The organism is Absiella sp. AM29-15 (assembly GCF_003434225.1).
GTDB lineage: Bacteria > Bacillota_I > Bacilli_A > Erysipelotrichales > Erysipelotrichaceae > Hoskinsella > Hoskinsella hominis.
Map to the genome: position 1 here is coordinate 115,344 of NZ_QVFL01000003.1, position 115,343 is coordinate 230,686.

At 36.0% G+C, this 115,343-nt stretch carries 109 protein-coding genes, 6 tRNA genes and 1 other annotated feature (2 of these 116 cut by a window edge); of the genes, 96 read left to right on the plus strand and 19 right to left on the minus strand.

Annotated elements, in window-relative coordinates; translation table 11 throughout:
• The 5 genes from DW761_RS04340 to DW761_RS04360 all read left to right on the plus strand — a co-directional run.
• Window positions 1-1,127, plus strand: partial view of a DNA topoisomerase gene (locus tag DW761_RS04340; RefSeq protein ID WP_117516527.1) — the 3' portion only. Its footprint begins 1,024 nt before the window's first position; the window shows 1,127 of its 2,151 coding nt (coding positions 1,025-2,151); the start codon falls outside the window, past its left edge; its stop codon occupies window positions 1,125-1,127.
• A 292-nt stretch (window positions 1,128-1,419) separates the two neighbouring features.
• Window positions 1,420-2,850, plus strand: coding sequence for a DUF3502 domain-containing protein (locus tag DW761_RS04345; protein ID WP_117516528.1), 1,431 nt, complete (start codon window positions 1,420-1,422; stop codon window positions 2,848-2,850).
• Window positions 2,843-3,724 (plus strand): ABC transporter ATP-binding protein, encoded by an 882-nt coding sequence (locus DW761_RS04350; RefSeq protein ID WP_117516529.1) that lies wholly within the window; start codon window positions 2,843-2,845, stop codon window positions 3,722-3,724. The genes DW761_RS04345 and DW761_RS04350 overlap by 8 nt, the downstream gene beginning before the upstream one ends.
• A 1-nt stretch (window position 3,725) precedes the next feature.
• Window positions 3,726-5,939, plus strand: a complete 2,214-nt coding sequence (locus DW761_RS04355) for a hypothetical protein (RefSeq protein WP_233513021.1) — start codon at window positions 3,726-3,728, stop codon at window positions 5,937-5,939.
• Window positions 5,936-6,976, plus strand: coding sequence for a hypothetical protein (locus tag DW761_RS04360; protein WP_117516531.1), 1,041 nt, complete (start codon window positions 5,936-5,938; stop codon window positions 6,974-6,976). The genes DW761_RS04355 and DW761_RS04360 overlap by 4 nt, the downstream gene beginning before the upstream one ends.
• An 83-nt stretch (window positions 6,977-7,059) precedes the next feature.
• Here DW761_RS04360 and DW761_RS21135 read toward each other — a convergent pair whose 3' ends face one another.
• Window positions 7,060-7,221, minus strand: coding sequence for a hypothetical protein (locus tag DW761_RS21135; protein WP_178695082.1), 162 nt, complete (start codon window positions 7,219-7,221; stop codon window positions 7,060-7,062).
• 106 nt (window positions 7,222-7,327) lie between these two features.
• Between DW761_RS21135 and DW761_RS04365 the strand changes: the two genes are divergently transcribed.
• The 10 genes from DW761_RS04365 to DW761_RS04410 all read left to right on the plus strand — a co-directional run bounded on the left by DW761_RS04365 (window position 7,328) and on the right by DW761_RS04410 (window position 19,374).
• Window positions 7,328-8,089, plus strand: a complete 762-nt coding sequence (locus DW761_RS04365; protein WP_117453370.1) for an HAD-IIB family hydrolase — start codon at window positions 7,328-7,330, stop codon at window positions 8,087-8,089.
• 92 nt (window positions 8,090-8,181) lie between these two features.
• The gene (gene cdaA / locus DW761_RS04370; protein ID WP_117453369.1) at window positions 8,182-9,525 is read left to right on the plus strand and encodes a diadenylate cyclase CdaA; all 1,344 of its coding nucleotides are present in this window, start codon (window positions 8,182-8,184) and stop codon (window positions 9,523-9,525) included.
• A gap of 2 nt (window positions 9,526-9,527) precedes the next feature.
• Window positions 9,528-10,898, plus strand: a complete 1,371-nt coding sequence (locus tag DW761_RS04375) for a YbbR-like domain-containing protein (protein ID WP_117453368.1) — start codon at window positions 9,528-9,530, stop codon at window positions 10,896-10,898.
• Window positions 10,899-10,917: 19 nt separating this feature from the next.
• The gene (gene glmM, locus DW761_RS04380) at window positions 10,918-12,258 is read left to right on the plus strand and encodes a phosphoglucosamine mutase (protein WP_117453367.1); all 1,341 of its coding nucleotides are present in this window, start codon (window positions 10,918-10,920) and stop codon (window positions 12,256-12,258) included.
• Window positions 12,259-12,403: 145 nt separating this feature from the next.
• Window positions 12,404-13,063 (plus strand): response regulator transcription factor, encoded by a 660-nt coding sequence (locus DW761_RS04385; protein ID WP_117453366.1) that lies wholly within the window; start codon window positions 12,404-12,406, stop codon window positions 13,061-13,063.
• A gap of 1 nt (window position 13,064) precedes the next feature.
• The gene (locus tag DW761_RS04390; RefSeq protein WP_117453365.1) at window positions 13,065-14,426 is read left to right on the plus strand and encodes a HAMP domain-containing sensor histidine kinase; all 1,362 of its coding nucleotides are present in this window, start codon (window positions 13,065-13,067) and stop codon (window positions 14,424-14,426) included.
• Between the two features lie 71 nt (window positions 14,427-14,497).
• The gene (locus tag DW761_RS04395; RefSeq protein ID WP_199483549.1) at window positions 14,498-15,814 is read left to right on the plus strand and encodes a glycoside hydrolase family 3 protein; all 1,317 of its coding nucleotides are present in this window, start codon (window positions 14,498-14,500) and stop codon (window positions 15,812-15,814) included.
• A 94-nt stretch (window positions 15,815-15,908) separates the two neighbouring features.
• Window positions 15,909-16,613 (plus strand): alpha/beta fold hydrolase, encoded by a 705-nt coding sequence (locus DW761_RS04400; RefSeq protein ID WP_117453364.1) that lies wholly within the window; start codon window positions 15,909-15,911, stop codon window positions 16,611-16,613.
• Entirely contained in the window at window positions 16,606-18,171 is a 1,566-nt protein-coding gene (locus tag DW761_RS04405; protein WP_117453363.1) for a UDP-N-acetylmuramoyl-tripeptide--D-alanyl-D-alanine ligase, read from the plus strand. Before DW761_RS04400 ends, DW761_RS04405 begins: the two co-directional genes overlap by 8 nt.
• A gap of 51 nt (window positions 18,172-18,222) precedes the next feature.
• Entirely contained in the window at window positions 18,223-19,374 is a 1,152-nt protein-coding gene (locus DW761_RS04410) for a D-alanine--D-alanine ligase family protein (RefSeq protein ID WP_117453362.1), read from the plus strand.
• A gap of 17 nt (window positions 19,375-19,391) precedes the next feature.
• Here DW761_RS04410 and DW761_RS04415 read toward each other — a convergent pair whose 3' ends face one another.
• The gene (locus tag DW761_RS04415; protein ID WP_117453361.1) at window positions 19,392-20,228 is read right to left on the minus strand and encodes an AraC family transcriptional regulator; all 837 of its coding nucleotides are present in this window, start codon (window positions 20,226-20,228) and stop codon (window positions 19,392-19,394) included.
• Window positions 20,229-20,474: 246 nt separating this feature from the next.
• Here DW761_RS04415 and gnpA (DW761_RS04420) point away from each other — a divergent pair, with 246 nt between their 5' ends.
• Window positions 20,475-22,631, plus strand: coding sequence for a 1,3-beta-galactosyl-N-acetylhexosamine phosphorylase (gene gnpA / locus DW761_RS04420; RefSeq protein ID WP_117516532.1), 2,157 nt, complete (start codon window positions 20,475-20,477; stop codon window positions 22,629-22,631).
• A gap of 25 nt (window positions 22,632-22,656) precedes the next feature.
• On the opposite strand, the gene DW761_RS04425 is transcribed toward gnpA (DW761_RS04420), so the two are convergent.
• Window positions 22,657-24,111 (minus strand): arylsulfatase, encoded by a 1,455-nt coding sequence (locus DW761_RS04425; RefSeq protein ID WP_117516533.1) that lies wholly within the window; start codon window positions 24,109-24,111, stop codon window positions 22,657-22,659.
• 298 nt (window positions 24,112-24,409) lie between these two features.
• Here DW761_RS04425 and DW761_RS04430 point away from each other — a divergent pair, with 298 nt between their 5' ends.
• The 6 genes from DW761_RS04430 to DW761_RS04450 all read left to right on the plus strand — a co-directional run bounded on the left by DW761_RS04430 (window position 24,410) and on the right by DW761_RS04450 (window position 31,043).
• Window positions 24,410-25,747, plus strand: coding sequence for a carbohydrate ABC transporter substrate-binding protein (locus DW761_RS04430; RefSeq protein ID WP_117453358.1), 1,338 nt, complete (start codon window positions 24,410-24,412; stop codon window positions 25,745-25,747).
• Window positions 25,748-25,827: 80 nt separating this feature from the next.
• A complete protein-coding gene (locus DW761_RS04435; protein WP_117453357.1) occupies window positions 25,828-26,709 on the plus strand; it encodes a carbohydrate ABC transporter permease in 882 nt (293 codons plus the stop codon).
• A 12-nt stretch (window positions 26,710-26,721) separates the two neighbouring features.
• Window positions 26,722-27,594: a carbohydrate ABC transporter permease gene (locus DW761_RS04440; protein WP_117453356.1), complete on the plus strand. Its 873-nt coding sequence runs from the start codon at window positions 26,722-26,724 to the stop codon at window positions 27,592-27,594.
• 11 nt (window positions 27,595-27,605) lie between these two features.
• Window positions 27,606-29,780 carry a 1,3-beta-galactosyl-N-acetylhexosamine phosphorylase gene (gene gnpA / locus DW761_RS04445; RefSeq protein WP_117453355.1) on the plus strand — a complete coding sequence of 725 codons (2,175 nt, stop codon included), beginning with the start codon at window positions 27,606-27,608 and terminating at the stop codon, window positions 29,778-29,780.
• Window positions 29,767-29,940: a DUF6903 family protein gene (locus tag DW761_RS20960; RefSeq protein WP_158552214.1), complete on the plus strand. Its 174-nt coding sequence runs from the start codon at window positions 29,767-29,769 to the stop codon at window positions 29,938-29,940. Before gnpA (DW761_RS04445) ends, DW761_RS20960 begins: the two co-directional genes overlap by 14 nt.
• 11 nt (window positions 29,941-29,951) lie before the next feature.
• Window positions 29,952-31,043, plus strand: a complete 1,092-nt coding sequence (locus DW761_RS04450) for an ABC transporter ATP-binding protein (protein WP_117453354.1) — start codon at window positions 29,952-29,954, stop codon at window positions 31,041-31,043.
• Window positions 31,044-31,239: 196 nt separating this feature from the next.
• Here DW761_RS04450 and DW761_RS04455 read toward each other — a convergent pair whose 3' ends face one another.
• Both DW761_RS04455 and DW761_RS04460 read right to left on the minus strand, forming a co-directional pair.
• The gene (locus DW761_RS04455) at window positions 31,240-32,028 is read right to left on the minus strand and encodes a MerR family transcriptional regulator (RefSeq protein ID WP_117516534.1); all 789 of its coding nucleotides are present in this window, start codon (window positions 32,026-32,028) and stop codon (window positions 31,240-31,242) included.
• Window positions 32,029-32,045: 17 nt separating this feature from the next.
• Window positions 32,046-33,149 carry a KamA family radical SAM protein gene (locus tag DW761_RS04460; RefSeq protein ID WP_117516535.1) on the minus strand — a complete coding sequence of 368 codons (1,104 nt, stop codon included), beginning with the start codon at window positions 33,147-33,149 and terminating at the stop codon, window positions 32,046-32,048.
• A gap of 156 nt (window positions 33,150-33,305) precedes the next feature.
• Between DW761_RS04460 and DW761_RS04465 the strand changes: the two genes are divergently transcribed.
• A complete protein-coding gene (locus DW761_RS04465; protein ID WP_117516536.1) occupies window positions 33,306-34,628 on the plus strand; it encodes an MATE family efflux transporter in 1,323 nt (440 codons plus the stop codon).
• Here DW761_RS04465 and DW761_RS04470 read toward each other — a convergent pair.
• Together DW761_RS04470 and DW761_RS04475 are read right to left on the minus strand one after the other, a co-directional pair.
• Window positions 34,625-35,116 carry an HD domain-containing protein gene (locus DW761_RS04470; RefSeq protein WP_117516537.1) on the minus strand — a complete coding sequence of 164 codons (492 nt, stop codon included), beginning with the start codon at window positions 35,114-35,116 and terminating at the stop codon, window positions 34,625-34,627. The two genes, DW761_RS04465 and DW761_RS04470, sit on opposite strands and share 4 nt — an antisense overlap.
• A gap of 123 nt (window positions 35,117-35,239) precedes the next feature.
• Window positions 35,240-35,443 (minus strand): cold-shock protein, encoded by a 204-nt coding sequence (locus DW761_RS04475; RefSeq protein ID WP_117453349.1) that lies wholly within the window; start codon window positions 35,441-35,443, stop codon window positions 35,240-35,242.
• A 292-nt stretch (window positions 35,444-35,735) separates the two neighbouring features.
• Between DW761_RS04475 and DW761_RS04480 the strand changes: the two genes are divergently transcribed.
• The gene (locus DW761_RS04480) at window positions 35,736-37,181 is read left to right on the plus strand and encodes a leucine-rich repeat domain-containing protein (protein WP_117453348.1); all 1,446 of its coding nucleotides are present in this window, start codon (window positions 35,736-35,738) and stop codon (window positions 37,179-37,181) included.
• Between the two features lie 44 nt (window positions 37,182-37,225).
• On the opposite strand, the gene pepF is transcribed toward DW761_RS04480, so the two are convergent.
• Together pepF and DW761_RS04490 are read right to left on the minus strand one after the other, a co-directional pair.
• Window positions 37,226-38,986 (minus strand): oligoendopeptidase F, encoded by a 1,761-nt coding sequence (gene pepF, locus DW761_RS04485; RefSeq protein WP_117516538.1) that lies wholly within the window; start codon window positions 38,984-38,986, stop codon window positions 37,226-37,228.
• A complete protein-coding gene (locus DW761_RS04490) occupies window positions 38,973-41,780 on the minus strand; it encodes a glucosaminidase domain-containing protein (RefSeq protein ID WP_233513022.1) in 2,808 nt (935 codons plus the stop codon). Before DW761_RS04490 ends, pepF begins: the two co-directional genes overlap by 14 nt.
• A gap of 177 nt (window positions 41,781-41,957) precedes the next feature.
• Between DW761_RS04490 and DW761_RS04495 the strand changes: the two genes are divergently transcribed.
• Window positions 41,958-42,404 (plus strand): DUF2383 domain-containing protein, encoded by a 447-nt coding sequence (locus DW761_RS04495; RefSeq protein WP_117453346.1) that lies wholly within the window; start codon window positions 41,958-41,960, stop codon window positions 42,402-42,404.
• 362 nt (window positions 42,405-42,766) lie between these two features.
• Window positions 42,767-43,981 (plus strand): peptidase T, encoded by a 1,215-nt coding sequence (pepT, locus tag DW761_RS04500; RefSeq protein WP_117516539.1) that lies wholly within the window; start codon window positions 42,767-42,769, stop codon window positions 43,979-43,981.
• A gap of 18 nt (window positions 43,982-43,999) precedes the next feature.
• On the opposite strand, the gene DW761_RS04505 is transcribed toward pepT, so the two are convergent.
• Together DW761_RS04505 and DW761_RS04510 are read right to left on the minus strand one after the other, a co-directional pair.
• Entirely contained in the window at window positions 44,000-44,662 is a 663-nt protein-coding gene (locus tag DW761_RS04505) for a pentapeptide repeat-containing protein (protein ID WP_117516540.1), read from the minus strand.
• A gap of 80 nt (window positions 44,663-44,742) precedes the next feature.
• Window positions 44,743-45,669, minus strand: a complete 927-nt coding sequence (locus DW761_RS04510; protein WP_117516541.1) for an alpha/beta hydrolase — start codon at window positions 45,667-45,669, stop codon at window positions 44,743-44,745.
• A gap of 352 nt (window positions 45,670-46,021) precedes the next feature.
• Here DW761_RS04510 and DW761_RS04515 point away from each other — a divergent pair, with 352 nt between their 5' ends.
• The 20 genes from DW761_RS04515 to hisE all read left to right on the plus strand — a co-directional run bounded on the left by DW761_RS04515 (window position 46,022) and on the right by hisE (window position 64,308).
• A complete protein-coding gene (locus DW761_RS04515; RefSeq protein ID WP_117516542.1) occupies window positions 46,022-46,576 on the plus strand; it encodes a hypothetical protein in 555 nt (184 codons plus the stop codon).
• A gap of 228 nt (window positions 46,577-46,804) precedes the next feature.
• Window positions 46,805-48,949, plus strand: a complete 2,145-nt coding sequence (locus tag DW761_RS04520; RefSeq protein ID WP_117516543.1) for a Tex family protein — start codon at window positions 46,805-46,807, stop codon at window positions 48,947-48,949.
• Between the two features lie 132 nt (window positions 48,950-49,081).
• Window positions 49,082-50,938, plus strand: coding sequence for a BglG family transcription antiterminator (locus DW761_RS04525; RefSeq protein WP_158553746.1), 1,857 nt, complete (start codon window positions 49,082-49,084; stop codon window positions 50,936-50,938).
• 119 nt (window positions 50,939-51,057) lie between these two features.
• Window positions 51,058-52,359 (plus strand): PTS sugar transporter subunit IIC, encoded by a 1,302-nt coding sequence (locus DW761_RS04530; protein WP_158552216.1) that lies wholly within the window; start codon window positions 51,058-51,060, stop codon window positions 52,357-52,359.
• A complete protein-coding gene (locus DW761_RS04535) occupies window positions 52,352-53,386 on the plus strand; it encodes an ADP-ribosylglycohydrolase family protein (protein ID WP_117516613.1) in 1,035 nt (344 codons plus the stop codon). The genes DW761_RS04530 and DW761_RS04535 overlap by 8 nt, the downstream gene beginning before the upstream one ends.
• Window positions 53,387-53,548: 162 nt before the next feature.
• Entirely contained in the window at window positions 53,549-54,376 is an 828-nt protein-coding gene (locus DW761_RS04540) for a transketolase (RefSeq protein WP_117453337.1), read from the plus strand.
• Entirely contained in the window at window positions 54,376-55,302 is a 927-nt protein-coding gene (locus DW761_RS04545; protein ID WP_117453336.1) for a transketolase family protein, read from the plus strand. The genes DW761_RS04540 and DW761_RS04545 overlap by 1 nt, the downstream gene beginning before the upstream one ends.
• Window positions 55,303-55,485: 183 nt before the next feature.
• Entirely contained in the window at window positions 55,486-55,836 is a 351-nt protein-coding gene (locus DW761_RS04550; protein WP_117453335.1) for a helix-turn-helix domain-containing protein, read from the plus strand.
• 113 nt (window positions 55,837-55,949) lie between these two features.
• Window positions 55,950-56,087 carry a hypothetical protein gene (locus tag DW761_RS20965; RefSeq protein ID WP_158552217.1) on the plus strand — a complete coding sequence of 46 codons (138 nt, stop codon included), beginning with the start codon at window positions 55,950-55,952 and terminating at the stop codon, window positions 56,085-56,087.
• A 67-nt stretch (window positions 56,088-56,154) separates the two neighbouring features.
• Entirely contained in the window at window positions 56,155-56,565 is a 411-nt protein-coding gene (locus DW761_RS04555; protein WP_117516545.1) for a DUF3795 domain-containing protein, read from the plus strand.
• Between the two features lie 86 nt (window positions 56,566-56,651).
• Window positions 56,652-56,893 (plus strand) — a binding site (T-box leader).
• 35 nt (window positions 56,894-56,928) lie between these two features.
• Window positions 56,929-58,053 carry an ATP phosphoribosyltransferase regulatory subunit gene (gene hisZ / locus DW761_RS04560; protein WP_117453333.1) on the plus strand — a complete coding sequence of 375 codons (1,125 nt, stop codon included), beginning with the start codon at window positions 56,929-56,931 and terminating at the stop codon, window positions 58,051-58,053.
• On the plus strand, window positions 58,050-58,679 hold the full coding sequence (gene hisG, locus DW761_RS04565; RefSeq protein WP_117453332.1) for an ATP phosphoribosyltransferase: 630 nt from the start codon (window positions 58,050-58,052) through the stop codon (window positions 58,677-58,679). The genes hisZ and hisG overlap by 4 nt, the downstream gene beginning before the upstream one ends.
• A gap of 3 nt (window positions 58,680-58,682) precedes the next feature.
• Window positions 58,683-59,963 carry a histidinol dehydrogenase gene (hisD, locus tag DW761_RS04570; protein ID WP_117453331.1) on the plus strand — a complete coding sequence of 427 codons (1,281 nt, stop codon included), beginning with the start codon at window positions 58,683-58,685 and terminating at the stop codon, window positions 59,961-59,963.
• Window positions 59,964-61,004: a histidinol-phosphate transaminase gene (gene hisC, locus DW761_RS04575; RefSeq protein ID WP_117453330.1), complete on the plus strand. Its 1,041-nt coding sequence runs from the start codon at window positions 59,964-59,966 to the stop codon at window positions 61,002-61,004.
• Window positions 60,992-61,573: an imidazoleglycerol-phosphate dehydratase HisB gene (gene hisB / locus DW761_RS04580; RefSeq protein WP_117453329.1), complete on the plus strand. Its 582-nt coding sequence runs from the start codon at window positions 60,992-60,994 to the stop codon at window positions 61,571-61,573. Before hisC ends, hisB begins: the two co-directional genes overlap by 13 nt.
• Entirely contained in the window at window positions 61,570-62,184 is a 615-nt protein-coding gene (hisH, locus tag DW761_RS04585) for an imidazole glycerol phosphate synthase subunit HisH (RefSeq protein ID WP_117453328.1), read from the plus strand. Before hisB ends, hisH begins: the two co-directional genes overlap by 4 nt.
• Window positions 62,181-62,900 carry a 1-(5-phosphoribosyl)-5-[(5-phosphoribosylamino)methylideneamino]imidazole-4-carboxamide isomerase gene (gene hisA, locus DW761_RS04590; RefSeq protein ID WP_117453327.1) on the plus strand — a complete coding sequence of 240 codons (720 nt, stop codon included), beginning with the start codon at window positions 62,181-62,183 and terminating at the stop codon, window positions 62,898-62,900. The genes hisH and hisA overlap by 4 nt, the downstream gene beginning before the upstream one ends.
• A 3-nt stretch (window positions 62,901-62,903) precedes the next feature.
• On the plus strand, window positions 62,904-63,665 hold the full coding sequence (gene hisF / locus DW761_RS04595) for an imidazole glycerol phosphate synthase subunit HisF (protein ID WP_117453326.1): 762 nt from the start codon (window positions 62,904-62,906) through the stop codon (window positions 63,663-63,665).
• A complete protein-coding gene (gene hisI, locus DW761_RS04600; RefSeq protein WP_117453325.1) occupies window positions 63,662-63,988 on the plus strand; it encodes a phosphoribosyl-AMP cyclohydrolase in 327 nt (108 codons plus the stop codon). The genes hisF and hisI overlap by 4 nt, the downstream gene beginning before the upstream one ends.
• Window positions 63,985-64,308: a phosphoribosyl-ATP diphosphatase gene (gene hisE, locus DW761_RS04605; RefSeq protein WP_117453324.1), complete on the plus strand. Its 324-nt coding sequence runs from the start codon at window positions 63,985-63,987 to the stop codon at window positions 64,306-64,308. Before hisI ends, hisE begins: the two co-directional genes overlap by 4 nt.
• Window positions 64,309-64,332: 24 nt before the next feature.
• On the opposite strand, the gene DW761_RS04610 is transcribed toward hisE, so the two are convergent.
• Window positions 64,333-64,833: a nitroreductase family protein gene (locus DW761_RS04610; RefSeq protein ID WP_117453323.1), complete on the minus strand. Its 501-nt coding sequence runs from the start codon at window positions 64,831-64,833 to the stop codon at window positions 64,333-64,335.
• Window positions 64,834-64,979: 146 nt separating this feature from the next.
• On the opposite strand from DW761_RS04610, the gene DW761_RS04615 reads away from it, so the two are divergent.
• Window positions 64,980-65,609 carry a DUF308 domain-containing protein gene (locus DW761_RS04615; RefSeq protein ID WP_117453322.1) on the plus strand — a complete coding sequence of 210 codons (630 nt, stop codon included), beginning with the start codon at window positions 64,980-64,982 and terminating at the stop codon, window positions 65,607-65,609.
• 37 nt (window positions 65,610-65,646) lie between these two features.
• Here DW761_RS04615 and DW761_RS04620 read toward each other — a convergent pair whose 3' ends face one another.
• The 3 genes from DW761_RS04620 to DW761_RS04630 form a co-directional block, all read right to left on the minus strand.
• On the minus strand, window positions 65,647-66,591 hold the full coding sequence (locus DW761_RS04620; protein WP_117453321.1) for a magnesium transporter CorA family protein: 945 nt from the start codon (window positions 66,589-66,591) through the stop codon (window positions 65,647-65,649).
• 174 nt (window positions 66,592-66,765) lie between these two features.
• Window positions 66,766-68,238, minus strand: a complete 1,473-nt coding sequence (locus DW761_RS04625; protein ID WP_158552218.1) for a GGDEF domain-containing protein — start codon at window positions 68,236-68,238, stop codon at window positions 66,766-66,768.
• Window positions 68,239-68,319: 81 nt separating this feature from the next.
• The gene (locus tag DW761_RS04630) at window positions 68,320-68,853 is read right to left on the minus strand and encodes a DJ-1/PfpI family protein (RefSeq protein ID WP_117453319.1); all 534 of its coding nucleotides are present in this window, start codon (window positions 68,851-68,853) and stop codon (window positions 68,320-68,322) included.
• 110 nt (window positions 68,854-68,963) lie between these two features.
• On the opposite strand from DW761_RS04630, the gene DW761_RS04635 reads away from it, so the two are divergent.
• From DW761_RS04635 to DW761_RS04705, 16 genes are all read left to right on the plus strand, one after another.
• The gene (locus tag DW761_RS04635) at window positions 68,964-70,307 is read left to right on the plus strand and encodes an alanine/glycine:cation symporter family protein (RefSeq protein WP_117516546.1); all 1,344 of its coding nucleotides are present in this window, start codon (window positions 68,964-68,966) and stop codon (window positions 70,305-70,307) included.
• Window position 70,308: 1 nt separating this feature from the next.
• On the plus strand, window positions 70,309-71,457 hold the full coding sequence (locus DW761_RS04640; RefSeq protein ID WP_117453317.1) for a glycerate kinase: 1,149 nt from the start codon (window positions 70,309-70,311) through the stop codon (window positions 71,455-71,457).
• 96 nt (window positions 71,458-71,553) lie between these two features.
• Window positions 71,554-71,910: an ArsR/SmtB family transcription factor gene (locus tag DW761_RS04645; RefSeq protein ID WP_117453316.1), complete on the plus strand. Its 357-nt coding sequence runs from the start codon at window positions 71,554-71,556 to the stop codon at window positions 71,908-71,910.
• A 2-nt stretch (window positions 71,911-71,912) separates the two neighbouring features.
• Window positions 71,913-72,527, plus strand: a complete 615-nt coding sequence (locus DW761_RS04650) for a class I SAM-dependent methyltransferase (protein WP_117516547.1) — start codon at window positions 71,913-71,915, stop codon at window positions 72,525-72,527.
• A gap of 32 nt (window positions 72,528-72,559) precedes the next feature.
• Window positions 72,560-75,088 (plus strand): heavy metal translocating P-type ATPase, encoded by a 2,529-nt coding sequence (locus DW761_RS04655; RefSeq protein ID WP_117516548.1) that lies wholly within the window; start codon window positions 72,560-72,562, stop codon window positions 75,086-75,088.
• Between the two features lie 77 nt (window positions 75,089-75,165).
• On the plus strand, window positions 75,166-75,582 hold the full coding sequence (locus DW761_RS04660) for a bacteriocin (protein ID WP_117516549.1): 417 nt from the start codon (window positions 75,166-75,168) through the stop codon (window positions 75,580-75,582).
• 174 nt (window positions 75,583-75,756) lie between these two features.
• A complete protein-coding gene (locus tag DW761_RS04665; protein WP_117516550.1) occupies window positions 75,757-76,779 on the plus strand; it encodes an alpha-hydroxy-acid oxidizing protein in 1,023 nt (340 codons plus the stop codon).
• 12 nt (window positions 76,780-76,791) lie between these two features.
• Window positions 76,792-77,181 carry an Inorganic pyrophosphatase gene (locus DW761_RS04670; RefSeq protein ID WP_117453311.1) on the plus strand — a complete coding sequence of 130 codons (390 nt, stop codon included), beginning with the start codon at window positions 76,792-76,794 and terminating at the stop codon, window positions 77,179-77,181.
• 71 nt (window positions 77,182-77,252) lie between these two features.
• Complete coding sequence (locus DW761_RS04675) at window positions 77,253-77,744, plus strand: DUF4358 domain-containing protein (protein ID WP_117516551.1); 492 nt, start codon at window positions 77,253-77,255, stop codon at window positions 77,742-77,744.
• A 14-nt stretch (window positions 77,745-77,758) separates the two neighbouring features.
• Entirely contained in the window at window positions 77,759-78,595 is an 837-nt protein-coding gene (locus tag DW761_RS04680; protein ID WP_117453309.1) for a YihY/virulence factor BrkB family protein, read from the plus strand.
• Between the two features lie 56 nt (window positions 78,596-78,651).
• A complete protein-coding gene (rlmD, locus tag DW761_RS04685; protein WP_117516552.1) occupies window positions 78,652-80,238 on the plus strand; it encodes a 23S rRNA (uracil(1939)-C(5))-methyltransferase RlmD in 1,587 nt (528 codons plus the stop codon).
• A 271-nt stretch (window positions 80,239-80,509) separates the two neighbouring features.
• Window positions 80,510-80,965 (plus strand): XRE family transcriptional regulator, encoded by a 456-nt coding sequence (locus DW761_RS04690; protein ID WP_117453307.1) that lies wholly within the window; start codon window positions 80,510-80,512, stop codon window positions 80,963-80,965.
• Between the two features lie 75 nt (window positions 80,966-81,040).
• Window positions 81,041-81,397: a nuclear transport factor 2 family protein gene (locus tag DW761_RS04695; RefSeq protein ID WP_117516553.1), complete on the plus strand. Its 357-nt coding sequence runs from the start codon at window positions 81,041-81,043 to the stop codon at window positions 81,395-81,397.
• Between the two features lie 23 nt (window positions 81,398-81,420).
• Window positions 81,421-82,278, plus strand: coding sequence for a GNAT family N-acetyltransferase (locus DW761_RS04700; protein WP_117453305.1), 858 nt, complete (start codon window positions 81,421-81,423; stop codon window positions 82,276-82,278).
• A 29-nt stretch (window positions 82,279-82,307) separates the two neighbouring features.
• Window positions 82,308-82,442, plus strand: a complete 135-nt coding sequence (locus tag DW761_RS21630) for a hypothetical protein (protein ID WP_255412356.1) — start codon at window positions 82,308-82,310, stop codon at window positions 82,440-82,442.
• Window positions 82,429-82,953: a GNAT family N-acetyltransferase gene (locus DW761_RS04705; protein ID WP_233513023.1), complete on the plus strand. Its 525-nt coding sequence runs from the start codon at window positions 82,429-82,431 to the stop codon at window positions 82,951-82,953. The genes DW761_RS21630 and DW761_RS04705 overlap by 14 nt, the downstream gene beginning before the upstream one ends.
• A 222-nt stretch (window positions 82,954-83,175) precedes the next feature.
• On the opposite strand, the gene DW761_RS04710 is transcribed toward DW761_RS04705, so the two are convergent.
• Genes DW761_RS04710 through DW761_RS04720 form a run of 3 tightly spaced genes read right to left on the minus strand, consistent with a single transcriptional unit; the run spans window position 83,176 to window position 84,849 of the window.
• Window positions 83,176-83,814 carry a sigma-70 family RNA polymerase sigma factor gene (locus DW761_RS04710; protein ID WP_117516554.1) on the minus strand — a complete coding sequence of 213 codons (639 nt, stop codon included), beginning with the start codon at window positions 83,812-83,814 and terminating at the stop codon, window positions 83,176-83,178.
• The gene (locus DW761_RS04715) at window positions 83,798-84,640 is read right to left on the minus strand and encodes a helix-turn-helix domain-containing protein (protein WP_117516555.1); all 843 of its coding nucleotides are present in this window, start codon (window positions 84,638-84,640) and stop codon (window positions 83,798-83,800) included. The genes DW761_RS04710 and DW761_RS04715 overlap by 17 nt, the downstream gene beginning before the upstream one ends.
• Window positions 84,640-84,849: a helix-turn-helix domain-containing protein gene (locus DW761_RS04720; RefSeq protein WP_117453301.1), complete on the minus strand. Its 210-nt coding sequence runs from the start codon at window positions 84,847-84,849 to the stop codon at window positions 84,640-84,642. Before DW761_RS04720 ends, DW761_RS04715 begins: the two co-directional genes overlap by 1 nt.
• A gap of 230 nt (window positions 84,850-85,079) precedes the next feature.
• Here DW761_RS04720 and DW761_RS04725 point away from each other — a divergent pair, with 230 nt between their 5' ends.
• The 13 genes from DW761_RS04725 (at window position 85,080) to DW761_RS04775 (ending at window position 98,238) form a co-directional block, all read left to right on the plus strand.
• Window positions 85,080-85,700: a CHC2 zinc finger domain-containing protein gene (locus DW761_RS04725; protein ID WP_117516556.1), complete on the plus strand. Its 621-nt coding sequence runs from the start codon at window positions 85,080-85,082 to the stop codon at window positions 85,698-85,700.
• Entirely contained in the window at window positions 85,675-86,724 is a 1,050-nt protein-coding gene (locus DW761_RS04730; RefSeq protein ID WP_199485590.1) for a DNA primase family protein, read from the plus strand. Before DW761_RS04725 ends, DW761_RS04730 begins: the two co-directional genes overlap by 26 nt.
• Window positions 86,725-86,738: 14 nt before the next feature.
• Window positions 86,739-87,023, plus strand: a complete 285-nt coding sequence (locus DW761_RS21820; RefSeq protein WP_394336548.1) for a primase-like DNA-binding domain-containing protein — start codon at window positions 86,739-86,741, stop codon at window positions 87,021-87,023.
• A gap of 349 nt (window positions 87,024-87,372) precedes the next feature.
• Window positions 87,373-88,641 (plus strand): plasmid recombination protein, encoded by a 1,269-nt coding sequence (locus tag DW761_RS04735; protein ID WP_117516557.1) that lies wholly within the window; start codon window positions 87,373-87,375, stop codon window positions 88,639-88,641.
• Window positions 88,631-88,795: a hypothetical protein gene (locus DW761_RS21145; RefSeq protein WP_187426190.1), complete on the plus strand. Its 165-nt coding sequence runs from the start codon at window positions 88,631-88,633 to the stop codon at window positions 88,793-88,795. The genes DW761_RS04735 and DW761_RS21145 overlap by 11 nt, the downstream gene beginning before the upstream one ends.
• A 118-nt stretch (window positions 88,796-88,913) precedes the next feature.
• Window positions 88,914-89,921, plus strand: a complete 1,008-nt coding sequence (gene rhuM / locus DW761_RS04740; protein WP_117516558.1) for a virulence RhuM family protein — start codon at window positions 88,914-88,916, stop codon at window positions 89,919-89,921.
• Window positions 89,922-89,976: 55 nt separating this feature from the next.
• Window positions 89,977-91,653 carry a recombinase family protein gene (locus DW761_RS04745; RefSeq protein ID WP_117516559.1) on the plus strand — a complete coding sequence of 559 codons (1,677 nt, stop codon included), beginning with the start codon at window positions 89,977-89,979 and terminating at the stop codon, window positions 91,651-91,653.
• Window positions 91,654-91,774: 121 nt separating this feature from the next.
• A complete protein-coding gene (locus tag DW761_RS21355) occupies window positions 91,775-92,905 on the plus strand; it encodes a GNAT family N-acetyltransferase (RefSeq protein ID WP_233513024.1) in 1,131 nt (376 codons plus the stop codon).
• 9 nt (window positions 92,906-92,914) lie between these two features.
• Window positions 92,915-93,529: a sugar O-acetyltransferase gene (locus DW761_RS04755; protein WP_117516560.1), complete on the plus strand. Its 615-nt coding sequence runs from the start codon at window positions 92,915-92,917 to the stop codon at window positions 93,527-93,529.
• A 63-nt stretch (window positions 93,530-93,592) separates the two neighbouring features.
• Window positions 93,593-96,343, plus strand: a complete 2,751-nt coding sequence (locus DW761_RS04760; protein WP_117516561.1) for a TOTE conflict system archaeo-eukaryotic primase domain-containing protein — start codon at window positions 93,593-93,595, stop codon at window positions 96,341-96,343.
• A gap of 47 nt (window positions 96,344-96,390) precedes the next feature.
• Window positions 96,391-97,404: a hypothetical protein gene (locus DW761_RS04765; RefSeq protein ID WP_117516562.1), complete on the plus strand. Its 1,014-nt coding sequence runs from the start codon at window positions 96,391-96,393 to the stop codon at window positions 97,402-97,404.
• A 3-nt stretch (window positions 97,405-97,407) separates the two neighbouring features.
• Window positions 97,408-97,722, plus strand: a complete 315-nt coding sequence (locus tag DW761_RS04770; RefSeq protein ID WP_117516563.1) for a hypothetical protein — start codon at window positions 97,408-97,410, stop codon at window positions 97,720-97,722.
• 69 nt (window positions 97,723-97,791) lie between these two features.
• Window positions 97,792-98,238, plus strand: a complete 447-nt coding sequence (locus DW761_RS04775) for a hypothetical protein (RefSeq protein WP_117453292.1) — start codon at window positions 97,792-97,794, stop codon at window positions 98,236-98,238.
• Window positions 98,239-98,315: 77 nt separating this feature from the next.
• Here DW761_RS04775 and DW761_RS21745 read toward each other — a convergent pair whose 3' ends face one another.
• Window positions 98,316-98,501 carry a rubredoxin gene (locus DW761_RS21745; protein WP_117516564.1) on the minus strand — a complete coding sequence of 62 codons (186 nt, stop codon included), beginning with the start codon at window positions 98,499-98,501 and terminating at the stop codon, window positions 98,316-98,318.
• A gap of 234 nt (window positions 98,502-98,735) precedes the next feature.
• On the opposite strand from DW761_RS21745, the gene DW761_RS04785 reads away from it, so the two are divergent.
• From DW761_RS04785 to DW761_RS04880, 20 genes are all read left to right on the plus strand, one after another.
• The gene (locus DW761_RS04785; RefSeq protein WP_117516565.1) at window positions 98,736-100,154 is read left to right on the plus strand and encodes an amidophosphoribosyltransferase; all 1,419 of its coding nucleotides are present in this window, start codon (window positions 98,736-98,738) and stop codon (window positions 100,152-100,154) included.
• 116 nt (window positions 100,155-100,270) lie between these two features.
• Window positions 100,271-101,578 carry a glutamine-hydrolyzing GMP synthase gene (gene guaA, locus DW761_RS04790; RefSeq protein WP_117453289.1) on the plus strand — a complete coding sequence of 436 codons (1,308 nt, stop codon included), beginning with the start codon at window positions 100,271-100,273 and terminating at the stop codon, window positions 101,576-101,578.
• 230 nt (window positions 101,579-101,808) lie between these two features.
• Window positions 101,809-102,357: a helix-turn-helix domain-containing protein gene (locus DW761_RS04795; RefSeq protein ID WP_117516566.1), complete on the plus strand. Its 549-nt coding sequence runs from the start codon at window positions 101,809-101,811 to the stop codon at window positions 102,355-102,357.
• Between the two features lie 20 nt (window positions 102,358-102,377).
• The gene (locus DW761_RS04800; protein WP_117516567.1) at window positions 102,378-102,716 is read left to right on the plus strand and encodes a hypothetical protein; all 339 of its coding nucleotides are present in this window, start codon (window positions 102,378-102,380) and stop codon (window positions 102,714-102,716) included.
• A 75-nt stretch (window positions 102,717-102,791) separates the two neighbouring features.
• Window positions 102,792-103,292, plus strand: a complete 501-nt coding sequence (locus DW761_RS04805; protein ID WP_117516568.1) for a hypothetical protein — start codon at window positions 102,792-102,794, stop codon at window positions 103,290-103,292.
• Window positions 103,293-103,395: 103 nt separating this feature from the next.
• Window positions 103,396-104,376 carry a diaminopimelate dehydrogenase gene (locus tag DW761_RS04810; RefSeq protein ID WP_117516569.1) on the plus strand — a complete coding sequence of 327 codons (981 nt, stop codon included), beginning with the start codon at window positions 103,396-103,398 and terminating at the stop codon, window positions 104,374-104,376.
• 102 nt (window positions 104,377-104,478) lie between these two features.
• A complete protein-coding gene (locus DW761_RS04815) occupies window positions 104,479-107,067 on the plus strand; it encodes a translation factor GTPase family protein (RefSeq protein ID WP_117453276.1) in 2,589 nt (862 codons plus the stop codon).
• A 64-nt stretch (window positions 107,068-107,131) separates the two neighbouring features.
• The gene (locus DW761_RS04820; RefSeq protein WP_233513025.1) at window positions 107,132-108,583 is read left to right on the plus strand and encodes a deoxyguanosinetriphosphate triphosphohydrolase; all 1,452 of its coding nucleotides are present in this window, start codon (window positions 107,132-107,134) and stop codon (window positions 108,581-108,583) included.
• Between the two features lie 146 nt (window positions 108,584-108,729).
• Window positions 108,730-109,026 carry a cyclic-di-AMP receptor gene (locus DW761_RS04825; protein WP_158552220.1) on the plus strand — a complete coding sequence of 99 codons (297 nt, stop codon included), beginning with the start codon at window positions 108,730-108,732 and terminating at the stop codon, window positions 109,024-109,026.
• Window positions 109,027-109,188: 162 nt separating this feature from the next.
• A tRNA-Val gene (locus DW761_RS04830) sits at window positions 109,189-109,264 on the plus strand.
• A gap of 7 nt (window positions 109,265-109,271) precedes the next feature.
• Window positions 109,272-109,347, plus strand: a tRNA-Thr gene (locus DW761_RS04835).
• A gap of 17 nt (window positions 109,348-109,364) precedes the next feature.
• Window positions 109,365-109,448 (plus strand) — tRNA-Tyr (locus DW761_RS04840).
• 7 nt (window positions 109,449-109,455) lie between these two features.
• Window positions 109,456-109,531, plus strand: a tRNA-Gln gene (locus DW761_RS04845).
• A gap of 17 nt (window positions 109,532-109,548) precedes the next feature.
• A tRNA-Lys gene (locus DW761_RS04850) sits at window positions 109,549-109,624 on the plus strand.
• A gap of 6 nt (window positions 109,625-109,630) precedes the next feature.
• Window positions 109,631-109,704: transfer RNA gene (locus tag DW761_RS04855), tRNA-Gly, on the plus strand.
• A 308-nt stretch (window positions 109,705-110,012) separates the two neighbouring features.
• Complete coding sequence (locus DW761_RS04860) at window positions 110,013-111,026, plus strand: RNA-guided endonuclease InsQ/TnpB family protein (RefSeq protein WP_117516570.1); 1,014 nt, start codon at window positions 110,013-110,015, stop codon at window positions 111,024-111,026.
• Between the two features lie 259 nt (window positions 111,027-111,285).
• Window positions 111,286-112,002, plus strand: a complete 717-nt coding sequence (gene deoD, locus DW761_RS04865) for a purine-nucleoside phosphorylase (RefSeq protein ID WP_117516571.1) — start codon at window positions 111,286-111,288, stop codon at window positions 112,000-112,002.
• Between the two features lie 145 nt (window positions 112,003-112,147).
• Entirely contained in the window at window positions 112,148-112,411 is a 264-nt protein-coding gene (locus DW761_RS04870; protein WP_117453272.1) for a metal-sensing transcriptional repressor, read from the plus strand.
• A gap of 10 nt (window positions 112,412-112,421) precedes the next feature.
• Complete coding sequence (locus DW761_RS04875) at window positions 112,422-115,043, plus strand: heavy metal translocating P-type ATPase (RefSeq protein ID WP_117516572.1); 2,622 nt, start codon at window positions 112,422-112,424, stop codon at window positions 115,041-115,043.
• Window positions 115,044-115,113: 70 nt separating this feature from the next.
• On the plus strand, window positions 115,114-115,343 hold the 5' portion of the coding sequence (locus DW761_RS04880) for a hypothetical protein (protein ID WP_117453270.1). It continues 415 nt past the right edge of the window; 230 of the gene's 645 nt are visible here — the first part of the coding sequence; its start codon is at window positions 115,114-115,116; its stop codon lies off the right edge, out of view.

Below are 115,343 nucleotides of genomic sequence, written 5' to 3' on the forward strand. Positions count from 1 at the left end.
TTATGAAAAAACTGAATGAAACTTATCCTGTGGATTATAAAATTCATTCAGAATGTTTCAATGATAAATATGTCACAGCTCACCACGCTATCATTCCTACTATGTCAGATTTTAATATTGCGGCATTACTTCCAGATGAGCGAAAAGTGTATGAAGAAATCTGTCGTCAGTATATCATGCAGTTTTTACCACCTGTGAAAAAACGTCAGGTAAGTGCAGTCATCCCTACAGAATATGGGGATTTAAAAGCAACCAGTACCTTTATACTGGATGAAGGATATAAACAGTATTTTAAAAATAATAAAGAAGAAAAAGAGGATAATGAAGAAGTAGATACAGGTAAATTTGATCTTCCAAAAGGAAACTATGACGTTTCTTTACATGATGGTATCGTCAATGAAAAAGAAACCAATCCACCTAAACGCTATACCCAGGCATCTTTAATCAAAGATATGACAAGTATTGCCAAGTATGTTGAGGATAAAGAAATCAAAGAAATTCTGAAGAAAAAAGATAAGGATAAAAAAGGCGAAAATGGTTCTATTGGAACCAGTGCAACACGTAGTCAGATTGTGGAAACTTTAATCAAACGAGGGTATGTTCAAATGAAAGGAAAGAATATCATTTCTACTCAATTGGGAAAAGATTTTTATCATCTTTTGCCTGAAGAAATAAAGAAAGCTGATCTAACAGCAAAATGGTGGGTCATACAGGAAGATATCAAAGAGGGAAATGCGGATGTATCTACTCTTGTACAAAGTGTGCTAGATGCATTTACACCACACTTAAAAGAGAATCTTTCTAATCTAAAAGCTGGTGGGGAAGTACCGATTGATGATGATCGAGAAGCGATTGGGGTATGCCCAGTCTGTGGCAACAAGATTGTGGAAAACTCCAAAGGCTATGGTTGTGTGAATTATCGAAATGGCTGTAAGTTTGCGATATGGAAAGATGATCAGTTCTTCAAAAACATCCATAAAGATGTCAGTAAACCAATGGCAGAGAAACTGTTGAAAGATAAATACTGTCTAGTGAAACTTATGGAACAGGAAGAAGAAGTTGTGAAAATCTTACAGTTAGGCGTACGCAATGGCAGAGCAGTTTATCGTTTATTGGATAAGAAATAGATGAATATCAAACAGTAGCTTTATATCAAATAGAAAAAGCCTTCCAAGCCAAATCAGCAATGGAAGGCTTTTTTAGGTATCTTGTGATAAAAAAAACAATAAAAAGATAAAAAATGTAAGCGCTTATTTAAAATGCGGTCGGCATATCCCTAAACTATCATTTGAACCCTAAAAAATTGTGCAGTATATATATGAAAGTTATAATTTGAATATGAATAGAATCAAAATTTAGAAATAATAAATTAATAAAAAGATTTTATTTCATAGAAAAAATACTGTTTGAGGTGAGCTTATGAAAAGAAATATTGTGATAGGAATGATCAGCTGTTTATTGCTTTGTGGTTGTAGCAGTAAGGTTCAAGATGAAGTATTAACGATTTATATACCAGAGCATAGCGAAAAATGGATAGATTCGGGGACTATCACAGATAATCGTATAGATGTGTTAAACAAGAAATTGAAAGATAAAGGTAAACACTATACGGTGGAAGTAAAATCTGTTGAAAATAACCAGGCAAATCAAGATGTATTAACTGCGCAAAAAACGATGTTGGAAGAATTATCAAAGAATAAAGCAGATATTGTTTATTTTGATAGTAATCAACCATTATATGAATACTTTAAAGTATTAAATGAGGATTTTGAAAAAGAAAATGGTAAAAAACTTTTACAAGAGATACCAGAGCATCTATTTGAAGCAAATAAGATTAAACATAATATCTACTACATTCCTAAAGTGACCATACCTTATCAGCAGCTTTACGCAGTGTTTAATGATGCGTTTTATAAAAAGTACGAAAATGAGATAAGCGAAAACATAAACAATCCTGTCGATTTATTAAGTACTTTAATTCATTCTTATCAGAATGAAAAAAATGAAATATTAATGGATGGAAACCCATTAGCTTGTTTTACAATTTTGGCATCAGATTATATGCAAATCAAAGGAACTCCTTTATTCATAGATGAAAAAGGAAAAGTTATTAATCCTTTAGATGAAAAACGTTTTATGGATGTATATCAATTATTAGTTGAAGCTGATTTAAAAGGATATACGGGTAGAGATTTTACAGAAAAAGAGTGGGATACTTTTTATCAAAATGGTAAAACAGGTTTAGCATATTCATATTCATATTTAAGTAAAGACAGCTATGGGATAAGTGAAACAAATGGTAAGGAAATAGCTTTAAGTAATCATAAATATCCAGTCAGAACATCTGGCTATGGTATATTAAAGACAAGTGAACATGCGGATAATGCGTTTGATTTTTTGTGTGAAATCAATACGGATCAAGAACTATCAGATTTATTAATTTATGGAGAAAATCTAGAGAAGAATACAGATGGAAAAGTAGTGACAGATAAAAATTATTTTTATGGCTTGTTTATGGGTTCATTAGGAAATGATATGATCACTACACCACAAGCAGATCAAAATGCGGATAAGAAAAACTTTGTTTTTGAGCTTGATCATCAAATAAATGTAGAGTCATTAAAACCTAATATTTTAGATTTATCAAACGTGATTGAAAAAATTGATAAAATAAATAATATTTGGAATGATTTTGATTCTATTACAGCGGATTTTAAAGTATATGATCATAAAAAGATCTCAATGGATGAAGTATTACAAATGTTTTCTGAAGAGAATAAGAAACTAAAAGAAGCTGGTATGGATGAAGTAATTGCGGAGTTACAAAAGCAGGTGGACGCATATGAGTGAGTATAATCTTGAAGTATGTGAATTGGTAAAAGATTATGGAGATAATCGTGCTTTGGATCACGTTAGTTTTACATTAAAACATGGGATATATGCATTACTTGGACCAAATGGTGCAGGAAAATCAACATTGATCAATATTCTTTGTATGCTGTTAGATGCTAATGAAGGCTGTGTAAAATTCAATGGAACAGATATAAAAAAGTGTAAAAAAGAGTATTTGTCCAAGGTAGGATACATGCCACAGCAGCATTGTTTATATGAAGATTTTACATTACAAGATTATCTTTACTATATTGGCAATTTAAAAGGAATGAAAAAAGAAGCCATACGACAACAAAGTGAAGATTTGGTAAGAAAAGTGAAATTGGAAGATGTATTTCATAAGAAGCTAAAAGGATTTTCCGGTGGAATGAAACAAAGAGCGATGCTATGTGTTGCGTTATTAAATGATCCATCTATCCTGATTCTTGATGAGCCAAGTGCTGGTCTTGATCCTTTAAAGCGAATGGAAATGCAGAAGCTGATTGCGGAGTTAAGTAAAGATAAGATTATTATCTTTGCGACACACGTGGTAAGCGATGTAGAATCTATCGCAGATGAATATTTGATATTGAAAAAAGGAAAATTGTTGAGAAAAGAAACAAGAAAACAACTTGTATCACTATTGGAACATAAAGTAATGGAACAAGAAGTTGATCCATTGGAATATCAAAAGCTGAAAACAAATAATAAAATTAGCAATGTTCGCTATGATGGAGATAAAATGATGATTAGAATCATTGAACCAAAGGATGAAGGAAAAGGAATATATGTAAGTCCAAATATCAATGATGTTTACCTTTACATATTTGATGAAGAACATGTTGTACTATGAGGTGAAAAAAATATTTTCTAGACGGTATCATATCGTATTTTTATTGGGAATCATCATAGTGGCTAATGTTTTATTCTTTTACCAAAATAAAAATGATTCATTTAATGCAAGTGACTATAAACAAATACAAATCAAGCTAAAAGGTAAAACTGAAAAAGAGCGTTATGCTTATTTAAATGAATTACAGGATATAAATTCCTTATTTATGATGAAAGAAGCAGTAATAAATCATCAAGTAGATTTTAACGAATATGTTGAAAAGTATGGAAAAGAGTGGGTAAATCAAGTACTAAAAATGGAATATGAGGATATCGTGAATGATGCTTTAATCCATCGTCTGATAGAGGAAGAAGATAATTTACATTCTTATGATCTTTTTTTGAAACAGGTAAAACAACAATATGAAACAAATCAATCAATTTCAATTTTTCAAAACAAAGATCCATTTATACAATCAAGAGCTGACCAGACAAAAAGACTATATGAAAAGATGCATGTGAATATGCCTTCTTCCAGTGATGGTAGTTATGGTAGTGAAAAAGTATTGAAAAGCATGATTCCAGATGCATTGATTTTATTAACAGTCGCATACTTTTTCTATATATTAGTGGCATTTGAAGATGAAAAAGGTATGTTAAGATATGGTAGTATGATGAAAAAAGGAAGTAATCAACAGCTATTATCCAAGTGGCTTGCTTTATTGGTATTAGTCATGGGATTGGAAGCAATTTTTTTGTTAACATTGTTTTTGAACTCTGGTATGCAATATGGCATGCAAGATATCTTTCAGCCAATACAAAGTATTTTATATTATGTGAGCGTGCCTTATCATATGAATATTTTAAGCTTTATAGCGGTTGTATTTTGTTTTAAAATAATCATTTATGCATTTTTACTTGCGCTGTTGTTTATGGTCTATGCACTTGTGAAAAATTACTTATTAGCGATCTCTATTTCAGCTTTGTTTATTGGCAGTTTTACATTTTTGGCATCTACTTCAGGTGACAGTCATTTATTATCTTATTTAGGCCTTACACAGATTCTGCATCCTGAATATGCCTTAAAGAATGTATCCTATATCCGTTTCTTCTCTAAGGCGATTCCATATAATGTCTTATATGGATTATTCATCATTCTTATGATATTAGCTTTTGCGTTATGTTTTAAGCTGTTCCATAAACAGAGAAAACATATCCTGCATATAACTCATCAAGCAAAATCACATAAGGTACATGGTCTATTGTTTTATGAAATGAAGAAATTATGGATCAATGATTTTGGGATTGTGCTTATGGTCGTATGTTTGATTGCACAAATTTTACTATTAGCACCAATCATCAGTATGAGTAATATAGAAGATAATCAATACAATTATTATATCGATCAAATTGGCGATCATGTATCAAAGGAAGCAGATGAAAAAATAGCGCTGGAAAGACAGAAAATTGATGATGCGAAGCAGCAAATCATGATCGAAAAAGATTCTATAAAATTAAATGAATATATGAAAATACAATCCATGGAACAAGGTTTTTCTTTATATGAAAATCGTTATCGTGCAATCAAACAAGATTCTTTTTCACGTAAGTTAATCAAAGAGGATCAGATTAGGTTTTTGATTGATAACGATTATACACAAAGTCAAATGTTATTTGTATTATTGTTGTTTATGATTTTAATCACTATGCAAAGCTATGATCGAGAAAATTTAACAAAGGTTAAACGATTACAAAGTATGAGTGAACATATGGATACAAGGCTTAAAAAAGCGAAACTTATAACAATGGGAATAGGTGCTTTTGTTGGTGTTTTAGGCATGAACTGTATGATGTTGTTACATAATTATCAAATGTATCCAGGTGCAGATTATACGAATCGCTTATGTGATAGTGTTGTTTTCCATAACACCCATATAACATTATCCATCGGATTGTATCTTGTATTGTTGTTTATATGGCAATTATTCATCACTTGTATCCTGATGCTTGTTTTACAAAAGGTGTATCATAAGATACCACATGCCAAAATGATCACAATCATATTATTAACTATGATATTTCCATTATTGATGAAGGATACATCATTAGGTGTTTTCGCAATTTTTTATGATTTATATTATCCTATTACCAATTTCATAATGGCAGGTATTGTTTTAATTGGATGTGTGGGTATTTATATTGGATTTCACGTAGTGGAAAGGAGAAAGCGTTTATGAAGAAAGTCATTGCAGTATGTTGTTTATTGCTTGCATTATGTGGATGTCAAAGTGCAAAAAATGAAGGGAAAAGTGAGGATTACGCAAATATGGGGTTTCCAGGGATTAGTGAAGATGGCATTTATCATCTTGTGAAAACCGATTTTGCGAATGAAGTATATTTTTATGATTTTAAAACAGATAAAGATGTACCTTTATGTAGTAAGGTAAACTGTAATCACCAAAACGAAGATTGTGATGCTTATCGTTTGACTTTCTACAAAGATGAAGATCAAACTTTACATTTACCTCCGATTTATTATCAAAATAAAATCTATTATTTATATGAAAATCTACAGAAAGGGAAAACAACTTTATGTAGTTCTAATGTGGATGGTACGGATTTGAAAAAAATCGCAGATATAGCTGAAATGGCAGTTGTGGATAATGCTACCTTCTTTGATCAAAAAGTATGGTATACAGAAAATGCATTTGATGTAGATGATAAAGGCAATATTATATCCACAAGCAATCACTTTAAATTGATGTGCTTGGATTTGAATAATCATAAAACGGAAATCATCAAAGAAAGTGATGATGAGATGCTATTGGGTAGAGGCGTATATGATCATCAATATTATTTCATGGATGTTAATTCTGTAGATGGAAAGTCAGTAAATGAATTAGTAAAGTATCACGAAGATAATCAAACATTTGAGAGTATCTATCAATGTGAGAGTGGCAATTCTTTTCTCATTAACAAGTATTATTATGATTATGACAAAGAAGCAGGAAAGATTTTCCGCATGGATGTAAGTGATCAGTCAAAAAGTAATGTTATGGATTATCAACCGGAAAAAGGATATGAAGTATTTAGTGTACAAACAGATGATCAGGGCATTATGACTGTGGTATTAAAAAAGGATAATCAAGTAGTTGGAGAAAGTTATATTGACTTATTATCAGAAAAAGTTATTTCTGGTACAGGCAGGGTGATATATTTGAAAGATGGGGCGTATTATTGTTTAAATGATAAAGGTTTAATCTATAAAGAATAATTAAAATATAAAGAAAGTGATTATAAGGAAAATAAAAATCCTTCCATCGCCGATTTGGCAAGGAAGGATTTTTTTAGAACATATTACTGTTCTTCGTAGTAACAGCCTTCTTCTTGAGAAGGAGGAAAACGTCTGTCTTTTTCTACATCGATGTCACCGTACATTTCGTTACCGTTTTTATCGTAACATGTGTACTTTCCAGTTTTTTCGCAGTTCATGCCTGGACGGTATTTTTTAGTAGCCATTTCTAACACCTCCTGATTCTAGTATGGGACAACAAATAAAATGTTATACATATTCTTGTAATTTGTTTAAAACTTGGTACAATGAATATAGTTGGAGGAAAAGGATATGAAGGTATTGGCAAGTGATTATGACGGTACATTACGTACTGGTGAAATGGTAGATACAAAGGATGTAGAGGCAATTCATGCTTTTCGTGAACAGGGAAATGTGTTTGGACTTGTAACTGGAAGAAGTATGGAGTCTATAAAAAAAGAAATTGAAAGAAATGGTTTTGAGTTTGATTTTATTATCGCAAACAATGGTGGTGTGGTTTATGATGCTAACTTCAATAAACTGCAATGCTTATATATGGATTTTAATAAAGCACTGGATATCATTTCTTATATTAAAACACTGGATTGTGTTTCTTTTGTGATTAATGATGGCTATAATCGTTATAAAGTCAGGGTAGATGAAAACCAGATCGATCATAAATATGGCGATATGGCAGAAGTCACCAATGAAGAAGAAGTTTTGGATAAGGGAAAAATTGCACAGCTGGTAATTTCATTAAATGATCAGCAAATGGCACATGAAATCAGTGAATATATCAACGCTGAATTTAAAGGATATGTGGTTGCTTATCCTAACACCCATTGTGTAGATATTGTACCTGATGGAGTTTCCAAGGCAGAAGGACTTTATGTCATAGAAAGCTTTATGGATTTAGAGCATGATGATATTTATACCATTGGAGATTCTTATAATGATATTCCTATGTTGAAGGAATTTCATGGCTGTGCTGTCGCACATGCACAAGCGGATATTTTAAACGCGGCTGAACATGTTTATGATAGTGTAGCGGACGCAATTGTTGATTTACAATGACATGTAGTTACTGCATGTCTTTTTCATGTCAAAAAATATAGGTATATGGATAGTCTTTATGGTATAATAAACTAGCGAGAGGAGTGTTTTTCATGTTTAAGTACCTTACTCTTAACAACTTATTAACAATTATAAAGCAGCTGGCGGATATTGGGGTTGTCTGGTTGTTGTTTTACTACCTTTTGAAGATTGTAAAAAACAATTCCAGAACGATTCAGATTTTTAAGGGAATCTTAGTCATTGTCATTGCCCAGTGGATTGCAGGACTATTGGGACTACACACAGTCGAAACACTGGCTGCGACAATTATGAATTGGGGACCGTTGGCGATTATTATTATCTTCCAGCCGGAAATTCGTAATATTTTAGAGAAAATTGGAAAGACGAATGTTTTTTCACCAATCTCTACTTTAACGCTGAATGAGCGTGAAAATCTAGTAGAAGAGCTGGTAAAGGCCTGTACAGAAATGTCAAAGACAAAGACAGGAGCTTTGATTTCTTTGGAACAAGGGCATTCATTAAGTGATTATATCAAGACGGGAACACCAATGAATTCTGTAGTATCCAGTGAACTATTATGTTCTATTTTCCAATATGGAACACCGCTTCATGATGGTGCTGTTATTATTCAGGGTGTAAAAATCGCATGTGCTGCCGCTTATTTCCCACCTACTACAAGAGAATTGCCAACCAGTTATGGCGCAAGACATCGTGCTGCGGTTGGTATTAGTGAAATTACTGATTCAGTGACAATTATTGTCAGTGAAGAAACAGGTAATATTTCTATTGCTCAGGGTGGAAAGCTTTCTGTTATTTCACCTGCTCATCTGCATGATTTCTTGATGATGATTGTATGTCAGAAACAGGGCGATGAAGTAAAAGGTGAAAAAGATGTACAGAAGGAAGCATTAAAAGAAAGTATTGAAGCAAATGATGGCAAGAAACCAGGGGTATTTGCACATTACTTTAAAGGCAAGAATAAACGCTCTACAAAGAGTAAAGATACACCAGAAAACAAGTTTACCAAGAGTAAGAAAGAAGATTCTGTGGATGTACTACAAAGTGAAAATGTGGTTGTGGACAGCGAAATCGAAAAACTTGGTATTGCGGATCTGGTAGAAACACAAACAGATGCGCCACTTGATCAGCTGTTTGAAACAATCGTTGTGGATGCGGCTAAGGATGATGAAAAGACACAGCCTAAAAAAGAAGATGGCAAGGAAGAAGCACCTAAGCCGAAAAAACGTGGAAGACCAAAGAAGAAAAAAGATGATACTGAGGAAAAAGATGTAAAAGAAACAAAGCCAAAGGCGAAAAGCAAAGGGCGCAAGAAAAAAGATGAATTCATGGATGACATACTAGAAGCACAGGAAATCATATTTGATGATGGAAGTGCGGATTCTTCCTCGAAGAAAGATAAAGAAGGGAGGAAGTAAGCATGGCAAAAAATAAAAAAAGAACGCAGTTAAGTTCTGAAGGAAAAACAGAGCTTGCGAAAGCAATAGCGGAGAAAAGCCAGAATTTTGCGAAAACCTATGCGAATGTGGAAAACCAGATTGGAAAGTTTTTTAGATGGTTAAGCGGATGGTTAGATAAACTGTTATTCAACCAGAAGCATGGAAAACTGGTGGCACTTGTTTTAGCATTATTCTTCTATATCGCCATGAGTGGTGGAGAAGATTTGTTTAAAACAGATGAAATCAGTAAAAGTCTTGGCAAATTAAAAGTTGAACAGCGTATCAGTACAGAAATATATGAGGTAAATAATTTACCAGATGAAGTAGAAGTTACCGCAATTGGGGATATCAGTGATATCAAGAATATGAAATCACAGAATATTAAGATTGTGGCGAATATGACAGATTTAACAGAAGGTACACATGATGTCACACTGGAGGTTGAAAATGCGCCAAATCGTGTAAAAATCATTGTGGAGCCAAGCAATGCAACGGTTACCATTAAGAAAAAAGTAATCAAACGATTCTCTGTCGGCTTTGATTATGTCAATCGAAGTTCTATGAATAATCGTTATGATTTAAGTGAACCAGAATTAGAACAAGGTGAAGTATTTGTACGTGCCAGCAAAGATACACTGGATAAAATCGCTTATGTAAAGGCACTCATCAAGGTAGATGCGGATACGACAAAAGATTTTGAACAGCAGGCAACGATAGTAGCATATGATCAGGATGGTAATAAAATGGATAATGTGGACATTATTCCAGGCGATATGAAAGCGAAAGTGAAAGTTACCAGTCCTAGTAAAGATGTTAAACTGACACTGGTGCCAACAGGCAATGTGCCGGATAATAAAGCAATTGAATCCTATACGATGGATCATGAAACGATTACACTGTATGGAAAACAGGAAGCACTTGATAAGATTGATGAGCTGCCTATTACGATACCTGCCAGTACATTGACACAGGATCGTGAGATCAGTATGCCAGTGCCATTAATGAATGGGGTATCTGCGACAAATGTGGATGTTGTGAATATCTCCATTAAATTGGCAGATTTAAAAGATACTGTGGTAAAAGATGTACCGATTGAAATTATCAATGGCACCAAAGGATTGAATTACAGTATTTCAGGCAGCAAGACGAGTGATGTTACTGTAAAAGGTGCAAAGAAAGTAATTGATAAGATTGAAAAAGGTGATATAAAAATCACGGTTGATGTTAGTAAGATTGATAAAGCTGGCACATATAACGATATGGCGTTAAGTGTAGAAGGCAAAAACAAGCTTGCGACATATGAATTAAAGAATGCATCAATTTCTGTTAATGTAACAGGAAGTGCAGAATAGATAGGAAAGGAATGTATATATGGGAAGATATTTTGGTACAGATGGCGCCAGAGGACGCGCTAACGATACACTGACACTTGATATGGCAGTGAAGATCGGTCAGTATTTAGGCTGGTATTATGGAAAAGAAAACAAGCGCCATGCGAAGATTCTGATTGGAAAGGATACACGTTTAAGCAGCGATATGTTTGAAATGGGGCTTGCTGCTGGTGCAACCAGTACAGGTGCAGTTGTGTATCTGTTGGGTGTATGTCCTACGCCTAGTGTTTCCTTCTTGATTCAAAAGGAGCAGTTTGATTGTGGTATTATGGTAAGTGCTAGCCACAATCCATTCCACGATAACGGCATTAAATTATTCAATGGGGAAGGCTGTAAAATGGATCCTGCCATTGAAGCACTGATCGAGGATTATATCGATGACAAGAGTGAAATTGAAATTGCAGTTAATGAGAAAATTGGTCATACGATTTCATGGGATGAAGGATTAGAATTATATGAATCCTGGTTAAAATCCGTTGTAGATATTGATTTAAATGGTATGAACATTGCCTTAGATCTGGCAAATGGTTCTGCGACAAGCTGTGCAGCAGAAACATTATCTGCATTAGGCGCAACAGTAGAAGTCATTCATTCTGCGCCAAATGGTATTAATATCAATACCAAATGTGGTTCTACACATCCTCAAGAGCTACAGAGAATGATGAAGGAAGGCAATTACCATGTTGGTTTTGCTTTTGATGGGGATGCCGATCGTTTGATTGCAGTAGATGAAGATGGTAATCTGATTGATGGTGACCACACGATGTATATTTGTGGATGCTATATGCATGAAAAAGGTATCTTGCATGATGATGTGGTTGTCACAACCGTGATGAGTAACCTTGGCTTATATCACGCCTTAACGGCGAAAGGCATCAAATATGAACAAACAGCTGTTGGCGATAAATATGTATTTGAATGCATGAGAGAACATGGCTATTCTGTTGGTGGAGAACAGAGTGGTCATATCATCTTCAATGAACATGAAAATACTGGGGATGGCTTGATGACAGCATTAAAACTGTTGGAAATCATGGTCAACACAAAGAAATCTTTAAAAGAATTAAGTGAAGATTTATTTATCTATCCACAGTTACTAATCAACACACCTGTAAAAGATAAACATAAAGCAATGGAAGATCCTGAACTGTTAAAGGTTGTGGATGAAGTTGCGCGTGAATTAGGTGATGAAGGTAGAATTCTGGTCCGCCCAAGTGGTACAGAACCTTTGGTTCGTGTCATGGTAGAGGCGAAAACAGATGAACTTTGCGAACAATATGTAAATCAAGTGATTGATTTCATTAACGCAAAAGGATTATAAAAAGTACACAAAAGGCTCATTTGAGCCTTTTGTGTTTGTGAATTATGTGATAGACGTCTTAAATTTTAGAAAAAGTCTGTGACTTTACGAAATCTCTTTTTTTTTCACATAATTTAGTCTAAAATAAAGGTAAGAGGTGATTTGCGTGAAAAAAGTGATTTGTGTTGTAGAAGACGAAAAAGCAATCAATGACCTTGTTGCTCAGTATCTGAAAAAAGAAGGTTACGAAGTAAGAAGCTATTATACATACGAAGAAGCAAGTGCACATGTTAGTGATGATGATGTACATTTGTGGATCTTAGATATCATGTTGGATGATAAAAGCGGTTTTGATTTAATTGAAGAAATTCGTTTACAGGGAAAAGATATTCCTGTCATCTTCATGTCTGCCCGTGATAAAGAATTTGACCGTATCATTGGACTGGAGAAAGGTAGTGATGATTATATCACGAAACCATTCTCACCAAAGGAAATGGTATTACGTGTTAACAACGTTATGAAGCGTGTATACAAAGAAGAAAACAACCGTATTATGGTTGATGGATATGAGTTGGATGAGGAACAGCGTAAAGTCTTTGATCATGGAAGTGAAATAGATTTGACCACAAAAGAATTTGATTTGTTAATGCTGTTTATCAAAAATAAAGGAATGGCATTCAACCGTGATAAGATTCTGACAAGTGTCTGGGAAGAAAATTATTTTGGAAGCGACCGTGTTGTGGATGATACCCTTCGTCGTTTGCGTAAAAAACTGCCAAACTTGAATATTCATACCATTTATGGATATGGGTACAGGTTAGGTTAATATGAAACGTTTTAATGAATTTATCAAACAGTTATCACTAACACAACAGCTGTTCGCATTAATTTTCTGTTTTGTGACATTCTTTGCGCTGTTTTTCTTTGTATATCTGAATGGAAATGTCGATCAGGTATTGCGTGGCAGAGAATATGATATGATCAAAGAAAACCAGGAAACCAGTGTAGCGTTAAAAGAGAATACGATTCTTTCTGGACAGGATAAATATCCTGTCATCGCAAATGTACAGACAATCTCTTTTGTGATTCAGGATGGCAGAGGCTATCAATCATCAAATTTAGGTGCATCAGAAGCAGAATGGGAATGCATTTTAAATGATATTGCCACCATGAATAAAAAAGGTGCCAGTGAATGGAGTGGCTTTTATCCAGGCGGTAAAAAAGATTCTTATTATTATATCACAAAAGTAGATGATAACCAGTATCTGATTTCCCGCAGTGTTTCCAGCAGCTTTGATAAATATAAAGATGAACTGGTCAGCCGTGTCATTTATATTACAGTGATCGTTGTAGGATTCTTTTTCATTATCCTGATGATGTGGGTCATTACTCTGATTCATCCATTAAACCAGATACGTAATTATATTGAGCGTGTCAAACAGGGAAAAGATGCAGAACTGCATGTTAATCGTAAAGATGAGATTGGTGAACTTGCGGAAGCACTCATCAGTATGCGTGAAGAACTGCGTAAACAGGAAAAGACCAAAGAAGATATGATTCATAATATTTCTCATGATTTGAAAACACCAATTGCGACAATCAAGTCTTATGGGGAAAGTATCAAAGATGGCATTTATCCATATGAAACTTTGGAAAAGAGCGTGGATGTCATTATCGAAAATGCAGATCGATTAGAAAATAAAGTGCATTCTTTATTATTTATGAATCGTGTAGAATATTTGATTTCTCAGGATGCTGAAGGTATTTCTTCTGATATGAAGGAAATCGTGGAAAAAGTTGTACAGGCAAATAAAGTAATCAAACCGGAAATTGAATTTATCACAGATTTAGAAGAAGTGTGGTTTGATGGTTTAGCCGAACCTTGGCGTGTTGCTGTGGAAAACATTGTGGAAAACGCATTGCGCTATGCGAAAACAAAGATAGAAATCCATTTGAATGAAGAAGAAGGATTAACGATTGCCAATGATGGTCCTTGTATGGAAGAGGATCGTATCAAAGTGCTGTTTAAGCCTTATGAAAAAGGACAAGGTGGAAAATTTGGCCTTGGCTTATCCATCGTATCCAAAGTCGTTGCCGCAAACCATTATGAAGTATGTGGTGAAAATACAGAAGATGGTGTAATCTTTAGAATCACAAAACCAAAACCAGAAGGAAAGAAGGGACGTTAGTTTCTTCTTTTTTCTGTATAATTTTCCAATCTTTGTGTTTCTCATGATATACTGAAACTAGGTGATGAAAAATGAAACATAAGTTAATCGTAGCGCTAAGCATTCTTTTATGCTTGAGTGGCTGTTCCACAAAACCGGATGAAAAACCTGTGGATAAAACAGAAGAGCATCAGGAAGAAAGCATAAAAACTATGGAAATTGATGGTATGATAGAAGATATTACAAGTACACGTATTATAATTAAAGCCCCGAAAGAAACAATATCTATGAATAGAGAAAAAGCAGATATTAGCGGCGATTTGATTGTAGGTAATAAAGCACATGTGACATATAAGGAACAAGATGATGACAGGATTGCCATACAGATACAAATAAGCAGTGAAACAAAAAGTGATATTGATGAGATGATTTTTAATATGACATTGGAAGAAAAGGTGGGGCAAATGTTTATGGTGCGTTGTCCAACATCTGAGGCGTTAGAAGCAATCGATACATATCATATGGGTGGCTATATGCTATTTGATGAAACGATTTCGCCTTATACAAAAGATCAATTTATCACAAATAATGAAGCTTTTCAAAGAGAAAGCAAGATTTCGATGCTGATTGGAGTAGATGAGGAAGGCGGCAGTGTCAATCGCTTAAGCTGGTATACAAATTATCGATCACAGCCATTTGCATCTCCGCAAACATTGTATCAGGAAGGTGGATTTAATCGCATTATAGAGGATACAAAAGAAAAAGATGCGTTATTGAAATCACTTCAAATCAATGTGAATTTTGCGCCTGTCAGCGATGTATCCACAAACCCATCAGATTTTATATATCCTCGTGCATTTGGAAAAGATGCTGCACAGACTTCAGAGTACGTAAAAACCGTTATAAATACAATGAAAACAGATCAAATGGGAAGTGTACTCAAACATTTTCCAGGGTATGGCAACAATCAGGATACCCATACAGGAAGTTCTCTAGACAAGCGTTCTTATGATAATTTTGTGAAGCAGGATTTTTTACCATTTGAAGCAGGTATAGAAGCTGGGGCAGGATCAATACTTGTATCTCATAATATAATCATGGCAGTGGATGAAAATAATCCAGCGTCTTTATCTCCAAAACTGCATGAAATTCTTCGTCAGGATTTAAATTTTGATGGTGTGATTTTTACAGATGATCTTTTTATGGATGCGATACGTAAAACCAGAGGGCTTGAGGAGGGGGCGATTGAGGCCGTGGAAGCAGGCAATGATATGCTGATTATCCGAAATTATAAAGTCCAGATACCAGCGGTTTTGCGCGCAGTAAAAGAAGGTACGATAAAAGAAGAACGTATCAATGAAAGTGTTAAACGTATTTTGCTTTGGAAAAAACAATTAGGATTAATTTAAAATGAACATACATGCATGTGTGTTCGTTTTTTTCTATTGGTCTAATTCTGTAGGATACTGTCATATACTTATCATAGATAGGAGGTATCATACGATGGAGGAACAAGATAATCATATCAATCTTACAATCAAAGGTACTGGTCAGGGCGTTATTCTGTTACATGGCTGGGGACAAAATGCATATATGATGAAGTTTATTCAGGATCATCTTTCTAAGCGCTTCTGTGTGATGAATCTGGATCTTCCAGGATTTGGCGATAGTGAGGAGCCTGAAAGGGTGTGGAATATACAAGATTATGCAAATTGTATACATGCATTGGCTGATCAATATCATATGGAATGCCCGATTCTCATTGCACATTCATTTGGCGCAAGAATTGCATTTCGTTATGCTTTATCATATCCAGTAAAGAAAATGATTTTAACTGGTGCAGCAGGGATAAAAAAACATTATACATGGGATTATTATTTGCGGGTTTATACTTATAAGATATTGAAGAAAATGAAGATCAAAGCAAACCTTGGCAGCAGCGATTATCAAAATGCCAGTGGGATCATGCGGGGGATATTGGTAAAAGCGGTAAATGAGGATATCAGTACGGAATTATCTAAAATTGATGTAGAAACATTGCTGGTATGGGGAGAAAAGGATAATCAGACGCCTCTTTGGATGGGTAAACAGATGGAACATGATATGCAGAACGCCACACTTGTTGTGCTGGAAAAGGAGGACCACTTTGCTTATTTTCATCAAAGCTTTCGTTTTTTACGCATTGTGGATGCTTTCTTAGATGCGTAATATGATCATTTACTGGTTCATTTCCATCTGTTATCTTTATGTGAATATCAAATACAGTACCATGATTCTTCAACAACATCATTATCATAAAGATCGTTACCTGCATTGGCTGAAAAGCAACTGGCTTCAAAAACGTACCCTGCTCATTACGTTATTGTTGTGTTGTATGTATTTGTGTTTTTTACTACATGGGGAATATCGCAAAGAAGTCATCTTATTAATGATGGCACTAACTGCTTATTTCGCATATAAAATCGACCATGAAATAAAATATCGTCTGCCTTTAAAACTAACGCACCGTATCAAACGATTATTGTGTGTGCGTATCTTATTGTACGTGTTATTTTCATGGCTGTTTACACATGCAAATGATACCATATGGATCATTTGTACTCCATGGCTATATTGGCTGCCTTTCTTTGAAATTCTTATATCGCTTGTGATTGTAGAACCATTAGAGCGTATGATTCAACAGTATTATGTCAATGATGCGAAAACAAAACTGTCTAAACGTGATGATTTAACCATCATTGGCATTACGGGCAGTTATGGAAAAACGTCTGTGAAGAACATTTTATATACCTTATTAAGTGATTATTATGATACCCTGATGACTCCTAAGAGTTTTAATAATAAAATGGGAATTACACTTACCATACGAAACTCATTAAAACGCATGCATCAGGTATTCATATGTGAAATGGGCGCAGATCATGTGGGAGAAATATTAGAATTGATGCATTTTGTGAAACCGCAAATAGGTATTGTGACAGCAATTGGTCCCCAGCATCTTGCGACTTTTCATTCTATGGAGCATATTGTACGGGAAAAAATGTATATGATTGAGGAACTGCCAGCAAATGGCTTAGGCTTCTTAAATGCGGATAATGCCTATATCCGCGCACATCCACTTGCCAGTGCATGTAAGATTATCTGGTTTGGTAAAGATATGATTGCGGATTATCGTATCATGGAGATCCAGCCACATGCATCAGGTACGTCATTTTCTATTCAACATGAAAAAGAAGTATATGGTTTCGATATCAAATTATTGGGAGAACACAATGTGTATAATACATGTGCAGCAATCGCTGTAGCACATGAAATGGGGTTGCCATTTACAAGACTTCAGGAGCTGACTAAAGAAATACCTTATGTAAAGCATCGTCTTGAAATCGTTTCTACTACCCCCTACACCTTGATTGATGATGCATATAATGCCAATCCAACAGGTGCTCACAATGCTTTACAGGTATTAAAAGCGATGAAAGAGCGCGCCATCATCGTCACACCGGGGATGATTGAATTAGGCGATAGAGAAGATATCGCTAATGAAAAATTCGGAAAAGAAATGGCACATTGTGTAGATGAAGTGATTCTGGTTGGTATCAAAGTAACAAACAGAATTCAAAAAGGATTAATGGAAGAAGGGTTTGATGAAAATCATCTGCATATCTGTAAAGATTTTGCACAGGCAATGAAAGTGTTAAAAGAAATCGTACAGGAGCATGATGTGGTATTGCTGGAAAATGACCTGCCAGATGCGTTTTCACATTAACCAAATTTCCATAGGCGCATATACTAGCGTAAAAGCGGAAAGGAAGATCATATGAAAACGAACATTGTGGTAGCGTTTGGAGGAGAATCGGTTGAGCACGAAATCAGTATCTTATCAGCAATGCAGGTTATGGCAGCACTAGATAAAGAAAAATATGAAATCATCCCATTATATATCGCAAAGGATGGCAGAATGTATAGTGATGAGATGTTGATGGATTTAAATTTATATCAGGATTTGGATGAAATACAGGCAACGTTTTCGGAAGTTAGTTTGATTAGAAGAGAAGACCGCAATTATGTCATCCCTTCTCATCATCATTTTTTTAGAAAAGAAATAGAATTTGATATGGTATTTCCCGTCTTACATGGCACCTATGGGGAAGATGGCAGTTTTCAGGGATATTGTAAAACATTAAGAATTCCATTTATCGGCAGTGATGTTTGTGGTGCAGCAATTGGACAGGACAAAGTCATTATGAAACAATTGCTTCAGGAGGAAGGCATTCCTATTACTCCTTGGTTTCATGTATCCCTGTATCAAAAACTAGACGAGGCATTTTTTGCGAAGGCAAAACGATTGGGATATCCGTTGATCATAAAGCCAGCCAATTTAGGCAGCAGTGTCGGTATTCAAATCGCAAGAGATGATACACAGCTTCATAAAGCTTTAATTGAAGCATTTCAATATGATATCCAGGTTGTTGTGGAAAAACTTTTGACGCATGTAAAAGAAATCAATTGTTCTGTATTGGGGGATGAGGAACATGTACGCTGTTCAGAGTTAGAAGAAGTGAGAAAGATGGATGATATCTTATCTTATCAGGATAAATATATTCAGGATGGCGGTAGTAAAGGCATGGCAAGTGCTTCCCGAATCCTTCCAGCACTAATGGATGATGAAACAAGAGATGAAATACAACGATATGCCGCACTAACCTTTGAAATTCTCAAAGCAAGAGGTGTAGCTCGCATCGATTTTCTGATTGATGAAGATACACAGGATATTTATGTGAATGAAATTAATACCATTCCTGGTTCTTTATCTTATTATCTGTGGGAGGCAAGTGATCTTCCTTTTTCAAGTCTTTGTGATGAGTTGATTGAATTATCAAGAAAAAATGCCAGAAGAAACCGGAAACAGATTCATAGTTATCAAAGTAATATTTTAAAAGAAGCAAATGGCTTAAAATTAAACAAATAAAAAGGGGAGATACCTCCCTAATCATAACGTTTACGATACTCATTAGGCGACATATTTGTTGCCTTTTTAAATACCTGAGAAAAGTAAGACTGTGATGAAAAACCAGAAGATTCCGCAATTTGCGCAATCGGATAATTGGTCGTTTCTAACAGCTCCTTCGCACATTCCACACGTTTGCTAATCAGATAATTGATAGGTGAAACACCTTTATACTGTTTAAAAACATGTACTAGATAATACTTATTCATATAGCTTTTTTCACTTAGTAATTCCAATGTAATATCTTCACGGAAATGGTTATTGATATACTGCTCCACAAAGCGACATTCCTTTGTGATCTTCTGACTTGGTGCTACAATCATGTTAGCCTTGGTTCTTCGCACCATATTAATAATTAATACTTCTAATAAATCCTGACATACGATTTCATATTCTTCATCTTCATGCTCGATTTCCTGTAGTAAGGTCTTTAGATAAAAAAGAATTTCATGTTTATAATTATAATAATTATGTACGCTGTAATCATCCTGTTCGCCTTGTTTAGTGAGTGTGGTAAACTGTAGACCTTCAATACCTAATACAATATATTCTAACGGTTCTGTGTTTTTACTCATTTCAGTATGCATCACATTTGGATTCACGATGATTAAATCATCTTCTTTTATATCAAAGATTTCTTCATTTGCCTGAAAACTTCCACGTCCTCTTAATACATAAAACAACTCTGTACAATGATGGGCATGCGGTGTAGAATGCCAGTCTTTTTCATATAAAGATGTGGAAATATATAACAAATGGAAATTCATTTTTTCAATTTGTTGATGTCCTTTAAATTGATAGCGCTTTATACTCATAATATCACCTGATGACATTATATCAAATTCTTTGCCAAATTTGAAAAAATATTGTCAAAAAAACAAATTAAGCAATTTATCTAAAAAATCGGAAAAGGATATTAAAAAAATCCGATAACCACGCTGTCTACGTGAAATAAATTTTATATATATTGTAAAAAAGGCGAAAATGCCGATTTGACAATCATGCAATTCTTTTTTACAATGAGGGCAGGAAAAGATGAAAAATAGGAGGATAGTTCATTTATGAAAACGAAAGGACGCGTAACCGTTCCAACGGATGTGGATGTCATTGACGAAACATTACGTATCATTGATTTATGGGGTGCTGATGCAATCCGTGACTGTGATGGAACCAATATGCCAGAAGAACTAAGCAAATTAGACATCAAGCAGTATGCAACTTACTACACAACAAGAAAAGACAACGCATGGGCAACAGCTCATCCAGAAGAAATCCAGCAGATGTATCTGATGAGTGATCCTACAACTGCAACGAAAACATCACTTCGCATTCCATTGATGAAGCATTATTATGAAAAACAATTAAAGGTCAATACGATAGATGATATCAAACGCTGGTGGGAAGTCATTGATCGTACAACGGGAGAAGTTTTCCCTGTGGAAAACTGGAGTTATGATGAAAATACACAGGAAGTAATTTTAAATGACTGTGTACCATTTCATGCATATACCGTATCATTCTTAGCCTTTGTTATTTGGGATCCTGTACATATGTACAATGCCTTAACAAATGAATGGAAAGGTGAAGAACATCAGATGACATATGATGTACGTCAGCCCAAAACACAGGCATATGTGATTGAAAAATTAAAACGTTGGATCAAGGAACATCCAGAAGTAGATGTTATCCGTTTTACTACATTCTTCCATCAGTTTACCCTGATGTTTAATGATCAGGCAAAAGAGAAATTCGTGGACTGGTTTGGCTATAGTGCCAGTGTATCACCATATATCTTGAAACAGTTTGAAGAAGAAGTTGGATATCCATTCCGCCCGGAATATATCATTAATCAGGGATACCACAATTCAACATTCTGTGTACCAACCAAAGAATATAAAGACTTTATGCAGTTTCAGATGAGAGAAGTCGCAAAACTTGTGAAAAAGCTTGTGGATATCACCCATGAAGCTGGCAAAGAAGCCATGATGTTTTTAGGCGATCACTGGATCGGTACTGAACCATTTGGACCATATTTCAAGGATTTGGGAATTGATGCAGTCGTAGGTTCTGTAGGAAGTGGAACTACCCTTCGTTTAATCAGTGATATTCCAGGTGTTCGCTATACAGAAGGTAGATTTTTGCCATACTTCTTCCCAGATGTATTCTGTGAAGGCGGCGATCCTATCAAAGAAGCAAAAGAAAACTGGGTAACCGCAAGACGTGCCATTTTACGTTCACCACTTGATCGTATCGGATATGGCGGATATTTAAAACTTGCGTTAAAGTTCCCAGATTTCGTAGATTATATCACATCTGTATGTGATGAATTCAGAGAACTGTATGAACATGTACATGGCGCAACACCTTATGTTATGCCATTTAAGGTAACCATTTTAAACAGCTGGGGAAAAGTGCGCAGCTGGGGCACCCACATGGTAGCACATGCGTTATGGTATAAAGAAATCTATAGTTATTCTGGTATTTTGGAAGCATTGAGTGGTATGCCATTTGATGTGCAGTTTATCAGCTTTGATGATATCCTAAATGATGAACATGTTTTAGATGGTGTAGGAGTTATCATTAACGCTGGGGATGCATACACCGCATATAGTGGTGGAGAATATTGGGATAATCCTAAAATCGTAGCTGCTCTTCGTAAATTTGTTTATGAAGGTGGAGGCTTTATCGGTGTAGGGGATCCAAGTGCTTACCAGAAAGAAGGACACTTCTATCAACTATACGATGTTCTTGGTGTAGACAAAGAATTAGGTTTCTCTTTATCCACTGATAAATATAACTGGAATGAACAGGCTCATTTCTTAAATGAAGGTTTACACGATCCTTTCTTTGGTGAAGAAATCAAGAATGTATTCGCATTAGATGAAACAATCGTATTAAAAGATAATCGTCATAATATTCAATTTGCGACAAATACCTATGGCAAAGGAAGAAGCGTATATTTAAGTGGTCTGCCTTTCAGCTTTGAAAATGCAAGATTACTATATCGCTGCTTATTCTATGCTGCACATGAGGAAGAAAACATGAAGAAATGGTACAGTGAAAACTGTAACGTTGAAGTCAATGTTTATCCAAATACCAACAGTTATTGTGTTGTGAATAACACATATGAACCACAAAGCTCTACGATTTATACTGATAAAGACAGTTACCAGATTGATCTTGAAGCTAATGAGATCCGCTGGTTCACAATCGACTAAAACAAAAGCCACGATTTGTGGCTTTTTATTTGTGATGTGGAATCATATTAACGGCTTTTTTACCTTTGATTAATTTTGTTCCATCACTATAACCTTCTTCACGATCCTTTAGCTCTTGAATCAATATGTTTCTTAATTCATCAATACGTTTTTGATATGTTTCATCATGAATGGCATCATGACTTTCCCTTGGATCATTTATTAAATCAAAGTATTGTTCCTGTCCTGTTTCACTATACCAGATAAATTTATCCTGTGGTGTCACGATATAGTGATTAGAGAAAGCGGAATGAAAACTATGCTCCCCATGCAGGTATTCACGTATCTCTTGTGTATCACTTAATACATTCTTGACAAGGGAAATACCATCCACGCTATCAGGTACGTCGATATCACAAAGCTCTAACAGTGTTGGCATGATATCACGTAGTTCTGCGATCCCCTCTACTTTATGTGGAATGATGGGTGCGATATTTTTTCCAATATGCATAAGAAATGGGATATGGGTGCTTCCTTCATAAGGGAACACTTTGCGCCATAAGCTGTGATCAAATAACATTTCTCCATGATCTGATACAAAGACGATAATCGTATCATCATATACACCTTCTTCATGAAGGGCAGTTATGATTCTGCCTATCTGATGATCAACATGGGAAATAGAACCATAATATCCAGCCATGGCATTCTTGCGACTTTCTTCATCGTTACAGCCATAAATGGAATCGCAGATGTAACCAAAGGCATTGGTTTTTTCAATATCATCCCAATCACCATGTGCTGGTTTTCTTAAGTCTTTATCTTTGTACATATCGAAGTAGCTTTGCGGAGGATCTAATGGCTGGTGTGGTCGTACAAAGCTTGACATTAAAAAGAAAGGCTTTGTATGATCTCTTGTCTGTAAGTAGCGGATACTTTGATCTGCGACCCAGTTGGTTGGATGAAGGCGTTCTTCATAGATCCATGGGTGAGTTACCCATGAGTTGCATTCAGCACCACTTGCATTGAAATCAGCACTTCTTCCATAGATATTTTGAAGATCATATAAATAATCATCACTTACTTCTTGATGCATCCAATGAGGGATATGATTGTTTCGATAACATCCCAAGTATCCATCATGCAGCTTCAATCCTTGAAAGCCACAGGATAAACGTGGGGGATGTACATGCATTTTTCCAATACATTGTGTTTGATAGTCTGCATTGGAAAACTCCTCTGCCATATAATGATCATATTCCCATGCGACATTATCTTCATAGCCTACTCTGCCATGGCCTTTCTGACTTCTTCCAGTAAGCAATGCTGCTCTTGCGGGAATACAGCTAGGGGTAGCACTATAAGCGTTTGTAAAGCAGATGCCATCTGCGACTAAGGAATCTAAATAAGGCGTTTTAACATCAGGATGTCCTGCAAAAGATAAGCAGTCACCACGAAACTGATCACACATTAGTAATAATATATTCGGTTTATTTTTCATTGTTTTTCTCGCTCCTGTTCTTTTTTATTATAAAGCATTGTAAATGAAAACGGAATCATTTAAAATAAGAAAGCTAATTTCTTTATGAAATATAGCAACATCCCTTATAATGGTATTAACGACAGGGAAATGTATTTTTATGTCTATCATATGTAATATATTTTTAGATTTATCGCTTTTTTGCTTATTATCGCAATATATATAAAATTAGTAACAACATTATGTATGGTAAAAGCGGTTACAATTGGCTATAATGTAGACATGGAAAACATAATCCACAAGGAGGAAACGGGAGATTATGAAAAAATTATTGAAAGTCGGTTGCTCAGCATTAGTATTAGCGACCCTTGTTGCCGGCTGTGGTAGTAAAGATGACGGCAAGAAAAGTGATGCTCCAACAGAAGGAGGAAAACGTGTCTTAAAAATTGACGCATTTGATGGCGGTAACGGCCAGAAATTCTTAACTGATTTGAAAGAAGCTTTTGAAAAAGAACACAAAGATGTAACAATCGAATTACGTGTTGAAAAAGAACTTCCTACATTATTGGATAAAGAAAACGCTACTGGAAAATATTCAGATGTTGTTTACTTTAACTTAGGTCAGCCTTCTTCATACACAGAAACTCAGTTAAATACTGGTGAAGTTGCGGACATTAGTGATGTATTCAAAGATTTAGGTGATAAAGTTGACAAGTCATTTGTTAATAGTTCTGTTTCTCAGTATATGGGAGATGGAAAGAACTATCTGGCTCCAATCAGCTATACACCAGCTGGATTCTACTATAACACAAACCTTGTTGGTGAAGGTAAGAAATATGCATTACCTGAAACTTGGGATGATATGTGGGCATTAGGCGAACAAGCTAAGAAAGATGGAATCGCATTATTTACATATCCACAGGCTGGATACTTCGATACTACATTAATGGGTATGTTAGACCAGGTTGGCGGATTAGAATATTTCACAAAAGCATTGAAATATGAAGACGGTACTTGGGATTCTGACAATGGTAAGAAAGTAACTGAAACTATTTCTAAATTAGTAAGTAATTACTTATGGTCAGATACAGTAGCTAATGCGAATACAAAAGATGGTTTCACTAACAACCAGCAGGCTGTTCTTGATGGAAAAGCATTGTTTATGCCTAACGGTTCTTGGGTAGTTGGTGAAATGGAAAAAACTACACCTAAGGATTTCCACTGGGGTGTAATGGCACTTCCTGCATTTGAAAAAGGCGGAGAAAGAGTTGCTACAGCGTTCACAGAACAAATGTGGATTCCAAAGCAAGCTGCTAACATTGCTGATGCAAAAGAATTCTTGAAATTTATCTATTCTGACGCAGGTGCTGATATTATGATGAAATATGGTTTGGTAGTTCCTATTCAGGGTGCTAAAGATAAGATTTCTGATCCATTAACAAAAGAATTCTATGGTATTTATGATAACGAAAACGTACGTGCATCTGTAGGTGCTTACGCTCCTTATGACACTACAAAAGTTAAAGAACAATTTAAAGACGTAGTATATGGACCAATTAACGATATCGCTAATGGTAAATCAGATGCAGCTGCATGGCAGAAACAGTTGACTGATTTCTGGAAGAAATTAAAAGCAAACCCAGTTGCAACTAAATAAACTACTACAGTAATTAATAAACTTTAAAGCGGTGAGCTAATTACTCATCGCTTTTTAAAAGAATAAAAGGAGGAACATCCATGACAAAAAAGAAAGCACAAAAAAGATTTGTATTTGCATGTCTGGCTCCGGCAATCATATTGGTATGCTTATTTATGGTTTATCCAACACTTCAGGTATTTAGGATTTCCATGTTTGAAAAGCCAAAATTTGTAAGTCCGGAAACGTTCGTTGGATTAGGCAACTTCAAGGAATTGATGAGTGATATGACATTTGTTGAATCCTTACAGAATACAATTTTGATTATTGTCATCGTAACATTATTTACAGTCATATTAGCAATCTTGTTTGCGACTCTATTGACAAGAGAAAATTTCAAAGGAAAAAATATTTTCCGAGTAATCTTCTATATTCCTAATATTTTGAACATTGTTGTTATTGCAGGTATCTTCTCAGCAATCTATGCACCAAGCAATGGTTTGTTAAACAGCCTGTTGGTAACACTTCATCTGGATGGATTGACACAGCAGTGGATGGGTAATCCGGATATCGTATTGTATTCCATTATCGCAGCCCTTGTATGGCAGGCAATTGGATACTATATGGTAATGTATATGGCAAGTATGACTTCTATTCCAGAAAACTTATATGAAGCAGCTTCATTAGAGGGCGCTTCAAAGTTAAAACAGTTCTTTATGATTACACTTCCATTGATTTGGGACAATATCCGTACAACATTGACATTCTTCGTAATTTCAACAATCAACTTAAGTTTCATGTATGTACAGATCAATACCGATGGTGCATTAGGCACAGAAGTTGCATTAAACTATATGTATAAACAAGCATTTGGTGGTAACTTCGGTTATGGTATGGCAATCGGTGTTTGTGTATTTATTTTCTCATTTGGTCTTGCAGGTATCTTGAACAAGATCACAAATCGAGAAGTGTTAGAATACTAGGAGGGGTGAATTATGAAAAAGAAAGAAAAAATGTCATCACATGCCTGGTATAAAATATTTGTATACTTTGCAATGATCGTATTTGCGATTACAATCGTTGTACCTATTGCCTGGGTATTCTTAGCAAGTTTAAAAAGTCAATTAGAGCTTGTTGGTGATCCTTGGACATTACCAGAAGTATTATTATGGAGTAATTATGCAACGGCATTTACCAAAGCACATATGGGTGATTATCTAATCAACTCAGTTATGGTAACTGCAATGGCTTTGGTTATTTTATTAATCGTTGCATTGCCAGCTTCTTATGTATTAGCAAGATTTAACTTTAAAGGGAAAAAAGCAGCGAATATGTTGTTTATGGCGGGGTTATTTGTTAACGTAAACTACATTGTATTGCCAATTTATCTGATGTTATTTAATGTGGATAAAGCATTGGGATTAACGAACTTCTTATTAAATAATAAGCTGGTTCTTGCCATTGTTTATGCATCTACATCTCTTCCATTTACGATTTATCTGTTAAGTGGATTCTTCAAGACTCTTCCAAAGGCATATGAAGAAGCAGCCTTGATTGATGGATGTGGATACTTTAAAACTATGACTAAGATTATGATTCCAATGGCTCGTCCAAGTATCATTACCGTTATTTTATTCCAGTTCTTATCCTTCTGGAATGAATATATCGTAGCATTTACATTGATGGAAAAAGAAAACTCCACATTGGCTGTAGGATTGAAGTTCCTGATGGCTTCTCAAAGGTCACAGGCAGATTTTGGTGTCATGTATGCCGGCTTAGTTATCGTCATGGTACCAACGCTGATTCTATACATTTTAGTACAAAAGAAACTGACACAAGGTATGAGCCTTGGTGGTCTGAAAGATTAGGAGTTTAGATTATGGGAAAAACAAAGGGTAGAGTAACATTGCCAAGTCAATCAAATTTTCTTGAGCAAACGAAAGATTTATTAAACCGCTGGGGTGCGGATGCCATTCGTGACAGTGATGGAACAAAGCTGGATGATGACATCAAACATCTGGATGCTAAAATTTATACAACATATTTTGTAGCAAGAGGTCATAATGAATTTGCTCAGCAGCATATGGAAGAATGCCAGCAGATTTATCTGATGAGCGCTTATACATTAGCTACTGAGAATCAGGTAAGCATTGCATTTGCGAAAGAATATTTTGATCAACAGGTAACACCTGATTATGATCATGATCCAAAAGTATGGTGGGAAGTGATGGATCGTACAACGGATGAAGTTGTGGATCCAGCAAATTGGGACTATGATAAAGAACATCACATCGTAACAGTCAACAATGTCATACCTTTCCATGAATACACAGTATCTTTCTTAGCATATATCTTATGGGATCCAACACAGATGTATAACCATATCACAAATGACTGGGGAGATAAACCTCATGAAATCCCATTTGATGTAAGAAAACCAGCATCTGCACAATATGTTGTAGATTATCTGAAACAATGGTTGAAAGATAATCCAGATACAGATGTTGTCCGTTTCACAACATTCTTCTATCACTTCACATTGATCTTTAATGCCCGTGCGAAAGAAAAATTCGTTGACTGGTGTGGATATGGTGCAAGTATTTCTACAGAAGCAATGTTGGCATTTGAAAAAGAATATGGATATAAACTACGTCCAGAAGACTTTGTACAGAATGGATATTACAACTCTACATTCTGTGTACCAACAAAAGCGTATCTGGATTATATCGATATGCAGCAGCGCTTTGTAAAAGATAAAGCCAAAGAGCTTGTGGAATTGACGCATGCTGCCGGCAAAGAAGCTATGATGTTTTTAGGAGATAACTGGATTGGTACAGAGCCTTATGGCAAATACTTCCCGGAAATCGGATTAGATGCAGTGGTTGGTTCTGTGGGTAATGGGGCAACACTTCGTTTGATTTCAGATATTCCTGGTGTAAAATATCATGAAGGAAGATTCTTGCCTTACTTCTTCCCGGATACCTTCTATGAAGGAAATGATCCAATTCCAGAAGCAGTAGACAACTGGTTATGCGCAAGACGTGCAATCATGCGTAAACCAATTGATCGTATTGGTTATGGCGGATATCCAAGCTTAGCATATAAATTCCCGAAATTTGTGGATTATATTGAAAAAGTTTGTGATGAATTCCGTTATATTTATGATCATGTACATGAAAATGAACCTTATTGTGGCTTAAGGGTTGCGATATTAAACAGCTGGGGATCTTTACGCAGCTGGCATCCTTATATGGTCGCACATGGATTATATTGTAAACAGATTTATTCCTACAATGGTATGCTGGAAAGCTTATCAGGCGCAAGTGTGGATGTAACATTTATCAGTTTTGATGAAGTGTTGGCACATGGTATCCCAGAAGATATCGATGTAATCATCAACGCAGGTGATGCTGGTACAGCATTCTCTGGTGGAAGCGTATGGAATAATGAAAAACTGGTATCTATGCTTCGTGCATGGGTATACAATGGTGGTGGACTTGTAGGTATCGGTGAACCAACAGCAATTGAAAAAGGTGGACATTTCTTCCAGCTTGCGGATGCATTTGGTGTAGATAAAGAACTTGGCTTTACACTACATACAGATAAATATTTCCATACACCAGTAGAGCAGCACTTCATTACGGAAGATGTTGTGGAAGATTTAAACTTTGGCGAAGGTATGAAAAATATCTATGCACTAAGTGAAGATACACAAATCATCTCTTATAGTAATGGAGAAGTACATTTAAGTACACACACATATGGAAAAGGTCGCTGTGTTTATATCGCAGGACTTCCATATAGTGAACAGAATACAAGAATTCTGATGCGTTCATTATATTATGCAGCTGATAAAGAAGCAGAGTTTAGAAAATGGTATGCGGATAATTTATATTGTGAAGTACATGCTTATCCAAAGAGTGGTACGTATGCAATCTTAAATAATACCAATCGTGAACAAGTTACAAATGTATATGATGGTGAAGGCAACAAGACCAGTGTGACACTGGCACCTGGAGAAATTCGATGGATGGTGATGAATGATGGAAAGTAACATTGTTAAAAATATCGTAATGGCAATCTTGTTCTTCGTATTCCTGGGAATGATCATTGTCGGACAAAAAACCGTATCATTAGGCAATTTAGGTATGGAACTACTTGGATTAGCCGGACTGCTTGTGGAATTATATATCTACAACAAAAAGTATAAATAGGAGGTAACGATATGGCAGAATTATCATTAAAACATATAGATAAGGTATATGACAATAACGTTCAGGCTGTATTTGATTTCAATTTAGAGATCAAAGACAAGGAATTTATTGTATTCGTAGGACCTTCCGGATGTGGAAAATCTACAACACTTCGTATGATTGCCGGTTTGGAGGATATCACTGCAGGAGAATTTTACATTGACGGGAAACTGATGAATGATATAGAACCTAAAGATCGTGATATCGCCATGGTATTCCAGTCTTATGCATTATATCCACACATGAGTGTCTATGACAATATGGCATTTGGTTTACAGCTTCGTAAAACACCAAAAGAAGAAATTGACAAACGTGTTCGTGAAGCAGCTAAAATTTTGGAAATTGAACCATATTTGGATCGTAAGCCAAAAGCATTATCTGGTGGACAGCGTCAGCGTGTTGCGCTGGGGCGTGCAATCGTTCGTAATGCGAAAGTATTCTTAATGGATGAACCACTTTCCAACCTGGACGCAAAATTGCGTGTACAGATGCGTAGTGAAATTATCAAACTGCATGAAAGAATCGGAGCTACTTCTATTTATGTAACACACGATCAGACAGAAGCCATGACAATGGCCGATCGTATCGTTGTTATGAAAGGTGGATATATCCAGCAAATTGGGGCACCAAAAGAAATTTATAACAATCCTGCTAACATGTTTGTCGCAGGATTCCTGGGAGCACCAGCAACAAACTTTGTGAAAGGTACATATACTCATAAAAAATTCGTTACAGATGGACAGGAAATCATCGTTCCGGATATGTTTATTGAAAGCTTACAGCCATATGAAGGCAAAGAGCTAGTCATGGGTATTCGTCCAGAAGATTTACATGGAGAAGGTATTGTTGCGGAAACTTATCCAAGTGCAGCATTTGATTTCCATGTGGAAGTCAGTGAATTGTTAGGACATGAATATATCCTTCATGGAAGCTTCCACAATCAGCCAATGAATGCGAAGGTTGCGGCTAGAATTGAAGCGAAACCTCATGAAACAATCGCATTGACAATGGATTTAAGTAAAGTACATTTCTTTGATCCAGAAACTGAAAATAGAATTATGTAGTTGATTACTGAATGGTCAGTTGCAATTCATATTAACTCTTTCCTTCTCTTGATTCGATATGATCATTCAGTTTCATAGGGATTGCGTAAGGGGATGCTGCCTCTTACGCATATCCTGCCAGAGCCAAAAAAAGAATAAGGTACAAAAAAGTGGAGAACGAGCGCTTAGCGTTCGTTTTCCACTTTTTATAATCTAATCATTTGATTTTGATTTGTAGTTGTGTGATAAATTCTTCTTCAATCTTGGTTTCATGATCATCAATGATAAAGAATTCCATTGCATAATCATCTATTTCATAACCATGTGTATGGGCATAGGTTAATAACGCTTTGATATAGGTGTTGCTTTCATCACGTTTTCCTTTATAATAATACGTCAGATAATCTCCTTCTGGTAATAAAAACTCATAAGATTCTAGATTATCTCCCACAATAAATACACTGTGTGGATGAATATCATTCTCATCACTCATATCAAGGAAATAACCGGTATTGAAATTACCGATGATAAACAGATTCTTTTCATATTCTTTTGATAAACGAACCAGCTGTAAATCCGCATCACTTCGATTGGTAGAACTCTTTAACGCAACGCATTTACGTTTATGAAAGTGCTCCTTCTGTATTTGGTTGGGGATGATCTTCTGACTTTGACGAAGTGATTTCTTTCTGATTTTTACACTTTCTTCAATGCGTTTTAATTCTTTAATTTTTTCCTTGATGATTTTTTCTTCTTTTTCCATAAAGGCAAGGGAAGAAGAAATACTTTGATTTTCCAGATATGCTTTAATGCTTTGCATAGAAAAGCCAAGACTTCTTAAATCACGAATGACATTTAGCCGGTGGATATCATTGGTTGTATATTGGCGATATCCATTACTAGCACGTTTTGGATGCAGAATGCCAAGCTCTTCATAATAACGGATAGAATCTACACCGATATTATAAAGCTTACTGATTTCATTAATCTTATAGTAGTTCTTCATAAGCCTCTCCTTATTCTTTATAAATGATCTTCTTTCAGCCATGTTTCATCCACTGGCAGCTCCTTGATATAGGTAATACCATATTGGCTTGGATCTTTGGATTGATGATATTTCATCATGAGATGGGTATCATCGATCTTGCCTGTGATTTCAATTTTACCACTTTGATGTGACATGATGTACTTTAAGCATTTTCCCTGACCATTCTGTTGTGCCTTGGCTTTTTCTACGATATCATAGCCAAGTGCCAGCGGTATTTGAAATTGAGTTTTTACACCACAGACAGGGCGACATTGGAAAATGTAATATGGTACTACACCGATTCGGGTTAGACCCTGTAAAAGTTGTGCTAAAGTATTCGCATCATCATTGACACCTTTCAACAATACTGTTTGATTTTTCACAATGATGCTAGCATCTCTTAATAATTTAACCGCAAGTGTGGATTCCTTTGTGATTTCACGAGGATGGTTAAAATGGGTTACGATATAAATCGGTTTGATATTGTTGTATTCACGAAACATAGTCACAAGTTCTGGATCATTGATGATACGTTGTGGAAATACAACGGGAATCCTGGTCCCAAAACGGATAAAATCCAAATGCTCCATTTTAGAAAAGGTATCTAAGTAGCGTTTAATCATATGATTATCCTGACATAAAGAATCTCCACCGCTGATCAATATATTATTGATTTCCTTATGCTCAGCCACATAGTTCTCAATGGCATCAAAGCGTTTCATGATCTCATCACCAGATAAACCTACCAGCCTTCTTCGGAAACAATGCCGGCAATAAGAAGCACATTGATTGGTGGAAAGAATTAATGCAGTTTGCGCATATTTATGTTGTAGACCAACAACTTTGGTGTTTTCTTTTTCACCACTGGTGTCAAAAGAACCTTCCAAATGAAATTCTTGTAGACTAGGAACAGCAATACGGGCAATAGGATCATGAGGATCATCTTTATTGATCAAAGATAAATAATAGCGTGTGATGGACATAGGGAATTGTTCCAACAGACGATTTAATTTTTTCTTTTCATCTTCTGTAAAATGATAGTACTTGGATAATTCCTCTATGGTTGTGATATTATGATGCAGTTCGTTTTGCCATAGCATAAACATCACCTCTTTTCTTCATCTTAACACCACATCAAGTATACTGCAATGTTGTGAATGATAGCGCAATCACATGAGATGTATACGGGATGATGAAAATTGAGGTTGACTCTAGTATTATACCAGGGTTTATAATGAACAGGCAAGAGGTGAATTATGAATAAAAAAAGACAGTTTTTAAAATTTGTAATACCAAGTGTTGTCAGTATGCTGGTATTTAATCTTTATACGATGGTGGATGGCATCTATGTTGCACGCTTTGTTGGAGAGCATGCATTATCCGCAGTAAATATTTCTATGCCATACATCAACTTTATTTTTGCTTTTTCTATACTATTCTCTGTAGGAACCTCCACGGTTGTGGCAATTTATCGTGGAGAAAATCGATTAGATAAAGCAAACCAAGTATTTACGATCAATACATTTGTATTGGCAATATCTGCAGTTTTGATTACCTTTCTGGCATATTTAAATCTGGATACACTGGCTTTCTTTCTGGGTGCCAGTGAGGTCACGATGCCTTATGTAAAAAACTATCTGGGAATCATCATCTGGTTTTCATTCTTCTTTATTGTATCCTATTCCTTAGAAGTACTAGTCAAAACCGATGGTTTTCCAAAGCTTACTACAGCAGCCATTGCCATTGGTGCCATTACCAATATCGTCATGGACTATGTGTTGGTGGTATTATGTAAGATGGGAATTCAGGGAGCGGCAATTGCGACTGGATTATCCCAGGTATTAACATTTGGTGTGTTTTTCCACCATTTCATCAAACGTAAAGGCAGTATCCACTGGATAAAATGCAGATTGGATTTATCTATCTATCAACGTATCCTTCCCATTGGAACAGCAGACTTTATGAATGAATTATCTGCGGGATTTATTGTATTTGTATTTAATCATGCGATATTGAAATATATTGGAGATGATGGTATCGTAACCTATACGATCATTACGTATATTTATAATATTGTTATGATGACATTTACTGGTATTTCCCAGGGAATGCAGCCACTTGTAAGCTTTTATCGAGGTAAAAAAGAACCCAAAACATGTGCGTTGTTTTTACGATATGGCTTTATATCTACACTGTTGACTTCCATTGTATCCCTTGCCATTTGTTTGATATTGACACCATTACTTGTATCGATCTTTCTTGATTCATCAAGTGGGGAATTGTTTAATGAAAGTGTCAAAGCTTTTCGGGAATACTCCTTATGTTATCTGGTTATCGGATATAACATTGTTGCCAGTGGTTATTTTGCGGCGAGTGAACAAAGTCGTTACTCCTTTACGATATCCGTATTAAGAGGCTTTATCATGATTGCGTTAAGCGTATTATTGATGGGATATCTGTTTCAGGGAGATGGTATTTGGTATGCGACACTTGTATGTGAATCAGTTACATTGCTTGTGAGCGTTACATTTCTTTGGAAACAAAAGAAAAAAGGTGAGGCTGCCCTAAGTATTGCTTAGGATGCTTCACCTTTTTGATGCATCTTTTTTAAGTCCTCTAATAGATAATATAAACGATAGCGATCTTTTTCCTGTAACTCAATATTTGGGTTATACAGATAATGCTGTAATACATCACTGTCTTTCAACATTTCCGCAAAACGGGAATCTGTACGGGACATTTTATCTGAGTGCGTGGCAATTGCACTTGTGATGGCGATTATTTCATCTTCTTTAAACAGTTTTGATTCTTCTAAGATAGATTTTGCTAAAACAGCACTTCGTTGTGCATGATCTTTATGAGGACAATTTTCTGCATAAATTGCAATGTCATGTAACATACCAGCGACACCGGCAAGTTCAACATCAAGTTTCCTTACAGTTGCCAGACAAATGGCACATTGAGAAACACCATAACTATGCAAATAGGCAAACTTTCGATTTTCCTCATTAGCCAGCTTTTGAATAATCTTGTCAGTTTCGATACGAATAAGTTCTAAGCGATCCATTGGTATCACCTTCTTCTACTTTTATTTTATCATTTCTTCGTTTTATTGTATAGTGAAAGTCCATGTTCAATATAAAAAAAACGTTGATCTTAAGACCAACGTTTTCGGTATTGTTTTGGTTAATTAAGCTTCTACAGAAACATTAGCAGCCTGCTGACCGCGATCACCTTCAACAACGTCGAAAGTTACTTTCTGTCCTTCTTCCAAAGAACGGTAACCATCAGCATTGATGCTTGTGTAGTGAACGAAGATATCTTTTCCTTCATCAGAAGTGATAAATCCGTATCCTTTTTCTGCGTTAAACCATTTTACTTTACCTGTACTCATTTTTCGTACCTCCTATAAGTGTTGAATAAGAAGCCCTCAAATGTATAAAAAAATCACGATTAGATCATTGTACATTAGAGAATAAATACAATTCCAGAATCGTGAAATCATAGTTATTGCTTTTTATTACTTATATACCTTATCACTTTTTTTGTGTGTTGTCAACGTAAAACGCTTACGTTTTTATTTTTGTATCAAAAATCCCTTTATAAAAAACAGGAAAGCAGTTTCAGAAATCTTAAAATTGGGGTATAATATAAACAGACATACGAATAGATTGGAGGAATCTGTTATGATCATAAAAGATGAAATGCTGGCGGCGGCAATTGCCCGTACGTTACAGATACCACAGGAAGCCATAGATGAGAAGCAGATGGAAAAATTAACGACGTTATCTGCCCGTTCAGCCGGCATTGTTTCACTTGATGGTTTACAATATGCCATTAATCTGGATTATTTAGATCTATGCGGAAACAGCATTGAAGATCTAGAACCAATCAAGGATTTGAGGGAGATAGAATATTTAAATCTGTCTAAAAATATGCTGCGTGATATTCAGGCTCTTCGTGAATATCGTCAGCTGTTACGTTTGGATATCTCAAGAAATAATTTGTATACCATGGATATCTCTGCCCTTGCAGGTATGATTAATCTGGAAGAATTGAATCTGGAACGCAGTAAGGTAGATAATCTGTCTTATCTGGAAAATGTAAAGAAATTAAAGAAGTTATATGTTGGTATTGAAAACGGACCATTCCCATTATCCATACTGGGCATGCTGGATGAATTAAAAGAATTACATATGAATAAGATGTGGCTGTATGATATCAGTGATTTAACTTATTTGAAACACATTGAAGTATTAGACTTATCCACAAACCTGTTTTCTGATTTAAGTCCTTTACAGTATTGTAAAGATACACTTCGTTCATTAAACTTAACAAACAATGAATATTTGGTGGATTGCAGTATGCTTGCGGAATTCCCAAATCTGGAAACATTAGATTTATCATTTAATCATGTCAAAGATTTTTCTTTCTTGAAGAAGCTGAAGAAATTAAAAGATTTTCGTATTATCCAGGGTGGATTGACAGACCTTCGTAATTTAAAGGGATTGACAAAACTTGAAAAACTGGATATTTCAGAAAACCGTGTCACACATACAGAAGTATTAGAAGAAATGAAAAATCTGACATACTTTAAAGCAAGCTTTTGTTTCTTGAAAAGTATTGATTTCTTAAAGAATGCAAAACAGCTGGAAGAATTGAATGTATATAATAATCAGATTAAAAATATTGATGTTTTAAAAGGCTGTGATAAAATGACAACCTTGGATGTTGGCAATAATGATATCCGTCATATTGACTCTTTAGAAGGTATGATCAATCTGGAATGTTTAGGATTAAGCAATAATGACATCCGTGATTTAAAACCATTGAAAGATCTGACCAATCTAAGTTCTATTGATTTATATGGCAATGTAATCGAAGATTTAAATCCATTAAAGAAATTGTGCAATCTGACACGTTTGCGTTTAGATCACAACAGTGTTATGGATTTAAGTCCATTGGTGAGCTGCCAATATCTAAGCTCTTTAACATTGAAGGCAAATTATGTAACCGATGTTACACCGCTTTCCAAGCTGAAAAATTTGTATGAATTACGCTTAGATGAAAATCCAATCGAAGATATCAGTGTATTAGAAGATATGGAATACTATGATAAATTCTCATATTAATAGTAAAGGAGTATGTTCCCTGTATTAGGAACATACTCCTTGTTTTATTTCACCAGCTCTTTAAATTGATCTAAGGTTTCTTTGAAGAATGTGAAGGCATCATCATATACCTGATCATCTCTTGGATCAACACCAGCATGAATCAATTCATCTAAAGGTGATTCACTTCCACCTTTTGTAAGGAATTCACGATAAGCCTGTACATCTCCTTGTTGGATGCGTTTCACAAAGGATAATGCCACTGACATTCCCAGAGTATATTTATAAACATAGAAGTTGTAGTAGAAGTGTGGAATATAGTAACAGCCATAGCGTTGTAAATCATCGACTTCTACACTATCTCCAAAATATTGTTTATTTAAATCAAGGAAATGCTGTGTAATCTTTTGTGAAGAAATGACTTCTTTATTTTCTACCCATGTATGCAGATCATATTCAAATTTCGCATACATCGGTTGACGATACAGTGTACCGATTAACTGTGTTAAAAGATTGCTGAGGATATAAGCTTTGTAGTTGTTATCTTTGCTTGTTTTCAACAAATAGTCATTCAATAAGACTTCATTTACTGTACTTGCGACTTCTGCCACAAAGATACGATAACCACTATTCATGGCACGATTGTTTTCCCATGAAAAATAGGAATGCATGGAGTGTCCCAATTCATGTGCCAGTGTACTTAAAGATTCATAATCTCCATTGAAATTGGTCATGATGTATGGCTTAGAATCGTAAGTACCCCAGGAATATGCACCACTGCGTTTTCCTTTACATGGCATAAAATCAATCCAGCGTTCAGCTTTTGCCTTGTGCAGTAGTTGAATATAATCATCCCCTAAAACCTTTAATGCTTCATCCATAATATCAAAACAATCATCAATGGTATACTTCACATCCACTTCATTTACCAATTCTAATTGAATATCATAAACATGTTGTACATCTAGTTGTAGTATTTCTTTACGTAATGAGAAATATTCTTGTACATAGTCATGGTATTTTTCATTTCCCATATATAATACTTTATGGAATAAATCTTCTTCTACACCATCTTCAAACAGGCTGGCAGATAATGCATTCTTGAAGTTTCTTGCTTTTGCGAGCAGAACTTGTCCTTTTGCGTGAGCACTTAGTGTATTCATAAAGACATTTTGGTATGTTTGATATTCTTTAAAGTAATGTTCAAAGGCCTGTTTTCTAACATTTACATCTTTATTTTGAAGGAAGGATATATAAGTAGCGCCATTTAAGAATTCTTCTTTCCCATCTACAATGACTGGCTCAAAGTTTAAAGGAAAACTTCTAAAGGTATCTTCTGGGCATTTTGCCAATGTGACAACATCTCCCAATAAGGCTTCTGTTTTTTCATCTAAGCGATGAGGAATGGTACGAAAGATTTCAGACATCGCATAACGGAAATCTTTACAATCATCATCCTTCAGATAAGTTTCAATAGCATCTTTTGATGCGATAATTTCATTGTCAATGAAGGTTAAAGAGCTTGTCTGTAAATCAATCAGACTATTTGCCTTTGACAAATTTTCCTGTACAGCTTCATTTTCTGAATCCACATCCACACACATACTGGCATATACTTCGATGTTTTCCATATAACGCATAAGTTCCTCACGTGTATTCATGAAGGCGATAAAGCTGTTTTTACTATCCGCGATATGTCCTTTAAACTGGCATAGCTTGTGGATATATGCCTTTGCTTTTTCGAATTGATCATCAAAGGCTTTCTGATCCTTAAATAATCCACTTAAATCCCATGTAAGTTCTGTTTCAATTTCATTTCTTTTCATGTCGTTCACCTCTTGTTAATTTCTTTCTTTTTTTATTTTTCTTCCACCGAAACTGTAGCCGGTGTTTTTTCATATAGATCCGCAATGCAATATATAAGGATAATAATATCAGAAGAATCACACAAGGCACTATTAGATAACGCATAATATAGTTTGTGCCATTTGTCTTGATACTGTTATTTTCAATAATATTATCACTTTCCTGCAAACGGGTATTGGTAGTTGAAACAATCGCGAAACTTCCGATATGTTCACTCTGGAAGATAATACGATCTTTTGTCTGGCTTGTGGGCAGCTGATATACATCTTCACCATCAATGTAATAGATACGATATTGACGATAGTTATGTTCTTTAGGTTTTTGAATAGAGAAAAGCATTTCACTTTTTCCCTGTAGACTGCCAAAATCATTTTTTCCTGATATCGTAAAACATTCATCCAGGCGAACATAATTGGCATCCGCAACCTTTTCCACAAGAGCTTTTTGTTCTTTTCCAATTGTATCTTTTACCTGTAAGATAATCGTTTTAGGGAACAAGTGATTTAAAAAGCTTTCATCCTGTATGGCTAAAGATAACCCGGATACCGCAAGGTCATGGCTTTTATCTTTGATCACAACACTGTAAGAAGGATGCAGGTTTTCCTGAAAGATCTGATCCAGCATACGAATCTGGGCAGCAGTGAAGATATTTACATCAGCGCCCCGCATATCTTTTTGAAATTGTTCCAGCTGTTCCATGGATTCTTCACTTAAATCACGTTTTCCAGCATAATTTTTAATGATTTCATCTGCTGTGGAAGATAATGTTTCATTTTTCTTTTGACTATCTTTATCTACTTCTATTTCATAATGTATGGTGTATCCGGCATAAGTGATATCTAACACCTGTTTTCCTGTCTTTTTACTATCATAGCCTGATACCATTTCACTTTCTATTGCGACTTCTTTTTTATCGCCATTTTCAAACGTAATACTAAGCATGCCATCTTTTACATCTAACAATTCCTGATAAGTATACTTTGTTTTCGGTTTTTTAGATATCGTAACATCTTTCACCTGATCATAAACTGCCCGATAAGTCGTAGTTTCTGTGGCAGCTTGTACCTCTTTATCCCATCCCTTGAATAATGCGTGTACTTTGATAGGAGTCGTAACACTAGGTATGATACCATTTTTTACCTGTAATGTAACACTTTTTTGATCAGGATAAAATGTACCGCCGTTTGCGTCAAAGGTAATATCGATATAATTCACATCAGATAGTTGTTTTGGATGAATTATGGTCTGTATGTTTTCAGCTTTGATATAACCATAACTGTCTTTGAAGGAATATGTTCCATCGTTTACACGTTTTCTATCTTTATTCAATGCGATATCTGATTGTACACGATACCATTGACCATCTTTGTTTTTTATTTCTTCCAATAAAACAAAGCTAAAGGTTGCGCCTTTTTCAATAGTATAAAGCTTTTTACTTTTCGTATCTGCACTTGTATACACACTGATTTCTTTCTGATTACTGATTCCTAAAGCATATTGTGATTGATCTTTGCCACCAAGTGCTTCATCAATTTCCATTGCATATTGGGCTGCTTTTTCTCCCCAATATGGATCAGAAGCATATTTTACATTCATGCCTGCACTTTTATCCCCAAAGAATCCACCAGCATAGGGAAATTCATCAGGATTGGTATATGACTTTGAGATATATTGAACATCATGCGCATAGACACTTGCGTTGATACTTTGATAACGACTGGCATTTTTTTCTACATCACTGTCATATGCTGCATGTCCAAACAGGTTATTGCGCTGATAAGCCAGTACACTTTTACCGGTTGCACTTTCATTCATGGATAATCCCAGATTCAACAAGGCATTTGCGCCATATTGATTTTGATATTGCAGAAAGGCACTAATCGCCTGTGGCAAATTGGATTGTGTCAGAATATCATGAATCTGATTATCCTTATCATAAAAAGATGTGATGGAATGATTGATTGCCAATTGATCTTTAAAGTATGCGTCCAGATCTTCTTTTTGATAATTACTGGTGGTTCTTTGAGAAATATACTGGAAATAGTTATAGAAAGGAGAGTCTTTATTTTTAGATTGTTTATGTGTATCATCACGATAATCATTGATCATCTTTCTAAAATCTTCATAAAAATAATGTCCATCATAGCTGTAATATGTTTTTCCTTCACTAAGTCCGCTCACATCTTTTTCAAGCTTTACACTGGTATCATAATCTAACGCATGGATATCAGAAGATATATGGTGATATAAATAGCCGTCTTTGACAGAATACGTACTGCTTTTGGATACTTGTTCGATGGGATAAATCGTAACATCCTTACCTTCTGCCCATCCAATAACACCACTCAACATGAATTTTACCTGATTATCTCCATAATTGTATTCAAGAAAAGCCGCATCTGCGCCATAGCAGCCATTGGTATACCCATCTTTTCCATTGGCATCATTGCGATATTCAACATTGAAGCTGCAATCATCCGCCTTTTCAAAACCGACAACACCATATTCAATAGTCAAAAATGATGTACCATAGGTAATTCCCAGATTGTTGTATTGGTTTTTTAATAACGTATGAGAAACTTTTGCTTCCCCATAGGAATCATATGTTTTAATAATTTCTGTTGTGCCATCTTTTGTGACATTTACAACATGATATTTCGCATCATCACTTAATGTATCTTCTTTTGCGGATAATGGCTGTATACATAATAACAGCATCATGAAACAGATGCCGATCGTTAATATTTTTTTCATGATGGACTTCCTTTCATAAATTCTTACTATCATTATATCCTGTTTCGTATCCGCTTTCCTACCATAAAATGAAAATTCATGGAAATTAAGAAAAAGATAAGAAAAACTGTACAAAAATGAAAAATTAAAGTGTGTTTTTCCAATTTATCGAAGCATACTAAAGATGAGGTGATGATAATGGATAAGGAAAAGTTAATGGAAGAATTAAATCAATTATTGAAAGGATGTCATATGGGCGCAGGCGTATTTGAAAATCTGGCAGGTAAATTGAAAAGTGAAGAATTGAAATTAGAATTTGATCGTATTCTGCGTATTTTAAAAGTTCATGAAAGAAAATTGACAAGACAAATCAATACCAATGGCGGGGATGCTGCGGATGATGCTGGTATGATGGGTTCTATGGCAGAAATGATGAGTAAAATAAAAAATCTGTCATTGATGAATGATACAGAAGTGATCGCAGAAGCAGTAAAAAGTATTGAAATGGGAGAAAAAGCCATTCGTGATTTTGATGACTCTCATTTTACTTTAGATGAAGAAATGCAGAAAACCATTCGTATTATGGAGGATGATTATAAAAGTATCTATTATAATCTGCATAAATATCTGATTGAATTAAAGTAAAACCAAGGTAGTAAGCGGCAGGTAATCTGCCGCTTTTTAAGTTGACAGTTTCTTTTGCCTAATCAATTTAAAAGTATCGATAGTTTTTACAATGGATATCGATGAAATCAAATATCGTATGCATTATCTAAAACTAAGTCATCAAAATGGAAAACAGAAATGCATAAAAGATATGATTTAAAATATATCAGCCAATGTTGTGGCATATGGAAGTCCCTGTAAAGTCATAAGAGAAATCATAAATGATGTTTATAAATATGATTGGGAATATCAATTGAGCGATATCAAATGATTCTGATTGAAAAAGAGGGATGGTTAGGATACAATAACATAAGGAAATAAATGAAAAAAGGATGGTAAATATGAACGTTACAGAAAGATTTTTAAAATATGTTGGATACGATACAGAATCTGATCCAGCATCTACTACAACACCAAGCAGTTTAAAACAGTTAACACTTGCGAAAGCACTTGTGGAAGAAATGAAAGAAATGGGAATACAAGATGCGTATGTTGATGCATATGGCATTGTATATGGAACAATTCCAGCAACCAAACAAGGTGTAAAAACAGTTGGATTTATTGCGCATATGGATACATCACCGGATATGAGTGGCAAGGATATCAAACCAAGAATCATTGACGAGTATGATGGTGGTGTCATCGTTTTAAATGAAGAAAAAGATATCAAGATGGGACCAGATGAATTTGATTCTTTAAAAGATAAAAAAGGCAAACGATTAATTGTCACTGATGGAACCACATTATTAGGTGCGGATGATAAAGCAGGAATTGCGGAAATATTAAGTATGGCAGAAATTATTATGCAAAGTGATTGTCCACATGGAACAATCAAACTGGCATTTACACCGGATGAAGAAGTAGGACGTGGCGCTGATCACTTTAATATAGAAGCATTTGGCGCAGATTTTGCTTATACTGTTGATGGTGGAGAAGTAGATAGTGTGGATTATGAAAACTTCAATGCGGCTAGTGCTGAAGTAGAAATTCAAGGAAGAAGCATTCATCCAGGAGATGCAAAAGGTAAAATGATCAATGCATTGCTTGTGGGAATGGAATTTCATTCCTTATTGCCTGTCTTTGACAATCCTGCCTATACAGAAGGCTATGAAGGATTTCATCATTTGACAGATATGCATGGAGAATGTGAGCATGCACAGCTTTCTTATATCATTCGTAACCATGATGAAGTTCTGTTTGAAAAACAGAAACAGCAGTTTAAAGATGCCGCAGATTATATAAATAAAAAATATCCAGAGGGTACAATTACATTAACCATCAAGGACAGTTATGCAAATATGCGTCAGATTATTGAAAAAGATATGTCTATCATTACCTTAGTGAAGGAAGCAATGAAACAAGTTGGTATTGAACCAACCTCTCATGCGATTCGTGGTGGTACAGATGGTGCACGTTTAACATATGATGGACTGCCTTGTCCAAATCTTGGTACTGGTGGATATAATTATCATGGAAAATATGAATTTGCATGTATTGATGAAATGGAAAAAAGCGTTGAGCTGCTTGTGAAAATCGTAGAAAATATCGCAAAATAACAAAGAGGGGATGAGCATTCATCCCCTTTCATCATCTTCAGCAAGTTCTGATTTAATTGTAATACCCAATAACTTCACAAGTTCTAAGGCCTGTTGTTCACTCACAATGACACCATTTAATTTATCCTGTGTAACGCCAATACCTTCAATATCACTGCTGGCAAGATCCATTCCAGATAACGCTGTATTGTAAAATTCACTTTCATTGAGTCGGCAACGGTCAAAAATCGTTTTATAAAATTCACACTGAACGAAAGAACTGCTTGTGAAATCACTGTTTTCAAAAACTGTCTGTTTAAACTTGTTGCCAGACAAGTTGGCATAATTTCCTTTACACTCTTTAAAATATACATTTTTTAACGTAGAATCTAAGATCTCAATGCCGGTAATGCGGCAATGTAGAAACTGTGTACGATGTATCGCACCTTCTTCAAAATGCAGGTTGCTGATTTCACAATTCTCAAAAACAACATCTACCATATCTACTAATGGAAAATGACAATCCTCAAAGAATACATTCTTAAATACACAGCCATCCAAATGTAAACATTCCACATCTAAAGAGGAAACCATAATATCTTCAAAAAGTTTTCCCTGTACATAAGGATCTTCATGAATACAGCTTTCTAAATCTATTGCTTTATCTAAAAGCGACCCAATCTTTGGTTGTTCGATTTTCATAACCTATCTTCCTCATTTCTTTTATGCATATTGTATCCTATCCAAAGAGATTATAAAAGAGAATTTTATAAAGCTGTTTATTATCGTTTATAAAAACAATCATTTAAAAACGATATACGCTGTTTTACATGTGTATGGACAATTTTTTTGTGAATAGCAGCATCATATGCATGATAGGTTCCCTTTGTATCATTGATTATTACCTTTGCACCAGCAGCTTGTAAACGTAGACCATAGAAGATACCTTCATCATGTAAACAATCAAATTCTGTAGTTTCCATATAGGTGTTTGGTATTTTGGAAGGAAGTACATTTTGCATAGGGGAAGCATTTCTTTTCATTTCTTCATTTGAATTTCGTAAATACATTTTCCACATACGCTGATTATTTTTCGCATTCCATATTGGCGTATCTGTATATTTTTTCATGGATTCACTTTGCATATCCGCATCCACTGCTGGATAAATCAGCATTTGGGCACAGGGTGTTATTAAGTTTTCTTTTTCAATATGATTACATAATAATGCTGAAAGACAAGCACCTGCACTATCTCCACCAATGCCTATACGATTTATATCAATATTGAGCTCATCCCCATGATGCATAAGATATTGATATAAGGCGAGAACTTCTTCATAAGCGGTTGGATAAGGATATTTGGGTAATAAATGATAATCAGGGAAAAATACTTTACAGTTAGTTTCTAAAGCATAAAGACATGCATAGTGTTTGTGAATCATACTTGCTTTATAACTAAAAGCACCTCCATGAATATATAGTAAGCATGGTAGTTTTATTGAACTATCTTTTGGTTCAAATACATGGGTTTTTAATGACAAATGATTCACTTGTATCGTAAATTTACTGTGCTTAATTCCTTTTGGAACTTTCTTCATATGAAAAGCGATACTTTGAAAAATATTGGCTATGTAAATCACTGCTTTATTATATGGAACACGATGAGCATTGTTACGTAACTGCGGGTGAATGAAATTTTTATAATTCATGGCTTTTACCTCTTTATATGGATTGCGCAATCAGCACATCTATTTCAAAATACTTTTTTTATTATACCACATAGCATAATCAAGGAAAAAGTCCAGCCTTGTTTTTTATAAGCATATCATTCATAAAGTCATACAATCCCGTTTTTTTCATTAGAACCCTTTTTTGTAAAAGAGAATATATTTTTTTGCTTAAAAATGCTATCGTTTAATTGAAAAATATGATATTTGAATTTCTTTTATGATATCATCTTATTTACTATTCTAAGGAGGTTAGATAGGAGGAAAAGATATTTGTCTTACTATCTAAATCTTTATATGAAAAGTTTGCCATTTTATAGAAAGGATAAAGGCGATGAAAAAAAAGTTTTATATCGTAATTGCTGCGATTATAGGAATGCTTGCTATGTACATTTTTTACTCAACACATTTTTATGGGAAAGATTCAAGAGTTAACCTATATCAATCATTAGAGGAATATAAAACTGCAGAACATATAGATTTCTATGATTTTTATGATCCATTAGAATACATTGTTAATGACAAAAAAATTCATATATCTGAATATCAAGATTTATTGATTAGTACGCCAATTAGATTTAGGGATTTTTACTGTACTTTTCATATCGTTCATGAAGAAAATGAAAACAATCCTACTGCACAGTTCACAAGAAAAGGAACATCATTATCAGAAGTATCAAAAAATAAGGAAAAGAAAATAATAGAAAACATCACCGTATATTATAGTGATAATCAACGTGAAGATGAAATACCAGCTTATTATTTTATATTCCAATTAGATGGCATCGTATATAGTATCATTGTTAGAGATGGAAATCATATGTTTAGCAGGGAAGAAATGTTTCATAAAATGTTTGATTATTTTGAGATGCAGTTCAAAGAAGTATAAAATAAGCACCTATGAATGGAATCGTATCTAAACAATACTTACACCAATGATAGGTGTTTTTTTATATAGTATATCATGAACACTTTTCATGAGGTAAAATCATATTTCATATATAACTGCTTGTTCATAAAGCATAATCAAGGAAAAAGTCCAGCCTTGTTTTTTGATGAAAATTAGATATAATGTGTCTTATGGGATTCATCAAAAGATGAAGGAAAGGATATACATATGGATCATATTATTGAAGCGATTGCCAGCGCACTGAATATTAGTGTGAAGCAAATCAAAAATACATTAGGCTTACTGGAAGAAGGAAATACTGTACCATTTATTGCCCGTTATCGTAAAGAAGTAACAGGTGGATTAGATGAAGAACAGATTCGTGTGATTCAGGAAAATTATGCTTATCAGGTAAATCTGGAAAAACGTAAAGAGGATGTATTGCGTTTGATTGAACAACAGGGTAAATTAACGGATGAAATCAAGGCAGATGTGATGAAAGCCGATAAGCTGTCACAGGTAGAAGATATCTATCGTCCATATCAACAGAAACGTAAAACCAGAGCAACAGATGCGATTGCGAAAGGCTTAAAACCATTAGCAGAGTGGATCTTAACACTTCCTAGAACGGCAGATATTGAAGCTGAGGCAAAGAAGTATATCAATGATAAGGTAGAAACAATGGAAGATGCTTTGCAGGGCGCAAAAGATATCATTGCGGAAATGGCGAGCGATGATGCACAGGTACGCTCACGCATAAGAAACAGCATGGAAAAATATGGACATCTTGTCACAAAAGCCAAGAAAAAACATACAGATGAGAAAAAAGTATACAAAATGTATTATGAATACAGCGAACGAGTATCAAGTCTTGCCAACCATCGTATCATGGCGATTGATCGTGGGGAAAAAGAAAAAGTATTAAATGTTTCCATTGATTTTGATGAAGAATATATCATCAACTGGACAATCAATAAATTTACTAAGAAGCGCACAAGCCCAGTAAATTATTTGATTGAAGAAGCTGTAAAAGATGGGTTGAAGCGATTAGCTTTTCCAAGCGTGGAACGTGAAATTCGTAATGAATTAAGTGAAAAAGCACATGAAGCATCTATCGAAGTATTCTCCATGAACTTAGAACGTCTATTATTACAGCCACCAATGAAGAATAAAATGGTATTAGGATTTGACCCAGCTTTTCGTACCGGATGTAAGCTTGCGGTAATTGATCATACAGGAAAGATGATTGATGTCAGTGTGATTTATCCTCATCAGCCAAATGCGAAAGTAAAAGAATCACAGCGTATCATGCTGGATTTACTAAAGAAATATCCAATTGATATCATTGCGATTGGTAATGGTACAGCGAGTCGTGAAAGTGAAGCTTTTGTGGCAAAATTAATCAAAGATTATAACTTAAATGTTTCCTATACAATCGTCAGTGAAGCAGGTGCATCCGTTTATTCCGCAAGTAAGCTTGCACGTGAAGAGTTCCCAGATCTGCATGTAGAACAGCGTAGTGCGATATCTATTGCAAGACGTATTCAGGATCCATTAAGTGAATTGATTAAAATTGATCCACAATCTATTGGCGTTGGACAGTATCAGCATGATTTGCCACAGGCACGTTTAAAGGAACGATTAGATTTCGTTGTCAGTAAAGCCGTTAACCGTGTTGGTGTCAATGTCAATATGGCCAGTGCGGAATTATTAAAGAATATTTCTGGATTGAATGCATCCTGTGCGAAAAATATCGTAGCATATCGTGAAGAGCATGGTGAAATTCATAATCGTAAAGAATTAAAGAAAGTGCCAAAGATTGGCGCAAAAGCCTTTGAACAGGCAGCTGGTTTCTTACGTATTGAAGATGGAGATGAAATGTTAGATCGTACCAGCATTCACCCGGAAAGCTATGATCTTGCGAAAAAGATTTTAAAAGAATTAGATATCAAAGAAGAAGAAATGGGCAGTGCAAGTGCTGCGGATAAAGTAAAAGAAGCATCTGTAGAAAAACTGTGTGAAACATTAGAAGCAGATAGCTATACTGTAAAAGATATATTAGACAGTATTGCGGCACCATTACGTGATTATCGAGATCAGTATGCCCAGCCAATGTTAAGAAGTGATGTATTAGAGTTATCTGATCTTCACATTGGACAACAGCTGGAGGGTGTTGTAAGAAATGTTGTGGACTTTGGGGCCTTTGTGGATATCGGATTACATGAAGATGGTTTGGTACATATTTCAAAAATGAGTAAACAAAGAGTATCTCATCCTTCTGAATTAGTTGCTGTCGGTGATATCGTAAAAGTCTGGGTATATAATATTGACGAAGAGAAACAGAAAGTACAATTGAGTTTTTTACAGCCATAATCATGAGAAAGTCATTTTTGAAAATAACAAAAATGGCTTTTCTTTATGCCAGAATAGGAATTGTTTGATATAAATAAACAAATATAATATACTTGATAATGGTAAAAGATTTAAATGTGATGGGAGATGTGTATGGATAATAAACAAAAACTGGTTCACATCCTTTGTGAAAGAAAAGAAGCAGTATCTTCAAAAGAATTAGTAAAAGTTTTAAATGTCAGTGATCGAATGATCAGAAAATATGTTAAACAGATTAATTGTGAATCAAAACCTTTTATCATCTCTGGTAAAGAAGGATATCAATTGATTAAATATCCTGCTCATATTTTTGATTCACATATAGATCAGCAGTCTACAAGGCTTGCTTATATTCTTACAGCAATTACTGATGAAACAAATGAAATAGATATCAGCAGTTTAGCGGATGAATTAAATGTCAGTATTGCCACGATAGAACAAGATATAAAGCAAATCAAAAATTTGTGTAAAAACACAGATCTTCAACTAACAAGGTATCAAAATGTGTTTAAACTCAAAGGAAAAGAAAGTGAAAAGAGAAAACTCTATAAAAAAATATTGATTCAGGATCAAACACAATATATCTTTGATTCTCAATATTATCAACAATTCTTTTCTTTAACAGATTTAGATAATATTCGTAAGATCATTGAAAAAAATTTAAATATGTCAAATTTGAAAATGAATGAATTTTCTATGCTTAATTTATCCATGCATATTGGCATTAGTGTAGAGCGTATTTCCATGAATAATCTATTATCTGAAAATGTTATATTGCATTCAGAAAAAAAGTTTGACGATCATATGCGGGTTTTTGCGCATCATTTAATAAAAGATATAAGCCAGCAATATCATATCGAACTAAATGAAGATGAATATGCAGAACTAGAATTTGCTATCTTATCAAGAGTTGTGCCCAATGAATTTCTACAGGATCAGGTTGTGCGTGTAGATAAATATGTTCAACCACAAAGTGTAGAATTTGTCAGACAGCTTGTTGATAAAATATCACGGTTGTATCATATTGATTTTTATAATGAACTTTTTATTGCGCAATTTGCGCTTCATATAGAAAAATTAACCATACGATTAAAAACGAATACTTTACAGGAAAATCCATTATGTCAAACCATAAAAGAGGAATATCCAACTTTGTTTGATATTGCGGTATTTATCGCAAACGAAATACATAAGGAATATCATGTGGAATTAAATCAGGGAGAACTTGCGTTTTTAGTGCTGCATTTAGGAAATGCAGCAAATGATATTATCAATACAGCACCCATGATTGATTATCATGCAGTTTTATTATTCCCTATGTATTATGATGCAGAAAAGAAGCTGATTTCTTATATATTAAAACATTCCAGAGAGCATTTAAACATAGAATGTTATCATGATATTAAAGATGTTAAACTAGATCAATTTGATTTTATTTTAAGTGTTTATCCTTTGCATTTAGATATAAAAATCCCAGTTTTACAGATCCATCCATTGCCTCATGAAGGTGATATAGATAAGATTGATGATGTTTGTAGAACTTTAAGAGATCATAAAGCTTATGAAGTAATTGAGAAAGCTTTTCAAGGTTTTGATGAAATTTTTTATAAACAGGAAATATACATGGATAATGAATATGATTTTATACATGCGATTTGTGAACCTTTAAAAGAATCACAGATCATTCATGAACAATTTATAGAAGAAGTATTAGAAAGAGAGCGATTGTCTTCTACTTATATTCGTAATGGTATTGCGATCCCTCATTCTAGTGGTATTCGGGCATTAAAGAATTTTGTGGTTGTTATTAAAAATCAGAAGCCAATATTGTGGGGGTCACATAAAGTGTCTTACATTATTCTATTTGGAATGACAAGTAAATCAAAGTTCCTTAACACTTTTGATATATTCATACAATATCAAAAACAACTGATTACATATATTAATCTTCAATATAATAAAAGTCTTTAAAGGGTGTTCCGCATTAAGCGGAATACTCTTTATTTTACAGAATAAGGATTTATTTGCATAATATAGGTGTCGCTAGCGAAAGAGATATCATGAATATAATAAAGAGGAGAGGATTACATATGATCACAATCATAGCAGATAAACTGCAAAAATATTTATTGCCAGTTGCTAATAAAATTGGTTCAAATCGTTATCTATTAGCAATAAAAGATGCTTTTCTGATTTCTTTACCATTTACAATGTTTGGCTCCATTATCCTTGCACTTGTAAATATACCTTTTTTAAACAAATTAATCGCAGAAGATACAATCGCAGCTATTCAGGCGGCAGCAGCGCCAATACAGAATGTTACGTTTAATGTAATTGCGGTTATTGTGGTACTGGGTATTGGATATAGTCTAGGAAAATATTATAAATCAAATCCAATTTATACAGCCATTTCATCTTTAATAGGATTTTTGATGGTAACACCTACAACAACTTTATTTGAAGAAAATGTTGTGACAGGAGTCTATGAATTAAATAATTTAGGAACAATGGCTATTTTTTCAGGCATCATCATGGCAATCTTATGTACAGAAACTTATCGATGGGTCGTGGAGAAAAATCTGGTAATTAAGATGCCAGATAGTGTTCCGCAGCTGGTAGCGGATTCTTTCTCATCATTTATCCCTGTAGGGGCTGTATTATCTATTAGTTTTATCATTCAATTAGGCTTTTCATTCACTGGATTTCAAACAATGAACGCATTTATTTATGAAATGATTCAAATACCAATTTCTAGAATTGGAAGCAGTTTTACGGCAACCATGATTGCGGGAGCATTATGTAATTTGTTCTGGTTCTTTGGTCTGCATGGAAACAGTATTGTTTATAATTCCGTATTAAGTCCTATTTTTAAGGCACTTTCCATAGAGAATCTAGCTGCATTTCAGGCACATAAAATGATTCCAAATGTTATTACTGAAGAATTTGCGTTTTATTTCGGCGGTTTTAATGGTAGTTTTATAGCATATCCTATTTTGATCTGTATCATTATTTTCTTCAAAAAGAAGAAAGAATGGAAAAAACTTGCAGAGGTATCTATGGTTCCTGGAATCTTTAGTATCTACGAACCAATCGTATTTGGATTACCATTGATGTTAAATCCAATTATGTTAATACCAATGTTGTTAACACCGATGTTGTCATGTGCCATCAGCTATTTTGCGATGACAGTTGGTCTTGTGCCATTATGTACTGGTGTTTCTATTCCATGGACAACGCCTATGATTTTAAGTGGTATCATCACAACGAACTCTTTACAGGGTGGAATATTACAAATTGTGATCATTGCTGTATTAACAGTACTATGGTATGTATTCTTGAAAATTGCATATAACGGAGATAAAGATAAGGAGAAGAAAATTGAAAATGAATAATATTATATATGATAAAGTATTGGGATGTTTATTAGGATGTGCATTAGGCGATGCAATGGGAGCAGTAACAGAAAATCTAACATTTGATCAAATAAGAGAGAAATATAATGGTAAAGTTACAGAAATGCTGGTGCCTGATAAAAGTGCATTTGCCTATGGTAATTGTGCAGGACAAGTAACGGATGATTTCTCACAAACATATTTATTAACACAGCAAATTTTAAAACATGGGAAAGTTGAGAAAGAGGCAGTGGAAGATATGTTGATTGATTGGTCACATATGCCGGTATATTTTAATCGATTTGCCGGACCAACCACTAGAGCAGCGATTGCTGCCTTACAAGAAAAAATTGGCGAGAAGAAGCCTGATACAGAGAAAAAAGTGGTGGATTATGCATCACAGGCAACCAATGGAAGTGCAATGAAAATCGCGCCAGCTGGTTTATTTGCTTACGATTGTATTGATGAGGCTGTGCAAAATGCATTTTTGATATCCAGTGTTACCCACAACAATCAGCTTGCCATCAGCGGAGCATGTGCAGTTGCAGCATTTATCAGTGCTTCACTTAAACCAAATGCCACTTTATATACAGCCATAGAAGCAGCCTTTTATGGCGCTGAAAAAGGAGAACAATTAGGAATGCAGTATGGTCATACAGTTGGCGGAGCGAGTGTTAAAGAGCGAATGAATCTTGCCATATCCATCGCCTTATCCGGTTTAGATAAAGAGGTAAAAATGCGTAAGCTTTATGAAATAGTAGGTAGTGGCTTACATATTTCAGAAGCTGTTCCAGCAGCAATTGGTATTATCGTTGCGTGCAAAGGAGATCCTTGGGATACAATAGTTGAGGCAGTTAATATTGGTTATGATACAGATACAGTAGCTGCGATTGCTGGTTCAATGGCAGGCGCATTAAATGGAACAAGGAATATTCCTGATGGCTATTTGGAAATAGTAGAAAAAGCAAACGATATGGAAATACAAAAACTTGCGGAAAAAGTCTGTGATTTTATAAAAGAAAAATAAAATATATTTTTGCAACCATAATGTAAACAATGAAAGAAAGCATAGATTTCCATGAAAATTGTGAAAAATATGCTTTTTTTCACTTTATACAGAAATTTCTTTGATATATGTGATGATTTTTAGTATAATGTAGGCGGTCAAATAAAGGAGGACTATGCAATAATGTCAGATTTAGAAAATTTGAAGGAACATGCGACGAATATACGTAAAAACATTGTGAAAATGGTGACAGCTGCAGGATCTGGACACCCTGGTGGATCTTTATCTTCAGTTGAAATCCTTACATCTATTTACTTCACACAGATGGATATCAATGCAGATAATTTAGAAAGCAACAAGCGTGATCGTTTTGTATTAAGCAAGGGACATGCATCACCGTTATTGTATGCTGTCTTATGTGAAAAAGGTTTTTTGAGTGAAGAAGAATTGATGACATTTAGAAAGATTGATTCTCGTTTACAGGGACATCCAAGTATGCGCAAGCTGCCTGGCATTGATATGTCTACTGGTTCATTAGGACAGGGAATCAGTGCTGCAGTCGGTATGGCTCTTTCAAATAAATATCACGATCTTCCATATCGTGTATACACACTACTTGGAGATGGAGAATGTGAAGAAGGAGAAGTATGGGAAGCAGCTATGGCTGCCGCTCATTATCATTTAGATAATTTAATCGCAATTGTTGATTTTAATGGTCTACAGATTGATGGGGATATTCATGATGTTATGAATCCTACACCATTAGATGAAAAGTTTAAAGCATTTGGATGGAATGTCATTACATTAGATGATGGAAATGATATGGAACAGGTGTTGGATGCACTTGAAACTGCGAAAACATTAGAAGGCAATCCAACGGCAATCATTGCGAAAACAGTAAAAGGTAAAGGTATTTCTTTCATGGAAAATAAAGCAAGCTGGCATGGTGTTGCGCCAAGTGAGGAGCAATGTGCAGATGCTTTAAAAGAATTGGAAGGAGGAAACGCATAATGGCAAAGATGGCGACAAGAGAGGCTTATGGGCAGACACTTGCTGCATTAGCTGCTGAAAATGAAAATATCCTGGTATTGGATGCGGACTTATCTGGTTCTACTAAAAGTGGAATGGTAAAGAAAAATAATCCAAATCAACATTTCAACATGGGAATTGCAGAAGGCAATATGATGGGCGTTGCGGCAGGTCTTGCGGCAAGTGGAAATATTGTATTTGCCAGCAGTTTCGCAATGTTTGCGACTGGACGTGCTTATGAACAGATTCGTAACTCCATTGGCTATCCAAGATTAAATGTAAAAATCTGTGCAAGCCATGCAGGAATTACAGTAGGAGAAGATGGCGCAAGTCATCAGACATTTGAAGATATCTCTTTAATGAGAGGTATTCCTAATATGATTGTTGTATGTCCTGCTGATGGTGTAGAAGCTAGTAAAGCAATCAGAGCTGTTGCGGCATATGATGGACCTTGTTATGTAAGACTTGGAAGAAGTGCTGTAGAAACAGTATATGATGAAGATATGGATTTCCAGATTGGAAAAGGCAATGTATTACGTGCTGGAAAAAAAGTAGCAATCATTGCTTGTGGAATCATGGTAGAGCAGGCACTTGCTGCCTATGATATGTTGAAAGAAAAAGGCTATGAACCAACAGTTGTGGATATGCACACAATTAAACCAATTGATGAAGAGCTGCTTGTATCTTTAGCTGAAAATCACGATTTATTTGTGACTTGTGAAGAACACAGTGTAATTGGTGGTTTAGGTAGTGCTGTGGCAGAAGTTCTTGGTAAGAAAGCACCAAGAAAGATTGCTATGGTAGGTATGCAGGATACATTTGGAGAAAGTGGAAAGCCTGCACAGCTGCTTGAAAAATATGGCATGACAGCAAAGGATATTGTAAAAGCAGTAGAAGAAAATATCTAAAAAAAGAATTGGTTACCGATACTTCTATATGGAGTAAGGTAACCTTTTTTTTGTTTGTCAATATACCTGATAGGTATATTTTAATAGAAACATGAACTTTTTTAGCATTATTTATGCTGAAACTTCGTAATTTTACCAACCTTCTTTTATAATAGTAACAGTGTAAGGAAGGGATTACAAAAAATGGAACGATCAACAATCAACCAAAGAGTAGGCGTAGCCATTCATCAGGCATTGAAGAGGCGTGGGATGACACAAGAACAACTTGCATTGTTAATTGGAACTACACAGCGTTCCATTTCGGCATATGTTCGTGGGGAACAGCAGCCTTCTTTAGAAACATTGGTTATGATTTGCCAAGTGCTGGATTTGAATTTAAATCAGGTATTGCGTATGAATGAAACTTATTATCCATATCGCATTTTAGAAAAAGATGAAGAAAAAGATTTTATGAGTATTCTAGATGAAGTACCTGAAGAAAAAAAAGAAGACTTCACGGCTGTTGTGAAAAGGTTTAAAGACTTAATGAAATAATACACGAGCAAGTGTATTTTTTTTGCTAAGCGACACATAGTATCTATTATAGTGTGATAGACAAATTTCATAAATGCGTTATACTATATTTAGGTTGAAAGGTCGTGAATGTTATGGAACAAAAAATCGTTTTAGAAGTCAATGAGGAAGAGAAAAAAATCATAGAATTATATCGATCATTACCATTGGAAAAACAACAAAAATTTTATCAATTGATGATTTCTTTGGAAAAGTTGATTTTAGGAGAATAAAATTACTTTTATAATTTGTAAAATACTGTTACAATAGAGAAAAGGAGAAAAAGTTGAGGTACACATTATGAATGAAAAAGACGTAATTGAGAATGTCGGCAGATGTGGGAAAATCTGTACGTTCTGCAAGGATGCTGCTTTCTGCCGTGGATGTGGTTCCACAAGCGCAGAATGTGCAAAGCATTTAACACGTGAGGGGTGTTATCAGTATCATTGCAGCAAACAAAAGGGGTTAGCAGGCTGTTGGGAATGCGATGATGCACCATGTGACATGGATGTATTTTCAATGGATAATAATATCCGATATCGTGCATTTGTAAGATTCGCAAAGTATGAAGGTGTAGAAGAATTAGGAAAGTGCGTTTTTCAGAACATGATCCATGGTATCCGCTATGGGGAAGGTAAGGATTATGATCAGTTTGATTCGGAAGAAAAGGTGGTTCAGCTTCTCACAAAACATTATTTATCTGATGACTGAAAATAGTTTCATAAAAACTGAAAATTTTCAAATTAATGATTGACATTTTTCAGTTTTACGTTTACTATATTAGGTATACAGATAAAATAAATGCTTTGATGGGAAATAGTAAAACAAAAGAACTTGATAGAGAGTCTTTGGCTGGTGGAAAAAGATATGCTTCTTTGTTTGAACACATCCTTGAGCAGTAAAGATGAACCTTAGTAGTCTTTATCGGGGTCCCTGCATCCGTTATCATGCTAGAGTATGTTGGTACTCGAAGAGGTTGGTATCGTGAGATATCAATAAAATAAGGTGGAATCACGTAAGTTAAACTTTCGTCCTTTGGATGAAAGTTTTTTTGTTAAGAAAGAGGTGCGCAAGATGAAAAAATTCAGTATTCCTTCAGGTACAAGAGATTTGATATTAGATGAATGTATGAAAAAAAGAGCTTTACAAAAAGGCATTGAAGAAGTGTTTGACGCATATGGATATGATGAAATTATTACACCATCCATCGAATATTATCAAACATATCAGACAGGTTTTGAACAGTTAAAGGATGAACAGATGTATAAATTCTTTGATCAAGATGGAAAGATATTAACGCTGCGTATGGATATGACAGTGCCAATCGCCCGTGTGTGTGCTTCTAAGTTTAAAGATCAGACACCGCCATTTCGTTTCCGTTATCATGCAAACGTATATAAGGTGAAACAGTCTTTTGCGGGAAAACGCAATGAAGTTACGGATTGTGGGATTGAATTATTAGGTTTACAGGATAAAGAAAGTGATCTTGAAATTTTAATGTGTGCTTTAGAAGTTATGGAAACGATGAAACAAAGCTCTTATACGCTGGAAATTGGAAATGTGAATTTCTTCCATAGTGCATGTGATGAATTGCAGTTAGATAAAGAGGAAGTTGAAATTTTGGCAGATTTAATCGATCGTAAGAGTATGATAGAATTAAAAGATTATTTATCAAAATTGAAATTAGATGAAGATAAACAACAGTTTTTCTTACAGCTGCCATGGCTTTGCGGTGATATAAAGGTATTAGACGATGCTTTGACTTATTGTTTCAATGATCAGTTAAAGGATATCGTATACCAGTTGAAACAGCTGATGAGTGATTTAACCGCATTGGGATATGGAAAACATATTACATTTGATTTAGGGAAAGTACCACATTTAAACTATTATAGTGGATTATTATTTGAAGGCTTTGTGGAAGGTATTGGAACCAGCGTATTAAGCGGTGGCCGCTATGATCATCTATTAGAAAAATTTGGCAAGCCAATGCCAGCCATTGGGTTCTCAGTAAAACTGGATTATCTTTTAGAGGTATATGAACTGACATGTGAAACAAAAAAGACAATACAGATACTTTATCCATTGTCTAAGCAGTTGGAAGCTTTACAGAAAGCAAAAACATTACGTAAAGATTATCGTGTGGAATTATTGCCACAAGAGCGAGAAGATATAGAAGTGAAGGAGGTTATGGCATGAGTATATCATTTGCACTTACCAAAGGCCGTTTAGAAAAAGAAACAGTGAAGATGCTGGAAAAAAGTGGTTATGGCATAGAAAACCTAAAAGATAAAGGAAGAGCACTTGTATTTCCTGATACCAAAAAAGACATTCGTTATTTCTTAGTAAAGGCGAATGATTGTATTACCTATGTACAACATGGGGTTGCGGATATTGGTGTTGTAGGTAAAGATACTTTATTAGAAGGCGATAAAGATTATTATGAAATGCTAGACTTAGGGATAGGCAAATGTAAATTTATTGTCGCAGGACTTCCTGAAAATAATTTATTCGATAAAGTAGGACATGTGAAAATTGGTACGAAATATCCTAATATCGCAAAGGCTTATTTTTTAGAAAAAGGTATGGATGTAGAATTGATCAAAATTGATGGGTCTGTGGAATTGGCGCCTATTTTAGGCTTATGTGATGGCATTGTGGATATCATGGAAACAGGCACAACCTTGAAGGAAAATGGTCTGGTTGTATTTGATACTGTATGTGATATTTCTGCCAGAGTCATTGTGAATAAAGCAAGCTTTAAACTAAAGAAAGACGAAATTACACAGATCTTGAATGATTTGAAATCAGTGATGGAGGATTAACATATGTTAAGTGAAATCAAAAAGGAAAACAGTGAAGAATTAAAAGCATATCTGGAAAGCCGTAATGAGGAAATAAGCAGTGATATCATTGTGACTGTATCAAAAATATTAGAAGATGTTAGAAAGCGAAAAGATGAAGCGGTTATTGCATATACAGAAAAATTTGATGGAATCCGATTAGAAAACTATTGTGTAAGTGAAGCAGAAATAGATGAGGCAGCATCACATTGTGATCCGTTTTTTATGGAAAGCATGCAGAAGGCAAAGAAAAATATTGAATTTTTCCACAATGCGCAGAAACAGAATGGATATTTGCTACAGAAGGAAAAAGGTATTTATTTAGGACAGCGTGTACTTCCATTAGACAGTGTTGGTATTTATGTACCAGGTGGTCGTGCGCAATATCCAAGCAGTGTTTTAATGAATGCGATTCCAGCAAAAGTAGCCGGAGTAAAACGTATTGTAATGATTACACCGCCAAGTAAAGAAGGCTCTTTACACCCTAATATTGCATATGCCGCAAAACTTGCGGGTATTGATGAGATTTATAAAGTAGGTGGTGCACAGGGAATTGGGGCATTGGCTTATGGTACCCAAACTCTGCCACCGGTGGATAAAATTGTGGGACCAGGAAACATTTTTGTGGCAGCTGCCAAAAAATTGGTGTTTGGAAAAGTAGATATTGATATGATTGCCGGACCAAGTGAAATTCTAGTTGTCGCAGATGAAAATGCTAATCCTGCTTATGTCGCAAGTGATTTATTATCTCAGGCAGAACATGATCCAATGGCCAGCGCAATCTTATTGACAACTTCTGTTTCCTTATTGGATGCGGTTAATGAAGAGTTAAGAAAACAAACAGATGTATTGCCAAAGAAAGCCATTGTGGAAGAAAGTATGAAGCATTATGGGAAAGCAATTGTATGTGACAGTATTGAAGAATGTGTTAACATCGCTAATCAAATCGCACCAGAGCATTTAGAATTGATGGTAGAAGATCCTATGGCATATTTAGGTCTGGTAAGACATGCAGGCAGTGTGTTTATGGGATATTATACATGTGAAAGTATTGGAGATTATTTTGGCGGTACCAATCATGTATTGCCAACAAGTGGCACAGCACGTTTCTCTAGTGCGTTATCAGTAGATAGTTTTATTAAAAAATCAAGTTTCCTGCATTATACAAAAGAAGCAGTGGACGCATATGGTTCTTACATTGTGGAAATGGGAGAACAGGAAGATTTACAGGCACATGCCAATGCGGTAAAAGTGAGGTTGAAGTAAATGAAAGAAATACAGTCCTATGAAGCACAAAAACAAGAAGGAATTCTGTTAAATGCAAATGAATTATATAAAAACGCAAGTGATGAAATCATTGAAGAAGTCAAAGAAGCACTTTCTGATATCGCCTTCAATCGTTATCCGGATATGGAAAACAAAGAACTGATTCAGGCATATGGCAATGTAATGAATATACAAAGCAATAAAATTCTGGCAGGGAATGGCAGTGATGAAATGCTTGGTCTTTTGATTGGGTATTTCCTTGGGAAAGGAAAACGTTTATATACCCTTGATCCAGATTTCTCCATGTATGATTATTATGCGAGTATGCATGAAGCAGATGTTGTGAAATATACCTGTTTTGAAGATGGCGCATTTGATGTGGATAAGTTTATTCAGGATGGAAAAGAAAAAAGTGTAAATATGATTCTGTTTTCTAATCCCAATAATCCTACAGGGCATGCGATTAATCGTAAAGTCATTGATAAAATCCTGTATGCATTCCCTGATATTCCTGTCATTATTGATGAAGCATATGGAGAATTTGCGAGTGAAAGCATGTTACAGTGTGTGGATCAGTATGAAAACTTATATGTCACAAGAACCTTGTCAAAAGCTTATGGACTTGCGGGTGCCAGATTAGGCTTTTTAATCAGTAATGTAAAGAATATTCAGGAATTAAAGCCTTATGTTGTGCCTTATAATATTTCTTCATTTACACAAAAAATCGGCGTCATTGTTTTACGTCATGCGAAAGAATATCAGCCCATCGTGCGTGATACAATTGAACAGCGTGAAAAGATGTTTCAGAAATTAAAGGATTTAAAGACAGTGCGTTTTTATCCATCTCAGGCAAATTATCTATATGGCAGATGTGCGTGTAAAGATAAATTGCTTCAGGCATTTGAAGAAAAACAGATCGTAATAAGAAATTATAAAGGCAGTGATAGTTTTAGAATCACGATAGGCAGTAAAGAACAAAATAAATTAGTCATGGATGTTTTACTGCAGTTTGATAAGGAGGAACATGTATGCGAAGTGTAAATAAACAACGGGATACCAAAGAAACACAGATTTCCTGTTATGTAAATTTGGATGGGGATGGCACAAATGATATCCATACAGGTGTTGGCTTTTTTGATCATATGCTGACATTGTTTTCCTTTCATTCAGGTATTGATGTAAAATTAAAGGCAAATGGTGATTTGAATGTATGTGATCATCATACAGTAGAAGATTGTGGTATTTTGCTTGGCACATGTGTGAAGGAAGCTTTGCAGGATAAACGTGGCATAGCCCGTTATGGAAACATGATGCTGCCAATGGATGAAACATTATGCAATGTTACTTTAGATATCAGTGGTCGTCCTTATCTGGTATATCATTGTGAATTAAAACGTGATCAAATTGGCAATTTCTCATGTGAAATGGTAGAAGAATTCTTGCGTGCATTTGCATTTGCGGCAGGAATTACATTGCATGTCAATGTGTATTATGGAGTGAATGATCATCACAAAATAGAAGCCATTTTTAAAGCTTTAGGCAGAGCCTTAAAGGCAGCTGTTAAAGTGGAAGGTGACGCACTTCCAAGTACAAAGGGGAAGTTAGAATGATCGCTATTATTGATTATGATATGGGAAATTTGCACAGTGTAGAAAATGCGTTGAAAAAAATAGACTGTGCATGTAAAATTACGAAAGATCCCAAAGATTTAAAACAGGCAGATAAATTGATTCTGCCAGGTGTTGGCGCATTTCCGGATTGTATGAAAAATCTGGAAGAAAGTGGTTTATTGGAAGTTCTTCGTGAAGAGGTACTGGTAAACAAGAAGCCATTGCTGGGTATTTGCCTAGGCATGCAGGCGTTGTTTGAAGAAAGTGAAGAAGGAACACCTACAAAAGGATTAGGATTTCTGAAAGGTAAAATCGTGAAAATGGTGGAGCCTAATGTGAAAATCCCTCATATTGGATGGAACTTATTAGAAAAAAACCAGGATTTCGCCTTATTTGATCAACTGTCATCACAGCCATTTGTTTACTATGTACATTCTTATTATGCACAAGGTTATGAAGAAAGTGATTTAGTGGGATATTCCTGTTATGGAGATTTGAAAATTCCAGGACTGTTACGACATGATAATATTTTAGGAGCACAATTTCATCCTGAGAAAAGTGGCGAGGATGGTTTGGCAATTCTAAGGTATTTTAAGGAGGAATTTGTATGATCATATTACCGGCAATTGATATATTGAATAATGCACCTGTACGTTTATATCAGGGAGATTATGGACAAAGTGAAACCGTTGGAGAAAGTATTTTAGAAATTGCGAAAGTGTTTGAAAAAGAAGGTGCCAGTTATCTTCATATGGTAGATTTAAATGGTGCCAAGGATGGCAAAAAATGTAATGCGCAAGCGATTATTGAAGTTGCCTCTACCATTCATATTCCTGTGGAAGTCGGTGGTGGCATCCGTTCTATGGAAGATGTGGATTTTTATCTTAGTAAAGGCGTATCCCGTGTGATTCTAGGGACAGCTGCATTAGAAGATGAAACATTTATAAAAGCTGCGCTCGACAAGTATAAAGAAAAAATCGCAGTAGGTATTGATTGTAAAGATGGCTTTGTATGTGGTCATGGATGGCTTTCAGAAAGTAAATGGCAATATATCGATTTTGCGAAGAAAATGGAAGCTATGGGAGTGAAAACAATTATCGTGACAGATATTAGTAAAGATGGAACGATGATGGGACCTAATGTTGAGATGCTGGCAGAATTAAAGAAAAATGTTTCCATGCAGATAGTTGCCAGTGGTGGTATCAAGGATATCACCCATATTAAGGCTTTAAAAGATCTGGATATTTATGGAGCAATCACCGGTAAAGCAATGTATGCGAAAACCTTATCTCTTCCAGAAGCAATTGCTTTATGTAAGGAGGACTAAGATATGCACACAAAAAGAATCATTCCATGTCTGGATGTAAAAGATGGACGTGTGGTCAAAGGCATTAACTTTGTTGGTTTAAAAGAAGTTGGCGATCCTGTAGAATTAGCCAGAACCTATTATGAACAAGGGGCTGATGAGCTTGTGTTTCTGGATATCACCGCAACAAATGAACAGCGGGATACCATGGAACAAGTGGTTGAAAGAGTCGCCAGAGAGATTTTTATTCCTTTTACCGTAGGTGGAGGCATTCGCAGTGTTGATGATATCCGTAAAATGCTTCGTGCTGGCGCAGATAAAGTCAGCTTAAACAGTGCAGCTGTAAAAAATCCTGATTTAATCAAAGAAGGTGCTGCCATGTTTGGCAATCAGTGTATTGTCTTAGCGGTTGATGGAAGAATGCGACAAGATCAAAGTGGCTGGAATGTCGTGATCAATGGTGGTCGTATAGATACAGGCATGGATTTGTTGGAATGGGTAAAACAGGCCGTATCACTTGGTGCTGGTGAAATCCTATTAACAAGCATGGACGCTGATGGTACGAAACAAGGCTTTGATATACCTTTATGCAAGGCAGTGCGTGAAATCGTTGATGTACCAGTCATTGCCAGTGGCGGTTGTGGTGCACTGGAACACTTTGCGAAAGCCTTTGAAGAAGAAGCATGTGATGCGGCACTCGCTGCTAGTATGTTTCATTATGGAGAAGTTACAATTCCACAAGTTAAGGAATATTTGAAAAAGAAAGGAATTCCTGTACGTATATGATAAAGCTTGATTTTGAAAAAGGGAATGGCTTGTTGCCAGTAGTAGTGCAGGATGTTCATACAAAAGAAGTATTGATGCTTGCCTATATGAATGAAGAAAGTCTGAATAAAACCATAGAAACAAAAGTAGCGACCTATTACAGCAGAAGCCGCCAGGCACTTTGGGTCAAGGGAGAAACAAGTGGACACTATCAGTATGTAAAAGATATTCGTATCGATTGTGATGAAGATACCATTTTATTACTGGTGGAACAAGTTGGTGCAGCCTGCCATACAGGACACTACAGTTGTTTTTATCGCAATATAGAAGGAGAAGAAAAATGAAAGAATTAGATGTATTATATGAAACGGTAATTGATCGTAAAGCCAATGGAGAAGAAGGAAGCTATACTTCTTATCTTTTCAATAAAGGTTTAGATAAAATATTAAAAAAAGTGGGAGAAGAGTGTACAGAGGTTGTCATTGCCTCCTTATCACAAAGTAAAGAAGAGCTTGTAGGTGAAATCGGAGATTTGATGTATCATTTAATCGTGTTGATGGTAGAAAAAGGCATCACATTAGATGATGTAAATGCAGAACTGGAAAAACGTTCTCAAAAAACACATAATCTGAAAGCAGAAAGAAAACCAATCGAACATTTATAGAAAAGGAAACGCATGTGCGTTTCCTTATTTATAATACGATATCTTTTCAGGATCAAAACGATCAACTTTTGGCTTTACTTCATCACCATAACCAACAGCCACAACACCAATAGGAATCAAATGATCCTCTATATGGAAATAGTTTCTAAAGTTTTCTATACGCTCAGTTCTTGGACCAATAGCACACCAGCATGTGCCAAGTCCCTGATGTACAGCTTCAATCAACATGTTTTCAATGGCTGCCGCAGCATTAACATATAGATACTCTTCTGGTTCAATATCTCGTTTATCACCTAATACCATGATGGCACATGGTGCAGTTTTCATCATTCCAGTATAGGGGGATAATGTTTGCATATGATCTAAAGCCTCCCGGTTTTCAATCACCATGAATCGCCAGCTTTGGGTGTTTCTGGCTGTTGGTGCATTCATGGCAGCACGTAACAACTCCATGATTTTTTCTTCCTCGACCGGTTTGTCTAAATACTTACGAATACTTTGACGTTCATATAATTCTTTCAACATTTTGCTCACCTCTTTTCTAAGTATAACACGAACAGGAAAAAAGCGTATTGGATATGAATAGGAAAAATAAAACTTCTTTTCTATAAACACAGAAAAATGGCACAAAATATGATATGATAAAAAAAGATAAACAGGAGGACTTACATATGAATATAAAAATAGAAAACTGGAAACTGCTGGTTTTGTCAGTATTCTACATCATCTTTGGCATACTATCTTATACAATTGAGAAGGTTGAATTTCTAAATTTCTTTAAAATTGCTGGAATCGTCATTATATTAATTGGCCTGTTTCAGATTCTAGTATATTTCTTTAAGAAAGAATACTTAAAACCAAATGAATTCAGCTTTGCGACAGGTATTTTATACTGTATGGCAGGATTGATTGTCACCTTTAAGCCAGAAGTCATTGTGGACAATTATCCACTTGTATTAAGTGGACTTGTTGTATTAGATTCCACTCTTCGTTTACAATACTCCATGAATTTATTTCGTCTGCAGGAAAGTCAGTGGAAAATCAATATTGGTGCCGCCATTGTGCCTTTAATCATTGGCATGGTGATTATCCTTGTGCCTTTTGATGAAAATACCCTGCACAATCTGTTTAGTTTCTTATTGATTCTGGATGCTATCGCCAACTTCTATACGATCTTGTATTATAAACGCATCGTTCGTAAATATGGTACAAGAGGAGAAAGCATGCTGGATTTTGGGGAAGAAAAAAAGCATGATAAGATCGAAGAAATGGATGTTATCGTTCCAACAGAAGAAGAGTAAAAGAAAATGTATGCGTGATAGTCGCGCATACATTTTTTTAATGGAACATATCTTTTCGTTTGAATATAATAGTTGCGATGATACAGGCAATGACAGCCACTAGTGTAGGAAACCACCATTCAGGGATAGGAAGTCCACTAACATTCATACCATAGAAACTGAAGATAATATTTGGAATAGACATTACAATGGTGATAACTGTCAATACCTTCATAACAATATTTAAATTGTTACTAATAACAGATGCATAAGCATCCATTGTTCCAGATAGGATATTACTATAAATGTTACACATTTCAATTGCCTGATGAATTTCAATCATAACATCTTCTAAAATATCCTGATCATCTTCATATAACTTGATTTGTTTGCCACGCATGATCTTGTTTAAAGTAACTTCATCTGTCTTTAAGGATGTGGAGAAATATACCAATGACTTCTCTAATCCTAACATCTGAATCAACTCTTTATTTTTCATAGATTGATGTAAACGCATTTCTGTTCGTGAGGATACACGATCAATCTGTTTCAGATACATCAGGAAACGCTGTGAGATACGTAACAGCAATAAGAATAAAAAGCGTGTTTTCATATCTGTATGCATACCTTTAATTCTTCCACTTGCCATATCTTCAATATTGAAGTTTTCGTGAAGGCAAATTGTAACAATATATCCCTTCATGATGACAACACCAAGTGGCAGGGTCGTATAAAGTAATGTATTCTCATCCATATTTTCATCATCTTCTGCACTAGGGTAGTCGACAATGACAAGTGTTTGTCCTTCATCTTCATCATGGTCAATATGAGAGCTTTCTTCCTCATCCAGACTCGCTTTGATAAACTCTGGCAATACACCAATCTGATTTGTTAAAAATTCGATTTCTTCCTGTGTAGGAGAAATTGCGCTGATCCAGCATCCTGTTTCCGGCTGGTCGATTTTTCTTGTGCCATTCTCAAATGTTTTGTAGTATTCTAACATGGTGCCCTCCTTATAACAGGAGTACATTTATGCCTCCTGTATTTTCTCTATTACATTGATGATATGGACTTTCCGGCTCTGGAGACATAAACTTCACCATCCTTTTTTCGCTCATTTATTATATCATGAGAAAGATTTAAAAATAAAGATAAATTTACAAGAAAGGAAGCAAATTCATGCTTCCTGTTCCACATATTCCATAAATTGATTTTTTCCACAGTTTTTTGCCTGATATAAAGCGGTATCCGCATGATGAATCATTTCTTTTAAGGATTGTATACATTCTATACTTAAACACGTATAACCAGCAGAAATATGAAGCTTTTGCGGCAGCTTTTCTAATGCGATAAATATTTCTGTAAGATAACAGCTGATATCATCTTTGCTTTTATTGACGAACATACATAAAAATTCATCTCCACCAAAGCGATAGATTGTAATATTATCATCTGCGAAGGATTGTAAAATATCCGCCATTTTCCGTATGATTTGATCGCCAAACAAATGTCCATAGGTATCATTATATTCTTTGAAATTATCAATATCGCACATGGCAATACCAATGGATTGTATACTTTCAAGCTGCATCATTTCTTCGATATCAATCTGAAACCGCTGACGGTTGCGCAGTTTAGTGACTTCATCATAGCTTGCCTGTTGTTTCAATATCTGATTTTGTGCCAGTAGTTCATAGTATTGAAGTTTTTCTTCATATCGATGGGAAATCTGTGCATCTTTTTTTATCATGAGCTTTCTTGAAAGGTGTACGTAATCCTGATACAACATGCTTTGATCATAGGCACAGGGAAATGTTTCAGAATAAGATATGACATAATCCTGAATCTTTAACAGCTGCTGGATTTGATCATGTTCGCCATTTTCACATAACAGCATCAAAATCTGTTTGGCATGTTTTTGATCTTTGATTTGCAAAGCAACCTGATATAGTTCTTCTAACATCCAATATGTGGAAGCATCACACATCGGCTTCTTCAGAAATGATTCTAACTGCATAAAGGGAAGCTTATTTCTACAAGCATATAAATAAAGGATATCCAAATACGCATGAATAAAAGATGAGAATTGTGGAAAACTGCAATGTTCATCATAAAACTGTATCGCAAAAAGGGGATCACTTTTGGTATAAAGTGTAAAAAGATGTGCCATTAACAAGGGATAAATTCGTTCGTTTTTATCCATCAACTGCATAGAGCGTTCATAAAAATCTTTGGCTTTACAATCTTTTCGCTTATCAAATATGGTTGCTATATCATATAAAATACGTGCTTCACTTTCCACATCCTGCAGCTTTTTCGCTATCATGAGCGCTTTACAATCATACTCCAGTGCTTCTTCTTCATCCAAATAGAAAAGCCCGCACAATTGATGATTGATCAGCAATAGGGCAGGCTCGTCAAGATGAATGGCGTATTGCGTGGCATATGCTTTGTAGTATCTTGCATCTACAGTATCTTTTTTGATAATACTACAGGCGAATAAACGTTGATACGCATATGCCTGTTGTATAACATCCTCATGCTCCAGTGCTGTTTTTAAATCAGAAGATGCTTTTTGCTTTTCTTTTTCGATATCCAAAGATACATCTATAATACGTTTGATACAGACGTGAAGTTCTTTGATTTCCATATGCATAACACTCCCTGTATGTACAAAGTATAGCCAGTGAATACAAAATAATTTGTCGAATTTTGTCAACCAGAAGAAATTTTAATAATAAATAGATTCTTTTACCTTTTGCGCAGCCTGCGGACCATTAATTTTTTCAATGATCGCAAATGCGAAATCAATGACTGCCGCAGCACTTCTTCCTGTGATGATATTGTGATCAGTAACTGTATATTCATCCACATACGTACCGCCAAAGTCTTCATTCATACTGGTAAAGCAGGTATAGCGTTTTCCTTTTAATAGACCATGACGACCTAAAATGGTAGGTGCAGCGCAAATTGCCGCAATGAATTTATTTTGACTTGCGAAATGATCAATTATAGCCATCACTCGTGCATCAGCTTCTAACTTCTGATAATGAGGCCCTCCTGGTAAAAACAACATGCCATAATCTTCAACATTCGCTTCTACAATATCTTTGATTTCACCCATGTTGATCTGGAAACGGCCGGTTGCCTGTTTTGCATCTAACGCATAAACATCAATAGTAATACCTGCACGTCTTAATAAAGCAATCGTACCAACTGCCTCTAATTCTTCAAAACCATCTGTTAATACACATAATACCTTCATAATATGCTCCTCCTTGTTTCATACAACGATATTATATCACTTTTCTTTTTATCACTCATTATTTTATATATATGATGAATAGAATAGTAGCATGCAGGGAGTGTGGAGAAATGGATAAACTTATGCGATTAAATACCGCATTGAATCATCTTGTTTGGGGAAAATATATGATTTTCTTATTATTGTTTTGTGGTTTCTGGCTTTTTATACGGACAGGTTTTTTACCTCTTCGTCATGGAATTTTGATTATGAAAAAGACGATAGGTTCTTTATTTCATAAGGATGAAAAGAAAGGAATCACACCTTTTCAGGCGGTATCGACAGCACTTGCCGGTACACTTGGTGTTGGCAGTGTCATTGGCGTAACGACCGCAATCACACTGGGTGGTCCAGGGGCAATTCTTTGGATGTGTGTAAGTGCTTTTTTTGGTATGATGAGTAAATATGGGGAAGTCGTATTGGCGATACATTATCGTAATCATAGCGATGAAGGTTATCTTGGCGGCCCTATGACAACATTGGAAAATGGGATGCATTGTAAAGTGTTGGGAGTAATCTTTGCGTTATTATGTATCTTCGCATCCTTTGGTATCGGTAATGTAACACCTGCCAATACCATTGCCGCAACGATTCAGACCTATATTCATGTACCACCTTTGATAATTGGCATAATACTGGCTTTGGGCATTGGCATGATTTTAATAGGAAAATCCAAAGGCATTATGAAATTTAATGAAATCATTGTGCCTTTTGTCAGTGTCTTATATCTAGGCGCATGTATCTATCTCATTATTTTACATGCGGACCAATTGGGACATGTATTTGAAATCGTTTTAAAAGATGCATTTGATCTATCAAGTGTGAGTGGCGGCATTGGAGGTTTTCTAACAAGTCGTGCCATTCATTATGGAATATCACGAGGTGTATTCAGTAATGAGGCAGGTATGGGAAGTTCACCAATTTCACATGCCAGTGTTGATGATGCTAATGCCGTGGAACAGGGTTTTTGGGGAATTTTTGAAGTATTTTTTGATACTATGGTCGTTTGTGTATTAACAGCCCTTGTCGTGTTAAGTAGTGGGTTGTTGAGTGATGGAATGGATGGGGCAGCTTTAACAATTGCCTGTTTTGAACAAGGCTTTGGAAAAGCCGGTGGCATCATCTTTGCGTTTTCTATCATCGCATTTGCGATACCCTCCATTCTAGGATGGTATTATTATGCCAGTGAATGTATTCGCTATTTATTTACCTCTAAGTGGGTTATACACGTATATAATGGGATATTTTTAATTCTTTTGGTACAGGGATGCTGTATGCAGTTATCGAATGTATGGGAGATTGCGGATACCCTGAATGGGTGTATGGCAATACCAAATCTGATTTCTCTTTTATTTTTAACAGAAACTGTGGTAAAATTAACGAAAGAGTATCTAAAAGAAATTAGGAGTGATTAGAATGAAGGTAGTAATAGCCTGTGACTCATATAAAGGCTGTATGAGTTCACGAGAAGTCGCAGATCATATCGAAGAAGGAATTCATATGGTAAAAGGAGATGTTGAAACGATATCCTATGTCATCGCAGATGGCGGAGAAGGAACCGTAGAAGCATTTCATCAGACATGCCAGGGTGTAAAACAAAAGGTTGGCGCAAGCGATGCATATGGTAGAAAAATTCAGACGGAATATACAGTTATTGAAAATGGAAATACCGCAGTCATAGAGGTCGCAAATATTATAGGATTAAATATGCATGAAAGAGAAAAACGTATGCCATTTTTTGGCAGCAGCTTTGGCGTAGGAACAGTCATATTAGATGCTGTGGAAAAAGGCTGTAAAAAAATTATTATAGGATTAGGCGGCAGTGCTACAAATGATGGAGGCATGGGACTTCTACAAAGTCTGGGATGTCGTTTTTATGATAGTGAACATAAATATCTGTCCCCACAGGCAATCAACCTGGATAAGGTACGTTATATTGATTTTCACCGTATGAATTATTTACAAGGGATAGAATTAATTGCCGCATGCGATGTGAAAAACCATTTGTTGGGAGAAGAAGGTGCTACCTTTGTGTTTGGTAAACAAAAAGGCTTTTTCCCAAATCAGTTAAAAAAAGTAGATGCTGGTATGGAAAACTTCCGTAATCAAATCAAACGATATACACAAATTGATATCAATGAATTTGAAGGCGGTGGAGCTGCAGGTGGTATCGGCGCTGTTTTAATTGGTATTTTAGGCGCAAAGATGATACCGGGTATTGAATTATTGACATCTTATAGTGATATGGAGGAAATGGTAAAAGATTGTGATCTTGTGATTACAGGAGAAGGACAAAGTGATAAACAAACAATGTTTGGAAAAGTACCAGTAGGAATATTAAATATCGCAAACCGTTATCAAAAACCTACTATTTGTATAAGTGGTGCATTGGGGATTGGATATATGGAGTTATTTGATTTAGGTTTTGTGGGAATTTACAGTATCAGTGATCGTGCCATGACATTTCAACAGGCACTAGAAAATGCGCCGGAAAAACTAACAGCCGCAACATATTCGATTATGAAAACCATCTTATATTTTTCTAATCATCAGGTATCTGTGTAAAAGCAGATACTTTTTTTGTTTTCTATTTACAAATTTGGTTTCTTGAATTATAATACATATGAACAGATGTTCATATGTTAAAGTGAGGACAACGATATGGATAAAAAAATACCAGTATGTAGTGAACCACATGTACATGAAGATGTGGTCAATCGCGTCAAAGATGAAATGCTAACACAGGAGGAATTCAATGATTTATCAGTGTTGTTTAAAATGTACGCAGATCCAACCCGTTTAAAAATATTAAGTCTATTATTCAAAGAAGAAATGTGTGTATGTGATATTTCCACATTATTAGACATGACACAATCAGCGGTATCACACCAATTAAGTGTGCTGCGTCAGAATCGAATCATAAAATATCGAAGAAGTGGAAAGAATATTTATTATTCACTGGATGATGAACATATCCAATTGATATTTGATGCTGGTCTTGCACATATCATGGAATAAATATGTGGAAAACAATTGCTCAACAGTTCGCAAAACCTGAAGGATTTGGTGGAAGCTGTGCTGCGAAAATGATGAATCTTGTGAACTATCAAATGTATAAGGATGTCATAAAGCTGATCAAAGAGGATAAACAAAAGATACTTGATGTTGGCTTTGGCAATGGATATGTCATGAAGCATGTGATGGATAAGGGACATATCGTATATGGCTTGGAAATAAGTGAGCGTATGATCAAGCAGGTAATAAGCAAAAATCAAAAAGCGCTCAATCATACAATGTTTATAAAAAAAGGCATAATGGAACATTTGCCATATGAGGAGCAATTCTTTGATGTAATATATTCCATTAACACGATTAACTTTTGGGAAAGTTTGGATGCGGGATTAAAAGAGCTTCATCGCTGTTTAAAGAAAGAAGGAAAGGCAATCTTGTCCTTCTATGATCAATCCTTTCTAAGCGTTATGCCATTTTCATCGCATGGCTTTAGGTTATATAAAAAAGAAACTGTAATACAGGCAATACATGCCAATGGTTTTAAAGTGATAAAAAAGATAGAACACCGCCACAAAACAATGGTGAGTATCTATATGGAAAGAAATGATCTTGGTGGGATCTAAAATATACTTGAATGGATATGGAGGAAAAGTATATGGAAAAGGTTTATTTATTGGAAAATCTTGATTGCGCAAATTGTGCGATGAAGATTGAGAAAAAAGTTGGTAAATTAAAGGGAGTACATGAGGTAAGCGTAGATTTCGTGTCTAAGAAAATGTTCATAGAACATGAAGGAGGTATGATGGAGGAAATCATTCATTGTATCCATGATTTAGAACCAGATGTTGTTGTGAAAGATATTACCAAAGGTAAAAAGGAACATCATGTACATCTCCATGAAGAAGAATGTAGCTGTGGACACGAGCATACTCACGAGCATCACCATGAAGAAGGCTGTGGCTGTGGACACGAGCATACCCATGAGCATCATCATGAAGAAGGCTGTGACTGTGGACATGAACATACTCACGAGCATCATCATGAGGAAGGCTGTAGCTGTGGACATGAACATGCTGCACATGAGGAACGTGTGATTGCAGGTGCAGACAAGCTGTATATCAATGGATTAGATTGCGCAAGTTGTGCTGCAAAGGTGGAAGCATATGTACAGAAAATGGATAATGTTCATGATGCCAGTCTGAATTTTTCCACTGGGGTATTATTTGTGGAAGTTGAAGATCCATCAAAAAAAATGGATACATTTGAAAAAATTCAAAAAGTGGTGCCTACATTAGAAGATGGTGTAGTAGTCAGTTTTGATAAACAGGAAGAAAAGAAAGCATCTATGTTTTCTTTCAAAGACAATTATCGACTATATTTGGGTATCATCTTGTTTATCATCGCAATTATCTTTGAGAAACAAGACTGGTCTTTCTGGTTGTTTTTCGCAAGTTATATCATTGCGGGTGGAAAAGTTGTATACACAGCATTACGCAACATTATGCGTGGAGAAGTCTTTGATGAAAACTTTTTAATGAGTGTTGCGACAATAGGGGCATTTTGTGTAGGCGCAAATGAAGAAGCTGTTGCGGTTATGATTTTCTATGAAATCGGTGAAATGTTTCAATCTTACGCTGTTAATCGTTCAAGAAAATCTATTTCTTCTTTGATGAATATTCGTGCAGATTATGCCAATCTGTTGGTAAATGGTGTGGAAAAAAGAGTAGATCCACAAGATATAAAAGTTGATGATATCATATTGGTAAAACCAGGAGAAAGACTGCCATTAGATGGTGTGATCATAAATGGCTCTAGTTCATTAGATACCTCCGCATTAACTGGAGAATCCATGCCAAGAGAAGTGGTGTCTGAAGATGAAGTTTTGGCTGGTGTTGTGAATTTAAATGGTGTGATCACTATACGTGTCACAAAAGAATATGGAGAATCCACAGTATCAAGAATATTAGAACTGGTAGAAAATGCAAGCAGTAAAAAAGCACCTATGGAAAAATTTATCACAAAATTTGCGAAAGTATATACACCAACGGTTGTTGGACTTGCGATACTTGTTGTGCTTCTACCTGTAATATTTGTGGAGGGCGCAGATTTTAATCAATGGCTATATCGTGCATTGACGTTCTTAGTTGTTTCATGTCCTTGTGCCCTTGTAATTTCTGTACCATTGGGAATGTTTGCGGGTATTGGTGCTGCGAGTAAAAAAGGTGTTTTGATCAAAGGTGGAAACTATTTAGAAGCATTAAAAGATGTGGATACCGTTGTATTTGATAAAACTGGAACCCTTACAAAAGGGGTATTTGGAGTAAGTGAATGTGTTCCATGTGGCATGGAAACGAAGCAATTAATGGAATATGCAGCATATGCAGAATATTATTCTAATCATCCAATCGCTTCTTCTATTCGTAAAGCGTATGCCAAAGATATTGATTCAGATAAATTAAGTGATTATGAAGAAGTTGCCGGTAATGGTGTACGTGTATTATATGAAGGAAAAGAACTACTTGCGGGAAATCATAAACTAATGGATGCGAATCATATTGCATATGAACAGGTAAAAGCAATTGGTACAATTATCTATATAGCATATGATCATCAATATGCAGGTTATGTACTCATCAGCGATGAAATTAAAGAAACAAGCAAAGCCGCTATCCAGGCATTAAAAGCGAGTGGTGTAAAAAAATGTGTCATGTTAAGTGGAGATCGTCAGGAGGTAGGCGAAGCTGTCGCAAAAACGCTTGCTTTAGATGAAGTACACATGCAGTTATTGCCAGCTGATAAAGTAGAAAAAGTTGAAATGCTGTTGGAAAAAGAAGCCGATGGTAAAAAATTAGCATTTGTTGGAGATGGCATTAATGATGCTCCTGTATTGGCCCGTGCAGATATTGGTGTTGCCATGGGAGGCATTGGAAGTGATGCCGCTATTGAAGCTGCGGATGTTGTATTGATGAAGGATGATCCTGCTGCATTAAGTGTTGCTATGCGTATCGCAAGAAAAACAATGGGTATCCTGTGGCAGAATATTGTTTTCTCTTTGGTAATTAAAATTGGTATCCTGATTCTAACGATTTTTGGATTAAGCAATATGTGGATGGGTGTATTTGCAGATGTTGGTGTGACGCTGTTGGCGGTTTTAAATTCCATGCGTGCATTAAAGGTTGAATAATATGAAGAAACCCGTTATAATATCACGGAAAGGATTGATGTAACAGAATGTAACTGTTTCATTATCATGGTGATTGTGTGAAAAAAATATTTCTTGAATTGCTGTGTATCCTGATGATGTGCGGGTGTACAGGCAAAGGAAAAATAGAATATGCCAGTATAGATCATGTGTTTGAAAAAATGGATCATAAAGATACATTCCTATTGCTGATTTCAAAAGAATCCTGTATACATTGTAAAGCGTTAAAAGAAATGCTGGAGGATACTTTAAAAAAACAAGATGTAGTATTATATACGGTGCAATTAGATGAAAGCAGTGAAGAAGCTACACAAAAAGATAAAGATCGTTTAAGGGAACGATTTGAAGATGCTGATTTGACACCGCATGTTTTCTATATTGAAAAAGGCGAGGTAAAGGATGATTTATTAGGCTATCAAGAAAATCATCCGGAATATTTCTGGGATTGGGTAAACAATTTGCCAAAATCTTCATAAGATAACAATAAGTAGGGAAACATTTTTACAATGTTCCCCTGCTTTTAACGTTGTTTTGGTAGTTGTTTCAATGAAAAAATATGAAAATAAATTAAAAGTGTTGATAATTTTTTTCATAAACAGTATAATATAAAAGCGTATATATAAAAAAGTTGTTTAGAAAGTGGTGCATATATGAAAACCTGGGATGAAGTTTACGCCCATGCGCGCGAAAAGTGTAATATCTGTCGTTGTTGTCCAACATGTAATGGACTGGCCTGTCGGGGTGAAACACCTGGACCTGGTGGAAAAGGCAGTGGCAGCGCATTTGTCCGTAATGTAGAAATGTTATCAAAAGTGTTTATCACAATGGATACGATCACAAGTAATGAAGAAGTAGATACCCATGCAGATTTCTTTGGGCATCAGGTATCTATGCCGGTGTATGCAGCACCTATCTCTGGCATCAGACAAAATTATGGTGCGGATATGGATGATCTGGTATATACAGAAGAACTGGTAAAAGGATGTATTGATGCTGGTACAATTGCTTTTACAGGTGATGGTATGTATGATGATATGTTCAAGGGACCTTTGGAAATATTAAAGAAACAGCAGGGATATGGTGTTCCTACAATTAAACCTTGGGCAAAAGAACACATGAAATGGCGTATGGATCTTGCGGCTGAGGTGAATGCACTGGCTATTGCCAGTGATATTGATGCCAGCGGACTAACCAACCTTAGAAAAAGTGTAACTCCGGTAGGATTTAAAACCGTTGAAGATTTAAAAGAATTAAAACAGATGAGTCATGTTCCGTTCATTTTAAAGGGTATTATGAGTGTGAAAGGTGCAATGAAAGCACTGGAAGCCGGTGTTGACGGTATCATTGTCAGCAATCATGGCGGACGTGTTCTGGATAACTGTTTAAGTGGTATTGAAGTATTAGAGGATATTGTAAAAGCTGTTGATGGACGTATGAAAGTGTTTGTGGATGGCGGTATCCGAAGTGGAAATGATGTTTTTAAAGCATTGGCGCTTGGAGCGGATGGTGTGCTGATTGGGCGAAGCATTTCTCACGCAGTCATTGGCGATGGTGCGCAGGGCGTCAAAATCTATTTAGATAAGATACAGCTTGAACTAAAAGAAGCCATGGCGATGGCTGGATGTAAACGCATAGAAGAAATTAATAAAGAACATATTACAGTAAAATGGTAAAGGAGGATATTTATGAAGGCATTTGAAAATAACGCATTTTTCTGGCAGAAGCTGGACACATTGTATTTAGCAGGGAAACTGGTGGTTGATCAGCCAAAGAACAGTTCTCATTATAAATACTCTAATTTGAAGTACCCTGTGGACTATGGATATCTAAGTGATACCGCATCCAATGGACAATCTCCAATTGATGTATTCAAAGGTTCAGAAAAAAATAATCTGGTACAGGCTGTGGCAGTCAGTGCGGATATCTTGAAAAAAGATTGTGAAATCAAATTATTAGTTGGATGTAACGAAGAAGAAACATATGAAATATTAGAATTCCTAAATCAGACAGAATTCCAGAAAGCAATTCTTGTTAGACGTGGGGATGAAGTACCTGAATGGGCATCAAACGATTAGGCGTAAGAAATTACGCTTTTTATATGTAATAGATACACTGTGAAATTCATATAGTAAAGCATGGAGGCAAGATGATGAAGATAAAGAAATATATCCTGCTGTTTCTATGCTTTTTTTGTTTATGCGGCTGTAGTCATGGTGTGGGAAAATTTGAAGATGGAACCATGCAGCTGTCTAAATTATCAGATAAGATCAATCAGAAAAGTATCAATGGAGATTGGCAGTTTCCTGTATTAAATAAAGAAGCGATAAGCTTAAATGAAGTATCCAAACTTTATGAGATGGATATGATCAATATCAAAGAATGTGAAGTACACAGCTCCTTAATTCCTGCGCAAATGGGAGAAATTGCTTTTTTTCATGTGGAAGAAAAAGAAGATTCTATGATGAAACAGGCTGTGGAAAAACATGTCGCACAACTAAAATCAAAGTGGATAAATTTAATTTTGGAAGCAGATGCTATATTATCTGAGGTAAAAGAAGGGAGAATTGGTGAATATTATTATGTAATTGTTGGTAGTGATGCACAAAAAGTGGTAAACTATATTCAGAACATGAAATAGAAAAGGGTGTTATTATGCAACGGTTTATGGATTTATATAAAGAATTTACTTCCTTTGAAGGAAGCTTATTTAAATATTCTTTATCCTTTTCTTTTTTATTGGCACTGGCACCCTCTCTGATTATCATTGTCATGTTATTTAAATATAACTTATTGCCCATCGATATCATTATTAATTTTATAATGAGCTTTCAGCCTTATGCATCCAGTGAAGAAACTATCACAACGATTATACAGTTCTTTTTGGAACGGCAATATAATCTGGTCAGTTTTATCATCACATTATGTGTATCTTTTTACCTTGCCAGCAGAATTGTATTTTCATTCTTGTTAATCAGTGCATCCCATGAAGAAGTAGATGTACCCAAATGGGCAATACGTATTAAATCAATTATTTTATTTATATTATTTCTGGCTATGCTGGTAGGATGTGTAACTGTAGGTACATTTTTAAAGGAATATCTTCCACTGGTATCATCTGGATTGATGCTGCTACTATTTACAATGATGTATCGGGCATTGAGCTTTCGTAAAAGAAACTGGTCTTTTGGCATACTAGGGGCAATATTTACAACATTGATGATCTTATGTCTGGCTTCCTTGTTTATCACAATCATTAATCATTTTACAAGTTATCAGGACGTATATGGGCCACTCGCAAGTCTTGTGACATTATTGCTTGCGATTTATCTAATTTCCTGTATCATATACTTTGGCTATTGTCTGAACATTGTATTTGAAGAGGATTATGGCAAAGAGTATCGCCTGCCTTTGAAATATGATAAATTCTTTGCTTTATGTACAAGAATCACAGAAATGGTTGAAAAAAGAGTCATTAAGAAAAAGAAATAGTATCTTATTGAACAGGTATTATGGTATGATAAATAGGAAAGTTAGAGGTTGAAGCTATGAAAGTAACAATAAAGAAAATTGGAATCAATGGGGAGGGAATCGGTTATATTGACCGGTTGCCGGTATTTGTACCAGGTGCCCTGATTGATGAAGAAGTTGATATACAGGTAATCGAAAAGAATAAACGCTATGCAAAAGGTAAAGTCAATCGTATCTTAAAGAAAAGCAAAGATCGTGTGAAGCCAAAATGCTTTGTACAGGACCGCTGTGGCGGATGTCCATTAATGGATGTAAAATATCCAAAACAATTGGAATATAAGTATGAATTATTAAAACAGTCTTTAATTAAATATGCGCAGGTAAATCCTCGCTTGATTCAGAAAGTAATACCTAGTGAAGATGTTTTTGAATATCGTAATCAATTTAAAATGCCTTGTGCCATAGAGGAAGGTGTACTTGCCAGTGGAATGTTCTTGCCAAATTCTAACTATTTTTTTGGAATCAATCGTTGTGTGGTCCACAATGAAGGCTTGGAGCATTTCAGAAAAGATGTCATGCGTGTTTTAAATGAATATGAAATGCCAGCTTATGATTATCATAAAAAATCCGGTATCCGCAATCTGATTGCAAGAGGGTTTGATGGTAAATATCAATGTACGATCGTCACTGGAGATGATGAGTTATCACAAGAGGCAATTGATGCATTGATGAAAATCAAAGGTATGTATAGTCTATGGCAAAGTATTCATACAACAAAGAAAACGCCGGAAGTATTTGGCAATCAAATGATATTCCTTGCAGGAGAACGCTATTTGCCACTGACTTTTGATGGCTTAAAGTTAGAATTATCTCCAAGAAGCTTTTTCCAATTGAATACAAAACAAGCCATGCAGTTATATCGTGGAATTGCGGCTCAGATCAAAGATGGCAACGATCTAATTGTAGAAGCGTATAGTGGTGTTGGTGCGATTTCATTGTATTTAAAAGATAAAGCAAAAGAAATTATTGGAATTGAAAGTATCAAAGATGCTGTAGTAAACGCCAATAAAAACGCAAAAGCAAATGGTTGTGAGCATGTTTCCTTTGTGTGTGCAGATGCTGCGGATAAGCTGACTTACATATCTAAGAAACGAAGTATTGATGTTTTGGTTGTTGATCCACCAAGAAGTGGTCTGGATGATGCTATGCTGGAATGTATTTTAAGAAGTAAAATCAAAAATATTGTTTATGTATCATGTAATCCAGCAACACTTGGAAAGAATCTAGCAGCTTTGCAATCACGTTATATCGTAAAAAATATTCAACCATATGATATGTTCCCACATACACCTTTGGTTGAGACGGTATGTTTATTGTCCAAACTTAATGCGAAGCAACATATCGAGGTTGAGGTTAAGATGGACGAGTTGGACTTGACTTCTGCGGAAAGCAAAGCTACCTATGAGGAAATCAAGGAGTATGTGCTGGAGCATACTGGCTTGAAGGTCAGCCATCTCTATATCGCTCAAGTCAAGAGAAAGAATGGTATTATTGAACGGGCTAACTACAATCTTCCTAAAAATGAGGATGCAAAACAGCCGGTCTGCCCTCCTGAAAAGGAAAAGGCAATCACGGAAGCGCTCAAGCATTTCGGCATGATCTAAGGAGGGCAAACTATAACAGAATATAAATCTTTGGATTGATTGCCAGAGATAATGCAAGCCACCTGTGCGGGCATGGAAAATGCTCGTACTGAAAAAATTATTTATCCGTAACGAATATGGCGGTGCTTCAGTTTAGAAGTCAGAAGCACCGCTTATTCATTATCGGCATATGTTTCATAAAGATAATGTACGTCTTGCGCAACGCAAGTGTTCATTGCTTGCTTTTGCGAAATATCATTGATAAAATCAGCCTCAGAGAGGAGGAACTATTTTGAACCAAGAACAGACGGATATTACAACAGGAAAGCAAATACGTCATCTGCGAACACAAGCAGGAATGACACAGGAAGAACTGGCAGGGGAATTGAATGTTACCCGGCAGGCGCTATCGAATTGGGAGAGAGATATTAATGAACCCGATTTGAATACGCTACAAAAAATTTGCTTTCTTTTTGGCGTTCACATGGACGATTTTGCAAAGGAGGTAATAACGAAAATGGAAACGTATGAAAAAAAGGAAAAACGAGAATTTAGTAAATACGATATGGCAATTGGACTTTTTTATGCTGTCGGTATATTTCTTGGCATTGGTATTTTCTTTGTTGGCGGTTTTATGACAATGTCTGGTACAGGGTGGGGAGCATCCCTGTTTGGCGGCGGCTGTTTTTCTCTTGTATTTGGCTTGATATGCCATGCAATTATTACATTGAGAAGAAATGACAAATGACGGAATATCGGTTTTTATATCGAAACCGGATAGAATGAAGCCAGTTATGAATATGAATTTGAAGGAGGAAAACAAATGTTACGACCAAAAGAAGTTGTATGTAAATGGGTAGATGCTTTTAACGGTCACGATGTTGATGCAATCGTGAGTCTGTACCATGATAATGCAACCAACCATCAGGTGACTAATGATCCCGTGATTGGGATAGATGCAATTCGTGAGATGTTTACAGCAGAATTTTCTACTGCCGATATGACTGCCATTGTAGAGAATATCTTTGAAGATGGACAGTGGGCGATTTTAGAATGGAAGGATCCTCTGGGACTGCGGGGATGTGGCTTCTTCCATGTTGTAAATGGTAAAATCCTGTTTCAGAGAGGATATTGGGATAAGCTGTCTTTTTTGAAGCAGCATAATTTGCCTATTGAATAGATGCAGGGAATGGTGACTATAGCATGGAGTATCAAACATTAGAAAAGACAGATACATTCTGTTTGTATCAAACATTCACAAAGGTGTTTTCTGATTATCAGGTGACTGTTGATATGCCGTATGAAGCCTTTGAGACGAACCTCAAAAGAAATGGTTATATGCCCGATGTATCAGTTGGTGCTTTTGAGCAGGAAGAGCTGGTAGGTTTCGTCTTAAATGGTGTGCGCTGCTGGGATGGGGTAAAAACAATCTATGACCTTGGAACCGGAGTGATTCCCGCTTTCCGAAAAAGAGGGATTACAAAGGAAATGCTGAATATTGTACAAACCATATGTCAGGATAAGGGGATCGGGCGGTATCAGTTGGAGGCAATACAGGAAAATACCGCCGCAGTGTCTCTGTATAAAAGGCAAGGCTTTCAGGTTATACGTACTTTGAATTGCTATATAGCGGAAAGAAACGAAAGAAAATTAGGCAAACGAAAACAGTGGCAAATGATTCATCCGCAAGCACTTACGGCTGAACAGTGGGAACTTGCGAAAAGCTTTTGGAATTGTTCTCCATCCTGGCAAAATTCCATTGATTCTGTGCGTGCCATAGCTGACTTGTTTGCCTATGTTCTTGCTGAAGTATCTGGAAATCTAATAGGCTATGGAATCATAAACAAATCGAACGGGGATATCGTTCAGTTAGCGGTAAAGCATGAATATCGCAGGCAGGGTGTCGCCACAGAAATTATGTGGTGTTTGCATGGACAAACCAGCAGCCCTAAAGTAAAAATGATTAACATAGATGAAAGAGATGAATCTTTGAATGCCTTTCTAAAACAATCAGGATTTAGGATGTTTGTGAAGCAGTATGAAATGGAGAAGAAGCTATAAACACATTGAAGATAGCTCTCTTACAGCTGATGCCAGGTGTTGCTTTGCCTGAAAATTTGAAAAAGGGCATGGAAGCCTGTAAAAAAGCTATTACTTTGTTCCCTGAAATGTGGAGGTATATATCTGGTGCAGTACACAAAAACGGTTTTTTTGAAAAACAATAAGGAATGTTTGCTCCGAAATGCAGTTGGAACAGATGCTGAAGAAATACATAAGATTTTCAATCTGACCCATGCACAGACAGACTTTTTATGTACATATCCGGATGAGAATTTGTTTGACACCGAGGAAGAACGATATTTTTTGCTGGAGAAGGAACGCAGCGCAAATGAAATTGAGATTTGTGCTGTTGTCGGTGGACATATTGTTGGAACTGCTGGTATTGAAGCTGTCGGGAAAAAAGATAAGGTCAAACATCGTGCGGAGTTTGGAATCAGTATTGAAAAAGGATTCTGGGGCATTGGAATCGGTTATGCTTTAACTGTTGCCTGTGTAGAATGTGCAAAAGCTGCCGGATATATGCAGTTGGAGCTAAATGTTGTCAGTGAAAATCGCAGAGCGATTTCCTTGTACGAAGGCATAGGATTTCGTGAATATGGCAGAAATCCCAAGGGCTTTCGTTCTCGAAAAACAGGCTGGCAGGAAATTGTCCTGATGAGAATGGAGTTGGCTTGAAAGTGAAGCTTTGTATTGTGAATGAATTTTATCGGTGTAACCGTTGCTACATGGAAACAAAACCATGCGGCAGCGGTTTTTTCTTTTTGTGACTGGTAAATTTATTTGCCTTTATTCATACATCTCAAAAGCGAATACAATTTCTCCCCATTCGCCATTTTCTTCTGTTATTTTTGTTTCAGCTTTACAATATGAAGAACGTCTGTAAAAATCAGACCGTTTTTAGTACCACCACGGCAGTTCCAGCCAAAAGTTATCCAGAGCCAGCTTCTCCGTGGATTTTGCCCTGCTTTCTGACAGATGGAAGTGCTTCGCTGTTTCATTCAGGGGATGGAGTACATCGTCCTCAAAGCCAAAGCGATACCAGATGTAGGCTTTCTCTCGTTCATCAATCATTTGCAGAGCCGTATGGATTTCTTCGTGGGTTTCCTTTGCAATGTAAATCTGCTCCGGATTCTGTATTCTGGAATCAGCTATAAATTCATGCCGTCCCTTGTTTTCGTCCCTTTTGACCTCATCCAGGTGGATGATACAGTCCAGATTCTTGGCTTCAAAGGTGGGATTCTGCCTGCGGATGTAGTCCAGCATGGTATTATGGATTGCCGGGGCAGCATAGGTCAGAAACTTGTTCCCATAGTCGGGCTGAAAGCTGTTTATACAGCTCAGAAGCCCCAACGAACCCTCCTGCACCAAATCGTTCAGTTCAATGCCGAGGGCAGCATTCAATTCCCGCTGTGCGCTCCAAATCTCGTATGCCGTCTTTCGGATGAACCGCAGATTGTTCTCTACAAGGGCGTTTTCTGCCCATTTGTCGCCGCCCTGCGCCGCAATACAGAGTTCTTCATTATTCTGTGGTGTCATCGCTTTGTCCCTGTGGTTCTGGCTGTTGCAGAGTGGTTTTCAAAAGGTCAACCAATGACTGGTTGAAGTTCTGCAATGCTTCCTCATTGACATAATCCATGCCGGAAACACTGCCCGTGACGGCATCCGCAACGGCTTCCGGCGTGATGGTCGGAATGGGCGAATCCTGTCCCTTGGTCAGCTCGGTAAACATCCTTTCGGTTGCTTCTTTTCCGATAGCCTTGGCTGCGGCTAAATCGCTGCCTGCTTCCTTTTTGATTTCCTTAACCACCGTCATAAAGGTATTCTGAATCGTGGTCTGGTCTGCCTGATAAGTGGGAACTTTCATGGCGTTGGCGGTTCTGGCTGCCTGCACTGCGGCACTGGTTTTGTTTATCCCCAACAGCATAGAGCTGAGAGTCGCATACATCTGATTTTGTGCTGCATATCCTCCTGCGAGAGTATCATCCAGATATTGTGCAATCATATAAGTAACCGTGGCAAAGCGGGGATTCTCCAGCAGGCGATTGACAACATCGTTGTTGACCTTTCCGGTATAAAGGTTCTTTGCAGCTTCAACAGATAACCCCAGTTCGGAAATATCGTAGTTCTTTTTGTCCGGGATTACGGTCGTACCCAAGATAAAATCTGTGGAGACATTGAACACTCTTGCGATGCGGATAACGCTTTCTTCGCTCAGCTTCTCAGTTTTTCCGCTGAGGAAGCGGCTGATTGTGCTTTCGTTCACGTCAATACGCAGTGCCAGCTCTCGCTGGGTCATTTTGCGTTCTCTCATCACATCAACGATTCTTTTTCGGACATCGGCGGGTAAATAAGTATCTGCCATTATGCTTCCTCCTCTCTGTCAGCTTTCTGTTTGATATATTTTCCGCTTTTAATGCGGGCATCTGTCGGTTTTTCAGCGTCCTCCGGGATGATCCAGCGGCTTCCTGCCCGCTGTGCGCCCGGGATACGGTCATTGTTGCAGAGGATACCAACTCTCCGGGGAGAGATACCCCATTTCTCGGCAACTTCAAATGTAGACAGGTATTTCATTTCTGTATCGTCCCTCCTGATTCGTAGTAACTTCAATTATATTCTATTTACGGAACAATATCAACCAACTTTGTGTGAACACTGCCGTCCCGGACTTGCATTTTTGCAAGTTTTCAGGGCGGCTTTTTGTTTTGCTTGCGGAAGTGCCTGATTTTTCGGTTAAAAGCGTTTTTCTGCGTATATTCAGGCAGATGAAAAAATCATCGAGAAAAATCAAGGAGGTTACGCAAATGAATATTTTTGAAACAGTCAAGGCGGCGGTCATGGTCAGACAAGCCGCTGACTACTATGGGCTGAAAATCAACCGTTCCGGGATGGTTTGCTGCCCGTTCCATGATGACAGACACCCCAGCTTGAAGCTGAACGAGGATTACTTCTATTGTTTCGGCTGTGGGGCTACCGGGGATGTGGTGGACTTCACGGCAAGGCTGCTTGGTCTGTCCGCTTATGAAGCAGCGCAGAGACTGGCTGCGGACTTCGGGCTGGACACCAGCTGTCCGTCCGTGGTGGCACAGGTCAGAAAGTACCGTCCCCGTGTAAACCAGTTGAAGCAGGATGACCGTTTCTGCATGAATGTGCTGTCCGGGTATCTTCATCTTTTGGAGGATTGGAAAGAGCGATATGCTCCCGAAACACCAGAGGACGAGCCTGATGAGAGATTCGTGGAAGCCTGTCACAAGCTGGCTTATGTGGAGTATCTGAACGATTTGCTCCTTATGAGCGATCAGGAAGAAAGGACTGATGTAGTCAAGGAACTTTTGACAGATGGAACGATTGCAAAAATGCAAGAAAAATTGGACAAGCAGAAAAAGGAGGTGAGCTGCCATGTCACAGAGCAGGAAATTGCTTGAGATGAATGTGCCGATGTGGTTTGACGGCAAAAGTATCAATGAAGCTCTGTTTTGTGAAGATTTTCTGAGAACCCATCAGATTATCTTTGCAAACGGAGCTTTTTTCACGCCTGATGGTCGTGTCACGGATGACCTGCCCCTTCGTGGCGAAATCTTTGAGGAACTGAAATACTGTGCTGTGAACAACATTCCCCGAAAAATCAGCAACATCATTGAGATTATGAAATTGGCAGCTCATGTGGAGGACTTCCCGCCGGAGCAGGACCGGATTCATCTGGCAAACGGAACACTTCTGCTGGACGGCACTTTTACGGAGGGCAAGCCGGACATTGTGCGAAACAGGCTCCCGGTTTCCTATCGTCCGGATGCGCCGAAACCTTCCCTGTGGCTGTCCTTTCTGGATGGTCTGCTTTACCCTGAGGACATTCCCACCTTGCAGGAGTTCATCGGCTACTGCCTGATTCCCTCCAATAAGGGGCAGCGAATGATGGTCATTAAGGGCAACGGCGGCGAGGGTAAATCCCAAATCGGTGCGGTTCTGGGGCAAATGCTGGGCAGCTCCATGAAAGACGGCAGCATTGGTAAAATCTCAGAGAACCGATTTGCCCGGGCTGATCTGGAACACATCCTTTTGTGCGTGGATGACGATATGCGGATGGAAGCTCTGCGCCAGACCAACTATGTGAAATCCATCGTCACAGCCCAAGGCAAGATGGATTTGGAGCGCAAGGGCAAGCAGAGCTATCAGGGCTGGATGTTCGCCCGACTGCTGGCTTTCTCCAACGGAGATTTGCAGGCATTGTATGACCGAAGTGACGGTTTCTACCGCAGACAGCTGGTGTTGACAACCAAGGAAAAGCCCGCCGGAAGAGTGGATGATCCTGACCTTGCCCAGAAGATGAAAGCCGAGGTGGAGGGCATCTTCCTGTGGGCATTTGAAGGATTGCAGCGTTTGGTTGCAAACCATTTCAAATTCACCGAGAGTCCGTCAAGCGTGACAACAACAATATTTTCGACTTTATAGAGTCTGATGGATATATCCGATTAAAAGCGGATGCGTCCATCAGCTCCAAGGAGTTGTATGAAATTTACCGGATGTGGTGCGAGGAAAACTCTCTGCCGTCCTTGAAAGCCCGCAGTTTCAGTGACAGTGTGGTAGCAAATTTAAGCCGCTACAATCTGGAACACACCAACAAAATCACAAACTCTGCCGGGCGCAGGGTGTGGGGCTTCATGGGAATTGAAGCCGTAGCCCGTCCGAATATAAATGGGTTTTACGACGTTTCGCCGTGTACGTACGTACCGGAGGAATGGCGGGATTGATTTTGGGGTACGTACGTACACAGCGAACGACCGGAAATCACTCCTATATAAAACCTTCGTGACGTACCCAAATGACAGGAAAAAGCCAGTCTTTTTCCTGTCAGCGGACGGGGCGGTTTCGCAAAACAGCAGCCGTCCGTGCCGAACATTGGAAAGATGAGCAGACAACTTTCCGATGTTCGGCAGAGGTCACCGCAGTGACCGCACTCCCCCTCGGGAGAGCCCTCGGAGAGCCCACGGCACTTTGCAGCCAGTACGGATGAAAGTGTCATAGTGGGTTATTACACTTCCGCAGAAGTGCCTCTCCAAAGCTACCCTGTCTGCAAATCCCAAAGAAAGGAAAAATGCTATGGCAAGAAATGACGGAGTTGACCGTACCTGTGCAAGAAATATGGATGTCGCAGATAAAGACATCGGAGATGCCCAGGCACACAACGAGCGTGAAAAAGAAATATACAGTAACGAAGATATTATCCCGGAAAGAAGCTCTCTCAACGTACACTTCAAAGAACCGACCGGGAGCTATGCAGAGATGTTTGAGCAGATGAAAGCTGACAACATCATTTCCACCAGAGGTCTGAAAGCGGATGCTGTCCATTTCAATGAGATGGTCTTTGATGTGAACACTGCTTACTTTGATAACCACGGCGGCTATGAATTTGCCAAACAGTTTTATGCTGATGCCTATAAATCCGCTGTAGAGATTGTAGGCGGCGAGCAGTATATCCTCTCGGCAGTCATGCACGCTGACGAGATCAACCGGGCTATGTCCGAAGCACTTGGCAAGGATGTGTTCCACTATCATCTTCATGTGGTCTATGTTCCGGTGGTGGAGAAACAGATTCTGTGGTCGAAACGCTGCAAGGATGAAGCTCTCAGAGGAACGGTAAAGGAAACCATTATGCAGGTCAGCCGCAGTAAAAAGTGGCTGTCCAAGCCTGCTATGGACGAGGACGGAAAACCAATCCTGCAAGCCAATGGTAAGCCTGTCCTTAGAAAATCCTATTCTATTTTGCAGGATGATTTTTACCAGCACATGAGGGCTGCCGGATATACCGATGTGGAACGGGGCGAACGTGACAACACCGAGGAACACCTGACTGTGACCCAGTTTAAGGTAGCACAGGAAAAGCAGCGATTGGAAGCTGTGACGGCAGAGCTGACCCAGAAAGAAGCGCAACTTGACGATACCACGCTGGCGGCGGAAAAGAAAAAGCAGGAACTGAAATCCCTGCAAGCACAGACCAAGGCGGCAACTGCGACAGCGGTAACGGTTCAGGAGTTGGAGTCAATGGGTAAGAAATCTTTTACTGGAAATATTGTCCTGACACCTGATGAGTGCCGTACACTCAAGAATTATGCTGTCAGCAGCTTTGCTGAAAAAGCGGAGAAATTGAAATACCAGCAGAAATATGAAACAGCAAAAAAAGATGCTGGCATCTGGAAAAAGAAATATATTGACCTGAAAGAAAAAGCCCAGCCTTATCTGGATGCAGTGGAAGTTGCATCGGAAAAGGTAAGGGCTTTTCTTTCTGCTATCCTCGCAAGAGGAAAAGAAGTACAGGACCTTAAGCAGGAGCATGGACGAAAAAGAAAGGAGACTGCCTTTGACAGATAATTGGAATGGCTTTGCCGATTTACTTGCAAATTTAATAGAGAAATATGCGGCGGTTCTGGATATTGATAATCTTCCGGAGCCGCCGTCTTGTTTGGAGGAAGAAAATGACTCCGAAGAATCCAAGGACACTATTGATTCAACAAAAATTCAATGATATAATAGACGTGGAATAAGTGTCCAAACTCTATGTGGGAGCTGCTATTCTCTACGCATAGAGCTACATAGAACAAAAGTGCAACACCCCGTTGCACAAATAGGAATGAGGTGTTTCGGTGAACAATTATGACGATATGAATCAAAAATCCAATATGATTATTTACACAACAGAAGATGGATTGACGAAAATTGAAACCACATTTGATGAAGATACCGTCTGGTTATCCATTGACCAGATGGCAGAACTGTTCCAGAGAGATAGAAGCGTTATCGGAAAGCACGTTAGAAATATCTTTAAGGAAGGCGAACTGGTCAAAGAATCAGTTTGGGCAAAATTTGCCTACACTGCCGCTGACGGAAAAATATACGATGTAGATTACTATAATCTTGATGTTATCATCTCTGTTGGCTATCGTGTAAAATCCAAGCGTGGCACACAGTTCAGAATCTGGGCAACCAATATTCTCAAAGAATATATGAAAAAAGGTTTTGCCATGGACGATGAACGATTGAAAAATCTGGGCGGCGGTGGATATTTTAAGGAACTGCTTGAAAGAATCAGAGACATTCGTGCTTCGGAAAAGGTATTTTATCGTCAGGTGCTTGAAATCTATGCCACCAGCATTGACTATGACCCGAAAGCGGAAATTTCTATCCGGTTCTTCAAAAAAGTTCAGAACAAAATTCATTATGCCATTCACGGACAGACTGCGGCAGAAGTGATTTACAGCAGAGCTGATGCGGAAAAAGAGTTCATGGGACTGACCACCTTCGCCGGAAATCAGCCCACACTCAAAGAAGCAGTTATTGCGAAAAACTATCTGGATGAGAAAGAGCTTCGTGCTATGGGACAGCTCGTATCCGGTTATCTGGATTTTGCGGAGCGTCAGGCAGAGCGTGAACAGGTAATGACCATGCAGGATTGGGCAGAACATCTGGATCGCATCCTTACCATGAGCGGAGAACAGCTTTTAATAGGAAATGGAAGCATTTCTCATAAACAGGCGGTAGATAAAGCCACAGATGAATATCGAAAATACAAGGCAAGAACGCTCAGTGATGTGGAAACAGATTACCTAAATTCCATTAAAATGCTGGAACAGAAAACTGACGGCAAAGAGTAACGGATGATGAAAACTGAATTATGCCACAAGCTGTGGCACAAATGAGGATGGCGATATGAAAGAAGAAAAAATAAAAGTATATATTTATACGAGAGTATCTACTGCCGTTCAGGTAGACGGCTACTCCTTAGATGCTCAGAAATCAAGAATGAAAGCCTATGCTGAGTTCAATGACTTCCAGATTGTTGGTGAATATGAGGATGCCGGTAAATCGGGAAAGTCCATCGAGGGCAGATTGGAATTTAACCGCATGATGGAGGACATTAAGTCCGGTAAGGATGGCGTGTCCTATGTGCTGGTGTTTAAGTTATCCCGTTTCGGCAGAAATGCGGCAGATGTGCTTTCCACCTTACAGGTGATGCAGGATTTCGGTGTCAATCTGATTTGTGTGGAGGATGGCATTGATTCCTCCAAGGATGCCGGTAAGCTGATGATTTCCGTGCTGTCTGCGGTTGCTGAGATTGAGCGTGAGAATATCCGTGTTCAGACGATGGAGGGCAGAATCCAGAAAGCACGTGAGGGTAAATGGAACGGCGGATTTGCTCCCTACGGATACAAATTGGAGAAAGGTATGCTGTATATCAACGAGGAAGAAGCCGAAGCAATCCGCATTATCTTTGACCAGTATGTGCATACCGATATGGGGGCAAATGGTCTTGCGAAATACCTTGCCAATCACGGTATCAATAAGATTCAGAGACAGAATGGAAAAAATCCTCTGTTTGATGCAGCACTGATTCGCAGAATTTTGAAAAACCCCGTTTACTGCGGTAAAATCGCTTACGGCAGGAGAAGAACGGAAAAGGTACATGGAACTCGTAATGATTACCGACTTGTGGAGCAGGAAAATTATCTGTTGGTTGATGGTCTGCATGAAGCCATTGTATCAGAAGAACTCTGGCACGAAGCACAGGTAAAACTGCTTGCCCAGGCGAAAAAATATGAAAAAGTCAACAACGGCAAAGACAACAAGGTACACCTGCTGACGGGGTTGCTCAAATGTCCTATTTGTGGAACCGGGATGTACGGCAACAAAAGCATCAAGCACAAGGCAGACGGCACAAAATATAAGGATTTCTTTTATTATGGCTGTAAACATCGCAATATGACCCGTGGTCACAAGTGCGATTATAAGAAGCAAATCAATGAGGAGCTGCTGGACAGCGCTGTTGCAGAGGTTATTATCAAGCTGGTCAGCAATCCGAAGTTTGCGGCAATGATGCAGCAAAAAATCAACATGAAGATAGATACATCTGCTATTGAGCAGGAAATTGCTAATTATGAAAAGCAGCTCCGTCAGAGCTATGCCACTAAGTCCCGTTTGATTGATGAGATTGATTCCCTTGACCCGGATGATAAGCACTATATCAAACGCAAGGCAGACCTTGATGATCGTCTTTATAAGATGTATGATAAGATAGAAGATACGGAGAATCTGTTGATTGAAACCAGAGCAAAGAAAATGGCAATCGAAGCAGAAAAGCTCACTGCTGACAATATCTACAAAGTGCTGATTTATTTTGAAAAGCTGTACGCCGTCATGGACGAGCAGGAGAAGCGACAGATTATGGAATCGCTGATTTCTGAAATCCATATTTATGAGGAACGACAGCCAAACGGTCAGTGGCTCAAATCTATCAAATTCAAGCTACCGATTATTGAGGAAGATATGGAAATGAGTTTGGACAACAATTCACATGTCGAAAGCATTGTATTACTACAAAGAAGATAAGAATTAACAGATGCAGGTATGGATGGCTTGCATCTTTTTTTACGCATTAGGAAAGTTAATAAAACAAGCTTCCAAATATTTCATATATAAAAACATGTTATAATAGCGATGAGGTGATATCATGATTGCAAAGTTTATGCGAACGATAAGGTTCTATATATTACCTGTCATACAAGCAAAGCGGACAAGGTTTTTAATAGTCAGCGGATTTATTATATTTTTTCATATCATTGCAGTGTTGATGACTACTGGAGAATTTAACATAGATATATTAAAGGGAATGGGGATTTCTGCAATTTGTTATGTTGTTGTAAAAAGCATTGTTACAGTTATAGGATATGCGGGTAGTATGAAACGAGATCAACCATGGGTTAAATGCAGCTTTATATTATACCCTGGTCGATATTACAGATCTTTAAATGGGGAAATAAAGGAACGCCATGATAGTCCGGTAAATGATCATGATGAATTTTGCTTGTTCTTGCTGGTTATTTTTTGTTTAACCTTCATACCATTTCTCGAACAATTACAGGCTGGAGATATAAAGGAGGCACAATTGATTTTATATTTTCAGACAGGTTTGTTATCAGCTTTTTTCACAATCCTTTTAAAGATACCAGCATATGAAACAGAATATAATGACAATCTGAAAAAGGCAAAAAGGATATTTATGGAATGTGGAGGAAATCGTGAACAATTAGATGCTTCAGAAGAATATTATGAATACCAAGTTGATATTGATACAGAACAGAAATGGTATAAGGAGATAGAAATGAAGGAATATGAATGGATACGTCCTTATCAAAAGGAAGATTTATCGCAAATTCTGTGTTTGTTTTATGAAACAGTTCATCATATAAATGCGAAAGATTATACAAAAGAACAATTGGATGTATGGGCAGATGGTAAAGCGAATGAGAAGGTATGGAATGAGCATTTATCACAAAATACCACTTTGGTTTATGTAAGATGTGGGGAAATCTTAGGGTTTGCGGATATGGAGGAAAATGGATATCTTGATCATTTGTTTGTACATAAGGATCATCAAAATGAAGGCATTGCCACAAAGCTTTGTAATCGATTAGAAAAGCAAAGTAATGCTGAAATGTTTTCTACTCATGCATCGATCACCGCAAAGCCGTTTTTTCTAAACAGAGGATATAAGGTGGTAAAAAAACAGCAGGTGGAACGTAAAGGAATCCTGTTGACAAATTATATAATGAAGAAAGAAAATAAGATTAGAGAAAAGTGAGGAAAAATAATGAATGATAAACAACGAATGCTGTCGGGAAAACTATATAATCCATATCATATACAAGATCATGCCTGGGAGAATTGTCGGGAAGCTTTAGAGAAATTCCATGCATTGCCTTATAATCATCAAGAAGAACGTATGCAGATTTTAAAGGGGATTTTTGGTCATTTAGAAGATGATGCCAATATCATTCCACCATTTTTTTGTGACAAGGGTACACAGATTTATATTGGAAAGCAGTTTTTTGCGAATACCGGTTTATTGATATTGGATGAAGCAGAAGTACGAATTGGCGATCATGTGTTTTTAGGACCAAGAGTAAGTATCTATACTGCTGCACATCCAATTGATGCCATGGTTAGAAATATGGGACTTGAATATGGTAAAGGTGTTACCATTGGTCATGATGTATGGATTGGTGGAAATGTTGTCATTAATCCAGGTGTGACAATAGGAAATAATGTGGTAATTGGCTCTGGCTCCGTGGTAACCAATGATATTTGTGATGGTGTAATCGCGGCTGGAAATCCATGCAGAATAATACGGAAAATTACAGAGGAAGATAAGGCATATTGGCAAAAAGAAATGAAGGAATATTTAGAAGATGAAGATACGAAATAATCTAATGATTAATTGTATATGAGTAGGCACTGGAATGACTGATTGATAGATAAAGAGGTAACTATGAAAACAACGGAAGAAATGGTTAAATATATCCAAAAACTTGAAGATGAAAATAATAAATTAAAACGCAGATTACAAAGATATGAAAAAGATATTGATTTAAATATCACTTTAACAAATGATCAAAAAGTGTCTATATACATGAAATACTTTAAGGGTCGTGATGATATCTTAGCAATACGATATTATTCCAATAAAAATCAGCGTTTTTCCTATACCCCTCTATGTTTCCATGACTTCGATGATAGATTATGTCTGAAAGCAAAAGGTAAAAAAATAAACTGTTTAAAATGTCCAAATCGTGATTTCATGCCATATACAAAAGAGTTATTGAATGAACATTTTAAACCTAAAAAGTTTCATAAAATTATATATAAAGAGGTGTGCTTAGGTTTATATCCATTACTTCCAAATGGAATGTGTTATTTTGTTGCAATTGATTTTGATGAAAATGATTGGATGAATGAAATGCTTTGCGTCTATCGTGTAGCAAGAAGATATCAAATTGATCCATTATTAGAACGTTCACAATCTGGGCAAGGAGGTCATTTGTGGATTTTTTTTCAAGATGCCATATCAGCAGTTAAAGCAAGGAATCTGGCGAAAATGTTGTTGAAAATTGCAATGCGTGAGAATAAAGATATTGATATGAAATCTTTTGACAGAATATTTCCAAATCAAGATTATGTAGCTAATGATGGAGTAGGAAATTTGATTGCTTTGCCTTTACAATATAATGCTTTTTGTAAGGGAAACAGTGCCTTTATTAATGAAGCAGGAATCGTTATTCATAAGCAAGTTGAGTATCTTTCTACAATAGAAAAGTTAACAGAAAGTGAGATTGATCGTATTTTAACGAATGAAGATGTCATAGATTATTTTTATGATGGTAATCAAGCAGCTCTTTCGCTTTATGATGATGTGAAATACAGTAACCATTTGGTTGTTATAGAAAATTCAATGCTGCAAATTAAAAAAAATACATGTAACGCATTAACACTTAATATGATAAAAAGAATCTCAAGTTTAGTTAATCCTGAATATATTTTGAAAAAGAAATTACATAAACCCATATTTAATACTTCATATATTTTGAGTGAATATGAAGAAACAGATCAATATATTTGTATACCAAGAGGATTAAAAGAAAAATTAAATAATGTATTTTCAAACGCAATTATTGAAATAAATGATAAAACAATAAAAGGAAATGATATTGATTTTAAATTTAAAGGAGAGTTATATAGTCATCAACAAGAAGCAATAAATGAATTATTACAACATGATATTGGAATGCTTCATGCTTCTGCTGGGTTTGGCAAGACTGTAATGGCGGTATATGCTATAGCAGAAAAACATTGTAGTACGCTTATTATTGTTCCCAATCTTGATTTAAAAAAGCAATGGATAGAAATGATTGATCAATTTTCATTATATCCTAAATCACAAAAGAAAAAAGATTCTTTCATAGGTGAATATACAGGAAGTAAAAAAAATTTAAAAGGTAATTTAGATATCGCAACAATACAATCGTTGGCTAATTGTAATGATCTAGATATTTTATTAGAGCCATATGGGATGGTAATTATTGATGAATGCCATCATATCCCTGCTCAATCTTTCCGCACAGTTTTAAAAAATATAAAAGCCAAATATATTTATGGATTTTCTGCTACTCCAGATCGACAGGATGGATTAGAAAAAGTAATCTATATGTATTGTGGTCCTAAAAGATATCAAGTAAATAAAAAGAAAGTAATTGCAGAAAGAGGTTTTCAACAAGCACTGATACCGCATTTTACAAATATAAAACTTATAGATAAAAAGGATACATATCAAGAAATAATTGATGAAATTTATATAAATGAGCATCGAAATTTTATGATAGCAAAGGATATAATAATGGCATGCCAAAAGGGAAGAAGATGCATCGTGTTATCTGAAAGAGTTGATCATTTAAAAATTCTGTTTGAAAAGATTAGAGATGTTTCCCCATATGTTTACATATTATCCAGTGGTATGAGTAAAAAACAACGTGATAAAATATTTCATGAGTTAGATAACTTATCTATTGAAAAAGGTTTTGTTCTGTTATCGACGAGTAAGCTTTTAGGGGAAGGATTTGATTATGCTTCACTTGATACATTGTTTTTGACGTTGCCTGTGTCTGATAAAAATAGAATATCGCAGTATACTGGAAGGATACATCGTAAATATATGGGGAAAAATATTGTTTATGTGCATGATTATGTAGATATTCATATCCCTATGATGGAAACGATGTTTCATAAAAGATTAAAAGCATATCATGATGAAGGATATATCGATGATACAATTAATCAAAAAAATCAGATTATCAATTATATTTTTGATTCTGATACTTATTTACAAGCTTTGGAATCTGATTTCTATAAAGCAAAGAAAGAAATCGTATTATATTTTGAAAAAATTCTACTGAATAAATTTAAGCATCATTTTGATTTAATACAAAAAACAGCTGAAAAAGGAATCTACATAGCGTTTATAACAAATGAAAAAGATATTGATGCTGAATTAATTAGATATATAAATGGCAGTGGAGCAACTATTTTAAATAAAAATATAAAGAAAAAATTAAATTTTATGATTATTGATAAAACGATTCTTTGGTATGGTGATATGAATATTTTTGGAAGAATCAAATCAGAATCAGCTTTAATCCGGATAAATAATAAAATGTTATCAGAAGAAATATTCGAAGATATTATATAAAATGGCATAGTAGTTAAATTATGTTTAAGATATGATATAAAAAACCAATGGAAAAGAATAATCATATGAAAGTAAAAGAATTACGAGATACTTTAAAAGATAAAGATGTGAAACTGGTAAATGAAGCGTTTGTGGAAGTATATAAAATGTTATCAAAAGATAAAAAAGAAGATGCAGATGTGATGTTGGGGAACATCTTATCAGGCAATGGAAAAGTGAAGAAACAGAAAAAAGAAGCTGAAAAAGAAGATCTTTCAGCATTGTTAGATGAAGCAGAGATATTTTTAGAGAATGCAAATCAGGGGTATTATAATGCACCTAATCGTATTGTGCCTAAATCAGAGCGCCCTAAATGGCGTTTTAAGGTAAAGAAATATCTAAAAACTTTTTTGGCTGTTTCCATAGATGATCCTACATATCCAAAAGTCTTAGAAAAGATAATTCAATTATATATATTATTATCAAAAGCCTGTGGCGTTTATTTATTCAGTTCAGATGATCCATTTGCTTCTGTTGGTTATATAAGTCAGGTAGATTTATATGACTGTATTATTGAAAGAATGATTCCTTTAGGCTTAAATGATCAAGCAATTGAATTAATGATACAATTGGCTTGTGATTTTGATTTAGATCCTATGACATTGCATATGGAGTTTCATGATAGATTGTTAGCGAACTTAGATTTGGAAGAGCAAAGAAAAGATGTCATCAGAATCGCAAAGATTATGCGTGAAAATGCATTAGAAAAATTAAAAAAATATAAATCTAAATATCAAAGACCTTATGAGTTAGTTTCCGTTATGAGGGAATATAATGACTTGATTTTCATCTTTTTAACAGCATTCGGCATTGGTAAAAAAGAAGTAGATGATTATCTGAAATATGATCAAGAAAAAGATGAAGAAGTATCAATGTATAAAATGCTGGATTATATTGATATTTTTGGAGCTGATGAAGATTGGGTGGATGTATATGAGTATATGGCTGTCGCAAAAAAAGTAACACCAAGAAAAAAACTACAGGAAAAATACAAAGAATTGAAAAAGGAGATCAATGGGTAATTTATGAATAAGGAACAGATTACATCAAAAACAGAAGCTTCGATACGACAACAATTATATCAAAGAGGATATGCTACTTGTATTGATACGATGGTATCTTTGGGATGGTTAAATCCTAAAGATGTTAGTCGATGGCAAAAATGTGAAATTCCATATTTAGAAAGAGTGTGTGGATCTAATCTAGGTCATTTGAATACTTTTTTAAAGGCATATCATCAATATGCGATGAAAAATGGCTATAAAAAAACTGGACATGCTATCGCCATAAGAAAACAAAGAAAATGTTACGCTTTTCAAAAAGTGGTAATGAAGTCGTAGAAATACGATATGCGACACATATTGTCTGTATGGAATGTAAAAAGAAAGAGAAAGTAGAGGAAGTTTTAGATGGAGAAAAAAACACTAAATAAATTACTGGAAAATGCATTAAAAACTGACTGTATTCAAATAATATATGAGCTTTTAAAATTAAATCCAGAAGGCGAGGAGCTCATTAACGATTGGTATGAAAAGAATGATCAAAAGCGTAAAGAAGAAGCACAAGATGCTGAATTTATAAATTTATGGGATGAAAGAATATTGCCAACAGTTATGGCATTCAATGAATATGGTGGTGGCGATTATAGAGAAGAAGATGATGCTATTTTCCTATTATGGGAATTATCAAAAATGGGCAAAGAGAAAAATATTTCTTGGAATGCTAGAAAAATGGTGATGGATTCTATGATGGAACAATATGCTATTGGTAATAGTGGATTTGAAGATATGTTGTATGAGATTGCAAGTGGATTTTGTGATACCGAAGAAGAAATTGTATATTTTGAAGAATTATAAAAAATGATCGTATAGGCTAATTTGCTTGCACGATCATTTTCGTTTTTCATTAAAATGAATGGGGGTATGGCGAAAGATTATTCTTGTGTATTTTTTACTTTTTCATGATATTCATTGGTTGCGGCATTTACTTCATTTTCAATTTTACGTGGGCGAAATTCATCTTTGCCAGCATCACATAATGGGCATTGATAATCAGCAGGTTCCTTTAAAAAATCTTCACCGTCATAGATATATCCACATACACTACACATATATTCCATAGTCAATGTCCTCTCTTTCTTTTATTACGATGGAATTATATATGAAAAATAGCATGCTGTCATGTATGATGCTTAAAGAAAAATCAGAAATTCGGTGTGAAAGGGTATGCAATCTGACGATTCAAAAGATTTTTTCACAAAATTTTACATTTCTATATTCATCAGACAAAAAATAGAGTAAAATTGTAATGTACGTTTGTACAAAACAAAAAGAGAGTTTAATTGGAGGTAATTATGAGCGGTTTTTTTGGAGTAGCTTCAAAAGAAGATTGTGTATTAGACGTGTTCTTTGGTGTAGACTACCACTCACATCTGGGAACAAGGAGAGGTGGAATGGCAATCCACGGAGAAAAAGGCTTTGCCCGTGCCATCCATAACATTGAAAATTCACCGTTCCGTACAAAATTTGAAAAAGACATTGATGAATTTCAAGGAAATTTAGGTATCGGATGTATTTCTGATAACGAAGCACAGCCACTGCTGGTAAAATCTCATTTAGGATCATTTGCCATCACAACTGTTGGACGAATCAACAACATTGCTGAGTTACAGGATTTATGCTTTGAAAGAGGTGTAACACACTTTCTGGAAATGAGTACAGGTCAGATAAATCCTACCGAATTAGTAGCATCACTTATTAATCATGAAGAAACAATTGTGGATGGATTGCGTTATGTTCAAAATCTGGTAAAAGGCAGTATGAGCATTCTGGTTATGACGCCAGACGGAATTTATGCCGCAAGAGATCGTTTAGGAAGAACACCAATTGTATTAGGTGAAAAACCTACAGGGTTCTGTGCAACTTTTGAAAGTAGCGCATTCTTAAATTTAGGATATCACCATTATCGTGATTTAGGACCTGGTGAAATTGTATTTATCACACCATCAAGTATTGAAGTTAAACAAAAACCAATGGATAAGATGAAAATCTGTTCATTCTTATGGGTTTATTATGGATATCCAACATCTACTTATGAAGGTGTAAATGTAGAATGTATGCGTAATCGCTGTGGAGAATTATTAGCAAAACGAGATAGTGTTGATGTGGACAGTGTTGCAGGTGTTCCTGATTCAGGTATTGCACATGCAGTAGGATATGCAAATCAATCAGGTATCCCATTTGCCCGTCCATTTATTAAATATACACCAACATGGCCACGTTCTTTTATGCCAACCAGTCAAGCACAGCGTTCTATGATTGCGAAAATGAAATTGATTCCTGTTCAGGAATTGATAAAAGATAAGCGATTATTGCTGATCGATGATTCCATCGTACGTGGAACACAGCTTGGAGAAACAACCGAGTTCTTATATGATAGTGGCGCAAAAGAAGTACATGTTCGCCCTGCTTGTCCACCAATTATTTTTGGTTGTAAATATTTGAATTTCTCACGTTCAAGTTCTGAAATGGATTTGATTACACGCCGTGTTATCCGTAAACTGGAGGGTGATGATGTATCTGATGCAGTACTTGCAGAATATGCTGATCCAGATAGTGAACGTTATAATAATATGTGTGAAGAAATCCGTCAAAGATCAAATTTCACATCTTTACGCTATCACCGTATTGATGATATGGTAGAAGCCATTGGATTAGAAAAATGTAAACTTTGTACATATTGCTTTGATGGTAGAGAAGACGACGAAGATTAGATTATAGAAAGGCAGATTATGTAAAATTTAATCTGTCTTTTTCCGCATAAATATATGTAAAGATTTATCAAATGTGATAAACTATAGGCGAAGATAAAAAGATAGGAGAAAAACTAATGAAACAGGACATGATTGTAATTTTAGACTTAGGTAGTGAAGAAAACACTAGACTTGCCAGAGAAATTCGTGAATTAGGTGTATACAGTGAAATTTATCCACATGATATCACAAAAGAAGAATTAACAAACCTTCCAAATGTAAAAGGTATTATCATTAATGGCGGACCTAATCATATTGTAGATGGCGTGCGTATTGATGTATGTGAGCATGTATATGAAGCAGGTTATCCTGTGATGTCAGTTGGTCATGAACTAGCAAAATGCGAAAATGCAATGGATGCGTGGTCTGATGATAAAGAAGAACGTTTGAATGTTTTAAAGAACTTTGTATTTGATACATGTAAGGCTGAAGCAAACTGGAATATGAAAAACTTTGTGGCAGACCAGATTGAATTGGTTCGTAAACAAGTGGGAGATAAGAAAGTGTTGCTGGCATTATCTGGTGGTGTTGACAGCTCTGTTGTTGCGGCTTTATTGATCAAAGCCATTGGAAAACAACTGGTATGTGTTCACGTGAATCATGGATTGATGAGAAAAGGTGAATCTGAAAGTGTTGTAGAAGTTTTCAAAAACCAGTTAGACGCAAACTTGATTTATGTAGATGCAAGTGAGCGATTCTTAGGTAAACTGGAAGGTGTTGCTGATCCAGAAAAGAAACGTAAAATCATCGGTGCTGAATTTATTCGTGTGTTTGAAGAAGAAGCACGCAAATTGGAAGGTATTGACTTCTTAGGACAGGGTACAATTTATCCTGATATCGTAGAAAGTGGTACGAAAACTGCTAAGATGGTAAAATCTCACCACAATGTTGGTGGACTTCCAGAAGATTTAGGTTTCTCTTTAGTTGAACCATTGCGTATGTTATTTAAAGATGAAGTGCGTGCATGTGGATTAGAATTAGGATTACCTGATGAAATGGTATTCCGTCAGCCTTTCCCAGGACCTGGATTAGGTGTTCGTTGTTTAGGTGCAATTACAAAAGAACGTTTAGAAGCAGTTCGTGAAGCGGATGCAATTTTAAGAGAAGAATTCCATAATGCCGGATTGGATAAAAAAGTTTGGCAGTATTTCACAGTTGTACCTGATTTCAAATCTGTAGGTGTTAGAGATAATGCAAGATGCTTTGAGTATCCTGTGATCATTCGTGCTGTAAATACAGTTGACGCAATGACTGCGACAATCGAACAGATTGAATGGCCAGTGTTGATGAAGATTACAGATCGTATCTTGAAGGAAGTAGCAAATGTCAATCGTGTTTGTTATGACTTGTCACCAAAACCTACTGCTACAATTGAGTGGGAATAGTAACAATTTAGCTTTATATCTAAAATCGTCGTTTGATATGACGATTTTTTCTTTTTATTCTATTGTTGTACAAATCACCTTTTAAATAAAAAATAATCTATGAAGCAACAGAAAAATTTTATATATGCAACTTCATTAGATTATGAAATCATGTCAGAAATATGTAATTCTACTCATAGTAGGTGTGATTTTTTAGCATATAAATTATAATGATTGAAAGGAGGGATATTATGGATCAAGAAAAAATTGGAAAGTTTATTGCAAAGTGTAGAAAAGAGCAAGGCTTAACGCAAGCACAATTAGCCGAAATGCTAGGTATTACGTATAAAGCGGTAAGCAAGTGGGAGAGTGGAAAAGGACTGCCTGATCCATCAAGGATGATTGATTTATGCAATATACTAAAAATCACTGTTAACGACTTATTGAGTGGTGAAAAAGTAGAAGAAAAAAACTATGTAAATAAAGTGGATGATAATTTGATTGAGTTACAAAAACAAAAACAAGCAATGAACATGGCAGTAAGGATATGCTATTTATTGATAGCAATCATATTATTCATTTGTAATTTCCTTAATGTGATACTATATGGTATTGAAGAAGCAACAAAAAAACCAGAATTCTTCATCATGGTATCAATCGCACTTATTTGGCTTTTTGTATACACATATATAATAAACAAGGTTGATAGTAAAAGAAATATGGGATATGTTATTGCTATATTTGTCATTGGTGTGATTGTTGTTTTATTGGTTCCTCTGTTTTTTACGATATTATTATAAGCTGAAGGAGGATATTAGAAATGAAGATAAAAAAATTATGGAGTTTCCTTTTGATTATCGCAATAAGTTTTTATTTAGTTCCACTTAAGATAAAAGATACAGGAATTGGCATGTTAGTCTTGTTAGTGGTTTTACCCATCATAAGTTTTATATGTTCCATGATTTATGGAATGGGAAATACATTTCATCCATTATTTTCTCTATGTGTAGTATTACTATATATTCCCACAGTCTTTTTATATTATAATAGTAGTGCGATGATTTATGCTTTGATATATGGGTTATTAAGTTTAACTGGGCTTTATATTGGTACATTGGTTTCAAGAAAGTGCGGTAAAACTGATGCTAGTAAAGAGTAAGATAAAGATATAATGAGGGATTTTGTTAAATTATCAGTTGCAGATATACTTGGTAATCAATGAAGTTTAGAGAGGATGAAAAAGGAAATTGAAAAAATAGAAATGGATCAAAAAAGCATGTTTGAGGATACACTAAAATCATGTATAAAAAAAGCATGTAAAGATTTATATCGAAATGATAGTAAATTAATTAATGATAGTAATGCTCACACATCAGAACGAAGCATCGCTTTTAGATTTGGAATATATCTTGACAAGCGTTTATCAAAGTTTAAATGCTTTCATGAATATACTTTAGATGCAGAGTATAATCGGAATTTGGCAGATATTAAGCGTTTGCCTAATAGACCTAATGGGTGTTTTCCTGATTTCATTATACATAAAAGAGGAAGCAAACGATATAACCTTTTAGTGATTGAATGTAAAGGATGGTGGAGTGAAAAATATGAGGATGAAGAAGATATCAATAAAATACGATATTTTATAGAAGATGACAGATATCAATATCAAAAAGGATTATTTATTAAATTTGAAAAGAAACAAGCGGTGCTCACATGGTTTTCAAGCGGGGATTAGATTTCTTTGAAACAAAAAAACGAAATTTTCAGAAAATTTTTCTATACGTCAAAACTGAATAGTGGTAAAATATACCTGTTCAAAACGAACGAGGAGGTTTGTTATGATTAAAATAGGTATCGTAGGTTATGGAAACTTGGGACGAGGCGTAGAATGCGCTGTTTCAAAAAGCAATGATATGGAACTTGTCGGTGTGTTCTCCAGAAGAAATCCTGAAACGGTAAAGACACACACAAATGTCCCAGTTTATGAAATGAAAAAAGTATATGACATGAAAGATCAAATTGATGTATTAGTGTTATGTGGAGGTAGTGCAAATGATCTGCCAAAACAAACTGCTGAACTAGCAGAACACTTCAACGTCATTGACAGTTTTGATACACATGCGAAAATTCCAGAACACTTTGAAGATGTTAACAAAGCAAGTGTGAATGGAAAACATATCAGCATTATTTCTGTAGGATGGGATCCAGGTTTATTCTCATTAAATCGATTATATGGTCAGGCAATTTTACCAAATGGCAATGATTATACATTCTGGGGAAAAGGCGTTAGCCAGGGACACTCTGATGCTATTCGCCGTATTGAAGGTGTAAAAGATGCTAGACAATATACAATTCCTGTGGAAGCTTCATTAGAAAGTGTACGTAATGGTGAAAATCCAGATTTAACAACCAGACAAAAACATACACGTGAATGCTTTGTTGTGGCAGAAGAAGGCGCTGATTTAGAAAGAATTGAAAATGAAATCAAAACAATGCCTAATTATTTTTCAGATTATGATACAACGGTTCACTTTATCAGTGAAGAAGAATTGATGAGAGATCATAAAGGCATTCCACATGGTGGTATTGTATTCAGAACTGGTACAACAGGTTTTGATAATGAAAATAAACACGTCATGGAATATAAATTAACATTAGATTCCAACCCTGAATTCACATCCAGTGTGTTGGTCGCATTCGCTAGAGCGGCATATCGTCTAGCATCAGAAGGACAATATGGTTGTAAAACTATTTTTGATATTGCTCCAGCTTACCTGCATCCAGCAACAGGAGAAGAATTACGAAAAAATTTATTATAACAAGAAAAGGCGAAATGCCTTTTTCTTTTTAAAAGACACAATGCATTGCAATTTCATAGAATTTCCATATAATTAAATGCAGAAGAAAGAAGGAATGATCACATGAAACGCATAGTCACAGGGATATTGGCCCATGTTGATGCTGGAAAAACAACACTGAGTGAAAGCATGCTGTATTTATCTGGCAATATACGAAAACCGGGAAGAGTGGATCATGGTGATGCATTTCTCGATTATAATGAATTAGAGAAAAGTCGTGGAATCACGATATATCTAAAACAAGCGATCATGAATTGGAAAGATTGTGAATTTACACTGGTAGATACCCCGGGTCATGTTGACTTCTCTACAGAGATGGAACGTACGCTGCCAATATTAGATTATGCAATTCTGCTAATCAATGGAATGGATGGCGTACAGGCACATACACAGACTATTTGGAAACTGTTACAGCATTACCACATCCCTGCTTTCATATTCGTTAATAAGATGGATGCTGCCTATGCAGATGTACAAACACTAATGGATAATATCAAAGAAAAACTTAGCGGAAATTGTGTGGATTTTACACATAAAAATGAGGAATTTTATGAAAATATCGCATTATGCGAAGAATCACTTTTAGAAAATTACATGGAAACAGGAGATATTTCCACAGAAAACATCGCAGAATCCATATCAAAAAGGTTCATCTTCCCCTGCTTTTTTGGCTCTGCATTAAAAATGGAGGGCATAGAAGAACTGTTGGAAGGAATGCGTACATATACAATGGAGAAACAATATCCGCAAGAATTCGGCGCTAAAATCTATAAAATCAGCCATGATGAGCAGGGAAATCAATTGACGCATATGAAGATCACCGGTGGTATATTAAAGTCTAAAACAAAATTAAAAGAAGATGAAAAAGTCGATCAGATTCGTTTGTATTCGGGAAATAAATATGAAATGCTCCAAGAGATTGAAGCAGGAAGAATATGTGCCATCAAAGGATTAAAAAGCTTTTTACCGGGGGATGGCATTGGCATAGAAGAACATTTTCAACAGCCGGTATTAATGTCCTATATGAATTATCGCATAGTGCCACCAGTTGGTTATGATCAACATCTATTATTGAAACAGATGAATCAACTGGCTAAGGAAGATCCCCAGCTGCATGTTACATATACAAAACAAACGGATGAAATCCGTGTTGCATTGATGGGCGAAATCCAGATTGACGTATTAAGAAAACAGATATCAGATCGATATGGTGTAGAAGTAGCCTTTGATAAAGGCAGTGTGATCTATAAAGAAACGATTACAGAACCGATAGAAGGTGTAGGTCACTTTGAACCACTTCGACATTATGCAGAAGTACATGTATTGCTGGAACCTTTACCAAGAGGCAGCGGTCTGCAATTTGCTACAGACTGTCCACAAGATCAATTATCTGGACAATTTCAACGATTGATACTGACACATTTAGAAGAAATAGAACATCCGGGTGTACTGGGTGGCTTTCCTATCACAGATATTAAAATAACCCTGATTGGAGGAAAATCCCATAACAAACATACGGAAGGCGGTGATTTCCGTCAGGCGACCTATCGTGCAGTACGTCAAGGATTGAAAAAAACAACCTCTATTCTATTAGAACCATACTACGAATTTCAACTGGATATTCCAAATGAGTATATTAGTAAAGCGATTTTTGATATCGAAACCATGCATGGTACATTTGAAATCAAAGACGCAACAGATACAAACAGTATAATATGTGGAAAAGCACCAGTTTCCATGATGCAGGACTATCAACAAAAAGTGACAGCATATACCAAGGGAAAAGGCAAGTTGATATGTAGTTTAAAAGACTATGAGCCTTGTGAGAACCAGGAAGAAATATTAGCTCAGATTGGATATGATAGTGAAACAGATTTAGAACATCCAACCGGATCTATTTTCTGTTCGCAAGGTGCTGGATATTATGTACCATGGAATGAAGTGAAAAAACATATGCATGTAAAATACTGCTGGAAACCAGAAGAACCCAAAGCGATAATACAAAAACAAAAAAATTATCAGCCAGGAATAGATATGGATACAGAACTAGAAAAAATATTTGTGCAAACATATGGAACCAGCAAAAAAAGATATACACCAGCAATGGAAAAGAAAGAAATTATAACAGAACCTAAAATATCAATTATAAAAAAACCACAATGTATTCTTGTGGATGGATATAATGTGATACATGCCTGGCCTGAATTAGAAGAATTAGCAATGCAGAATTTGGATGCAGCACGAACAAAACTAATCAATGCCATGTGTAACTATCAAGGATACAAAAACTGCCTGTTGATTCTTGTTTTTGATGCCTATAAAGTACAAGAAGGTGTTGGATCAATGAACCAATATCATAATATCTATGTTGTTTATACACGGAAAGCACAGACAGCGGATATGTATATTGAACGAGCTACACATAAAATGGCGAATGAATATCAGGTTAGTGTAGTCACATCAGATGCTATGGAACAATTGATTGTGATAGGTCAGGGTGCTGGAAGAATGTCATCAAGAGAATTAAAATTAGAATTAGAACGTATTGAAAAACTTGAGATGAGCAGTTATGAACATACACAGAAAAAATATCGTACATATCTGTTAGAAGATGTAAAAAAATATATGGATGAAGAAAGCAGTGAGGATTAGTTATACATTACATAACAAACCTTGCTGTTTTTTTGTGAAAAAGGCATTATGAGGTGATTAAGCTATGATATGTGTTAAAATAAAAGAAAGAGGTGATATTATTATGCGTATGAGTTGGGATAAAATAATGAGTGAAAAAAGAATTCCAGATAAAGAAAAAAACGAAGCTAACCGCTTCCGCAGTGAAATAGAAAGTGATTATCATAGAATTATAAGAAGTGCTTCCTTTCGTCGTTTACAAGATAAAACACAAGTATTTCCCCTTGACCAAAGCGATTTTGTAAGAACCAGACTGACACATTCACTAGAAGTGTCATCTTTGGCGAAATTGATGGGAAAGCAGGTTTGTCAGAAAATTTCAGAAATGAATCTTGAAAGTGAAGAAGAATTACCAGACGTACAAAAAGCTATGGAGATTTTGAATTGTGCAGGATTATTACATGATATCGGAAATCCGCCATTTGGACATTTTGGGGAAACTGCAATACGAAACTGGTTTAAAAAAAATCTGAATATCAAACAATTTCATGGCAAGCCATTAACAGAGGTTTTGGATGAACAACAGATATTAGATTTATATAATTTTGAAGGCAATGCGCAAGCATTACGAATAATCACAAAGCTACACAGACTGATAGGACCAAATGGGTTACACTTGACATCTTCGGTAATGGATACAATCATTAAATATCCAGTGAATTCTATTGAAAAAACGCAGGCAGAAAATAATGCAAACAGAACGCTGCTACAAAAGAAAATTGGATACTTCCAAAGTGAAGAAAATCTGTTTAAAAAAATCAAAGAAAATACAGGAACAGGAATAAGCAGAAATCCATTATGTTTTATATTAGAAGCAGCAGATGATTTAGCTTATACATTTGCAGATTTAGAAGATGGATATAATAAAGGAATGTATTCATATGATGATTTATTACAGGTTATACAATCAGCTGAGGATTCATATGGTGCAGAATTATTGATGAAACTTCTAAAAGATGCGAAAGAATTAGAAGATAGTGATGATGATCCATATAAAGCTGCGGTATTTGGATGGCTGACAAAAAAACAATTATTTTGTGTATCTCAGATTACTATGGCATTTATTGAACATTATGAAGAAATCATGACAGGACAATTTACACAAGAATTAATCACAACAGGAAGTCAGGGCGCACTGATTAATAATCTGAAAAAATTCGCATTTGAGCGAATATATAATCATTCTTCCATTCTTCGTATAGAATTGATGGGGAATGAAGTGATTACTTTTTTATTAGATCGTTTTGTGGATGCTTTAATTTCATATGATAGTACTGAAGATATTAGTGAGATACAAATGAAATATATCCAGCTAATGTCTAAAAATTATTTGGATAACTACCATGAAGAATGCAAAAGTGGATTAAGTGATAATCAAAAATTATATCGCAGACTTTTATTGGCTACAGATTTTGTGTGTGGAATGACAGACAGCTATGCAAAACAGTTATATAGAGAATTAAATGGAATGGGATGAATGTGATGATTCATCTCTTTTTATGATAAAGCAAATTAAAAAAATTATATCGTTATAAGAGATTCAGATAATAGATGAATTTATATTAGGATGATATGTATTTTATAAGAAATTATGTTATGATAATACATGAGGTGTATTTAAGGATGAAATTATTGTTGATTGTAGCAAATGATGAATTTATTGATGAAATAACATCTGCGCTGATTCAGGGTGGCTTTACTGCAACAGAAGTTGCAAGCACAGGCGAATTTGTTAGATATGGTGAAACTATTTTATTGCTTGGAGTTGAAGAAAATCAAGTTGAACAAGTGATTGATAAATTGCGTAATGCAAGCCGCCATCATAATAAAGATAAAAATTTACCGTTTTTTGGCAAGGTTTTAATCTATCAAATTGCGTTAGATGAATATGCAAAGATTATTGGAATGGGTGCCAGTTAGTTTTGTAAATCGTCTAAAGGCCTTTTATTAAGGGAGATTTAAGGCTTAAGAAAAAAATAAATAAAAAATTTAAAAAAAAGAAAAAAAGTTGTTGACAGATATAAATGTAGATGGTATTATATTAGGGCACTGAGGCAAGGAAGTGCTAAGAAATAAAGAGTTGGAGGTTTAGCTCAGTTGGGAGAGCGTCTGCCTTACAAGCAGAGGGTCAGCGGTTCAAGTCCGTTAACCTCCACCATGAATTTGCCGACTTAGCTCAATTGGTAGAGCAACTGACTTGTAATCAGTAGGTTGGGGGTTCAATTCCTCTAGTCGGCACCATCTTAATAAAAAATGCTGGGGAGGTAGCGAAGAGGCTAAACGCGGCTGACTGTAACTCAGTTCCTTATGGTTCGGCGGTTCGAATCCGTCCCTCCCCACCATACTTCTTGGGGTATAGCCAAGCGGTAAGGCACCAGACTTTGACTCTGGCATTCCACTGGTTCGAGTCCAGTTACCCCAGCCAATCAATAAACAATAAATGACCCGTTAGCTCAGTTGGTAGAGCATCTGACTTTTAATCAGAGGGTCGGGCGTTCGAATCGCCCACGGGTCACCATTTATTGCGGATGTAGTTCAATGGTAGAACTTCAGCCTTCCAAGCTGACTACGTGAGTTCGATTCTCATCATCCGCTCCATCTATGAAATGTACACCAATCGCAAGATTGGTGTTTTTTTGGCTGAAGTCTGCTATTGGACGGTTCCTGTGGGGGATTTGGTTATATAGATTGATTGGCTGGGGACGAACCTGGAATGCGATCGCTTGGCCTACGAACATTTAAGGTGCATTTTTATTAATATGACATGGTGGGGACAATGTTTTCCGCTGACCATTACGATAATTGCACTTTTTTAACTAGTCATAGGTTTTTTTTGCTATTTTAAAAATTTTTTAGGATTTTCACACCTTTTTTACGTATATATATAATGTAGGGAGTGTGATAATATGTATCTAATGATAAAACTCTCATTAATTGTTAACAATGAGATAGAAAAAGACCTTTTAGATTATGAGAAAAATTTTAAATCAGAAGTAGGAAGAATTCACGACATCTTTTTGAAAGAGCATAAGACATACGAATATCGATATAAGGATATTAGCAATCGGATATCTTACAACTCTAAGCATCTGGTTTTGGCAGAAGCAAAAAATTGGTTTAATGAGAAAGAAGAAGCACCATTTCGATTTTGCTATTCTAGTTATTGGAGTAATTCTTCATATTGGATTAAAGAAAATTTGATTTTAGAGTTAGGGCTGTCGGATAGGAAACGTAAGTTATATGTTCCTTTTTATCAAAATGAGCAACAATTAAAACGATTGAAGATGGGAAAACCAATGAATCTCCAAATTGTACATAGCCATCAGAAATGGTACGCTGTCATTTATTTGCAATTACAAGAAAGACGAATATATTCGAAAAAACAGATGGGAATTGATATCGGAATCAAGGTACCTGCTGTTGTTGCAACGAGTGAGGGCAAAGTTCGCTTTTTTGGTAATGGTCGTGAAATACGTTATCGTCAAAGACAATTACGTGGTCACATCAAAAAGCTGCAAAAAATGAAACAATATAAGAAATTAATCGCTTTTAAGCATAAATTAAGCCATGTATTAACAAATTACGATCATCAAATATCAAGACAAATTGTAGATTTTGCTGTTAAAGAAAATATTGGTGTTATAAAAATGGAAAAATTAACAAGGATCAATCGAAGATTTAATGTTCGTAAATGTGAAAATATATATTTATGGTCATATCGACGTTTACAGGAATTTATTGAATATAAAGCTGAGCTGGAAGGAATAGAAGTACGTTATATAAATCCATATATGACTTCACAAAAATGTCCGAAATGTGGTAAAATCAACCATGCAGATGATCGTGATTATCATTGCTCCTGTGGTTATCATGCCCATCGTGATGTTGTAGGAGCACTTAATATTCTACAAACACTATAATCACAGAAATGTGATTAGCCCATAATATCCTTGTATACAGTTATGGGACGGGAGAAGGCACTCCACATGCGAAATGCACGAAACCTGCCATAGAGTTCGAACCTTAAAAGAGCGTGTTGAAATTTTGGTTTCAGCATGCTTTTATTTTGAGTATTTACAAGTATTTGACGCTAAATTTACAGTATTTGGTGCTGGATTATAATGCAAATTTATATTTCTAATGATATAATGAATGAGTAGTTTATAAGGAGGAATTTTTATGTCAACACCACATAATGCAGCACAACCTGGAGATATTGCCAAAACAGTTTTAATGCCTGGAGATCCTTTGCGTGCGAAATATATCGCAGAAACTTATTTAGAAAATCCAGTCAAGTTTAATACGGTCAGAAATATGTTTGGCTATACAGGAACATATAAAGGACATAAGGTATCTGTAATGGGCTCTGGTATGGGAATGCCTAGTATTGGTATCTATTCTTATGAGTTATATAAATTTTATGATGTTGAAAACATTATACGTATTGGCAGTGCTGGTGCTTATACGGATACTTTAGAATTATATGATTTGGTTTTAGCAGAAAGTGCTTGGAGTGAATCTACATTTGCTTTGGCTCAGGCTGGTAAATCTGGTGATATTCAATATCCTAGTGATTCTTTAAATGACGTATTAGAAAACGCAGCACAAAAATTAAACAAGCATTTAACAAAAGCACGTATCCATTCAAGTGATGTATTTTATCACGAAGATAATGTTGATGATCATAATGATTTTTATCAGAAACATGGATGTGTATGTGTTGAAATGGAAAGCTTTGCTTTATTCCACAATGCGTCGATTCTAGGCAAAAAGGCGGCTTGTTTATTGACGATTTCTGATTCTTTGGTTACACATGCAGGGGCGAGTGCTGAAGAACGTCAAACTTCTTTCAATAATATGATGGAAGTTGCATTAGAAGCTGCGATTCAATTATAATCAAAATTGTATTCCTTAATCGTTTAAGGAATACTTTTTTTTATCCAGTCACTATTACAAAAAAGCATAAAGGCATATGATTTGACTTCTTATATATTATTTCCTATAATGTGAATATCCCACCACCGGTGGGGGGAGGTAATCTATGACGCCAGAAAGAAAAAAAGCATTACAGAATTTAAAAACAGCAAAAGGGCAGCTGGAAGGTATCATTAAAATGATTGAAGATGATCGTTATTGTATTGATATATCAAATCAGATTTTCGCTTCCACTGCCTTGTTGAAAAAAGCAAATATGCATATACTAAGCGGGCATTTACAAAGTTGTGTAAAAAACGCAATGAACGAACAAGACAGTGATGAAAAATTAAAAGAGATAGAGGATATTATATCTATACTATTGAAATAAGGAGGTTATTATGCGAAAAACATATCATGTGGACGGCATGAGCTGTGCGTCCTGTGCAGCTGCTGTTGAAAGAATTTTAAAAAAACAGGATGGTATTGAAAATGCAGAAGTAAATTTGATTTTGAATGAAGTAACCATCACTTCTAAACAAAAAATCAACACAGAAACATGTGATAGAGCATTACAAAAAGCAGGCTTTTCTTTAAGCGAAAAAGAAGAATCTCATAGTGAAACATTCGCTGTGGAAGGGATGAGCTGTGCCTCCTGTGCTGCCAGTGTGGAAAAAATTCTATCAAAATTTGACGATATCCAGCAGGCGAGCGTAAATCTGGTATTGAATCAGGTTACGATATCATACACAAAACGTGACTTTGACGCATGGAAGTCAGCAATCGCAAAAGCTGGTTTCACGCTGAAGGAAAATGCAGTAACATCGACTTGCCTTTTAGATATCGAAGGGATGAGCTGTGCTTCCTGTAGCAGTTCTATTGAGCGAGTACTTAGAAAAAAGGAAGGTATCATCTCTGCGGATGTAAACTTAGTGATGAATCAGGCAACGATATCTTATGATCATCAAAAAATTAAAATCTCTGAAATGATACAAGCGATTGAAAAGGCTGGTTTTCATGTACATATCCATAAAGAGGAGGAAACTCAGACAATAAAAAAAGACTATGAAAGTCTGCGTGTCTATATCACCTTAGGCATTGCCGCAGTTTTATTATATATTGGGATGTCACACATGCTGGGTAGTTTTGAGTTACCTTTACCAGATATCATTTACTATAAGACACACCCTTTTAATTTTGCGTTTATACAATTTATCTTAGCAACGATCATATTGATCTTAGGTAGCCATTTCTTTACACGTGGAATTAAAGCACTTATTCATAAATCACCAAATATGGATACACTTGTCGCAGTTGGTACAGGAAGTGCCTATTTATATTCTTTAGTATCGCTTATTCAAATTATGCAGGGCAACATGCATGCTGTTCACACTTTATATTTTGAATCAGCAGGCGTGGTTGTCGCACTTGTTCAATTTGGCAAGCACTTAGAAAGTATTTCAAAGAAAAAATCAACAGGTGCGATATCTGCTTTGTTGCAGCTGCGTCCTGATGAGGCAACCTTACTTCGAGATGATAAAGAAATCACGATTCAAATAGATGAAATCAATGAAGGAGATCTGCTGGTAGTGAAACCTGGAGAACATATCCCAGTTGATGGAATTGTGGTAGGCACAGGTGCAAATGTGGATGAAAGCATGTTGACAGGTGAAAGTATGCCAGTCAAAAAGCAAAATGGAGATGCTTTAATTCAGGGTACGATTGATCTTGATGCACGTATGGTTATGAAATGCAGCGCTACACAGGAAAATACAACATTATCTAAGATAATTCAAATGGTAGAGGAGGCGCAGGGCAAAAAAGCACCAATTGCCCGTATTGCAGACCGTATTTCTTTATATTTTGTACCTACAGTTATGCTTATCGCTTTTATCGCCGCTATATTATGGTATATTGCCACAAAAGATTTCTCTTTTGCATTAACAATATTTGTAAGCGTTCTGGTTATCGCTTGTCCATGTGCTTTAGGATTAGCAACTCCTACAGCAATCATGGTTGGTACTGGAAAAGCAGCCCAGCTGGGTATATTTATCAAGAGTGGGGAAGCACTGGAAACTGCCAGCCAAATTGATACGATTGTTTTTGATAAAACTGGAACCTTAACCATTGGTCAGCCAGTTGTTACAGATATAGCAACCTCAAAACATGAAAAAGAAGTTCTGGCATTGGCTGCAGCTTTAGAACAAGGCAGTAAGCACCCTCTTGCAACTGCAATCTTAAAGAAAGCCGCAGATGAGGATATCAAAATTCCATCATTAGCACAAATTAAAACCATCAATGGACAGGGATTGGAAGCTGATTATGAAGGTAAAAAATTATTTATCGGAAACAAATCAGATAGCACAGTGTCAAAGCAATTTCAAAATCAGGAAGAAAAATATCGTAAAGAAGGTAAAACGGTGGTTTATCTGTATTTGGAAGATGAACTTTTAGCAATATTTGCAATAGCTGATCAGTTAAAATCAAATGCGAAAGAAGTAGTTACACAACTACGAAATCAGGGCATTGATGTTGTAATGTTGACAGGAGATCACAAAATTACAGCGCAGGCAATCGCAAAACAGGCAGGCATTGAACATGTGATTGCACAGGTACTGCCTGATCAAAAAGGAAATCAGGTACAGATGCTGCAACAACAAGGCAAAAAAGTTGCCATGGTTGGTGATGGTATCAATGATGCAGTTGCCTTAACGCAAAGTGAAGTAGGAATTGCTATTGGCAGTGGCAGCGATGTTGCTTTAGAAAGTGCGGATATCGTCTTAATGAAAGATAATCTTCAGGACGTTTTACAAGCAATCCGCCTGTCAAAAGCTGTTATCAGAAACATTCATCAAAATTTATTCTGGGCATTCTTCTATAATTCTTTGGGTATCCCAATTGCGGCAGGTGTCTTACATCTATTTGGCGGCCCATTGTTATCGCCGGTATTTGCAGGCGGGGCAATGGCATTAAGCTCTGTTTGCGTAGTATCCAATGCATTGCGTTTGAGAAATTTTAAATAACTTTATGAATAGGATAGTGATTTCATAAGGAAAATATAGTACAATTATCTCATCAAGAAAGAGGTGCCTTATGGATAATACAAAATTTTGGATCCTATTTATTGTTATTATGGTTGTTATGGTTGTAGGAACACAGCTATATAAACGATATCTATTAAAACGTTTTATGAGTACGTTGAAAAATCGTGAGTTTGATGCATTTTTTAAGATTGCTGATGGGTTTGCCAGCAAATATTTCTTTCCTTATTTCAATCGTCTATATATGAAAATGAATGCCTATATGATGATGCCGGATTATAA

Coding starts and splice junctions, on each gene's coding strand:
- DW761_RS04440 (WP_117453356.1), top strand. CDS start 26,722: ATGAAAAAGAAAGAAAAAATGTCATCACATGCCTGGTATAAAATATTT.
- DW761_RS04710 (WP_117516554.1), bottom strand. CDS start 83,814: ATGACACCACAGAATAATGAAGAACTCTGTATTGCGGCGCAGGGCGGC.
- DW761_RS04610 (WP_117453323.1), bottom strand. CDS start 64,833: ATGTTGAAAGAATTATATGAACGTCAAAGTATTCGTAAGTATTTAGAC.
- DW761_RS04430 (WP_117453358.1), top strand. CDS start 24,410: ATGAAAAAATTATTGAAAGTCGGTTGCTCAGCATTAGTATTAGCGACC.
- DW761_RS04760 (WP_117516561.1), top strand. CDS start 93,593: ATGAAAACAACGGAAGAAATGGTTAAATATATCCAAAAACTTGAAGAT.
- pepF (WP_117516538.1), bottom strand. CDS start 38,986: ATGAAAAGAAATGAAATTGAAACAGAACTTACATGGGATTTAAGTGGA.
- DW761_RS04870 (WP_117453272.1), top strand. CDS start 112,148: ATGACGCCAGAAAGAAAAAAAGCATTACAGAATTTAAAAACAGCAAAA.
- DW761_RS04785 (WP_117516565.1), top strand. CDS start 98,736: ATGAGCGGTTTTTTTGGAGTAGCTTCAAAAGAAGATTGTGTATTAGAC.
- DW761_RS04360 (WP_117516531.1), top strand. CDS start 5,936: ATGAAGAAAGTCATTGCAGTATGTTGTTTATTGCTTGCATTATGTGGA.
- DW761_RS04395 (WP_199483549.1), top strand. CDS start 14,498: ATGAAACATAAGTTAATCGTAGCGCTAAGCATTCTTTTATGCTTGAGT.
- DW761_RS04470 (WP_117516537.1), bottom strand. CDS start 35,116: ATGGATCGCTTAGAACTTATTCGTATCGAAACTGACAAGATTATTCAA.
- hisI (WP_117453325.1), top strand. CDS start 63,662: ATGATAAAGCTTGATTTTGAAAAAGGGAATGGCTTGTTGCCAGTAGTA.
- DW761_RS04425 (WP_117516533.1), bottom strand. CDS start 24,111: ATGAAAAATAAACCGAATATATTATTACTAATGTGTGATCAGTTTCGT.
- DW761_RS04770 (WP_117516563.1), top strand. CDS start 97,408: ATGAATAAGGAACAGATTACATCAAAAACAGAAGCTTCGATACGACAA.
- deoD (WP_117516571.1), top strand. CDS start 111,286: ATGTCAACACCACATAATGCAGCACAACCTGGAGATATTGCCAAAACA.
- gnpA (WP_117453355.1), top strand. CDS start 27,606: ATGGGAAAAACAAAGGGTAGAGTAACATTGCCAAGTCAATCAAATTTT.
- hisG (WP_117453332.1), top strand. CDS start 58,050: ATGAGTATATCATTTGCACTTACCAAAGGCCGTTTAGAAAAAGAAACA.
- DW761_RS04680 (WP_117453309.1), top strand. CDS start 77,759: ATGCAACGGTTTATGGATTTATATAAAGAATTTACTTCCTTTGAAGGA.
- DW761_RS04535 (WP_117516613.1), top strand. CDS start 52,352: ATGAATAATATTATATATGATAAAGTATTGGGATGTTTATTAGGATGT.
- DW761_RS04695 (WP_117516553.1), top strand. CDS start 81,041: ATGTTACGACCAAAAGAAGTTGTATGTAAATGGGTAGATGCTTTTAAC.
- DW761_RS04345 (WP_117516528.1), top strand. CDS start 1,420: ATGAAAAGAAATATTGTGATAGGAATGATCAGCTGTTTATTGCTTTGT.
- hisA (WP_117453327.1), top strand. CDS start 62,181: ATGATCATATTACCGGCAATTGATATATTGAATAATGCACCTGTACGT.
- DW761_RS04670 (WP_117453311.1), top strand. CDS start 76,792: ATGAAGGCATTTGAAAATAACGCATTTTTCTGGCAGAAGCTGGACACA.
- DW761_RS04405 (WP_117453363.1), top strand. CDS start 16,606: ATGCGTAATATGATCATTTACTGGTTCATTTCCATCTGTTATCTTTAT.
- DW761_RS21630 (WP_255412356.1), top strand. CDS start 82,308: ATGCCAGGTGTTGCTTTGCCTGAAAATTTGAAAAAGGGCATGGAAGCC.
- DW761_RS04655 (WP_117516548.1), top strand. CDS start 72,560: ATGGAAAAGGTTTATTTATTGGAAAATCTTGATTGCGCAAATTGTGCG.
- DW761_RS04635 (WP_117516546.1), top strand. CDS start 68,964: ATGGATAAACTTATGCGATTAAATACCGCATTGAATCATCTTGTTTGG.
- DW761_RS21745 (WP_117516564.1), bottom strand. CDS start 98,501: ATGGAATATATGTGTAGTGTATGTGGATATATCTATGACGGTGAAGAT.
- glmM (WP_117453367.1), top strand. CDS start 10,918: ATGGGAAGATATTTTGGTACAGATGGCGCCAGAGGACGCGCTAACGAT.
- pepT (WP_117516539.1), top strand. CDS start 42,767: ATGAACGTTACAGAAAGATTTTTAAAATATGTTGGATACGATACAGAA.
- DW761_RS04540 (WP_117453337.1), top strand. CDS start 53,549: ATGTCAGATTTAGAAAATTTGAAGGAACATGCGACGAATATACGTAAA.
- DW761_RS04450 (WP_117453354.1), top strand. CDS start 29,952: ATGGCAGAATTATCATTAAAACATATAGATAAGGTATATGACAATAAC.
- DW761_RS04765 (WP_117516562.1), top strand. CDS start 96,391: ATGGAAAAGAATAATCATATGAAAGTAAAAGAATTACGAGATACTTTA.
- DW761_RS04455 (WP_117516534.1), bottom strand. CDS start 32,028: ATGAAGAACTACTATAAGATTAATGAAATCAGTAAGCTTTATAATATC.
- DW761_RS04520 (WP_117516543.1), top strand. CDS start 46,805: ATGGATCATATTATTGAAGCGATTGCCAGCGCACTGAATATTAGTGTG.
- DW761_RS04640 (WP_117453317.1), top strand. CDS start 70,309: ATGAAGGTAGTAATAGCCTGTGACTCATATAAAGGCTGTATGAGTTCA.
- DW761_RS04435 (WP_117453357.1), top strand. CDS start 25,828: ATGACAAAAAAGAAAGCACAAAAAAGATTTGTATTTGCATGTCTGGCT.
- DW761_RS04675 (WP_117516551.1), top strand. CDS start 77,253: ATGATGAAGATAAAGAAATATATCCTGCTGTTTCTATGCTTTTTTTGT.
- DW761_RS04650 (WP_117516547.1), top strand. CDS start 71,913: ATGTGGAAAACAATTGCTCAACAGTTCGCAAAACCTGAAGGATTTGGT.
- DW761_RS04860 (WP_117516570.1), top strand. CDS start 110,013: ATGTATCTAATGATAAAACTCTCATTAATTGTTAACAATGAGATAGAA.
- DW761_RS04775 (WP_117453292.1), top strand. CDS start 97,792: ATGGAGAAAAAAACACTAAATAAATTACTGGAAAATGCATTAAAAACT.
- DW761_RS21355 (WP_233513024.1), top strand. CDS start 91,775: ATGATTGCAAAGTTTATGCGAACGATAAGGTTCTATATATTACCTGTC.
- hisC (WP_117453330.1), top strand. CDS start 59,964: ATGAAAGAAATACAGTCCTATGAAGCACAAAAACAAGAAGGAATTCTG.
- DW761_RS04410 (WP_117453362.1), top strand. CDS start 18,223: ATGAAAACGAACATTGTGGTAGCGTTTGGAGGAGAATCGGTTGAGCAC.
- DW761_RS04460 (WP_117516535.1), bottom strand. CDS start 33,149: ATGCTATGGCAAAACGAACTGCATCATAATATCACAACCATAGAGGAA.
- DW761_RS04810 (WP_117516569.1), top strand. CDS start 103,396: ATGATTAAAATAGGTATCGTAGGTTATGGAAACTTGGGACGAGGCGTA.
- DW761_RS04505 (WP_117516540.1), bottom strand. CDS start 44,662: ATGAAAATCGAACAACCAAAGATTGGGTCGCTTTTAGATAAAGCAATA.
- DW761_RS04735 (WP_117516557.1), top strand. CDS start 87,373: ATGGCAAGAAATGACGGAGTTGACCGTACCTGTGCAAGAAATATGGAT.
- gnpA (WP_117516532.1), top strand. CDS start 20,475: ATGAAAACGAAAGGACGCGTAACCGTTCCAACGGATGTGGATGTCATT.
- DW761_RS04645 (WP_117453316.1), top strand. CDS start 71,554: ATGGATAAAAAAATACCAGTATGTAGTGAACCACATGTACATGAAGAT.
- hisF (WP_117453326.1), top strand. CDS start 62,904: ATGCACACAAAAAGAATCATTCCATGTCTGGATGTAAAAGATGGACGT.
- DW761_RS04875 (WP_117516572.1), top strand. CDS start 112,422: ATGCGAAAAACATATCATGTGGACGGCATGAGCTGTGCGTCCTGTGCA.
- DW761_RS04480 (WP_117453348.1), top strand. CDS start 35,736: ATGATCATAAAAGATGAAATGCTGGCGGCGGCAATTGCCCGTACGTTA.
- guaA (WP_117453289.1), top strand. CDS start 100,271: ATGAAACAGGACATGATTGTAATTTTAGACTTAGGTAGTGAAGAAAAC.
- DW761_RS04795 (WP_117516566.1), top strand. CDS start 101,809: ATGGATCAAGAAAAAATTGGAAAGTTTATTGCAAAGTGTAGAAAAGAG.
- DW761_RS04555 (WP_117516545.1), top strand. CDS start 56,155: ATGAATGAAAAAGACGTAATTGAGAATGTCGGCAGATGTGGGAAAATC.
- DW761_RS04625 (WP_158552218.1), bottom strand. CDS start 68,238: ATGGAAATCAAAGAACTTCACGTCTGTATCAAACGTATTATAGATGTA.
- DW761_RS04510 (WP_117516541.1), bottom strand. CDS start 45,669: ATGAATTATAAAAATTTCATTCACCCGCAGTTACGTAACAATGCTCAT.
- DW761_RS20965 (WP_158552217.1), top strand. CDS start 55,950: ATGGAACAAAAAATCGTTTTAGAAGTCAATGAGGAAGAGAAAAAAATC.
- DW761_RS04415 (WP_117453361.1), bottom strand. CDS start 20,228: ATGAGTATAAAGCGCTATCAATTTAAAGGACATCAACAAATTGAAAAA.
- DW761_RS04390 (WP_117453365.1), top strand. CDS start 13,065: ATGAAACGTTTTAATGAATTTATCAAACAGTTATCACTAACACAACAG.
- hisH (WP_117453328.1), top strand. CDS start 61,570: ATGATCGCTATTATTGATTATGATATGGGAAATTTGCACAGTGTAGAA.
- DW761_RS21135 (WP_178695082.1), bottom strand. CDS start 7,221: ATGGCTACTAAAAAATACCGTCCAGGCATGAACTGCGAAAAAACTGGA.
- DW761_RS04465 (WP_117516536.1), top strand. CDS start 33,306: ATGAATAAAAAAAGACAGTTTTTAAAATTTGTAATACCAAGTGTTGTC.
- DW761_RS04730 (WP_199485590.1), top strand. CDS start 85,675: ATGTCACAGAGCAGGAAATTGCTTGAGATGAATGTGCCGATGTGGTTT.
- DW761_RS04495 (WP_117453346.1), top strand. CDS start 41,958: ATGGATAAGGAAAAGTTAATGGAAGAATTAAATCAATTATTGAAAGGA.
- DW761_RS04365 (WP_117453370.1), top strand. CDS start 7,328: ATGAAGGTATTGGCAAGTGATTATGACGGTACATTACGTACTGGTGAA.
- DW761_RS04615 (WP_117453322.1), top strand. CDS start 64,980: ATGAATATAAAAATAGAAAACTGGAAACTGCTGGTTTTGTCAGTATTC.
- DW761_RS04515 (WP_117516542.1), top strand. CDS start 46,022: ATGAAAAAAAAGTTTTATATCGTAATTGCTGCGATTATAGGAATGCTT.
- DW761_RS04490 (WP_233513022.1), bottom strand. CDS start 41,780: ATGAAAAAAATATTAACGATCGGCATCTGTTTCATGATGCTGTTATTA.
- DW761_RS04815 (WP_117453276.1), top strand. CDS start 104,479: ATGAAACGCATAGTCACAGGGATATTGGCCCATGTTGATGCTGGAAAA.
- DW761_RS04745 (WP_117516559.1), top strand. CDS start 89,977: ATGAAAGAAGAAAAAATAAAAGTATATATTTATACGAGAGTATCTACT.
- DW761_RS04375 (WP_117453368.1), top strand. CDS start 9,528: ATGGCAAAAAATAAAAAAAGAACGCAGTTAAGTTCTGAAGGAAAAACA.
- DW761_RS04720 (WP_117453301.1), bottom strand. CDS start 84,849: ATGAAATACCTGTCTACATTTGAAGTTGCCGAGAAATGGGGTATCTCT.
- DW761_RS20960 (WP_158552214.1), top strand. CDS start 29,767: ATGATGGAAAGTAACATTGTTAAAAATATCGTAATGGCAATCTTGTTC.
- hisE (WP_117453324.1), top strand. CDS start 63,985: ATGAAAGAATTAGATGTATTATATGAAACGGTAATTGATCGTAAAGCC.
- DW761_RS04525 (WP_158553746.1), top strand. CDS start 49,082: ATGGATAATAAACAAAAACTGGTTCACATCCTTTGTGAAAGAAAAGAA.
- DW761_RS04620 (WP_117453321.1), bottom strand. CDS start 66,591: ATGTTAGAATACTACAAAACATTTGAGAATGGCACAAGAAAAATCGAC.
- DW761_RS04530 (WP_158552216.1), top strand. CDS start 51,058: ATGATCACAATCATAGCAGATAAACTGCAAAAATATTTATTGCCAGTT.
- DW761_RS04715 (WP_117516555.1), bottom strand. CDS start 84,640: ATGGCAGATACTTATTTACCCGCCGATGTCCGAAAAAGAATCGTTGAT.
- DW761_RS04825 (WP_158552220.1), top strand. CDS start 108,730: ATGAAATTATTGTTGATTGTAGCAAATGATGAATTTATTGATGAAATA.
- DW761_RS04820 (WP_233513025.1), top strand. CDS start 107,132: ATGATATGTGTTAAAATAAAAGAAAGAGGTGATATTATTATGCGTATG.
- hisB (WP_117453329.1), top strand. CDS start 60,992: ATGCGAAGTGTAAATAAACAACGGGATACCAAAGAAACACAGATTTCC.
- DW761_RS04545 (WP_117453336.1), top strand. CDS start 54,376: ATGGCAAAGATGGCGACAAGAGAGGCTTATGGGCAGACACTTGCTGCA.
- DW761_RS04475 (WP_117453349.1), bottom strand. CDS start 35,443: ATGAGTACAGGTAAAGTAAAATGGTTTAACGCAGAAAAAGGATACGGA.
- cdaA (WP_117453369.1), top strand. CDS start 8,182: ATGTTTAAGTACCTTACTCTTAACAACTTATTAACAATTATAAAGCAG.
- DW761_RS04755 (WP_117516560.1), top strand. CDS start 92,915: ATGAATGATAAACAACGAATGCTGTCGGGAAAACTATATAATCCATAT.
- DW761_RS04550 (WP_117453335.1), top strand. CDS start 55,486: ATGGAACGATCAACAATCAACCAAAGAGTAGGCGTAGCCATTCATCAG.
- DW761_RS04805 (WP_117516568.1), top strand. CDS start 102,792: ATGAAAAAGGAAATTGAAAAAATAGAAATGGATCAAAAAAGCATGTTT.
- DW761_RS04400 (WP_117453364.1), top strand. CDS start 15,909: ATGGAGGAACAAGATAATCATATCAATCTTACAATCAAAGGTACTGGT.
- DW761_RS04665 (WP_117516550.1), top strand. CDS start 75,757: ATGAAAACCTGGGATGAAGTTTACGCCCATGCGCGCGAAAAGTGTAAT.
- DW761_RS04630 (WP_117453319.1), bottom strand. CDS start 68,853: ATGAAGGTATTATGTGTATTAACAGATGGTTTTGAAGAATTAGAGGCA.
- DW761_RS04350 (WP_117516529.1), top strand. CDS start 2,843: ATGAGTGAGTATAATCTTGAAGTATGTGAATTGGTAAAAGATTATGGA.
- rlmD (WP_117516552.1), top strand. CDS start 78,652: ATGAAAGTAACAATAAAGAAAATTGGAATCAATGGGGAGGGAATCGGT.
- DW761_RS04800 (WP_117516567.1), top strand. CDS start 102,378: ATGAAGATAAAAAAATTATGGAGTTTCCTTTTGATTATCGCAATAAGT.
- DW761_RS04725 (WP_117516556.1), top strand. CDS start 85,080: ATGAATATTTTTGAAACAGTCAAGGCGGCGGTCATGGTCAGACAAGCC.
- hisZ (WP_117453333.1), top strand. CDS start 56,929: ATGAAAAAATTCAGTATTCCTTCAGGTACAAGAGATTTGATATTAGAT.
- hisD (WP_117453331.1), top strand. CDS start 58,683: ATGTTAAGTGAAATCAAAAAGGAAAACAGTGAAGAATTAAAAGCATAT.
- DW761_RS04700 (WP_117453305.1), top strand. CDS start 81,421: ATGGAGTATCAAACATTAGAAAAGACAGATACATTCTGTTTGTATCAA.